The 115,343-nt window shown below is 38.3% G+C and carries 112 protein-coding genes, 3 tRNA genes and 1 pseudogene (2 of these 116 running past the window's edge); 56 read left to right on the forward strand and 60 right to left on the reverse strand.

What is annotated here, in order from left to right:
- Positions 1-1,690, reverse strand: the beginning of a protein-coding gene (locus AC1M9K_RS02125) for a translocation/assembly module TamB domain-containing protein (RefSeq protein WP_481588373.1). It extends 2,834 nt beyond the left edge of the window; only the first 1,690 of its 4,524 coding nucleotides appear in the window; it begins with the start codon at positions 1,688-1,690; its stop codon lies beyond the left edge, outside the window.
- Between the two features lie 43 nt (positions 1,691-1,733).
- The gene (locus tag AC1M9K_RS02130; RefSeq protein ID WP_481588374.1) at positions 1,734-4,490 is read right to left on the reverse strand and encodes an autotransporter assembly complex protein TamA; all 2,757 of its coding nucleotides are present in this window, start codon (positions 4,488-4,490) and stop codon (positions 1,734-1,736) included.
- A 176-nt stretch (positions 4,491-4,666) separates the two neighbouring features.
- Between AC1M9K_RS02130 and AC1M9K_RS02135 the strand changes: the two genes are divergently transcribed.
- Positions 4,667-5,986 (forward strand): MFS transporter, encoded by a 1,320-nt coding sequence (locus AC1M9K_RS02135; RefSeq protein WP_481588375.1) that lies wholly within the window; start codon positions 4,667-4,669, stop codon positions 5,984-5,986.
- A 4-nt stretch (positions 5,987-5,990) separates the two neighbouring features.
- Entirely contained in the window at positions 5,991-6,626 is a 636-nt protein-coding gene (gene coq7, locus AC1M9K_RS02140; protein WP_481588376.1) for a 2-polyprenyl-3-methyl-6-methoxy-1,4-benzoquinone monooxygenase, read from the forward strand.
- A 28-nt stretch (positions 6,627-6,654) separates the two neighbouring features.
- On the opposite strand, the gene AC1M9K_RS02145 is transcribed toward coq7, so the two are convergent.
- The 5 genes from AC1M9K_RS02145 to AC1M9K_RS02165 all read right to left on the reverse strand — a co-directional run bounded on the left by AC1M9K_RS02145 (position 6,655) and on the right by AC1M9K_RS02165 (position 10,379).
- Positions 6,655-7,203 (reverse strand): DUF2799 domain-containing protein, encoded by a 549-nt coding sequence (locus AC1M9K_RS02145; RefSeq protein WP_481588377.1) that lies wholly within the window; start codon positions 7,201-7,203, stop codon positions 6,655-6,657.
- Positions 7,204-7,349: 146 nt separating this feature from the next.
- Positions 7,350-7,805: a 2-amino-4-hydroxy-6-hydroxymethyldihydropteridine diphosphokinase gene (locus tag AC1M9K_RS02150; protein ID WP_481588378.1), complete on the reverse strand. Its 456-nt coding sequence runs from the start codon at positions 7,803-7,805 to the stop codon at positions 7,350-7,352.
- Positions 7,762-8,142, reverse strand: coding sequence for a dihydroneopterin aldolase (folB, locus tag AC1M9K_RS02155; protein WP_481588379.1), 381 nt, complete (start codon positions 8,140-8,142; stop codon positions 7,762-7,764). Before folB ends, AC1M9K_RS02150 begins: the two co-directional genes overlap by 44 nt.
- Positions 8,143-8,261: 119 nt before the next feature.
- Entirely contained in the window at positions 8,262-9,560 is a 1,299-nt protein-coding gene (locus tag AC1M9K_RS02160) for an ABC1 kinase family protein (protein WP_481588380.1), read from the reverse strand.
- A gap of 39 nt (positions 9,561-9,599) precedes the next feature.
- Positions 9,600-10,379, reverse strand: coding sequence for a HesA/MoeB/ThiF family protein (locus AC1M9K_RS02165; protein ID WP_481588381.1), 780 nt, complete (start codon positions 10,377-10,379; stop codon positions 9,600-9,602).
- Between the two features lie 238 nt (positions 10,380-10,617).
- On the opposite strand from AC1M9K_RS02165, the gene AC1M9K_RS02170 reads away from it, so the two are divergent.
- Positions 10,618-11,544, forward strand: a complete 927-nt coding sequence (locus AC1M9K_RS02170) for an N-acetylmuramoyl-L-alanine amidase (RefSeq protein WP_481588382.1) — start codon at positions 10,618-10,620, stop codon at positions 11,542-11,544.
- Positions 11,545-11,602: 58 nt separating this feature from the next.
- On the opposite strand, the gene AC1M9K_RS02175 is transcribed toward AC1M9K_RS02170, so the two are convergent.
- Complete coding sequence (locus tag AC1M9K_RS02175; RefSeq protein WP_481588383.1) at positions 11,603-12,367, reverse strand: 3-hydroxyacyl-CoA dehydrogenase; 765 nt, start codon at positions 12,365-12,367, stop codon at positions 11,603-11,605.
- Between the two features lie 281 nt (positions 12,368-12,648).
- On the opposite strand from AC1M9K_RS02175, the gene AC1M9K_RS02180 reads away from it, so the two are divergent.
- From AC1M9K_RS02180 to AC1M9K_RS02190, 3 genes and pseudogenes are all read left to right on the forward strand, one after another.
- Positions 12,649-13,002: a hypothetical protein gene (locus AC1M9K_RS02180; protein ID WP_481588384.1), complete on the forward strand. Its 354-nt coding sequence runs from the start codon at positions 12,649-12,651 to the stop codon at positions 13,000-13,002.
- Between the two features lie 293 nt (positions 13,003-13,295).
- On the forward strand, positions 13,296-14,267 hold the full coding sequence (locus AC1M9K_RS02185) for an aliphatic sulfonate ABC transporter substrate-binding protein (RefSeq protein WP_481588385.1): 972 nt from the start codon (positions 13,296-13,298) through the stop codon (positions 14,265-14,267).
- A 116-nt stretch (positions 14,268-14,383) separates the two neighbouring features.
- Positions 14,384-15,085 (forward strand): annotated as a pseudogene (locus AC1M9K_RS02190) (ABC transporter permease); the annotation flags it as partial.
- 37 nt (positions 15,086-15,122) lie between these two features.
- Here AC1M9K_RS02190 and prmC read toward each other — a convergent pair.
- Positions 15,123-15,941 carry a peptide chain release factor N(5)-glutamine methyltransferase gene (prmC, locus tag AC1M9K_RS02195; RefSeq protein ID WP_481588386.1) on the reverse strand — a complete coding sequence of 273 codons (819 nt, stop codon included), beginning with the start codon at positions 15,939-15,941 and terminating at the stop codon, positions 15,123-15,125.
- Entirely contained in the window at positions 15,941-17,029 is a 1,089-nt protein-coding gene (prfA, locus tag AC1M9K_RS02200) for a peptide chain release factor 1 (RefSeq protein WP_035267080.1), read from the reverse strand. Before prfA ends, prmC begins: the two co-directional genes overlap by 1 nt.
- A 400-nt stretch (positions 17,030-17,429) precedes the next feature.
- On the opposite strand from prfA, the gene AC1M9K_RS02205 reads away from it, so the two are divergent.
- From AC1M9K_RS02205 to AC1M9K_RS02225, 5 genes are all read left to right on the forward strand, one after another.
- A complete protein-coding gene (locus AC1M9K_RS02205) occupies positions 17,430-17,858 on the forward strand; it encodes a glycine zipper domain-containing protein (protein WP_092766183.1) in 429 nt (142 codons plus the stop codon).
- Between the two features lie 201 nt (positions 17,859-18,059).
- Positions 18,060-18,566: a hypothetical protein gene (locus tag AC1M9K_RS02210; protein ID WP_481588387.1), complete on the forward strand. Its 507-nt coding sequence runs from the start codon at positions 18,060-18,062 to the stop codon at positions 18,564-18,566.
- A gap of 131 nt (positions 18,567-18,697) precedes the next feature.
- Positions 18,698-19,702, forward strand: a complete 1,005-nt coding sequence (locus AC1M9K_RS02215; RefSeq protein WP_180027642.1) for an LLM class flavin-dependent oxidoreductase — start codon at positions 18,698-18,700, stop codon at positions 19,700-19,702.
- 289 nt (positions 19,703-19,991) lie between these two features.
- The gene (locus AC1M9K_RS02220; protein WP_481588388.1) at positions 19,992-20,921 is read left to right on the forward strand and encodes a ferritin-like domain-containing protein; all 930 of its coding nucleotides are present in this window, start codon (positions 19,992-19,994) and stop codon (positions 20,919-20,921) included.
- Between the two features lie 20 nt (positions 20,922-20,941).
- The gene (locus tag AC1M9K_RS02225) at positions 20,942-21,499 is read left to right on the forward strand and encodes an NAD(P)/FAD-dependent oxidoreductase (RefSeq protein WP_481588389.1); all 558 of its coding nucleotides are present in this window, start codon (positions 20,942-20,944) and stop codon (positions 21,497-21,499) included.
- A gap of 166 nt (positions 21,500-21,665) precedes the next feature.
- Here the strand turns inward: AC1M9K_RS02225 and ppsR are convergent, their stop codons facing one another.
- Positions 21,666-22,502 carry a posphoenolpyruvate synthetase regulatory kinase/phosphorylase PpsR gene (gene ppsR, locus AC1M9K_RS02230; RefSeq protein ID WP_035267069.1) on the reverse strand — a complete coding sequence of 279 codons (837 nt, stop codon included), beginning with the start codon at positions 22,500-22,502 and terminating at the stop codon, positions 21,666-21,668.
- Positions 22,503-22,657: 155 nt separating this feature from the next.
- Between ppsR and ppsA the strand changes: the two genes are divergently transcribed.
- From ppsA to cyoE, 7 genes are all read left to right on the forward strand, one after another.
- Positions 22,658-25,036 (forward strand): phosphoenolpyruvate synthase, encoded by a 2,379-nt coding sequence (gene ppsA / locus AC1M9K_RS02235; protein WP_035267067.1) that lies wholly within the window; start codon positions 22,658-22,660, stop codon positions 25,034-25,036.
- A gap of 80 nt (positions 25,037-25,116) precedes the next feature.
- The gene (locus AC1M9K_RS02240; RefSeq protein WP_092766178.1) at positions 25,117-25,878 is read left to right on the forward strand and encodes an RDD family protein; all 762 of its coding nucleotides are present in this window, start codon (positions 25,117-25,119) and stop codon (positions 25,876-25,878) included.
- Positions 25,879-26,167: 289 nt separating this feature from the next.
- Positions 26,168-27,232: a ubiquinol oxidase subunit II gene (gene cyoA / locus AC1M9K_RS02245; RefSeq protein ID WP_092766177.1), complete on the forward strand. Its 1,065-nt coding sequence runs from the start codon at positions 26,168-26,170 to the stop codon at positions 27,230-27,232.
- Positions 27,233-27,235: 3 nt separating this feature from the next.
- Positions 27,236-29,224 carry a cytochrome o ubiquinol oxidase subunit I gene (cyoB, locus tag AC1M9K_RS02250; protein WP_035267062.1) on the forward strand — a complete coding sequence of 663 codons (1,989 nt, stop codon included), beginning with the start codon at positions 27,236-27,238 and terminating at the stop codon, positions 29,222-29,224.
- A gap of 4 nt (positions 29,225-29,228) precedes the next feature.
- Positions 29,229-29,846 carry a cytochrome o ubiquinol oxidase subunit III gene (gene cyoC / locus AC1M9K_RS02255; protein ID WP_035267060.1) on the forward strand — a complete coding sequence of 206 codons (618 nt, stop codon included), beginning with the start codon at positions 29,229-29,231 and terminating at the stop codon, positions 29,844-29,846.
- On the forward strand, positions 29,843-30,175 hold the full coding sequence (gene cyoD, locus AC1M9K_RS02260; protein ID WP_171076771.1) for a cytochrome o ubiquinol oxidase subunit IV: 333 nt from the start codon (positions 29,843-29,845) through the stop codon (positions 30,173-30,175). Before cyoC ends, cyoD begins: the two co-directional genes overlap by 4 nt.
- A 10-nt stretch (positions 30,176-30,185) precedes the next feature.
- A complete protein-coding gene (gene cyoE / locus AC1M9K_RS02265; RefSeq protein WP_481588390.1) occupies positions 30,186-31,064 on the forward strand; it encodes a heme o synthase in 879 nt (292 codons plus the stop codon).
- Positions 31,065-31,201: 137 nt separating this feature from the next.
- Here cyoE and AC1M9K_RS02270 read toward each other — a convergent pair whose 3' ends face one another.
- Together AC1M9K_RS02270 and AC1M9K_RS02275 are read right to left on the reverse strand one after the other, a co-directional pair.
- Positions 31,202-31,840 carry a prolyl oligopeptidase family serine peptidase gene (locus AC1M9K_RS02270; protein ID WP_481588563.1) on the reverse strand — a complete coding sequence of 213 codons (639 nt, stop codon included), beginning with the start codon at positions 31,838-31,840 and terminating at the stop codon, positions 31,202-31,204.
- Entirely contained in the window at positions 31,828-33,219 is a 1,392-nt protein-coding gene (locus AC1M9K_RS02275; RefSeq protein WP_481588391.1) for a prolyl oligopeptidase family protein, read from the reverse strand. The genes AC1M9K_RS02270 and AC1M9K_RS02275 overlap by 13 nt, the downstream gene beginning before the upstream one ends.
- Before the next feature lie 253 nt (positions 33,220-33,472).
- On the opposite strand from AC1M9K_RS02275, the gene rpsF reads away from it, so the two are divergent.
- The 5 genes from rpsF (at position 33,473) to alr (ending at position 37,385) form a co-directional block, all read left to right on the forward strand.
- A complete protein-coding gene (gene rpsF / locus AC1M9K_RS02280) occupies positions 33,473-33,859 on the forward strand; it encodes a 30S ribosomal protein S6 (RefSeq protein ID WP_035267614.1) in 387 nt (128 codons plus the stop codon).
- Positions 33,860-33,870: 11 nt separating this feature from the next.
- On the forward strand, positions 33,871-34,098 hold the full coding sequence (rpsR, locus tag AC1M9K_RS02285) for a 30S ribosomal protein S18 (RefSeq protein ID WP_004719336.1): 228 nt from the start codon (positions 33,871-33,873) through the stop codon (positions 34,096-34,098).
- A 9-nt stretch (positions 34,099-34,107) separates the two neighbouring features.
- Entirely contained in the window at positions 34,108-34,554 is a 447-nt protein-coding gene (gene rplI, locus AC1M9K_RS02290) for a 50S ribosomal protein L9 (protein ID WP_035267617.1), read from the forward strand.
- Positions 34,555-34,757: 203 nt separating this feature from the next.
- Positions 34,758-36,203, forward strand: coding sequence for a replicative DNA helicase (gene dnaB / locus AC1M9K_RS02295; RefSeq protein WP_092766174.1), 1,446 nt, complete (start codon positions 34,758-34,760; stop codon positions 36,201-36,203).
- A gap of 111 nt (positions 36,204-36,314) precedes the next feature.
- The gene (alr, locus tag AC1M9K_RS02300) at positions 36,315-37,385 is read left to right on the forward strand and encodes an alanine racemase (protein WP_481588392.1); all 1,071 of its coding nucleotides are present in this window, start codon (positions 36,315-36,317) and stop codon (positions 37,383-37,385) included.
- 24 nt (positions 37,386-37,409) lie between these two features.
- Here the strand turns inward: alr and AC1M9K_RS02305 are convergent, their stop codons facing one another.
- From AC1M9K_RS02305 to AC1M9K_RS02325, 5 genes are all read right to left on the reverse strand, one after another.
- On the reverse strand, positions 37,410-37,853 hold the full coding sequence (locus tag AC1M9K_RS02305) for a BLUF domain-containing protein (RefSeq protein ID WP_092766172.1): 444 nt from the start codon (positions 37,851-37,853) through the stop codon (positions 37,410-37,412).
- A 78-nt stretch (positions 37,854-37,931) separates the two neighbouring features.
- Positions 37,932-38,666: a proteasome-type protease gene (locus tag AC1M9K_RS02310; RefSeq protein ID WP_035267625.1), complete on the reverse strand. Its 735-nt coding sequence runs from the start codon at positions 38,664-38,666 to the stop codon at positions 37,932-37,934.
- A 25-nt stretch (positions 38,667-38,691) separates the two neighbouring features.
- Positions 38,692-39,471 carry a transglutaminase family protein gene (locus AC1M9K_RS02315; RefSeq protein WP_180027633.1) on the reverse strand — a complete coding sequence of 260 codons (780 nt, stop codon included), beginning with the start codon at positions 39,469-39,471 and terminating at the stop codon, positions 38,692-38,694.
- Entirely contained in the window at positions 39,468-40,070 is a 603-nt protein-coding gene (locus AC1M9K_RS02320) for a hypothetical protein (protein WP_481588393.1), read from the reverse strand. Before AC1M9K_RS02320 ends, AC1M9K_RS02315 begins: the two co-directional genes overlap by 4 nt.
- A 21-nt stretch (positions 40,071-40,091) precedes the next feature.
- A complete protein-coding gene (locus AC1M9K_RS02325) occupies positions 40,092-41,642 on the reverse strand; it encodes a circularly permuted type 2 ATP-grasp protein (protein ID WP_481588394.1) in 1,551 nt (516 codons plus the stop codon).
- Positions 41,643-41,868: 226 nt separating this feature from the next.
- Here AC1M9K_RS02325 and AC1M9K_RS02330 point away from each other — a divergent pair, with 226 nt between their 5' ends.
- Complete coding sequence (locus AC1M9K_RS02330) at positions 41,869-42,867, forward strand: helix-turn-helix transcriptional regulator (protein WP_179998271.1); 999 nt, start codon at positions 41,869-41,871, stop codon at positions 42,865-42,867.
- Positions 42,868-43,258: 391 nt separating this feature from the next.
- Here AC1M9K_RS02330 and mnmG read toward each other — a convergent pair whose 3' ends face one another.
- Positions 43,259-45,139 carry a tRNA uridine-5-carboxymethylaminomethyl(34) synthesis enzyme MnmG gene (gene mnmG / locus AC1M9K_RS02335; protein WP_481588395.1) on the reverse strand — a complete coding sequence of 627 codons (1,881 nt, stop codon included), beginning with the start codon at positions 45,137-45,139 and terminating at the stop codon, positions 43,259-43,261.
- A gap of 258 nt (positions 45,140-45,397) precedes the next feature.
- On the opposite strand from mnmG, the gene AC1M9K_RS02340 reads away from it, so the two are divergent.
- From AC1M9K_RS02340 to purD, 7 genes are all read left to right on the forward strand, one after another.
- The gene (locus AC1M9K_RS02340) at positions 45,398-45,754 is read left to right on the forward strand and encodes a hypothetical protein (protein WP_035267631.1); all 357 of its coding nucleotides are present in this window, start codon (positions 45,398-45,400) and stop codon (positions 45,752-45,754) included.
- Positions 45,755-45,886: 132 nt separating this feature from the next.
- On the forward strand, positions 45,887-46,786 hold the full coding sequence (locus tag AC1M9K_RS02345; RefSeq protein WP_481588396.1) for a bile acid:sodium symporter family protein: 900 nt from the start codon (positions 45,887-45,889) through the stop codon (positions 46,784-46,786).
- Between the two features lie 135 nt (positions 46,787-46,921).
- The gene (gene prmA, locus AC1M9K_RS02350) at positions 46,922-47,821 is read left to right on the forward strand and encodes a 50S ribosomal protein L11 methyltransferase (RefSeq protein ID WP_035267660.1); all 900 of its coding nucleotides are present in this window, start codon (positions 46,922-46,924) and stop codon (positions 47,819-47,821) included.
- A gap of 19 nt (positions 47,822-47,840) precedes the next feature.
- On the forward strand, positions 47,841-48,695 hold the full coding sequence (locus AC1M9K_RS02355) for a DUF3426 domain-containing protein (RefSeq protein WP_481588397.1): 855 nt from the start codon (positions 47,841-47,843) through the stop codon (positions 48,693-48,695).
- A 374-nt stretch (positions 48,696-49,069) separates the two neighbouring features.
- A complete protein-coding gene (gene fis, locus AC1M9K_RS02360) occupies positions 49,070-49,339 on the forward strand; it encodes a DNA-binding transcriptional regulator Fis (protein WP_001086304.1) in 270 nt (89 codons plus the stop codon).
- An 88-nt stretch (positions 49,340-49,427) separates the two neighbouring features.
- Positions 49,428-51,002, forward strand: a complete 1,575-nt coding sequence (gene purH / locus AC1M9K_RS02365) for a bifunctional phosphoribosylaminoimidazolecarboxamide formyltransferase/IMP cyclohydrolase (RefSeq protein ID WP_092766164.1) — start codon at positions 49,428-49,430, stop codon at positions 51,000-51,002.
- 136 nt (positions 51,003-51,138) lie between these two features.
- Positions 51,139-52,422, forward strand: a complete 1,284-nt coding sequence (gene purD / locus AC1M9K_RS02370; protein ID WP_481588398.1) for a phosphoribosylamine--glycine ligase — start codon at positions 51,139-51,141, stop codon at positions 52,420-52,422.
- A gap of 53 nt (positions 52,423-52,475) precedes the next feature.
- On the opposite strand, the gene AC1M9K_RS02375 is transcribed toward purD, so the two are convergent.
- Positions 52,476-52,910 carry a PH domain-containing protein gene (locus AC1M9K_RS02375; RefSeq protein WP_481588399.1) on the reverse strand — a complete coding sequence of 145 codons (435 nt, stop codon included), beginning with the start codon at positions 52,908-52,910 and terminating at the stop codon, positions 52,476-52,478.
- A 169-nt stretch (positions 52,911-53,079) separates the two neighbouring features.
- Complete coding sequence (locus AC1M9K_RS02380; RefSeq protein ID WP_481588400.1) at positions 53,080-54,495, reverse strand: cytochrome P450; 1,416 nt, start codon at positions 54,493-54,495, stop codon at positions 53,080-53,082.
- A 219-nt stretch (positions 54,496-54,714) separates the two neighbouring features.
- Between AC1M9K_RS02380 and AC1M9K_RS02385 the strand changes: the two genes are divergently transcribed.
- The 4 genes from AC1M9K_RS02385 to AC1M9K_RS02400 all read left to right on the forward strand — a co-directional run bounded on the left by AC1M9K_RS02385 (position 54,715) and on the right by AC1M9K_RS02400 (position 58,819).
- Positions 54,715-55,797, forward strand: coding sequence for an AraC family transcriptional regulator (locus tag AC1M9K_RS02385; protein WP_481586976.1), 1,083 nt, complete (start codon positions 54,715-54,717; stop codon positions 55,795-55,797).
- 363 nt (positions 55,798-56,160) lie between these two features.
- On the forward strand, positions 56,161-57,030 hold the full coding sequence (locus AC1M9K_RS02390; protein WP_481588401.1) for a MetQ/NlpA family ABC transporter substrate-binding protein: 870 nt from the start codon (positions 56,161-56,163) through the stop codon (positions 57,028-57,030).
- Between the two features lie 71 nt (positions 57,031-57,101).
- The gene (locus AC1M9K_RS02395; protein ID WP_481588402.1) at positions 57,102-58,127 is read left to right on the forward strand and encodes a methionine ABC transporter ATP-binding protein; all 1,026 of its coding nucleotides are present in this window, start codon (positions 57,102-57,104) and stop codon (positions 58,125-58,127) included.
- On the forward strand, positions 58,124-58,819 hold the full coding sequence (locus AC1M9K_RS02400; protein WP_035267644.1) for a methionine ABC transporter permease: 696 nt from the start codon (positions 58,124-58,126) through the stop codon (positions 58,817-58,819). Before AC1M9K_RS02395 ends, AC1M9K_RS02400 begins: the two co-directional genes overlap by 4 nt.
- A 39-nt stretch (positions 58,820-58,858) precedes the next feature.
- On the opposite strand, the gene AC1M9K_RS02405 is transcribed toward AC1M9K_RS02400, so the two are convergent.
- Entirely contained in the window at positions 58,859-59,218 is a 360-nt protein-coding gene (locus AC1M9K_RS02405) for a DUF4951 domain-containing protein (RefSeq protein ID WP_481588403.1), read from the reverse strand.
- A gap of 252 nt (positions 59,219-59,470) precedes the next feature.
- Between AC1M9K_RS02405 and gloB the strand changes: the two genes are divergently transcribed.
- Both gloB and AC1M9K_RS02415 read left to right on the forward strand, forming a co-directional pair.
- Positions 59,471-60,202 carry a hydroxyacylglutathione hydrolase gene (gene gloB / locus AC1M9K_RS02410; protein WP_481588404.1) on the forward strand — a complete coding sequence of 244 codons (732 nt, stop codon included), beginning with the start codon at positions 59,471-59,473 and terminating at the stop codon, positions 60,200-60,202.
- A 256-nt stretch (positions 60,203-60,458) separates the two neighbouring features.
- On the forward strand, positions 60,459-60,662 hold the full coding sequence (locus AC1M9K_RS02415) for a hypothetical protein (protein WP_035267651.1): 204 nt from the start codon (positions 60,459-60,461) through the stop codon (positions 60,660-60,662).
- Positions 60,663-60,815: 153 nt separating this feature from the next.
- Here AC1M9K_RS02415 and AC1M9K_RS02420 read toward each other — a convergent pair.
- The 5 genes from AC1M9K_RS02420 to AC1M9K_RS02440 form a co-directional block, all read right to left on the reverse strand.
- Positions 60,816-60,900, reverse strand: a tRNA-Leu gene (locus AC1M9K_RS02420).
- A 38-nt stretch (positions 60,901-60,938) separates the two neighbouring features.
- Positions 60,939-61,012, reverse strand: a tRNA-Trp gene (locus tag AC1M9K_RS02425).
- Positions 61,013-61,050: 38 nt separating this feature from the next.
- A tRNA-Leu gene (locus tag AC1M9K_RS02430) sits at positions 61,051-61,135 on the reverse strand.
- 108 nt (positions 61,136-61,243) lie between these two features.
- Positions 61,244-62,101 carry a protein kinase domain-containing protein gene (locus AC1M9K_RS02435; protein WP_481588405.1) on the reverse strand — a complete coding sequence of 286 codons (858 nt, stop codon included), beginning with the start codon at positions 62,099-62,101 and terminating at the stop codon, positions 61,244-61,246.
- The gene (locus AC1M9K_RS02440; RefSeq protein WP_481588406.1) at positions 62,037-63,581 is read right to left on the reverse strand and encodes a DUF3336 domain-containing protein; all 1,545 of its coding nucleotides are present in this window, start codon (positions 63,579-63,581) and stop codon (positions 62,037-62,039) included. Before AC1M9K_RS02440 ends, AC1M9K_RS02435 begins: the two co-directional genes overlap by 65 nt.
- 205 nt (positions 63,582-63,786) lie before the next feature.
- Here AC1M9K_RS02440 and AC1M9K_RS02445 point away from each other — a divergent pair, with 205 nt between their 5' ends.
- Both AC1M9K_RS02445 and AC1M9K_RS02450 read left to right on the forward strand, forming a co-directional pair.
- Positions 63,787-64,659: an ATP-binding protein gene (locus AC1M9K_RS02445; protein WP_481588407.1), complete on the forward strand. Its 873-nt coding sequence runs from the start codon at positions 63,787-63,789 to the stop codon at positions 64,657-64,659.
- A 390-nt stretch (positions 64,660-65,049) separates the two neighbouring features.
- Positions 65,050-65,814 carry a hypothetical protein gene (locus AC1M9K_RS02450; protein ID WP_481588408.1) on the forward strand — a complete coding sequence of 255 codons (765 nt, stop codon included), beginning with the start codon at positions 65,050-65,052 and terminating at the stop codon, positions 65,812-65,814.
- On the opposite strand, the gene AC1M9K_RS02455 is transcribed toward AC1M9K_RS02450, so the two are convergent.
- Positions 65,743-66,621, reverse strand: a complete 879-nt coding sequence (locus AC1M9K_RS02455) for a LysO family transporter (protein WP_481588409.1) — start codon at positions 66,619-66,621, stop codon at positions 65,743-65,745. The genes AC1M9K_RS02450 and AC1M9K_RS02455 overlap by 72 nt on opposite strands.
- Positions 66,622-66,951: 330 nt before the next feature.
- Here AC1M9K_RS02455 and AC1M9K_RS02460 point away from each other — a divergent pair, with 330 nt between their 5' ends.
- The 3 genes from AC1M9K_RS02460 to AC1M9K_RS02470 all read left to right on the forward strand — a co-directional run bounded on the left by AC1M9K_RS02460 (position 66,952) and on the right by AC1M9K_RS02470 (position 69,286).
- Positions 66,952-67,506: a DUF4385 domain-containing protein gene (locus tag AC1M9K_RS02460; RefSeq protein WP_481588410.1), complete on the forward strand. Its 555-nt coding sequence runs from the start codon at positions 66,952-66,954 to the stop codon at positions 67,504-67,506.
- Positions 67,507-67,658: 152 nt separating this feature from the next.
- Entirely contained in the window at positions 67,659-68,186 is a 528-nt protein-coding gene (locus tag AC1M9K_RS02465; RefSeq protein WP_092766154.1) for an Ail/Lom family outer membrane beta-barrel protein, read from the forward strand.
- 152 nt (positions 68,187-68,338) lie between these two features.
- On the forward strand, positions 68,339-69,286 hold the full coding sequence (locus AC1M9K_RS02470) for an aldo/keto reductase (RefSeq protein WP_481588411.1): 948 nt from the start codon (positions 68,339-68,341) through the stop codon (positions 69,284-69,286).
- A gap of 47 nt (positions 69,287-69,333) precedes the next feature.
- Here the strand turns inward: AC1M9K_RS02470 and tsaD are convergent, their stop codons facing one another.
- On the reverse strand, positions 69,334-70,350 hold the full coding sequence (gene tsaD / locus AC1M9K_RS02475) for a tRNA (adenosine(37)-N6)-threonylcarbamoyltransferase complex transferase subunit TsaD (RefSeq protein WP_035268741.1): 1,017 nt from the start codon (positions 70,348-70,350) through the stop codon (positions 69,334-69,336).
- Between the two features lie 144 nt (positions 70,351-70,494).
- Between tsaD and rpsU the strand changes: the two genes are divergently transcribed.
- Both rpsU and AC1M9K_RS02485 read left to right on the forward strand, forming a co-directional pair.
- Positions 70,495-70,710, forward strand: a complete 216-nt coding sequence (gene rpsU, locus AC1M9K_RS02480) for a 30S ribosomal protein S21 (RefSeq protein WP_001136722.1) — start codon at positions 70,495-70,497, stop codon at positions 70,708-70,710.
- 33 nt (positions 70,711-70,743) lie between these two features.
- Entirely contained in the window at positions 70,744-71,190 is a 447-nt protein-coding gene (locus AC1M9K_RS02485; protein ID WP_035268744.1) for a GatB/YqeY domain-containing protein, read from the forward strand.
- A 113-nt stretch (positions 71,191-71,303) separates the two neighbouring features.
- Here AC1M9K_RS02485 and AC1M9K_RS02490 read toward each other — a convergent pair whose 3' ends face one another.
- The 14 genes from AC1M9K_RS02490 to AC1M9K_RS02555 form a co-directional block, all read right to left on the reverse strand.
- Positions 71,304-71,666, reverse strand: a complete 363-nt coding sequence (locus AC1M9K_RS02490; RefSeq protein ID WP_035268745.1) for a hypothetical protein — start codon at positions 71,664-71,666, stop codon at positions 71,304-71,306.
- A 63-nt stretch (positions 71,667-71,729) separates the two neighbouring features.
- A complete protein-coding gene (locus AC1M9K_RS02495) occupies positions 71,730-72,101 on the reverse strand; it encodes a GFA family protein (protein ID WP_481588412.1) in 372 nt (123 codons plus the stop codon).
- A 9-nt stretch (positions 72,102-72,110) separates the two neighbouring features.
- A complete protein-coding gene (locus tag AC1M9K_RS02500) occupies positions 72,111-73,550 on the reverse strand; it encodes a M48 family metalloprotease (RefSeq protein WP_257227566.1) in 1,440 nt (479 codons plus the stop codon).
- A 96-nt stretch (positions 73,551-73,646) separates the two neighbouring features.
- A complete protein-coding gene (locus tag AC1M9K_RS02505; protein WP_481588413.1) occupies positions 73,647-74,606 on the reverse strand; it encodes a 2-hydroxyacid dehydrogenase in 960 nt (319 codons plus the stop codon).
- 29 nt (positions 74,607-74,635) lie between these two features.
- Positions 74,636-75,364 carry a hypothetical protein gene (locus AC1M9K_RS02510; RefSeq protein WP_481588414.1) on the reverse strand — a complete coding sequence of 243 codons (729 nt, stop codon included), beginning with the start codon at positions 75,362-75,364 and terminating at the stop codon, positions 74,636-74,638.
- 106 nt (positions 75,365-75,470) lie between these two features.
- Positions 75,471-77,360 carry a M48 family metalloprotease gene (locus AC1M9K_RS02515; RefSeq protein WP_035268759.1) on the reverse strand — a complete coding sequence of 630 codons (1,890 nt, stop codon included), beginning with the start codon at positions 77,358-77,360 and terminating at the stop codon, positions 75,471-75,473.
- Positions 77,361-77,444: 84 nt separating this feature from the next.
- Entirely contained in the window at positions 77,445-78,983 is a 1,539-nt protein-coding gene (gene purF, locus AC1M9K_RS02520; protein ID WP_035268762.1) for an amidophosphoribosyltransferase, read from the reverse strand.
- A 24-nt stretch (positions 78,984-79,007) separates the two neighbouring features.
- Positions 79,008-79,592 carry a CvpA family protein gene (locus AC1M9K_RS02525; RefSeq protein ID WP_179998321.1) on the reverse strand — a complete coding sequence of 195 codons (585 nt, stop codon included), beginning with the start codon at positions 79,590-79,592 and terminating at the stop codon, positions 79,008-79,010.
- Between the two features lie 3 nt (positions 79,593-79,595).
- A complete protein-coding gene (locus AC1M9K_RS02530; protein WP_035268767.1) occupies positions 79,596-80,600 on the reverse strand; it encodes a quinone-dependent dihydroorotate dehydrogenase in 1,005 nt (334 codons plus the stop codon).
- A gap of 88 nt (positions 80,601-80,688) precedes the next feature.
- On the reverse strand, positions 80,689-81,168 hold the full coding sequence (gene gspM / locus AC1M9K_RS02535) for a type II secretion system protein GspM (protein ID WP_180027608.1): 480 nt from the start codon (positions 81,166-81,168) through the stop codon (positions 80,689-80,691).
- Complete coding sequence (gspL, locus tag AC1M9K_RS02540; RefSeq protein WP_481588415.1) at positions 81,168-82,310, reverse strand: type II secretion system protein GspL; 1,143 nt, start codon at positions 82,308-82,310, stop codon at positions 81,168-81,170. Before gspL ends, gspM begins: the two co-directional genes overlap by 1 nt.
- A 42-nt stretch (positions 82,311-82,352) precedes the next feature.
- Positions 82,353-82,808 (reverse strand): phosphoglycerate mutase family protein, encoded by a 456-nt coding sequence (locus AC1M9K_RS02545; protein WP_180027606.1) that lies wholly within the window; start codon positions 82,806-82,808, stop codon positions 82,353-82,355.
- Positions 82,809-82,881: 73 nt separating this feature from the next.
- Positions 82,882-83,955 (reverse strand): NAD(P)H-dependent glycerol-3-phosphate dehydrogenase, encoded by a 1,074-nt coding sequence (locus tag AC1M9K_RS02550; protein ID WP_481588416.1) that lies wholly within the window; start codon positions 83,953-83,955, stop codon positions 82,882-82,884.
- Positions 83,956-84,008: 53 nt separating this feature from the next.
- Complete coding sequence (locus tag AC1M9K_RS02555) at positions 84,009-84,584, reverse strand: nitroreductase family protein (RefSeq protein ID WP_481588417.1); 576 nt, start codon at positions 84,582-84,584, stop codon at positions 84,009-84,011.
- A 231-nt stretch (positions 84,585-84,815) separates the two neighbouring features.
- Between AC1M9K_RS02555 and AC1M9K_RS02560 the strand changes: the two genes are divergently transcribed.
- Complete coding sequence (locus tag AC1M9K_RS02560; protein ID WP_481588418.1) at positions 84,816-85,199, forward strand: hypothetical protein; 384 nt, start codon at positions 84,816-84,818, stop codon at positions 85,197-85,199.
- A gap of 50 nt (positions 85,200-85,249) precedes the next feature.
- On the opposite strand, the gene rhlB is transcribed toward AC1M9K_RS02560, so the two are convergent.
- Both rhlB and AC1M9K_RS02570 read right to left on the reverse strand, forming a co-directional pair.
- Positions 85,250-86,401: an ATP-dependent RNA helicase RhlB gene (gene rhlB / locus AC1M9K_RS02565; protein ID WP_481588419.1), complete on the reverse strand. Its 1,152-nt coding sequence runs from the start codon at positions 86,399-86,401 to the stop codon at positions 85,250-85,252.
- 106 nt (positions 86,402-86,507) lie between these two features.
- A complete protein-coding gene (locus AC1M9K_RS02570; protein ID WP_004824348.1) occupies positions 86,508-86,720 on the reverse strand; it encodes a cold-shock protein in 213 nt (70 codons plus the stop codon).
- A 387-nt stretch (positions 86,721-87,107) separates the two neighbouring features.
- Here AC1M9K_RS02570 and AC1M9K_RS02575 point away from each other — a divergent pair, with 387 nt between their 5' ends.
- The 5 genes from AC1M9K_RS02575 to AC1M9K_RS02595 all read left to right on the forward strand — a co-directional run bounded on the left by AC1M9K_RS02575 (position 87,108) and on the right by AC1M9K_RS02595 (position 89,834).
- Complete coding sequence (locus AC1M9K_RS02575; protein ID WP_035265917.1) at positions 87,108-87,329, forward strand: sulfurtransferase TusA family protein; 222 nt, start codon at positions 87,108-87,110, stop codon at positions 87,327-87,329.
- 141 nt (positions 87,330-87,470) lie between these two features.
- Complete coding sequence (gene rpoH, locus AC1M9K_RS02580) at positions 87,471-88,340, forward strand: RNA polymerase sigma factor RpoH (protein ID WP_481588420.1); 870 nt, start codon at positions 87,471-87,473, stop codon at positions 88,338-88,340.
- Between the two features lie 117 nt (positions 88,341-88,457).
- Positions 88,458-88,823 (forward strand): DUF423 domain-containing protein, encoded by a 366-nt coding sequence (locus AC1M9K_RS02585; protein WP_035265913.1) that lies wholly within the window; start codon positions 88,458-88,460, stop codon positions 88,821-88,823.
- A gap of 15 nt (positions 88,824-88,838) precedes the next feature.
- Positions 88,839-89,036, forward strand: a complete 198-nt coding sequence (gene thiS / locus AC1M9K_RS02590) for a sulfur carrier protein ThiS (RefSeq protein ID WP_035265912.1) — start codon at positions 88,839-88,841, stop codon at positions 89,034-89,036.
- A 12-nt stretch (positions 89,037-89,048) separates the two neighbouring features.
- On the forward strand, positions 89,049-89,834 hold the full coding sequence (locus tag AC1M9K_RS02595) for a thiazole synthase (RefSeq protein WP_092766137.1): 786 nt from the start codon (positions 89,049-89,051) through the stop codon (positions 89,832-89,834).
- Between the two features lie 31 nt (positions 89,835-89,865).
- On the opposite strand, the gene AC1M9K_RS02600 is transcribed toward AC1M9K_RS02595, so the two are convergent.
- Both AC1M9K_RS02600 and AC1M9K_RS02605 read right to left on the reverse strand, forming a co-directional pair.
- Positions 89,866-90,525, reverse strand: a complete 660-nt coding sequence (locus AC1M9K_RS02600; RefSeq protein ID WP_035265910.1) for a glutathione S-transferase family protein — start codon at positions 90,523-90,525, stop codon at positions 89,866-89,868.
- A gap of 264 nt (positions 90,526-90,789) precedes the next feature.
- Positions 90,790-91,401 (reverse strand): glutathione binding-like protein, encoded by a 612-nt coding sequence (locus AC1M9K_RS02605; protein ID WP_092766135.1) that lies wholly within the window; start codon positions 91,399-91,401, stop codon positions 90,790-90,792.
- Between the two features lie 209 nt (positions 91,402-91,610).
- Between AC1M9K_RS02605 and AC1M9K_RS02610 the strand changes: the two genes are divergently transcribed.
- Positions 91,611-93,056: a SulP family inorganic anion transporter gene (locus AC1M9K_RS02610; RefSeq protein WP_481588421.1), complete on the forward strand. Its 1,446-nt coding sequence runs from the start codon at positions 91,611-91,613 to the stop codon at positions 93,054-93,056.
- Positions 93,057-93,095: 39 nt separating this feature from the next.
- On the opposite strand, the gene AC1M9K_RS02615 is transcribed toward AC1M9K_RS02610, so the two are convergent.
- The gene (locus tag AC1M9K_RS02615; RefSeq protein ID WP_481588422.1) at positions 93,096-95,558 is read right to left on the reverse strand and encodes an ExeM/NucH family extracellular endonuclease; all 2,463 of its coding nucleotides are present in this window, start codon (positions 95,556-95,558) and stop codon (positions 93,096-93,098) included.
- A gap of 210 nt (positions 95,559-95,768) precedes the next feature.
- On the opposite strand from AC1M9K_RS02615, the gene trmB reads away from it, so the two are divergent.
- Positions 95,769-96,485: a tRNA (guanosine(46)-N7)-methyltransferase TrmB gene (gene trmB, locus AC1M9K_RS02620; RefSeq protein WP_035265903.1), complete on the forward strand. Its 717-nt coding sequence runs from the start codon at positions 95,769-95,771 to the stop codon at positions 96,483-96,485.
- A gap of 29 nt (positions 96,486-96,514) precedes the next feature.
- On the opposite strand, the gene AC1M9K_RS02625 is transcribed toward trmB, so the two are convergent.
- The 6 genes from AC1M9K_RS02625 to AC1M9K_RS02650 all read right to left on the reverse strand — a co-directional run bounded on the left by AC1M9K_RS02625 (position 96,515) and on the right by AC1M9K_RS02650 (position 102,805).
- Positions 96,515-97,291 (reverse strand): Rossmann-like and DUF2520 domain-containing protein, encoded by a 777-nt coding sequence (locus AC1M9K_RS02625; RefSeq protein WP_092766132.1) that lies wholly within the window; start codon positions 97,289-97,291, stop codon positions 96,515-96,517.
- Between the two features lie 85 nt (positions 97,292-97,376).
- Positions 97,377-98,402 (reverse strand): lysozyme inhibitor LprI family protein, encoded by a 1,026-nt coding sequence (locus AC1M9K_RS02630; protein ID WP_481588423.1) that lies wholly within the window; start codon positions 98,400-98,402, stop codon positions 97,377-97,379.
- Positions 98,403-98,530: 128 nt separating this feature from the next.
- Positions 98,531-99,430: a lysozyme inhibitor LprI family protein gene (locus tag AC1M9K_RS02635; RefSeq protein ID WP_481588424.1), complete on the reverse strand. Its 900-nt coding sequence runs from the start codon at positions 99,428-99,430 to the stop codon at positions 98,531-98,533.
- Between the two features lie 188 nt (positions 99,431-99,618).
- Positions 99,619-100,854, reverse strand: a complete 1,236-nt coding sequence (locus AC1M9K_RS02640) for a dihydroorotase (protein ID WP_481588425.1) — start codon at positions 100,852-100,854, stop codon at positions 99,619-99,621.
- Positions 100,855-100,864: 10 nt separating this feature from the next.
- The gene (locus AC1M9K_RS02645) at positions 100,865-101,881 is read right to left on the reverse strand and encodes an aspartate carbamoyltransferase catalytic subunit (RefSeq protein WP_092766128.1); all 1,017 of its coding nucleotides are present in this window, start codon (positions 101,879-101,881) and stop codon (positions 100,865-100,867) included.
- A 306-nt stretch (positions 101,882-102,187) separates the two neighbouring features.
- A complete protein-coding gene (locus AC1M9K_RS02650) occupies positions 102,188-102,805 on the reverse strand; it encodes a LysE family translocator (protein WP_481588426.1) in 618 nt (205 codons plus the stop codon).
- 167 nt (positions 102,806-102,972) lie between these two features.
- Between AC1M9K_RS02650 and rlmKL the strand changes: the two genes are divergently transcribed.
- The gene (rlmKL, locus tag AC1M9K_RS02655; protein ID WP_481588427.1) at positions 102,973-105,177 is read left to right on the forward strand and encodes a bifunctional 23S rRNA (guanine(2069)-N(7))-methyltransferase RlmK/23S rRNA (guanine(2445)-N(2))-methyltransferase RlmL; all 2,205 of its coding nucleotides are present in this window, start codon (positions 102,973-102,975) and stop codon (positions 105,175-105,177) included.
- Between the two features lie 49 nt (positions 105,178-105,226).
- Here rlmKL and AC1M9K_RS02660 read toward each other — a convergent pair whose 3' ends face one another.
- The 5 genes from AC1M9K_RS02660 to clpB all read right to left on the reverse strand — a co-directional run bounded on the left by AC1M9K_RS02660 (position 105,227) and on the right by clpB (position 112,054).
- On the reverse strand, positions 105,227-105,661 hold the full coding sequence (locus tag AC1M9K_RS02660) for a hypothetical protein (protein WP_481588428.1): 435 nt from the start codon (positions 105,659-105,661) through the stop codon (positions 105,227-105,229).
- 99 nt (positions 105,662-105,760) lie between these two features.
- Complete coding sequence (locus AC1M9K_RS02665; RefSeq protein ID WP_481588429.1) at positions 105,761-106,903, reverse strand: GNAT family N-acetyltransferase; 1,143 nt, start codon at positions 106,901-106,903, stop codon at positions 105,761-105,763.
- Between the two features lie 10 nt (positions 106,904-106,913).
- Positions 106,914-108,437: a GH3 family acyl-acid amido synthetase gene (locus AC1M9K_RS02670; RefSeq protein ID WP_481588430.1), complete on the reverse strand. Its 1,524-nt coding sequence runs from the start codon at positions 108,435-108,437 to the stop codon at positions 106,914-106,916.
- Positions 108,437-109,273 (reverse strand): hypothetical protein, encoded by an 837-nt coding sequence (locus AC1M9K_RS02675; protein WP_481588431.1) that lies wholly within the window; start codon positions 109,271-109,273, stop codon positions 108,437-108,439. Before AC1M9K_RS02675 ends, AC1M9K_RS02670 begins: the two co-directional genes overlap by 1 nt.
- 204 nt (positions 109,274-109,477) lie before the next feature.
- A complete protein-coding gene (clpB, locus tag AC1M9K_RS02680) occupies positions 109,478-112,054 on the reverse strand; it encodes an ATP-dependent chaperone ClpB (RefSeq protein WP_481588432.1) in 2,577 nt (858 codons plus the stop codon).
- A 442-nt stretch (positions 112,055-112,496) separates the two neighbouring features.
- Between clpB and AC1M9K_RS02685 the strand changes: the two genes are divergently transcribed.
- A complete protein-coding gene (locus AC1M9K_RS02685; protein ID WP_035265884.1) occupies positions 112,497-112,985 on the forward strand; it encodes a rhodanese-like domain-containing protein in 489 nt (162 codons plus the stop codon).
- A 64-nt stretch (positions 112,986-113,049) separates the two neighbouring features.
- Here the strand turns inward: AC1M9K_RS02685 and AC1M9K_RS02690 are convergent, their stop codons facing one another.
- Positions 113,050-113,475, reverse strand: a complete 426-nt coding sequence (locus AC1M9K_RS02690; RefSeq protein ID WP_180027588.1) for an OsmC family protein — start codon at positions 113,473-113,475, stop codon at positions 113,050-113,052.
- Between the two features lie 149 nt (positions 113,476-113,624).
- Between AC1M9K_RS02690 and crp the strand changes: the two genes are divergently transcribed.
- Together crp and AC1M9K_RS02700 are read left to right on the forward strand one after the other, a co-directional pair.
- A complete protein-coding gene (crp, locus tag AC1M9K_RS02695) occupies positions 113,625-114,338 on the forward strand; it encodes a cAMP-activated global transcriptional regulator CRP (protein WP_035265881.1) in 714 nt (237 codons plus the stop codon).
- Positions 114,339-114,497: 159 nt separating this feature from the next.
- A protein-coding gene (locus tag AC1M9K_RS02700) for an NADP(H)-dependent aldo-keto reductase (RefSeq protein WP_180027586.1) crosses the window boundary here: on the forward strand, positions 114,498-115,343 show its 5' portion. 204 nt of this gene lie beyond the right edge of the window; the window shows 846 of its 1,050 coding nt (coding positions 1-846); its start codon is at positions 114,498-114,500; its stop codon lies beyond the right edge, outside the window.

A 115,343-nucleotide genomic window follows, 5' to 3' on the forward strand; every position in this document is an offset into this window, starting at 1 on the left:
CACTCGCTTGAATTTGTCCATTTAATAAATTTACAGGAGCAGCAGAACTGATGGTTTGCGGATTAAAGTCTTTTGCATTAAGCACCGCATTCCACTTCAACTGTCTTTGATCAGATGGTAATTCAACCTTGGCATTTGCTTGTAAAGATCCTTTTCCATCTGCTTGATAGATAAATGAAGGAACATGAAGATCATTACCTTTAAGGTCTAATTGGGCATTGTATTTGCCAGCAGGTAAAGTTCCTTTTTCATTTGCACCAACTACGGTTGCCACATGAATATTTTGTTGACCTTCAACTAAAGCAAGTTTTACATCCCCAGATTCACTACTTAACCAACCAATGTACGGAACAGCACGATCAATATTTTTCCAAGCGACATCTAGCAACATCGGATTCGGTTTATTATTTTTTTGTTCAGCTTGATTAAGATTTAAATTCCATGTTTCATATTGGTCAAAATCAATAAGTGCTGTGAGAGCTAATCCCTTCTCTAACGACCCAGCTGAGGCGATTTTGGCATCCAAACGTTCTGGCAGAAAATCTTGCACCACTTGTGGAATCACTTTATCTTTTGGATTGATTTTATCTAAGCGACCTTGCACATCCCAAGTGACTTTATCCTTCCACCCAACGACACCCGCAAGATTCAGCGCCCCGTTCATCAATTGACCATTCAGGTTTGAAATATTCAATTGATTGACGAGATCTGTATGCGCCAGCGCAGTATATTGTCCTTGAGGAATATTTTTACCAGAAATATCGGTATTAATATCCAAATTCAAACGTTGGATATCTCCAGAAAACTTAGCAACTCCTTGTTTAGATAAGAGCTCCTGCTCTAGCATTAAAGGCCAGTGATAATCTTTAAAGTTTAAAGCACCTTGCATTGGTACATTTTTTCGAACTGGATGTACCACTGCCCAACCTGTTAATAAATCAGGGGTACGTGTGGCAATGCCCGCTTGAATGGTATCTAAAGAGCCTTTTGCATGGAGATAAATATCCTCAACGTTGATCGACTTTAAAGATGGGAGTCTTACAACCGCTTGCGCATCTAACGGATATTTACCTTTAAAATCCATCTGACCTGTTGCTTTTTTTACAGACAAATAACCCATATCAAACTGCGAATCTTCAAACTTAAGCTCAGTACCGGACCATAGTGCTTCGTTTAGGATAATGTCATTAAATTGTACTTTAGAACTTGAAGTCTGAATGACCAATTGATCGATATCGGCTTGATCAACACGTAAAACAAAAGGGAGTTTAATTTCACTAAACTTAAATGGCTCATCACTTGGCGGTGACTTGTTAATGACACGCAAATTTCGGACATCGGCACGATTCAAATGAATTTCTTTATCTAATATGGCACGCCAACCCAAAGTGACATCAGCTCTATCAATTTTCACATCAACTGATTTCAGCGTCACCAATACATTTTTTAGAATGATGCCTTGAAGTAAATTTCCACCTTCATATTCATACTGAATAATCTGTTGAGTGGACAAAGCACGGTCAAGTAAGAATTTACTGCCTTTGTCTGTTGAAAACATTACGGCAAGCGAAGCCACAAAAAAGATCAGAATAAATAAAATGATCAGCAATACACGGCGTAATAAACTTCGCTGTGGCGTCACGTTTTGATCAGGTTGTTGCTCAGGTTGCTGCTCGATGTCTTCAGCCATACTTATTCCAAAAAATGTTTGAGTACTTTTATTATCTTAAATATTAAAGTTGCGGCCCGATAAAGAAATGTAGACGAATAGGTTTACCAGGATCAGATATCCCCGATGCCACATCTAGACGAATTGGACCAATTGGAGAGTTCCAGCGGATTCCTGCTCCTATGCTATATTCAGTATCATTGGTAAATTTTTCATCATAAGCATTACCAAAATCACTAAATAACGCGGCGCGCCAGCCTTCTTTAAATTGGTAATTGTACTCTAAAGTCCCAATCGCACGCGCTTGACCTCCGACTTTATATCCAAATTCCACAGGGGACAAACTCTTATAGTCAAAGCCTCGTAGACTTTGGTCACCCCCTTCAAAGAATCTCAAGTTATAGGGCACTTTTTGAAAATCTTCTGTGATGATATAACCGAGGTTTGCCCCACCAATGAATTGATGATCATTGTTACTGCCTAATGAATATAAAAATTTCCAGTTCGCATTTACAATCGCCATATCAGCATCGGATAGCAGGCTTTCACTCCCCAATTGGATTTTGTAGTTTTGTTTAAATCCTTTTGTCGGATTTAATCGATTATCACTGGTGACTTTAGTGGCTTCATAACCAAGTAATAAAGATTGCTGCTCATCATTACCCGTTGCAACGACGAACTCTGGAATTTCATCCCAATTGGTATCTGGGTCAAGTGTCTCAGGAATATCACCTTCAATCGTCATACGATCTAGACGATAACGCACACCAAAAATATGCTGCCAATCACGACGCGCACCTTTAATAATTCTGTCAGCTCCGGCAACGGCGGATTCCACAATGAGATTTAATCCATTCCCAATTTCATCACGATCTTCACGCTCGTAACCACCAACTAGACTGACATAATCATTTAATGGGTGTTTATATGGAATATTATAGCGACCATCAATCGATTGTCTGACTTGTGACAACTCCAAGTTTGCATCAAATGAATGACCACGTTCATTCACAATAGAACGGCGGTACTGACTTCGTAAGCGCACACCGGTATCAGTACCATAACCAATACCCGCTTCAACACTATTTAATTTATCCGCATTCAATGTCACGATGACAGGGATTTTTTTCTCTTCACGTGCTAAGGCTTGTAAACGCTCAGTTTCTTCCTGCTTGGCTTGCGCTTGATTATCAGCATCATTACGCTCTTGCAAAGTACGACGTTCATTTCCACCCGCAAATTGAGTTTCATCTGCCACATTCTGCGTGACTTCTTCTGATGAACTTGCCTGTTGTTCAGCCTTTTCTTGACCTGTTAATAAACTTCTATCAATTTTTTGCTCATCCACTAAAGCCTGCAAATCAGGTGCGAGTTCAAGCGGCTTAATAATTGGATCAGGTTTAACAGCGTCAACAAGGCTATAGTTAAAATAACGTGAATTGGTTAAGTTGTTGGCTAATACATTTACACGCCATGCGGTAAAGTCTGCACCTTCTTGCCAAGGAGCTAAGGTTCTTAAAATATCTTCACGAATCGGTATTTTTTTTGATGGATCACTCATTCTAAACTGCACATCATCCAGCTTATAACGTTCACCTGTTTCCATCTTCAAATTTATATCTGCTTGATTTTGAGGGCGGGCCAACATGACATCGTGCATTCGCCAATAATAATCAAAGAAACCGTTGTTATTCGCCGCTTCAATGATTCGAGCTTTTGTCGCTTCGTATTTACCATGATCGAAAATATCACCCACCTCCAAATCAGGAAGCACTCGAATCACTTGCAATTGAGCAAGATTCTCCCCAGGCCCAGTAAATTCAATATTTTGTTCTCGCACCACTACTGGATTATGAGGTGTGACATTGACACGCACTCGGTTATCACTGACTTTTTCAAACTTAAATTCAGCATCGTAATAACCTACGGCTTGTGCAGCTTGGACAGTCATATTACGGAGTTGCGGGACGGCAGCATTGAAATCTGAAAATGACTCAACAGTGAATGATGATAACTTTGCTTTGATATTGTCCGCGAGTGGTTTAGGTGCGCCTGTAACATCTGCGGTAATACGTGGCACAGCAGCGGGCTGATTAAGACGTGGAGGACGTATTTTGTAGAAAATGCGTTTAAACACATTTACTTTTTCTGGTTCTTTATTTTCAGGTTCTTGGGTTTGAACGGATAATGAACGTCCTTCCACATTTTCAGACACCTCAATCTGACGATCAGACTGAATATTTTGCATCAACTGATCAATGTTGACTGGAGCTTTTGTTAACTCAGCCTCTGAAATGTCATTCGCAGGTAGATCTTGTACTTGAACTGCTGGAGTCGTCAATCCCGATCTGAAATTTTGCGCTTCCTGCTTGGCTTGTTCAGCGACTGATAAAATTTCATTGGCAAGTCGAGGGTCCACACTTTCCTCAGGCAGCAACTCCAAATCATCAAATTCTATCGGTTTGAATTGCTCTTGTGGACTCAATTGCTCTTGCTGCTGAAGCATTTCATAACTATTAAAATCATCTTGCCCACTCAACTGATCTATTTTTTGATCAATACTTTCAATTTTCTCTTTTGACAATCCCTGTTGCTGCGCAACATTTTCTATTTTTTGTTTATTATTTTCGATGGCTTGTACAGATGTCGCAGGCTCAAGCTCCTGACTTGATACCACTGTGTCAGCTGCAAATAACACAGGTGAAGAAAGAGCACCTAAAAAAACACTTGCATAGAACCATTTATTGATATCATTTAATATCCATGTGTGCTGTACACATTGGGAAAGTAATGATTTTTTAAATTGTGTTTTCGATGGCATACTGCGCTCTGAATACTTTATATTTTAAATAGAAAATACGGATTTTTCACTCAAGCTAACTGAATCAAATTTCTAGTATTTTCAAAATTTTTAGGATGAAAATATGATACATGATTTTCCGATATTGTTACTAAATCATCACATTTCTTAATAATTTTTAAAAAAGCTGAATTGTCATGCAAAAACAAGAGCATCTACTGAGTTCGCGCCGTTTTTTACCTATGTTTTTGACTCAATTTTTTGGAGCCTTAAACGATAATGTCTTTAAACAATCCTTATTGCTTGTCATTACCTATGGTTGGATTCAACAACAGACCGCAAGCGTAAGCACACTGAATAATCTAGCCGCACTTCTCTTTATTCTACCTTACTTCATTTTTTCAGCGACTGCAGGACAAATTGCAGACAAATACGAACGCTCTTTCTTGATTCGTAATATCAAATTGCTTGAAATCTTGATTATGCTGATTGGTACTGCTGGATTTTTACTCGGCAATTTATGGCTATTGTTATTTGCATTGTTCCTCATGGGTACACACAGTACCTTCTTCGGACCGATTAAATACGCCATTCTCCCTGAAATATTAAAACCGAATGAATTGATGTCGGGTAATGCTTTATTCCAGTCAGGTACTTCCATTGCAATATTGATGGGGATGATCTTGGGTGGTGTAGTGATTTCAAACTCTGAAGGTAACTTAGTTTGGATCAGCCTGACGGTCGTGACCATCGCGATACTTGGTTATAGTTGTAGTCGCTTCGTTCTTAAACAAAAAGTCCGTGAAAATCATATCAATGTCGATTGGAATTTCTTTCGAACCAGTTTCCAAACCATACGTTATGCAAAAAGCTTACCCCTCATCTTTACCATTTTATTGGGTAATTCTTGGTATTGGTTTTATGGCGCGACTTATTTAACCCAAATTCCTCAAATGACTCAGCAAAATCTGCATGCCAATGAAAATGTGGTTAGCCTCCTCCTTACCTTTTTTTCTGTGGGTATTGGTGTAGGTTCATTGTTATGCCGAAAAATTGGTGGCTCAGAGGTCAATATTAAAATGGTGCCTATTGGTGCAGTAGGCTTAACCGTTTTCGCCTTCTATTTAGCAGCAAGTTTAGCCTTTGTTCCTGAAAGGACGGGCGATTTTATTGGCATATCAGACATGTTTAATTCTGGTATGATTTATTATCATGTGATGATTGCAGTTACATTATTAGGGATCAGTGGTGGTTTTTATATTGTTCCGCTGTATGCCATGATGCAAGCCTATTCACCGTGTTCACATCGTGCTCGAGTAGTGGCTGCTAATAACATTATGAATGCAGTATTCATGGTGTCTTCTGCTATATTCTCCATTATTATTTTAAGTATCTTAAGTATTGATATTAAGATTCTATTCAGTATTACAGCAATATTGAGTGCTCTGTACACGATTTGGTTGTTAACACGCTTAAAACCAATGTTAAAAAATGCTCAAATTGATTTAGAGGATTAAGGTTATGCGTCACTACACAGGTCTAGATAAATTTATCCATTCATTTGATCAAGCACTGCGTAGTTTGGTGCCAGGCACCACCACCTCACAACGTGAAAATCCAGCAAGTCAAGCAGAGACTCATCTCGCAGTGAGCGAAGCAAGGCATGTTGCTGGACTCATGCGTGTTAATCACAGTGGTGAAGTCTGTGCTCAAGCGCTTTATCACGGTCAAGCATTAACAGCTAAGTTGCCTAATGTTCGTCGTGAAATGGAGCATGCCGCGATTGAAGAACAAGATCATTTAGCATGGTGTGAAGATCGTTTAAAAGAGTTAGATAGTCATACAAGTCTACTCAATCCTGTATGGTATGGTCTTTCTTTTGGTATGGGTGCGATTGCAGGTATTGCTGGTGACAAATACAGTTTAGGCTTCGTTGCAGAAACTGAACGCCAAGTGAGTCTGCATCTGCAACACCATCTCGACCAACTCCCACCGCATGATGAACGCTCTCGTCAAATTTTGACACAGATGAATCAGGATGAACTTCAGCATCGAGATACTGCACTAAATGCAGGTGGTGTGGAATTACCAGCTGCGGTCAAAATCGCAATGACGGGTATATCCAAACTCATGACCAAAACAAGTTATTATATTTAAAAAAACGCGGCTCATGGGCCGCATTTTTTTATAGATGATGGAATCGTCTAAACTTATTTAATTCACGCTCAGCATGATTAAAATTCAAATCTAACCGCAATTTATCCTGCTTTAAGGACTTTATTTTCTTAAGATACTCTTCCCGCTTTTCTTTGGTGATTTTGTCATCCAGCAAGTAGTCTCGATATGTTTCAATTTCTTTATCTTTAGCATCTTTGTCTTTCTTAGAACGATAGTACTGATCGGCCACATTATAAAAGGGTGCTAATTGAGCATGTAACTCCGATGGGCAAACCCTATAAACACCTCCTCCCTCCAAAGCTCGATCAAAAATAACTTCGGGTTGACAATATGAACGAAGCCCAAGTTGGTAACCTTGTTCATATAACTCATGATCTGGTTCAATATTCACTTTTGAACAGGCTTTTTGATGTTTAACAATGCGATTCGAATAACCACTGCTTCCATCTTTTTCACCTATTTCAGACCATTGAGCAGTTCGACACTCTTGAGGGGAAAGCGTTGCACAACTTGAGAGGAACGCCAAAATTGCGCTTAACACAATAATTTTATACATCTTCTTGATATGGAGCTTATTTATTTTGAAGTGCCGTATTATAAAAATTAGTCCATTCAAAAGAAGCCGATTATTGTTAAATCAGAGCCTATTTGCGTATCAAAGATATATTTGATCAATGCTACCGATGGACTATTCAGCGAAACTCATCCTATTTTAGATAATGAACCATCTAGTGACACTTGAGGAAAATGATGCGCTTCATGCTCAAATAATGGATTTTCCCAAATATCAAACATTGGAATTTTAACATCTAAGGCTAATGGCATTTTTTTTGGATTAAATTGCATATTTTGGAGCGTATTTCCCCATGCAATGAGATCTACATCCAAAGAGATATCATGTGACGGACGGACTCGACCAGAAGCTTTTTCCAGCGCTTTTAAAAGATTGGTAATTTCATTGACTTGCTGCTTTGATTCTAATAAACATGCAGCATTCCAATAATCTTGTCCAACACCATCTCGACAAGGTATGACATAGATGGGAGAACGCGTAATACATCCCAATGACGCAATTTGTTTTAATGCATTCACCAGATGATTGTGCGGTTGGCTATTACTCGCCAATGCTAGCGCGTAAATCATTACGGTGTCTTTCAAGACGAATTCCTACTGAATTGGCTTGTGGAATAATGGCAGGCTTACGCACAGTAATTTGAATAGACTCAATTGCTGGATATTGATCAAACAAAGCTTCGAGAACAATTTTTGCAGCAAATTCAATTAATTCAGGTTGAGCTTTTTGAATTGTCTGAGTCGCGATTTCACAAATTTCAGCATAATTTAAAGTATCAGCGAGAAGATCTGAATTTGATGCCTGCTCTAAATCTGTCTCAATATGAAGATCAAGCAATAATGGTTGAATGATTTGCCGTTCCCAGTCAAAACATCCAATGACTGTTTCAACTTTCAATCCTTCAATTAATATGGAATCCATCTTCAATCATGACCTTTTCGTAAACTATCGAACAGTGATAGTACACTTGACGGGAGGCGATAAAAGCAAATCCTCTTCTATTGAGGATTTGCTTTTATATTTTAACACTTGTTTAAGATTTAATGTTTCAACAAAAGATTAGGATCGATTGTTTGTACCATTTGTAAGCGCTGATCTGCATAAATATCAGTGTACGGCGCAAGAATTCTCATAAAACGATCAAAATAAAGCATTTGTTTAAACAGCAATGCGAAATCCCGTGGGAAACGGATGCCATGACGCTCACCTACAGCCACCATATCCATCATGATGTCATTTAAGTCGGCTGGATTAGACGACAGAATTTGCTGAGGATCAGCGGTGAGCACGCCACTGAATAATCGTTCTAAATCGTTTGCCAAAACTGTTGTATCAATTTGCGTATTGGTCATGCCCATTTTCAGCATATTTTCTGCCATCAATGGATAATTGGTATTTTGCAATGCATCCATGAAAGCAATACATGCCGTCCATACTTCAGGCTTTAATTGTCCCACAATACCAAAATCAATGAATCCAATGCGACCATCATCCAAAAGCATGAGGTTGCCAGCATGTAAATCTGCGTGGAAACTTTCACACATCATCAAACTACCAAACCATGTGTTCATGGCAGTAATCAAAACCTGTGATGGGTCTTTAGAAACTTGACGAACCACATCGAAATCCGTCAACGGCACGCCATAAAGACGCTGCATTGTCAGGACACGACGTGTTGAATATTGATGATATACCTTTGGTGCAGTCGCTTTAGTATTTTGAGTAATGTGCAGATAATTAACAAAATCATCAATATTTTTTGCTTCTTCAATAAAATCAACTTCACGAACCATACGTGTTTTGATTTCTTCAACAATATCCGCAAGTGAAGCAAATTTTACTTTAGGAACTGCCTTCTCTAGAATCTTGGTCGCCCAATGTAGGACATTTAAATCCGTATAAAGGATAGTTTCAACACCAGGTTTTTGGACTTTGATCACGACATCTTCGCCGCTCACCAATTTAGCAGCATGCACTTGTGCGATCGAAGCAGAAGCTAATGGCGTTTCATCAATAGATGCGAAAATTTCACCTAAATCGCGACCGTCAAACTCAGCATTCAAAACACTTTCAATATAGCTAAATGGGAGTTTAGGTGTCTGATCTAAACACCCTTGAAATTCCTCAACATATTCACGTGGAAATAATGAAGGCGTACTGGCAATAAACTGTCCCAACTTAATATACGTTGAACCAAGTGACTCGAAAGTTTCGCGCATTAATTTCGCATTACTCGGTTTTTCTGTCGCGTATTTAATCCCTGCTCGCGCAGCAATGACCACAGTTTCACCTACACGGGCCACTGAGCGTAAACCATCTAACCAAATATTATTTTTCATAATGTCGATATTAAATTTCGATATGTTGAGTGTAGCAAATTAAATTGTCTTTGCGGATTGACTGATGTGACAGATTTGACATTCTTTATCCTTGTCAAAATTCAAAATTCGCTGTTGCATGTTCCTTCCATTCCATAGAAGGATCTTCTGTTTTAATGGTGTTAAATTTAACCCCAGATATAATAGCGCATGATGTGCTTGCATACTTGCCATCAGGTTAGGAGTTGTTGCTAAAACTCCTGAATCTGCACACCTTAAACTCTCATCTGCATGATCTTCTTTAGGAAAAAGACATTCATAACATGCTGATTCACCATCCACCATAAATAACTGCCCCTGCAAACCAATCGCAGATGCACTAATGAGTGGAACATTTGCATCCTTACAGATTTGATTGACCAAATAACGGGTTTCAAAATTATCACAACCATCTAACACAAGATCTTGATGTGTAATCAGTGCGGCAGCATTATTAAAATCAATTTTAGAAGTGATGTATTCAATCTTAATATAAGGATTAATTTGAGAAATTTTCTTTGCTAACACTTCAGCTTTGTAAAAACCCACATCATGATGATCAAAGGCAATTTGTCGCTGTAAATTACTGATTTCTACAGTATCAGCATCGATGAGTGTCAATTTACCTACGCCTGCTCTCGCCAATAACTCTGCAGTCAAACACCCTATTCCACCACAACCAATAATAAGCACATTGGACAGCTTTAATCTTTCTTGTGCATCAATATCCCAATCCTCTAGTAATATTTGTCTTGCGTACAACTGTAGTTCAACATCACTCAGTTCAATGCTATCACTCACCTAAACACCCTGATTTCATGCTTGTATAAGCCTATGATACCGAATAAATAACCAGTCTATTCATATAATTCTGAAGATAATTTTTACCTTAGAAGATCCATACCTTATTGTTACAATTCGATTAGATATTTAATTTTTCTTATTTTATTTTTAATTATTTATAAACATAATCTCAATAATTGCTTCACTAGCAATTGATTTTAAAAACATCTAACTCCAATAAATGACAGTCCTACTTATGAATAAAAAAATTTTAGCACTCGCTGCATTATTAGTTTCGAGTTTATTTCTGGCAGCGTGTAAAGATGAAAAGATCACCAACATTACATACGTCAATCAAGGTTCGGATACCCAACCAGAATATATAGAAAGCACGCTTTATGATCTGGACGAAGAGAATACTTCACCCAATCAAGACAATCGGCAAATGTTCTTGATTCTGCACTACACAGCAGTATCTAAAGACGAAACATTGGCTTTGTTTAAAGATCCTAATTTCCCTGCCAGTAGTCACTATTTTGTACCCGAATTATCAACCAATGGTAAATTTACTGTGTACCGTCTTGTGCCTGATGATAAAAGAGCTTGGCATGCTGGCGCGAGTTCTTGGCAGACCAACAGTAGTTTGAATGCCTCGAGTATCGGAATTGAAATTGAAAATCTCGGTTTCCCTGCAGATGATGAACAACTCCCTTTGATGCAACGTCGATGGTATCCATTTTCATCAAAACAACAAATCGAAGTCCTTGCAGATATTATTTTAAAAATTACTAAAAAATACGAGATCAGACCCGACCGAATTTTGGGGCACAGTGATATTTCTCCAGGTCGTAAATTTGATCCAGGTCCGCTATTTCCTTGGAAACGTTTATATGAAGATTATAACATCGGTGCTTGGTACGATAACGACACTGTAAATTATTATCGTACTTATCATCCTTGGAAGAATGATATTGCTTCGTTACAAAGCAAATTGGCATTATACGGATATAACATTCCTGTCACTGGTCAATACGATCAAGTCACTCAAAATGTTGTATCCGCATTCCAAATGCATTTTTATCCTGAGAAATATGATGGTTTCGCGGATATTGAAACTGTAGCCCGCCTTGATGCATTACTTGAGAAGTATCGAAATGTAGCTCGTCCGGCGATTTCACCATAAAACATCTGAGATCAGTTTAGTCGTCTATTTAAGTGAAGACTAAACTGATTTTCATATATTATTTTGGCGCCATACGAATTGCGCCATCCAATCGAATCACTTCACCATTTAAATACGAATTTTCAAAGATATGTCCAACCAGTTTCGCAAATTCTTCAGGTTTGGCTAAACGTGGTGGGAATGGAACCATCTGTCCCAATGCATCCTGCACATTTTGCGGAAGACCTTTGAGCATCGGGGTTTCCATGATTCCTGGCGCAATAGTCATAACACGGATCTTTTCACGTGCTAACTCACGCGCCAATGGTAAAGTCATACCAACAACAGCGCCCTTGGATGCAGAATATGCAGCTTGACCAATTTGACCATCAAAAGCAGCAACTGAAGCCGTGTTCACAATGACACCACGTTCTTCCTCTTCCCCCGAAAGCGTATACTGTGACATTAATTGCGCAGCATATCGCAACATATTAAAGGTTCCACTGACGTTGATATTCAGCACTGTTTGGAACATATCTAAGGCATGCAGGCCATCACGACCAAGCACTTTAGCTGATGGTGCAATACCAGCACAGTTGATTAAACCATTTAATTGTCCATATTTTTCTTGTATGTATGCAAAGAATGATTCAACTGATTTTTCATCAGTTACATCTAGTTGAATAAATTCTGCACCAATTTCTTGACCCGTCTGCTCGCCCAAAGATGCATTCATATCAACAATTATGACTCGAGCACCCTGCTGTTGAAGATAAGCTGCTGTCGCCGCACCTAACCCAGAAGCGCCGCCTGTAATAACAATCACTTTTCCTTGAATATTCATAAATCTCATTATCCTTTTTTAGTTTTAAGTTGGCTTTAGGGTAATCCTCCTCTAATACGGATTCAATTTATTCAGTGACCAATTGGTATAAAAAATTCGAAAAAGTTATAATTTAATATTTATTTTATATAAAAATTAATCACACATTACGGTTAAGTTTGCTTTAGTGACATGATTTAAAAACCATACAGTCATCGTTATTCTTTTGAATTCGGCTAATAATTAGACTATTTTAATCTTATTCATTTCGGCATTTTGCCATATCTCCTAAAGGTTCAATCATGTTTAAAATGATCGATGTCTTAGAGCAAAATTTTGCTCAAACTTTCCCCCATTCACTTAACCAAGATGCAGATCGAATTTCAGAGCAGCTTCAAATGAGCATTCTGAATGCATCTGAAATAGATTTAAAAAATGCAATCAATCATTTCCTAGACACTCAAGATGCAAGTGAAACTGCACTTGCGTTAGATATTTCAACTGAACGTCTTAATGAACTGAAATCTGGCATTGCGTTAAAAGATGCTTCGAAAATTTCGGACACTCTAAAAGTAGTGGCGCTATGCTTGGCTTTGGAGTCAGACTCATTAGACCTTCTTGAAGTGAGCGATATTTCAACTGAGTATTTTGTATAATTTGAGTGTTGAGATCAAACTCATAGGGTTTGGTCTCATTTTCTCTCTTAGTCTTATTATATTAAATTATGTGACCTTCATCTCATTGCACTAATTCATATAAAGTTCTGATAAATCACTATATTTTCACAAAACCACAATATTTATAAAATATTGATTTGATTTCAATGTGTTAACTCATAATTTTAACTTTATCAAAATTTATTCTTTTAATATCTCATTTTCTTTTTTGTCACAAATCATCTGAAAGGCTATTTATATCGAAAATTTAGCGAATTAAATCAGGTACTTTAGTGAAAAAATCAATATCTCTATTGAAATTAGGACTGTTGGGTTTAGTAATTAGTGTTGTTCATAGTGGAGCTATTGCTGCCCTCCCTAAGGAAATCAAACTGGATTATGCCTATTATGCTCCTACGAGCTTAGTGGTTAAAAATCAAAAGTTATTAGAAAAGGCTTTACCCAATACCAAAATCAAATGGGTATTTAGTCAAGGCAGTAATCGCTCCTTAGAATATCTCAATAGCGGCAGTGTTGATTTTGCTTCAACAGCTGGTCTTGCCGCTGTATTAAGTCGTGCCAATGGTAGCCCTGTTAAAACGATTTATATCCAAAGCCAACCTGAGTGGACAGCTTTGGTCGTGCCAAAAGATTCCCCGATTAAATCCCTAAAAGATCTAAAAGGTAAAAAAATTGCCGCGACAAAAGGAACTGACCCATTTTTATTTACGCTACAGGCTTTAGATACCGTTGGATTGAATAAAAAAGATGTACAGCTTGTTCATTTACAGCATCCAGATGGCAAAACGGCGTTAGAGCGTAAACAAGTGGATGCTTGGGCTGGCTTAGACCCTTTGATGGCATCAACTCAAGTCCAGTCGGGTGCAAAACTGCTTTATCGTAATGTAGGCTTTAATAGTTATAGCGTGCTAAGCGTCAAAGAGCCATTTACTCGATCTAGCCCAGAAGCAATTGAAGCCGTAATTAAAGCGTATGAGCAAGCACGTAAATGGGCAAAAGCCAATCCAGATAAACTGGCGCAGTTACTCGCCACTGAAGCTAAACTACCTTTAGAGGTTGCAAAACTTCAGCTTCAGCGTACTGACTTTAATCAAAATATTCCTAAAGCCCAACACATTAATGCACTACAAAAATCCGGCAAAATCTTGACTGAAGAAGACTTAGTTCGTAAAGGAACAAATGTAAATCAAGTTGTTCAACAGTTATTTAATGCCTCATTCGCTCAAAAAGTGGTGACAAAATAATGGCGATCAGTGAAAAAGCGATTGAACATCGGAATATCGATGTCCATTCACAACTGTCGACAAAAGGGAATAAATGGTTGAAAGGTATTTTCCTCCCTGTATTACTGGTACTGCTGTGTGAAATTTTGGTTCGAGGTGGTGTAGTTGAACCTTATCTGCTACCTGCTCCAAGTAGCTTATTTGTTTCCCTGCAAGAACTTGCTCAGAATGATTTAGGTCAACATATTTGGGCAAGTACATGGCGAGTGTTTTTAGGGTTTGCTATTGGTAGTGGTTTAGCACTATTTTTTGCAGTTTTGGTTGGGCTCAATCGCCATGCAGAAGAGTTTATTGAACCGACCTTTTCTGCAATTAAGTCAATTCCTAGTCTTGCGTGGATTCCTCTCCTTTTGTTATGGCTTGGTATTGACGAATCCTCAAAAATCACCCTCATTGCGATTGGTGCTTTTTTTCCAACCTATACCAATACTGTGACTGGTATTCATGGTGTCGACCGAAAATTGATTGAGTTGGCTCAAGTGTATAGACTGAATCGCTGGCAACAAATCTACCAAATCGTTTTACCCGCAGCTTCACCATCTATCCTTACAGGCTTGCGCAATAGTCTGAGTTTAGCTTGGATGTTTATGATTGCCGCCGAACTCATTGCAGCAACGCAAGGTATCGGATATTTGTTAAGTGATGGACGTGAAACATCGCGTCCAGATATTGTGATCATTGCCATTATTTTATTGGCAATATTGGGGAAAATCACTGATACCATAATGAAAGTATTTGAATCAAAATTATTGTTATGGCGTGATGTCATCAAAAGATGAATCAATAAAAAAGCGACCTAAAGTCGCTTTTTTATTTCTAATGAGGCCATTGTGCTAAAGTCACGCGATCGTTACCACCATAATCTTTAACGGTTCTCACTTTCTTATAACCTGCTTGACGAAATAGATGCTGAACAGCGTCTGCTTGATCATATCCATGCTCAAGTACCACCCAACCTTCAACAGTCAGATGCTTCTTGGCTTGTAAAATAATTTGCTCAAGATCCGCTAAACCTTTTTTATCAGAGATTAATGCACGTTGAGGTTCGGTCGCCAAATTGTGCATATGTTCATCTGCTGGATCAATATAAGGCGGATTAGACACAATGACATCAAAAAATTGACGGCCAAACGGTTTTAACCAACTGCCTAATACAAATTCAACCTGATCTAAGTCATGTTGCTCAGCATTAAATTTAGCGACCTCCAATGTAGGCTCATAAATATCGGTTGCTGTTACAGACCAATTAGGACGTTCGGAAGCGAGTGACAATGCAATGGCGCCTGTCCCAGTTCCTAAATCTACAACGCGCGCATCCTCAGGCAACTCTAACTTTAAAACTGTCTCCACCAAAACTTCGGTGTCTGGTCTAGGCACCAAAGTATCGGACGTCACTTTTAAGTCCAATGTCCAAAAAGGTTGCGAACCTGTGACATAAGCTAAAGGCTCACCTGCTTCAATCCGAGCAATCGCCTCTCGATACGCCTGCTCTTGTTCTGCAGTGAGCTCTTTATCCTTCTTCATCACCAAATCGAATGAATCGATTTTAGTGATATGTTCGAGCAACCAAGCATTTTCTTGACGCTCATAACTTTCAGGCTCACCACGCAGTGCAAGCGCTTGTTGAATGTTCATTAACCACCATTCTGCTGTGCAAGCATTGCCAATTGATCCGCTTGATATTCACGATGTAAGCTATCTAAAAGCTCAGTCAAATCTCCCTCCATCACTGCATCCAACTTATATAAAGTTAAGTTAATACGATGATCAGTCATACGACCCTGAGGATAATTATAGGTACGAATACGTTCTGAACGATCACCTGAACCCACCAAATCACGGCGCATTTCAGATGTCGCAGCATCAGCTGCTGCACGTTTAGCATTCTCAAGACGAGATGCCAATAATGCCATTGCCTTTGCTTTGTTCTTATGTTGTGAACGCTCTTCCTGACATTCAACAACAGTACCTGTCGGAATATGCGTGATTCGTACAGCAGAATCCGTTTTATTAACGTGCTGACCACCCGCCCCAGATGCACGATAAGTATCAATACGCAAGTCTGAAGGGTTAATATCTACAGTCGTATCAACATCAATTTCAGGAAGAATTGCAACGGTACAAGCTGAAGTATGAACTCGCCCCTGTGATTCAGTTGCAGGAACGCGCTGAACTCGATGAGCACCGCTTTCAAATTTTAAGCGTCCGTAAACACCTTCACCATTAATTAAACAAATAATTTCTTTGTAACCGCCATGTTCACCTTCATTTTCAGAAAGGATTTCGACACGCCAACCCTGTGATTCAGCATATTTACTGTACATACGGAATAAATCACCAGAGAAAATCGCAGCTTCATCGCCACCTGTCCCTGCACGTACTTCCAGATATGCAGAGTTCGCATCATTTGGATCTTTCGGAATCATCAGAATATTCAATTCTGCCTCTAAAGATTCAATTAATGCTTTATTCTCTTTAATTTCTTCTTGTGCCATTTCCTTAAAGTCAGGATCTGACAACATTGCTTCAGCCGTTACAATATCTTCTTCCGCTTGGGTATATTTTTTCCAAACAGTGGTGATTTCAGTCAAATCATTGTGTTCACGTGACAAATTACGGAAACGCTTATTGTCGGAAATGACTTCAACATCAGCCAATAGCGCTTCTAATTCTTCATGACGATCACAAAGTTGGTCTAATCGTAAACGTAACGATTCTTTCATGTTAAATAAAATCTCTAATACTGGATTAATTTAAGGACTGCCTTAAATTAATATTTCTAAAATTGCGAGTAGTTTAACGACTCTGACATTCAATTAACATATTTATATAGAATGACTTTGCAAAACCATTTTCATTCCTTGTCACACCCAATTAATGGATAATCAAAAATTAGCTCCATAACTGCCAAGTTTAAAAACTGTTTACTGAATCAACTCTCCATAGTTTCTTCTTAATCAGCCCAATAATGCATATTGAATGATCAGTTGTAATATAAAAACAACATTGTGCAACCAAAACGTAAAACTCTAGGTTAACTTCTACATATTTAGCGCTTCAATTCTTGTTACATTGTGCTCAACGAATTATTACTCGTCCACGAACAAGGACATGGAGTCACACATGAAATTAAATACCCTATTAATGTCAGCCACCTTAGCCACTGCATCAATGTTCACGGTATCTGCACATGCAGACAGTACAGCGCGTGTCGCTGCTGCGAGTGCTTTAGGTAGTGTAGCAGGTACAGCAATTGGTAAAAACATGGGTGGCACAACAGGTGCAACTTTAGGTGCAGCACTTGGTGGTGCTGGTGGTGCTGCTGTTGCTAGTAATAAACGTAACCGTACTGAATCTGCCATCGGAGGTGCATTAGGTGGCGGTGCGGGTTATACCGTAGGTAATAGTATGGGTGGAACCAATGGCGGTTATATCGGCTCTGCTTTAGGTGCTGCTGGTGGTGCTGCTCTTGGTAACAAAATTGCGAAAGACAAAGCATATGATTCACGTCAAGATCGTAAATGGAAAAAGAAAAAACATAGCCGTCGTTAATATAATCTGATTGATCGTTTCCCCTTTGAATACTCTGTATTCACCTCGATGCGCCTTAGGGCGCATTTTTTTATTAACAAATTAATTATGGATAAATTAGGGAGAGAAAAATACAAACCAGCAACTTGCTCTCCAAAATGATTGCAGAAATTTGGATTAAATTAAAACCATCAAATATAAGACTTCGACAAGGAGTTCACCATGAAATTTAATTCAAAGTTATTTGCTGCTGCGATCGCAACTGCGGCCTTGAGTACAACAACTGCTTATGCTGATAGTTCGTCTAGAGTTACCCTCACATCTGCTTTAGGTGGAGTCGTTGGTGCTGCGATTGGTCAACAAATGGGTGGCTCGACTGGAGCAATGATCGGATCAGCGATTGGTGGTGCTGGTGGCGCAGCTGCATCAGCGAACAAAAAAGATCGTAATGCTGCTGCAATTGGTGCTGCATTAGGTGGTGCTGGTGGTTACACCGTTGGTAATAATATGGGCGGAACAAATGCTGGTTATGCTGGGGCCGCATTAGGTTCAGCTGGTGGTTCAGTTTTAGGTAAAAAAGTGGCTGAAGATCGTCGCGAAGATGACTATAGAGATCGTTATGATCGCCGTGAAAGCGGTTATCGCAATTCAAACTATCGTTATAATGACCGTAATTACAGAAGTGACAATGGTCGTCATTTAGGCTGGTATAAAAACGGTAAACGCTAATCCCAAACTCTTAGAATTCAAGCGCTCAACTTAGAGCGCTTTTTTATTTACACTTATATCGTTTTTTTTCAATATACAAATACTCAAGTTCGTATTAACATCTTTATGAGTGTTCAAAAGAGTAGAAAGTTATGCGAAGCTTAAAAGATATCGAGTTTTCAGTATTGGAACTCGCTCCTGTACGTGATGATAAAACGATTGCTTTTTCACTACAGCATGCTTTGGAGTTAGCACAAAAAATCGAACAATTGGGTTTTAAACGACTGTGGCTTGCAGAACACCATAATATGGACGGTATCGCAAGCTCAGCTACAGCTGTATTATTAGGTTATATCCTTGCTAACACCTCCTCTTTAAAAGTAGGTTCTGGCGGAATCATGCTGCCTAATCACGCACCACTTGTTGTAGCAGAACAATTTGGAACACTAGCAACGCTTTATCCTGATCGAGTTGAGCTCGGACTAGGACGCGCACCAGGTACAGATCAATTGACCATGCGTGCCTTACGCCGAGGTCGTCAAGAGACTGAAGATCAATTTCCACAAGACGTGCTCGAAATTTTGAGCTATTTGGGAGATCCATCGCCACATCAAAGAATCAAAGCGACACCAGGTCAAGGAACACATGTTCCCGTATGGCTGTTAGGTTCTAGCTTATTTAGCGCACAATTGGCAGCTAAACTTGGCTTACCTTATTCTTTTGCTTCTCACTTTGCCCCTCGTATGCTGGGTCAAGCGATTCAACTTTACAGAGAAAACTTCGAACCTTCTGAATATTTGGATCGTCCTTATGTATCAATGGGCGTTCCAACTGTTGTAGCTAATACTGATGAAGAAGCTGAATACTTGGCTACTAGCGCTTATCAACGTGTATTAGGCTTAATGCGTGGGCAAAGCTTAAAACTCAAACCTCCAGTTAAATCAATGGATGGAATTTGGTCTGCTCCAGAAAAGATGTCAGTTGACAATTTTTACGCAATGGCTCAAATCGGATCACCAGAAACAGTGAAACAAGGTCTTGAACAACTACTGGTGCCTTATGATGTAGATGAGTTTATTTTTACCTGTGATATCTACGATACTGACAAACGTATTCAAAACTTTGAGTATTTAATGCAAATTAAGCAAAACGCTTAGATCGATAAGATCCTGAAATGATTGAGTAATGGTTTTGATTTCAAATCTATTATTAATTACTCTTTCATTTCTTGAGTTTGTCAAACAACTATTGGCAATAAATGACATCGAATGTCCCTAAAAGACTATTCCAATGAAAAAATTCTTTTAACCAACAATATTAATTATTCATAATCAAATACTTAAAATTTGGCATTTTATATCAAACTAAAATAAGCACTTCTGCAAAATACATCACATTTTTAAGCGATAAAATTTCATGATTAAAAAATAAATACGGATGTATAACATGGCCTCTATCGACTTAGAAAAAATGTTGGATAAAGTAAAACATACTCAATGGACACTCTCGTATATTGACTGGGATGCTCCTGGCAAAGAATTAGTCACCGCAGAACAGTGGCCCAAGCTTAAAGATTTTATGGCTGATTTAATGTGGATCGAACATGTAGGTGCTCGTGCATTTTCTGCGATGTCAAAAAAAGCACCGACAGATACGCTTCGCGAAATGTATGCCATTTTCCACGCTGAGGAACAGCGTCACGCCAATGCCGAAATGGCACTGATGAAAAGATGGGGTATGCTTGAAGGCGATATTCCTAAACCCAATAAAAATTTAAGACTGATTATCGAATGGCTCGACACTTATGCTGATGAAATGCCCTTCTATATTCTAGGTGCTGTCATTCCGATGCTGGAAGTCGCTCTTGATGGTGCACTTTGTACATTCCTATTGGATACTGTAGAAGACCCAGTTTGCCATCAAGCTTTTAAACTGATTAATGGCGATGAAGCTCGTCATTTAGGTGTTGGATTTAGTGTCATGGAAGATCAAGGCTACAATAAAACCTTTATTGAGCTTTCTAAAATGGCAGCGCGAGTTGTAGATCCACGTTTATTACTTGGTATTCTTGCCTACTTACCACTCATTAATAAAATGCGTGATAATGTGATTAAACTAGGTCTGCCAGAAGAAAAGCTCTATGCAGCGATGCACAAATTTGCTCGAATAGGTGGACGTACTGCAGAAGGTCGTCGTAATCCTTGGTATCAAATTATTAACTTCCATGCACGAAGTGCCATGAACCGACGTAATAAATGGTTTCATATCCCTGTCGACACTATGGTAAAAATGACTGATAAGATTCCAGAAAAATCTTTACCTAAAATCCCATCTTGGATATATGAATTAACTGCAGAACCAAAAGCAACCCACTAAAACAATAATTAGGTACAGAAATGAAAAAAAGGAATAAAGCCCACACGGATTCGTTCTTTCATAATGAAGCTGAGTATTTTTCCAACTTTAAAGGAAAAATTATCTCAGCTGAGGACATCAAACAAACCGATTTTTCAGGATTAAAGGTCGCGATTATTGGTGCCAATCAAATGTCAGTTTCACATTTAGATGTGGTTTGTCAAAATGCGCTATTCGTCAAAGTATTTCAAATGACACCTCATTTCGTTTTGCCACACACTGAAAAAGGGATTCAAAAAATTATTGCTCATCCCCTTATCGCTAAAAATAAACGATTATTTAATCAGCGAATTAAGACGACATTGGCAATACGATATTTAGATTCTCAGATTTCAGATACTTGGTTAAAAAGACAATTGATGCCAAATCCAGCTTCGTCGCAAAAAATATTTTTTAAATCCGATCATTATTACAGCGCCTTACAGCGAGAAAACTGTAAATTGATCACATGGCCAGTCGTGAAAATTACTGAAAATGCCGTTCAAAGTATGGAAGGAATCGAACACTTAGTAGATATTATTATTACAACGTACGAATAGTGATCATCATTTTGTAGATAAATGTGATTCTAAATGATATTTTATGATGAAATTATAGACACTTGAATTATATAATTTTTGAATTTTATGAGTATTTATGACGATTAATCTCTTAATAAAAAGAAGCACAGCTAGTGCTTCTTTTTTTTAAATTAGATTTACCGATTTAACCAATCCGGCGTTTCAAGCCTGTCATTTGCAATACTCGTGTTGAGATTTCTTCAATCGACATTTCTGAAACATTTAGATATTTAATCCCTTCAGAAATATAAATACCTTCGATTGCACGCAATTCCATCTGACATTGGCTAAAACTTGCATAACGACTGTTGGCTTTGCGTTCAGATCGAATTGCCACCAAACGATCAGCATCAATCATTAATCCAAACAATTTATGCTTATGTGGACGTAAAACTGCTGGCAAACGGTTGTCATCCAAATCTTCTTCAGTTAACGGATAGTTCGCAACTCGAATACCAAATTGTAATGACAAATAAATTGAGGTCGGTGTTTTACCAGAACGCGACACTCCAATCAAAATTAAGTCCGCTTTATCATAGTGTCTTGTACGTGCGCCATCATCATTATCCAGCGCGAAATGTACAGCATCAATACGTGCCTTATAAGACTCAGAATCAGTCACAGCATGCGTTTGTCCGACTAAAGTTGTAGGGGCTGTTCCAAGCACCTCAGATAGCTTACTAATTAACCCTTCAAACACATCTAAATTAACTGCATTTGCCGTATTGATGATATCCCGAACATAGGGATCCACAAGAGTATCAAAGACAAGAGGTTGTTGGCCATCAGACTCTGCGCGCGCGTTAATCTCTGCAACGACGTTCATTGCGGCTTCTTCTGTAGTGATATACGGAATGATATGAATATCAAAATCGACATGAGGAAATTGAGCCAATAAAGAATGCCCGAGTGTTTCAGCCGTAATGGCAGTACCATCGGAAATAAAAAAAACACTTCGTTTAATATCTTTACTTTCTGCCATTAAATTAATCCTCAAATATTTGTCTAAGTACTATATAATCTTTATAGTAAACCGATCTTACATGACTGTCGCTTAGTAATGAAAGTTTGCTAAGTTTTCACAGAAAAATATCATGCCAAGATAGTGATTAATACTGCAAAAGTGGAGTAACAACTTTGGAAGCACGCGTAATCGGTCTGGAAAAATTAGGTAAACACGACGTAGAAATCGTGGGCGGTAAAAACTCATCTCTAGGCGAAATGATCAGCCATTTAGCAAATGCTGGTGTATCAGTTCCAGGTGGTTTTGCAACAACTGCTGCAGCTTACCGTGAATTCCTTGAGCAAAGTGGTCTAAATGCCAAAATTTCAGCCGAGCTCAAACAACTCAATGTTGACGACGTAAATGCACTTGCTGAAACTGGTGCTAAAATTCGTCAATGGATCGTTGATACTCCGCTTACTCCAGCACTTGAAAAAGAAGTTCGTGATGCATTCGCAACTCTTTCTAACGGCAACCCTGAGATCGCGGTTGCCGTTCGTTCATCTGCGACTGCAGAAGATTTACCAGACGCATCTTTTGCAGGACAACAAGAGACTTTCCTAAACATCCGCGGTATTGACAACGTCTTAATCGCGATTAAGGAAGTTTTTGCTTCACTTTATAACGACCGCGCAATTGCTTACCGTGTACACCAAAACTTCGATCATGACATCGTTGCTCTTTCTGCTGGTGTGCAACGTATGGTTCGCTCAGAAACTGGTGCTGCTGGTGTAATGTTTACACTGGACACTGAATCTGGTTTCCGTGACGTTGTATTCATTACTGCATCTTACGGTTTAGGCGAAATGGTCGTACAGGGTGCTGTAAACCCTGATGAATTCTATTTATCTAAGCCACTTTTAAATGCAGGTAAACACGCAGTATTGCGTCGTAACCTCGGCTCTAAACACCAAAAAATGATCTATGGTGAAGAAGGCTCTGCAGGTAAATCAGTTGTTGTTGTGGATGTTGAAAAAACTGAACGCCAACAATTTGCTTTAAATGATCAAGAATTACAAGAACTTGCTAAGCAGGCGTTAATCATTGAGCAACACTATGGTGCGCCAATGGATATCGAATGGGCGAAAGACGGTGATGATGGTCAAATTTACATCGTTCAAGCACGTCCTGAAACTGTGAAAAGCCGTGAGAATGTCGGCACAATGGAACGCTACCTATTAAAACAAAAAGGTACAGTTCTTTGTGAAGGTCGCTCAATCGGTCAACGTATCGGTTCTGGTAAAGTACGTATTGTTAATTCAATCAAAGAGATGGACAAAGTCCAAGATGGCGACGTTCTTGTTTCTGACATGACCGATCCTGATTGGGAACCAGTTATGAAACGTGCTGCTGCGATCGTTACAAACCGTGGTGGTCGTACTTGTCATGCCGCGATTATTGCACGTGAACTCGGTGTTCCAGCGATTGTTGGATGTGGTAACGCAACAGAAGTTCTTGTTGATGGTCAAGAAGTAACTGTTTCATGTGCTGAAGGCGATACAGGTTTCATTTACGAAGGCGCTTTAGATTTCGAAGTTCAACGTAACTCGATTGAATCTATGCCAACACTTCCGTTCAAAATCATGATGAACGTTGGTAACCCTGATCGTGCATTTGACTTCGCTCAAATTCCAAACGAAGGTATTGGTCTTGCACGTCTAGAGTTCATCATCAACCGTATGATTGGTGTTCACCCTAAAGCATTACTCAATATTGACAGCTTACCTCGCGAAACACGTGCAGCTGTGATGACCCGTACTGCAGGTTACTCTTCACCGATCGAATTCTACGTTGAAAAACTCGTTGAAGGTATTTCTACACTTGCTGCTGCATTTGCTGATAAACCTGTCATCGTACGTATGTCAGACTTCAAATCGAATGAATACGCGAACTTAATCGGTGGTAAGTTATACGAACCTGAAGAAGAAAACCCGATGTTGGGCTTCCGTGGTGCGAGCCGTTATGTTTCTGACAACTTCCGTGACTGCTTCGAATTAGAATGCCGTGCATTGAAGAAAGTTCGTGATGAAATGGGTCTAACTAACATTCAAATCATGATCCCATTCGTCCGCACAGTTGCTGAAGCAAAACGTGTTATTGAACTTCTTGCTGCAAATGGCTTAAAACGTGGTGAAAATGGTCTTAAAGTGATCATGATGTGTGAATTACCAACCAATGCCCTACTTGCTGAACAATTCTTAGAACATTTTGATGGTTTCTCAATCGGTTCAAATGACTTAACTCAGTTAACGCTTGGGCTTGACCGTGACTCAGGCATCGTTTCTCATTTATTTGATGAACGCGATCCAGCAGTAAAAGCTCTTCTTTCAATGGCGATTCACGCATGTCGTAAAGCAGGCAAATATGTGGGTATTTGTGGCCAAGGACCATCAGACCACCCAGATCTTGCTCGTTGGTTAATGGAACAAGGTATCGAATCTGTTTCACTCAACCCAGACTCAGTTTTAGATACATGGTTCTTCTTATCTGAAGAAAAGACTAAACAAGCTTAATAAACTATGTTAAAAAAAGACCCATTCATGGGTCTTTTTTTTTCCCCATTATTTTTAGTAATTTTTGAGAAATTAGGTTTATGCAAATTTACTTGGCGAGAAATAATCAACAAGCTGGACCGTATACGGTAGAGCAGTTAAATCAAATGCTCTCGAGCCAACAAGTTTTACTCACAGACTTGGTCTGGCATCAAGGTATGACTGAATGGAAAGCTTTAGGTGAACTCACTCAAGGAAAATTATATTACCAACCTGAAGGCTATCAACCCACTCCACCAGCACAACAAAGCTATTCAAATCCTTCAATTTCGAGTGTCAATGTTCAAAAGAATACTGCACAGCAAGAACTTGCCTCAATTGGATCACGATTTTTAGCTAAACTCGTTGATCTGGCGCTGTGGTTGCCTGCCATGGTGATTCCTTCATTCTTTATGCAGGAAGAACAAGTTGCTCAATTGACTGAACTTCAGCAAAAAATGCAGAATGCTAGCTCATCAGATCAAGCAATCAAATTACAGGAACAGTTATTTACACTGATTCCAATGGAAGCTTGGCAAGCAATGTTGGTTTACATTGTATTAATGCTAGCTGCTCAAGCATTTTTAATTGCGAAAAGTGGTCAAAGTTTAGGTAAAAAAGTAGCAAAAATTCAAATTGTTGATGCTGAAAATGGACAGCAAGTAAACTTAATGCGCGCATTCACATTGCGTAGTGTGATTTTTATTGTATTGAATTTACTCTTTATGCCATTCATTACCATCATTGATCATGCCTTCGGTCTAAGTCAAAAAAGACAAACTTTGCACGATAAATTAGCAAAGACTAAAGTCATAAAACGATAATTTTTATCTTAGGGGAGCAAATGCTCCCCGTTGTTTTGCCTCTGTTTTCACATCAAAAGTAATCAATTCTTCAACCAATTCCGACCAAACAAATTGGGTTTAATCCTTATATTTAAAGGCACTTTACATATAGCTTAGTTGGTCGTTATAGGGCATAATGCCCTACAACGTAGCGGTGTCATATGACTGAAATTCAGTAAATGTAATTTTCTGTTTTTCAATCATGTGACACTATAATCGCTATCCCATAATTTTATTAGGGAATGGGACTCTTCACCGAGGTTGTAAAATGAGACAAACAATTTTAGCTGTATTGTCTTTATCAACGCTTGCCGTGCTCTTAACAGGGTGTGGCGGTGATATGGTACTTCTAAACTCAAAAGGTCCAGTAGCACAAGGTCAGTCTGATCTTATGATGACTGCGATCTACCTCATGCTATTGGTAGTAATTCCATCAGCATTGATGGCTTTATGGTTTAGTTGGAAATATCGTGCGTCAAATAAAGATGCAGACTATAAACCTACATGGGCACACTCTACTATTATTGAAATCGTAGTGTGGGGTATCCCGTGTATTATTATTGGTATTTTAGCGTATTTAACATGGTGGGGCTCACACAAGTATGACCCTTATCGTCCGCTAGAATCAGAGAAATCACATTTAACTATTCAAGTTATTGCTGAACAGTTTAAATGGGTTTTTGTTTACCCTGAACAAGAAATTGCAACAGTTAACGAAGTTCGTTTCCCAGAAAAAACTCCGATTAATTTCAATATCACCTCTAACTTCACAATGAACTCTTTCTTCATTCCTCAGTTAGCGGGTCAGATTTATGCAATGGCGGGTATGCAAACTCAACTTCACGTCCTTGCGGATAATGAAGGTGTATACCGTGGTTTCTCTTCGAACTATTCAGGCTATGGTTTCACACAAATGCGCTTCCAAGCTCATTCTGTTTCAGAAGCTAAGTTCGCTGAATGGGTGTCTGCAGTAAAAGCTGGTAACGGTACTTCAATTAACCCTGAAGCTGTTCAAAAAACAGTTTTAGACCAAGCTGAATTTGCAACCTTGCGTGATGGTAACCGTTCAGAGAAACAAATCGCTGCGATGGTTCGTAACGCTAAAACCGATCTAGAGAAGCAACAAGCTGAAATTGCTCAAAAAGAAGGTCCATATAAGGCACATCCTCATCCTGTGACTTACTACTCTTCTGTTGAAAAAGGCTTGTTTGAATCAATTATCAACAAATACATGGCAAACTACCACGGTGCGGATCACTCAGCTAAAGCTGAAGGTCATGCTGTAGCTGCTGATGTAAATGCTGAACCTGCTTCTTCAGTTGTAGGGGAATAAGACATGAGCTTCTTAGGTAAGTTAAGTGTAGATGCTATCCCGTACGATCCAATCGTACAGGTAACAGTGTTAATGATGATTTTAGGTGGTATTGCAGTATTTGCCGGTATCACTTATTTCAAAAAATGGGGCTACTTGTGGAACGAATGGTTCACATCTGTAGACCATAAAAAAATTGGTATTATGTACCTTATCGTTTCTGTAATCATGTTATTACGTGGTTTCGCGGATGCGATTATGATGCGTCTTCAATTGTTCCTTGCAAAAGGCGGCGGCGAAGGCTATCTACACCCTGAACACTACGACCAGATTTTCACCGCACATGGTGTAATCATGATTTTCTTCGTAGCGATGGGTCTTGTAGTGGGTATGATGAACATTTCTGTTCCACTACAAATTGGTGCGCGTGACGTAGCATTCCCATTATTAAACTCTTTAAGCTTCTGGTTATTCGCTGGTGCTGCTGGTTTGATGATGGTTTCTCTTGCGCTTGGTGAGTTTGCGGCAACTGGTTGGATGGCTTACCCTCCTCTTTCAGGTATCGAATACTCTCCTGGTGTTGGTGTTGACTACTATATCTGGGCACTTCAGATCTCTGGTCTTGGTACACTTCTTACTGGTGTTAACTTCTTCGTTACCATCATTAAAATGCGTGCTCCTGGCATGGGTCTTATGGATATGCCGATCTTTACGTGGACATCTTTATGTACTGCAGTATTGATCATCGCATCATTCCCAGTGTTGACTGCAACAATTGCAATGTTAACGCTTGACCGTTACTTCGGTTTCCACTTCTTTACAAATGACATGGGTGGTAGCCCAATGTTGTATGTAAACTTGATTTGGACATGGGGTCACCCAGAAGTTTATATCTTGATCTTACCTGCATTCGGTCTATTCTCTGAGATTACTTCTGTATTCTCTCGTAAGACATTGTTTGGTTACAAATCAATGGTGTATGCAACGATCGCGATTACAGTTCTTGCATTCGTTGTATGGTTACACCACTTCTTTACAATGGGTTCAGGTGCCAACGTTAACGCGTTCTTCGGTATCATGACCATGATTATCGCGATTCCTACAGGTGTGAAAATCTTCTCTTGGTTATTCACAATGTATAAGGGTCGTATTACCTTCACATCACCTATGTACTGGACAGTTGGCTTCTTAGTGACTTTCGGTATCGGTGGTTTGACTGGTGTACTTATGGCGGTTCCACCTGCGGACTTCCTTGTACACAACTCACTATTCCTAATCGCTCACTTCCATAACGTAATTATTGGTGGTGTTGTATTTGGTATGTTTGCTGGTATTACTTTCTACTGGCCGAAAATGTTCGGTTGGCAGTTAAGTGAATTCTGGGGCAAAGCATGCTTCTGGTTCTGGTTCTTCGGTTTCTACTTCGCGTTCATGCCATTGTATATCCTAGGTTTCATGGGTATGACTCGTCGTCTAAACTCGTATGACAACCCAGACTGGGATCCATATGTTGGTATCGCATTATTCGGTGCTGTATTAATCGCAATTGGTATTGCTTGTTTCATCATGCAAATCATTGTTGGTTTCTTACAACGCGAACAAACTCGTGACGTTACAGGCGATCCATGGGATGCACGTACGCTTGAATGGGCGACTTCATCTCCAGCTCCATTCTATAACTTTGCAGTATTGCCTCAAGCGAACGGTATCGACCGCTTCTGGACTGACAAAGAAAATGGTGTAGCTTACGCACGTCCTGCTAAATATGAAGATGTTCATATGCCAACTAACCGTGCTGCGGGTGTACTTATTGCACTGATCATCACTGTTATGGGCTTTGCACTTATCTGGCACATTTGGTGGTTAGCGATTGTTTCTTTCGTTTCTGCAATCATCGGCTTTATCTGGAGCTCATTCACGAAGAAAGTGGATTACTATGTTCCAGCTGCTGAAGTAGAACGTATTGAAAACGAACGTTATGCGTTACTCGAAAAACACTTGAAGAAGGACTAAGGATATGGCTGAAGTACTTCATCACGAAAACCACGAGCATGATGAACATCATCACGATGATACAGACATCACGGTCTTTGGTTTTTGGACTTACTTGATGAGTGACTTGATTTTATTCGGTACACTCTTCATCGCGTTCGCTGTATTAAGCAGTCATATTCCACCTGGCACTCCAAGTGCAAAGGATCTTTTTGCAGATTCTTTAGGTTTCGTTTTAACTGAAACTTTCGCACTTTTGATTTCATCAGTGACATTTGGTTTTGCGGTACTTGCTTCTTACAAGAAAAATGTTGGTCAAGTTCTAGCTTGGTTAGCAGTTACATTTGTATTCGGTGCAATCTTCATCGGCATGGAACTTTATGAATTTAATCATTTAGTTCATGCTGGTCATGGACCAAGCGTTAGTGCGTTCTTATCTGCGTTCTTTACTTTAGTTGGTACGCACGGTATTCACGTTACTTCTGGTTTGGTATGGATGATCGTGTTGATGATTCAAATCAAAAAATATGGTTTGACTACAATCAATACTCGTCGTCTTGCTTGCCTAAGCTTGTTCTGGCACTTCCTTGACATCGTATGGATCTGCGTATTCAGCGTAGTGTACTTAATGGGAGTATTATAATGAGTCATGATCATAATGCTGCTGGTGCATCACACGGTAACGTAAAGCAATACACAATCGGTTTTGTACTTTCTGTTTTATTGACTGTAGTTCCATTCTACATGGCAATGAATACTGATAGCTTCAGCCGTGGTGCAATTATTGCTGTTATCGGTATTACAGCTGTTGCTCAGGTACTTGTACAATTAGTTTACTTCTTGCACATGAACTCATCTTCAGAGCAACGTTGGAACGTGATTGCATTTATCTATACAATTCTAACTATTGCTGTTCTTTTAGTTGGTTCTGTATGGATCATGAACTACTTACATTCAAACATGATGATCTAAACTGATTGTCATGTTTAAAAAGTACTTATTCCTGACTAAGCCAGGAATTCTCTTTGGTAACTTTGTTACCACTTTGGGTGGCTACTTTGTAGCTACCCAAGGTTCAGTAGATTTCCTTCTCCTGCTTCTTACCCTCATTGGCACTACCCTCGTAGTTGCATCTGGATGTGTGGTTAATAACGTTATTGATCAAGACATCGACCAAAAAATGCAGCGCACTCAAAATCGTGCGTTAGTTAAGAAAACCATTTCTGTTCAAATTGCATTAGCTTTTGCTTTGCTGTTAGGCATAATCGGTTTTGGTATTTTATGGTTTTGGGTAAATGCGTACGCTTTTTTATTCGCAGTTATTGGTTTTGTCGTATATGTTGGTTTTTACAGCTTATGGACAAAACGAACAACGATCCACCAAACTGTGGTCGGTAGTATTTCTGGTGCAGCCCCCCCTGTCATTGGATATACAGCGGTCGCGAATCAGTTCGATTTAGGTGCGCTACTCATTTTCTTGGGTTATGCATTTTGGCAAATGCCTCACTCATGGGGAATTGCAATTTATCGTTTTGATGATTATAAAAATGCAGGTATTCCGATTCTTCCTGTTGCGCGCTCGATTGTTCGCACCAAGATCGAATCGCTGATTTACATTGTGCTATTTGCAATTTCAATGAACGCTTTATTTGTATTTGGCTATGCAAACTGGCTTTATTGTATAATTCTCAATGTATTGACTGTTTATTGGCTATATTTAAATATCATTGGATTTAAAGCTGAAAATGATCAATTATGGGCAAAGAAATATTTCTTATTCTCTGTTCTCCTAATTACGATTATCAGTATTTGCTTTAGTTTTACTGCTACTGCACCAATAAACAATCTTGTCATTTTTTAAAAGATAGAGAAGCCTCTATCTTTTTTTTATTTTGATACAGATTCATTTAAAATAAGAATAAACACAAAAAAGGATTCTTTATTATTTAGTTTCCACTGAATACCCATAAATTACTTAAAATCGAAAATATTAATTCATCACCTAAAACCAACTTCAAATAAAAATGAACTGACTAAAGCTGAATGAAATGCGCTCAGTTTCTTATTTGCAAAAATGCTATGCCCACCATCAACTTGTTCATAAAAATATACATTTGGAATATTCATAGATTTCATTTTAGCCGCCATTTTTCTGGCATGCGCAGGCGTAACTCGATCATCGGTAGTTGTGGTGTAAAATAGCACAGCGGGTAATTTAGCTGTACTTTCAAAATATTCGTCCAACAAATGATAAGGCGAGATGGTTTTTAAATATTTTGCATCTTGGCTATCTAAAGGATCTCCGTATTCGGCAATCCACGAATAACCTGCCCCTATTTGAGTAAATCTCAACATATCGAGTAGAGGAACCTCACAAACAATTGCACTGAATAAATCTGGGTATTGCATCAGCATATTCCCCATTAATAATCCACCATTACTACCACCAATAGCAGCTAGCTTTTCTTTTATAGTCACGCCTCGATCTATAAGGTGTTGTGCAACTGCAGAAAAATCCTCATATGACTTATGTCGATTATGTTTTAATGCTTGTTGATGCCAATCAGGGCCATACTCATTTCCCCCTCTAATATTGGCTATAACATATACAACACCTTTAGATATTAACGATTCAATTTCTTTTCCAAAAACCTAGGTGTAAGTGAAACTTCAAAACCTCCATATCCCTCAATCAAAACTGGTAAGTGATTCAACTGAGATTGTTCTAAAGAAATTTGAAAATATGGAACTTTGGTACCATCTTTTGACAATGCAAAATGTTGCGCAACTCGATAGTGTGATTGATCAATTGAATGAGCCTTAGACTTCAATTTTTGTTTTTTCATTGATTCAAGTTCGACAAAATATTGTGTTGGTGGATTTATAAAACTCTGAATCGATATCAATACATCGTTATTAAAATTTTCGACTGAATCTATGGTTATTTGCGAATACGGCTCATCTGGATAGATTGCGTCGACTAATTTTATCCCTGATTGAATATCATACACTTCCAGATAATTGGACACATCTTTCATGATGTCTAAAATCAGGAAATCCTGAGTGAACGTATAATTACTTAGAGTTTTACAAGTAGAAGACTTGAAAATCACATCAAACTCACGATCTCCATTTTTAAATGCATCAAAATCTATGCACATTAAACTACCCGCTAGATAACCAGCCGAAATATCCCAATGGGATTTCAACTCAATCAACATTAAGTTACGGTAGAAAGAAACACGCGCATCTTTGGGCACATTTAATTTAAATTGCTCTTCACCGACAAAATACTCACTCTCGTAAAAGTTTATGATTCGAGTAAAGACATGTCTTTCATAACCCTTACAATGATCTAGAAATGCAAATGCCGACAAATCCTGATCAAAAACTTCAAATACAGTCTTTGCTTCATTTAACGGTGTATCTCTTTTCCATCTCTTAACGATTTTTGGATAACCAGATAAAGTTAAACTGCCGTCTCCGAAGTCTGTCATCACATATATTTCATTTTGGCTAATCCAGCGAACTTGTGTTTTAGCAGATTCAATAAAAAATCCACCATCGACAAAGTTTCTTTCAGCAAGATTAAATTCTCGAATTTGAACTGAATCAGCTCCATTTTCTGATAGGTACACGAGACAATACTGATCATCAATCTCTAGCCTTTCAACGCCACCAAAAAACCACTTCACGCCCTCATCGGCACTTAACTGATCGAAATCAATCAACGTTTCCCATTGAATATCCTCTTTCTGATAGTTTTCCAATAATGCTCTACGCCAAACTCCTAGTACATTAATGTGGTCTTGCCAAAAGTTATAAACATAAGCACCTATTTTAGAAATGTATGGAAGTGCTTGTGCTTCGAATAAAACTTTCTCCAAACCAACATATGTCTCTTTAAAAAATTGATTTTGAGTTAATTCTTCTGATGTTAATGTGTTTTCTTTCTGTACCCAATCCAATGATTTTTTGCTGTTTATCTCTTCAAGATATAAAAATTGATCAGTCATTATGTTCTTATTTAAGCAAATTATTTAGACATCACTGTATTTAGAATCATTGTAATGATCTAGCAGACTGTCATTGAATATATGTAATGCAGAAAATTTTCGTATTTCAACTCATTGACTTGAAATTTAGGTTCAAAACACATAGAATCCAACCTTCGCAAATTTTGCGACACACTGTTTGTTTACATTCAGCTGTGACTCCTTGCTTCTAACAAATGCGTTAGAGGCTGCATAAAACCGTAAGGAGCTGACAATGCGTCACTACGAAATCGTAATTCTGGTACATCCAGACCAAAGCGATCAAGTGGTAGGTATGGTAGAACGCTATATCTCTCACATTAAAGATGCTGAAGGTCAAATTCACCGTCTTGAAGATTGGGGCCGTCGCCAATTGGCTTACCCAATTAACAAAATTCACAAAGCGCACTACATTTTAATGAACGTTGAATGTAACCAAACTACGCTTAATGAATTGGAAGAATTATTCCGTTACAACGATGCTATTCTTCGTAACGTTATTATTCGTCGTGAAAACGCAATCACTGAAGAGTCTTTATTGGCTAAGAGTGCTGAAGAAAAACGTGCGCGTAAAGCTCAACGTGAAGAAGCACAACAAGCTCAAGACTCTGCTGAAGCATAAGGAGAACATCAATGGCACGTTTCTACCGTCGTCGTAAGTTCTGCCGCTTTACAGCTGAGAACGTTACATATATCGACTATAAAGATATCGATACTTTAAAACAGTACATCACTGAAAACGGCAAGATTGTTCCTAGCCGTATTACAGGTACTAAAGCTCGTTACCAACGTCAATTAGCTCTTGCTATCAAACAAGCTCGCTACTTAGCGTTGATTCCTTACACTGACAATCATAAGTGAGGTTGAGCTGTGGATATTATCTTATTACAACGCATTAAGAACCTTGGTAAATTAGGTGATAAAGTTTCAGTTAAAGCTGGTTACGGCCGCAACTACTTAATCCCTCAAGGTAAAGCAGTTGCTGCTACTGAAGCTAACACTGCTGCATTTGAAGCTCGTCGTGCTGAACTTGAGAAGCAAGAAGCTGAAGTATTAGCTGCTGCTCAAGCACGTGCTGACCAATTGAACGAAGTAAATATCGTAATCACTGCGAAAGCTGGTGACGAAGGTAAACTATTTGGTTCTATCGGTACTCGTGACATCGCTGACGCGTTGACAAATGCTGGTCTTGAAGTTGACCGTGCTGAAGTTCGTTTACCGAACGGTGCACTTCGTCACACTGGCGAATTCAACATCGCAATCCAATTGCACCACGATGTTGTTGCTGAAGTTCTCGTTACTATCGTATCTGAGTAATTTTATGCAAAGAAAAAGAGCATGCATCAGCATGCTCTTTTTTTATCCCTAATAATTATAAAATTTGATTTAGCAAGCTGAAATTTAGACTTAGTTTTTTATTTGTTATCGATATTATTTGTTGCACTGTCTTGCTTGTGCATTTTGCATTAAGATAAGTCTCCCCTATTCATTTTCGTAATTATTGTAAATCAAGGTTTTATATGTCTCAGGCGACTGCCAAAAAAAATACGAATAACACTGAGTTAGATTTGCTAAAGAGTGAATCTTCAGCACTCAAAGAGTTTCGTACGCCTCCGCACAATCTTGCTATTGAACAGGCTGTTCTTGCCGCACTCATGACAGTAGCTGAGTCATTCGAACAGGTCAGCGATATATTAACCGAGAATGATTTTTACGCGACTCGACATAAATATATTTTTAGAGCAATTGAAAAACTTTCTAAAGAAAGTTCACCTTATGATGCCGTATTGGTCAATGATTGGTTAATCAAACAGAACCTGCTTGATGTGATTGGCGGTGAAGAATATTTAATGCAATTGATGGCGGATTCTCCATCAAGCTTTTATAACCTTGAAACTTATGCCAATAAAATACGTGAATTTGCAACTTTGAGAAATATGATCAAAGTTGGTAATGAAATTCTACAAAATGCGTATGACACGAAAGGTCGAGAAGTCAGTGAAATTTTAGATTTAGCTGAGACCAGTATCTTTTCTTTGGCTGAACAACACAATAACAATGCTAAAGCTCAAGGTCCAAAAGCAATTAATACCGTTGTCGCAGATGTATTCGATAAACTCAACGAATTATCACAACTTGATGGGAATATTACAGGTCTGACCACAGGATTTGTGGAGCTTGATAATAAAACATCAGGTATGCAAGCTGGAGATATGATCGTCGTTGCTGCCCGTCCATCAATGGGTAAAACAACTTTTGCAATGAATTTAGTCGAAAGTGTGCTATTCAATTGCAACCTTCCTGCTCTCGTATTCTCCATGGAGATGCCTGCTGACTCTATTGCCATGCGTTTAATTTCCTCGTTTGGTAAAGTGCATCAAGGACATTTGCGATCTGGCAAATTAGATGGCGAAGAATGGAACAAGGTCACGGGAACGATTCTTCAATTGCAAGAAAAACATCTTTATATTGATGATTCATCTGCCCTCCCACCGACTGAAATGCGCGCACGTGCAAGACGTATCGCGAAACAACACGGTGGTAAACTGGGTTGCATCATGGTCGATTACCTGCAGTTAATGAAAGTACCAGGTATGGGTGATAACCGTGTGGGTGAAATTGGTGAAATTTCTCGAAGCTTGAAAGCATTGGCGAAAGAGATGCATTGCCCTGTGATTGCACTTTCGCAGCTTAACCGCTCACTCGAAAACCGTCCAAATAAACGTCCTGTGATGTCAGACTTACGTGAATCTGGAGCAATTGAGCAGGATGCCGATTTGATCATGTTCATTTACCGTGATGAGGTATATAACAAAGAATCTAAAGAAGCAGGAACTGCTGAAATCATTATCGGTAAACAACGTAATGGTCCAATTGGTACCGTTCGACTCGCTTTTGAAGGTCAATATACGCGTTTTAGTAACTTGTCACCTGAATATTACGCGCAGAACCAAGAAGAAGAGTAATTTTGCTTTGATCAATTCTTAGTTAAGAACGCACGAATTGATCCAACACAATTATCTTTTTTTCAGTTTAAAAGATTTAACCTTTCCACATGCCTCTAGGAGTAAATTAGAGTGCGCCAAGCAACGGTTTGTATTGACACACACGCATTGCAATACAATTTAAATCGCGTGAAACAACTTGCACCAAACTCTAAAGTTGTAAGTATGGTAAAGGCAAATGCTTATGGTCATGGAGTCTCAGACTGCTTAGCCGCATTGAGCCAGTCTGATGCTTTTGGCGTTGCATGTTTAGAAGAAGCACTTGAAATACGTGAATTAGGTTTTAAACAACCTATCACCTTAATTGAAGGTGTTTTTTCTGAAGATGAAATGCAAATTGCGATTGAGCAACATATTGAAGTAATCGTTCATCATCATCAACAACTGCAGTGGTTGTTGCAAGTTAAAGATGCTTATATCGCCCGAAATCTAAAAGTATGGGTTAAACTAAATAGCGGAATGAACCGCTTAGGCTTCAAAATTGATGTAATCAAATCGATTATTCATCAATTAAAAAATGAAGGTTTTACCTGTGTACTTGCAATGCATTTTGCTAATGCAGATGTTGATCACCCTTTAAATGAACAACAAATATCTCAATTTCTTGAAGTAAAACAAGATTGTGCACCAATTTTAGCTTCATGTTGTAATTCAGCGGCAATTTATAAATACCCTGAATTGCATTTTGACTATGTTCGTCCTGGTATTATGCTGTACGGCGCAACGCCATTTGCAGATCGTGACGTCCACGCTCTAGATTTAAAACCTGTCATGACATTTAGTGCTGAGATTATTGCACTTAACTCCATTCAATCAGGTGAAGCTGTAGGTTATGGCTCAACCTTTGTTGCACAGCGACCTATGCAATTAGCAATTGTCTCGATCGGATATGGTGATGGGTATCCAAGAGCTTTTATTCGTGAGAATTCGGTTTCACTAGATGGTCAATTAACCCCAGTGATTGGCAGAGTTGCCATGGATATGATTGCCATAGATGTCACTGATCTCAACGCAAAAATTGGTGATCCAGTAGAATTATGGGGTAAACATCGTTTAGTGGATGATGTTGCTGAAGCGAATGGTACGATTGGTTATGAGTTGTTATGTCGATTAAGCCAACGTCCGAAGCGTCTCAAAATGTAATGAGCAAATTAAATCAACGTAATGCTAAACAGCATTACGTTGTAGTTCATTAAAATCCGTATCCTGAGCGCGTGTCAAAAATCGAATTAAATAATCAGCTTGATCTTGTGTAAACTGTGTAGGCGTAAATTGACTAAATCCCATATCTATTAAAGCCTGCTTCACTGGACTTTGTCGTCCTACAAACTTCATAGACCATTCTTGAAATTGTTTTTTTTCAATATTTTTTCGCTGGAATAGGCGAATTTGATGATGGCGTTTATCCTTGTGAAGCTTTTGCAACAATATATCTAGTGTGGTTTCATCACCCTCTAGACATTGAAAATAGTGCCCATCTGCATAATATAGCGCTCCAGAAATTTTATGCTCAAAATTGAAATGACGGGCTTCATTCAAGATTTCACGAACATCAATCAATAAGCGACTTGCATCTGCAGTCGACACACTCGCATAACTGAACTGTTGCATTGCTTCCCCTAATTTTTATAGTAATGATTTAATATTCAATGCAACTCAATTTAATCTAAACTCAATCATAAAGCAAAATTATTGCCAATAGTCTTCTGTTGGCCGTGGCAAACCGTTCAATCCTTGACGCAAAGTATCTGACCAAAGTTTACTAATTGATGAGAAATATGGATCATCATCATGAATACGTTTAGACAATGGAATTGCAAAACTATCTTTTTTATAAATACATGCATCTAGTGGTAAGCCCACAGAAACATTAGATCTAAGGGTTGAATCAAATGAAATTAAACCGCATCTTAATGCTTCATCTAATTCAGTATTGTAATTTAATGCACGATCTAAAATTGGTTTACCATATTTACTTTCCCCAATCTGAAAAAAGGGCGTATCTGACGTCGCATTGATAAAATTACCCTGAGGATAAATATTATATAACTGAATATCCTCCCCTTGAATTTGACCAGAAAGTAAAATCGTACAGTGATAATTACTTTGCTCTAGTTGATCAGTAGTCACATCCATAATGACACGCTTTAAAGTATGACCAACCAATTCAGCCATCTCGAACATGCTATTCACACTATACAAATTAGGTTCGTGTTTTAAATCTAGCTGATTCTGTAAATGTCCTATAACGGCTTGTGTCGTCGCCAAATTACCCGCAGTTTGTATACTGATAAAACGCTCACCCTCAACACCGAAAAGATAGAGTTTACGAAATACAGAGATATGATCTACACCTGCATTTGTTCGCGTGTCACTGATACAAATTAAGCCATCACGTAAACGCATAGCACAACAATAGGTCATTGAAATCTCTCTTCTAAATTTTGTTCTAACACGGTAATACCTGAACGATGGTCGTCATACTCTCCACGCCACCAGCTTCTCGCACACCTCTGATAGGTGCAACGTCCCAATAATCACGCCCTAATGCAATATAAATGTGTGAACTTGGCGTATAGAGCTGATTGCTAACATCAAATGTATACCAAACTCCATCTATATAAGCTTCAGCCCAAGCATGGCTCGCCAAATGACTCATTTCTGGAACGTAAAGATATCCAGAAACATAACGCGCAGGAATATTTAACTCTCTACACATACCTACAAATACATGAGTATGATCCTGACATACCCCTTGTTGATGATGGAATGCATCTATTGCCGTAGTATTCACTTGAGTAGAATCTGAAATATATGGCATATGCTCAAGCAATGCAGAACTTAAATGTTTTAATTCATCACGAGTCTTTTTACTCACATGCTGAGCTGCAAAAGCTTTCATTTCAGCATCACATTGAGTCGCTGGGGTAATTTGTAGAAAAATACCGACTGGCACTTCTGACTCGATAGCTTGTTCTGAAACTGTATCGATTTCAATAATGCCCTGCGCCATAATACTTAAATTTTGATATGCATAGCGTTGAGTCGAAGTGATCCAAATATTATTAAAGGCATCTTTTGCTTCGACCGTATGACCAGGAATACTCACTGACCAAGCATCTACTTTTTGGTGAGCATTACATTGAGGACACATTCGTATATATTGGATACTATTTTTTGCCGTTTCCGTATATTGATAATGGGTTTGATGATTAATCATCAATTTCATGCATCCACCTCAAATAAACATTGCACCTGATCATTCAATTGGTAAAAGCTATTAGCATTTGGATGCGCTAAAAGATGTTGCCAAGCCTCATCTAAGCTGTCCCATCCTTTAGACTTCAACAGTTCAATCACAACACTTAAAGAATTGATTGTAGAATTAACATCCTGATTCAATCTTATTTCACGATCAAGATTTTCGAAATATTGTCCTAGACTAAAAAACAGAAAAATGTCTTCATTTTCAGCTTCTAGAATATCGCTACACTCATCAACAACAGTACAAATTAATCCTGCATTTTGTGTCGCTGTATCCACCATCTGTTTTAATTCTGAATAAGCCTGAACTGACAATACACCACGTAAATCTTGAATATTATTTTTCACACATTCAAATTGTTGAAAAAAAGAAGCAGGCTGATCATTACTCAGAATCAGCTCATTGAGCGAACACGCATTAAAAGCAGGTAAGCAAAAAGCATGTGCATACTGCAATGCTTGAACATCATCTTGAAATGGAAACTGACCACATAAATGTTGAATACGAGATAAATAACGGCCAACCCAGTAAATATTTTGTGCATTGCTGTTTAATATAATCATGACAAGCTCCTGGTTGTATATTTATGAATGTAGCGGATCTATAACCCACGTATCTTTAATGCCACCACCCTGTGATGAATTTACAACTAATGACCCTTCTTGCATCGCAACTCGGGTTAAACCTCCTGGCACGATTTCTGTACGATACGGTGAACTTAAAATAAATGGTCTTAAATCAATATGGCGTTCAGCGATGCCGAATTCAGTTAAAGTGGGAGCGACTGAAAGCGCTAAAGTTGGTTGTGCAATGTAAGCATGTGGCTGTGCAATTAACTTTAATCTAAATTGTTCAATTTCTTGTTCGGTCGCTTTAGGACCAATTAACATGCCATAACCGCCTGAACCTTGCGCCTCTTTAACCACTAACTTTTCTAAATTACAAAGTACATAATCGAGTTCTTCACGTTCACGACATTGGTAAGTCGGTACGTTATTTAAAATTGGCTTCTGGTTTAGATAGTAATTAATCATTTTATCGACATAAGGATAGATTGATTTGTCATCTGCTACCCCCGTGCCAGGCGCATTCGCAATCACGACATTGTGTTGTAAGTAAGCAGACATTAGGCCAGGTACACCTAATGTACTGTCTGGCATAAAACACAATGGATCAAGAAATCCATCATCTAGGCGTCGGTAAATTACATCGACTTGTTTTTTACCCCAAACGGTTTTGGCATAGACCTTAGCATTTTCAACGAATAAATCCTGACCTGTAACTAGAGGAACATCCATCTCACGTGCGAGGAAGCAATGCTCATAATATGCACTGTTATATCGGCCGGGTGTAAGCACCACGATAAATGGTTTATCTACTTCAGCATTTTCCTCGAGTATTTGTCTTAAAAGTTGAGGATATTGCTCTACACCTTGTAAATTTGATGACTTACAAAGTTCGGGCATCATTTTTTCACTAATTTTTCGACTTTCCAACATATAAGACACGCCTGATGGTGTTCTTAAATTGTCTTCTAGTACGAAGAAGTCACCTTGCTGATCACGAATAATATCGATTCCGCTAATTTGACTATAAACTTTACCTTTCAATGAATGTTTATACATCAATGGTTGGTATGCCTCATGAGTGAGCACTTGCAGCTCAGGCACTAAACCATCTTTTAAAATCGCCTGATTATGGTAAATATCATCTAAAAAAAAGTTCAATGCTTGCACCCTTTGTGCACAGCCTTGCTCTATTTTGTGCCATTGTTGTTTGGCAATTACACGTGGAATTAAGTCATAAGGAATAATGCGATCTGTACCCTCAGCATCACCATAGACTGTAAATGTAATGCCCTGATAGAGGAAATGTTCCTTCGCTTGATGATTTAATGATTTCAGCTCATCCAAGCTTCTTTCACATAACCAATTTTCGATTTTGCTAGATGCCTCTAATCCAATAGTTTTGTCATCTAAAAGTTCATTATACAATTCAGATTTAAGTTGATCGAACAAGTACGCAGTGCTGTTTTGTTTAACTTCGATCTGCTTAGATTTTTCAAAAGCTTCGACGGTATGATCAGCCTTAAAATTTGCGAGAATTGAAGTGGTATCTTTTTCCTCTTTTAGCATACATACCTCTTAATTGTTATCAATTGTAAACAAAATTAAGCAATTTCAATGCCAAAAATTTACCTATTCATCTATTAATGCCCCATTTTTGAAGCATTCACAACGAAAAATGACCTAAAGATGTATCGAAATATAGTCAATAGCTTCACTTTCCATGCTTGCTTATCTCTTAAAGATTTTTTATTGTGTGTTTGAAAAATATTTTCTCTTTATTCATTAGTTGATTATGTCCTCTCAAGAAAAAGAAACATCGAATAGCTTATATCGACAGTGGCAAATTCTTTCACGCTTAACCACTGGTAAATGGATGGGTACACGAGAGTTGCAAGAGACCCTGCAAAGAGAAGGTATTGAAATCAGTTTAAGAACCATTCAACGTGATTTAAATCAAATTTCTCAAAGATTTCCTATTGAGAGTAATAAAACTGTACCACAAGGTTGGCGTTGGCGATCAGATGCCCCTATTCAAAGCTTGCCGCATATGACCAGCTCTCAAGCGGTCACCTTTATGATGGTTGAAGAACATTTGAAGCATTTGCTTCCACCAAGTTTAATTGAGGAGATGAACCCTTGGTTCGAGCTTGCAAAACGCAGCTTATCTACACAAAACAACGTACGTCAATGGATTAACCGTGTCCGTATTGTTCCAGCAAGCCAGCCCTTGATCCCTCCTGTTGTAGAGAAACATGCGCAGCAAGCCATTTATGAAGGTCTATTACAAGATAAACAGATCGAATGCATATATCGTGCGCGTGGACCTGAAAGTGAAGAACGTGGTTATACCTTAAACCCGCTCGCATTGGTTCAAAAGGGTTCAATCATTTATTTGATTTGTACTCGACATGACAAATCAGAAGTTCAAACCTTTGCTTTACATCGCTTTAAATCTGCAAAAGTTCTAGAACAACGCGCCTTACACCCTGTTGACTTTGATATTGATGCTTACATTGAATCTGGTGCGCTCGGCTTTAGAGTTGATTTCAATAAACCCACTGAGCTCGTTCAACTCGAACTCTTTATGAATAAAGCTGATGCACTTTACTTTTCCGAAAGCCAACTCAGTAAAGATCAATCCATCACACAAGTATCTGATGATCTCTTTAAAGTGGTGGCTAATGTGCCCTTTACTTCACAATTGGTTTGGTGGCTCAGAAGCTTCGGCAAAAAGATCATTCGTATTGAACCGCTCGATGTATTTAACGCCGTTCATGAAATTGAAAATTAAAAAAGAGCCAAATTGGCTCTGAAGATTTTTTATTATCATATTTTCAGTATTGCGCTGATTTCTTATTGTGTTGAGTTTAAATACGTGAACTAAACTCCCCTCTAGCTCACGTACACTTTTCAATGTCGTTGGATTATGATTTACATCGTGCAGCATGCAATTTCATAACCATTATAACGAATACGCTTCATCGTCATGGCCTTTCCTCTTTGTTGTGAACGTAGAATCAATATAACGACATTAACTTGGATTGAGAAATAATCATAATTTCTTTATTAATCTCTATTCTTGTTAAACGTAAATAATAAATTATTTATCTTATTTATGAATAAATCGTTATATGAGGATCAAAAAAACCCGCATCAAGCGGGTTTTTTGGACTGCAACAGGCTTAAGCAGATTTTTTAGTTTGTGCATTCTTACGAATCGTAATCATCACCAATTGAACAGCAGCAGGTGTAACGCCCGGAATACGACTTGCTTGAGCGAGAGTTTCAGGGCGAACTTCTTTGAGTTTCAAAGTAATTTCACGAGATAAACCAGATACCACGTCATAATTAAAATCAGCTGGAATCTTAGTCTCTTCTAAGCGCTTCATTTGCGCTACATCCTGATGCTGACGGTTAATATAACCCTCATATTTAACTGCAATCTCAATTTGGTCACCCACTTGAGCAGAAACATCAGAACCAGTGAGTTCCGCAATTTGAGCAAAAGTAATGTTCGGACGTTTCAACAAATCAATCGCAGAACATTCTTTAGAAAGATCCGCACCTGTCATTTCAACGAATTTTTTACCCATTGGATTGTTAGGTGCAGCCCAAAGATGTTGTAAACGACCTGTTTCACGCTCAACCGCTTCCATTTTTTCGCAGTACGCTGCCCAACGCTCGTCATCCACAAGACCCATTTCACGCCCGATTGGTGTCAAACGTTGGTCTGCATTATCTTCACGAAGCATCAAACGGTATTCCGCACGTGAGGTAAACATACGGTAAGGTTCTTTCGTACCTAAAGTGATTAAGTCATCGACCAATACACCCATGTACGCTTCATCACGCTTCGGTGTCCATTGTTCTTGATCCCACGCACGGCGTGCAGCATTCAAACCTGCAAGTAAACCCTGTGCACCGGCTTCTTCATAACCTGTCGTACCGTTAATTTGACCCGCAAAGTACAAGTTATTAATCGCTTTAGTCTCTAAAGTGAATTTCAAAGCTTGTGGGTTGAAATAATCATACTCAATGGCATAACCCGGGCGCAGGATATGCGCATTTTCCATACCACGGATTGAGCGTACTAATTCAAACTGGACATCAAACGGTAAAGATGTAGAAATACCATTTGGATAAAGTTCATGTGTATCTAGGCCTTCAGGCTCTAAGAATACTTGGTGAGAATCTTTATCGGCAAATTTATGAATTTTATCTTCGATTGACGGACAGTAACGTGGTCCTACACCTTCAATCACACCAGTATACATCGGTGAACGGTCTAGGCCGCCACGAATAATATCATGAGTTTTTTCGTTGGTATGCGTGATATAGCAGTTGACTTGCTCTGGGTGCATAGATGCATCACCCATAAATGACATCGTTGGTGATGGGAAATCACCCGGCTGTGGTGTCATCACGGAGAAATCTACAGAACGTGCATCAATACGTGGTGGCGTACCTGTTTTTAAACGACCTACTGGCAATTGAAGCTCACGTAAACGGTGCGCTAAAGAAATTGAAGGTGGATCACCTGCACGACCGCCGCTTGATTTCTCAAGACCAACATGAATCACGCCACCCAAGAATGTACCAGCGGTTAACACGACAGTTTTCGCATCAAAGCGAATCCCCATTTGTGTTACCACACCTTTAACGGTATCGCCGTCAACAATGAGATCATCTGCTGCTTGTTGGAAAATATCAAGATTGGCTTGGTTTTCTAATGTTTCGCGAATAGCCGCTTTATAACGTACACGGTCAGCCTGCGCACGCGTTGCACGAACTGCAGCACCTTTACGTGAGTTCAGAATACGGAACTGAATACCACCCTTGTCTGCTGCGAGTGCCATCGCACCACCTAAGGCATCAATTTCGCGAACAAGGTGTGATTTACCAATACCACCAATCGCTGGGTTACAGCTCATCTGCCCTAAAGTCTCAATATTATGAGTTAAGAGTAAAGTCTGTCGACCCATACGTGCCGCAGCAAGCGCTGCTTCTGTACCAGCGTGTCCGCCACCGATAACAATGACATCGTAAACTTTAGGATAATGCATAGTGGTATATGAGGAGATAAAAATAATGACAGAAAATTATAGCAAATTTTGTTTGCCTTGAGACAATCGAGAACGATTTAATTCTAATTTTTTTGAAGTCCAATAATATAAACCATTTTGATATAAAAATTTATAAATTTTGCAGATTTAAGCGATTTTTTAACAATTTAGAAAATTTATTTACAGCATTGCCCTTCCATTGATTCGACTATTTTTTCAACATATTCAAGTCATATTTTTTAACAAGAGTATACGAACATGAAAGTCCAGTTATTTACGATGTCAATGTTATGTTGTTTGGGTCTAAGCGTAAGTAGTATGAGTATTGCGAATGACAAAGTTGATAATGCCTATAATGCCAAACAATTCCAAAGTGTATGTAAGGGTAAAAGCGAAGGCGATGCTGTCAGTTTCCCGTATAAAGGAATCATTTGGAATGGTACTTGCCAAACTCAATTTTTCCCAACCCAAAGTAAAGATTTAAAAGGAAATGAAGAGCAGCTTAATTCAGCTTGTAAGTCTGATGCAGCGAGTGTTTCCGTGAATATTGAAGGTCAAGAATATAAAGGCAAATGTGCACTCGGATATGCGCCACCGATGCCAAAAGCGTCTTAATCCAATTTTTTAAATTTGACCATTTATGCAACCAATTGAAAAATTGGTTGCTTTTATTTATTGATAACGATAAAACCAAATTAAAAATAACGATCTATTTACAAATAACACAACAAAATTCAGGATGAATTTATGGACACAGGGATCCTTACGATTTTTTTACCTTTAGCACTTGCAATTGTGATGGCGGGTTTAGGACTTGAACTCACTGTTCAAGATTTTCTACGCGTTCGTAAACACCCTAAAGCAGTGCTCATCGCATTATTTTCCCAACTCGTCATTTTGGTTGGCGTTGCATTTATTATATGTAAAATACTCAATCTTTCGCCTTACTTGGCTGTCGGCTTAGTATTGCTTGCTGCCTCACCAGGGGGTGCGACAGCCAATCTGTTTAGCTATTTATACAAAGGTGATGTTGCCCTCAACATCACCTTGACTGCGATTAATGCCATTATTGCTGCAGTGACCTTGCCGCTTATCGTGAATTTTGCAATCGCACATTTCATTCAGGATTCAACCCAAATTGGTCTGCAATTTAGTAAAATTTTACAAGTGTTTGCCATTATTCTTATTCCAGTTGCCCTCGGTATGTTTGTGCGCTACAAATTTCCAAATGTTGCAACTAAACTAGAAAAACCAGTGCGTATTTTTGCCGTTGTATTCTTAGTGTTAATTATTGTCGGTGCAGTACTTTCTGAACGTGCCAACATTATGAATTATCTTGCTCAAATTGGTTTGGCGACAGCGTTATTTTGTATCGCAAGTCTTAGCGTCGGTTATTTTCTCCCTCGCTTCTTTGGTGTACCGAGTTTTCAAGCAAGAGCGTGTGCTTTTGAAATTGGTATCCATAACAGTACTTTGGCCATGGCGATTGCAATCACGATAATGAATAGCAGCGAAATTGCGATGCCAGCAGCTGTTTATTCAATCTTTATGTATATCTTCGCTGCTATTTTCGGCATGTTGCTGAATCGTTTTGCACCATTAGACCATCCGGCTGAGTTAACTCGAAACCACTCACAAATTAACTGATATTAATTGAGTTAACCCACTCATCTTAAAGGCACTGTAATCGTGCCTTTATTTATGCTTCAGGTTTTATCTGCATTCTTAAAGCGAATACAGTACAATGCTAACTCTCGTATTGCATATTTAGGTTTTTTTACTGTGAAGTGGTTACAAATCCATATTACTGTCGATCAAGCACAAGTTGATTTTACTGAAACATTATTATTATCTCTTGGTGCAGTCAGTGTGACGCTAGATGATGCAGAAGATCAAGCATTATTAGAACCACTTCCAGGTGAGACTCCGCTTTGGAACAAAGTCATCGTAACGGGTATTTACGCTCAAGAAGATGATGAAGAAATCGATGTCGTCGCACTAGAAACTTTCATTAAAGACCAGATGCCTGAAGCGCCTTTACGTTATGAGTTTATCGAAGATCAAGAGTGGGAACGCACTTGGATGGATGCATATGAGCCAATTCAAATTGGTGAAAAATATTGGATCGTGCCTGAGTGGATGGAAGCACCTGAAGCGGATGCGGTCAATATTAAATTAGATCCAGGCCTAGCTTTTGGTACAGGTAATCATGCTTCAACATTCCTCTGCCTACAATGGTTAGGTAAAACCGATGTAAAAGACAAAATCGTCATCGATTACGGCTGTGGTTCTGGCATTCTAGGTGTTGCTGCCCTATTGCTGGGTGCAAAAAAAGTATATGCAACAGATATTGATCCTCAAGCTGTACTCGCTACACAACAAAATGCTGAATTAAATGGCGTTCTCGAAAATTTATATGTCGGCTTACCTGAAGAATTTAATCAAGCACTCGGTGAGCAAAAGGCAGATGTATTTGTCGCAAATATTCTTGCTGGCCCACTGATGGCACTTGCTGAGGAGTTTTCAACACTCATTCAACCTGAGGGTGAATTCGCACTAGCCGGTATTATTGAAGAGCAAGTTGATGATGTTTCTCGTGTTTATGCTGAATTTTTTGATATATTAGACAAAGAAAAGCGTGATGAAAATTGGTACCGTCTTTCTGGGAAACGCCATAAATAAGTAGAGCTTAATTTAAGATATGAGTGATAAACAAACCCGCTGCCCAAATTGCTCCACAATTTACAAGGTATCAGTCACCCAGTTAACTGTTGCCGAGGGTATGGTTTGTTGTCCTAAATGTTCTGCTGAGTTTAATGCGCTTCTACATCTATTCAATCCTCAACCGAAAGTGATTGAACCTTTAATCACAGAAGCCCAAGACAGTACAGCACCATCTGAAGATGTGATTGAACCTAAACAAGAACAACACCTATTGGATATTTTCGATCGTAAAGTTGCAAATTCAAACATAACCTTGCGTACGTATTTAAATAACTTAAATACGTTCAATCATGATCCGATTACCAACTACCCATCTTTAAATCTTTCATCATCAATCCATGCCAATAGCCAATCGAAACCAAGAACTAGGCTTTATATTGCGACATGGGCGATCGTAAATACAATTTTAGCGTTATTACTGGTTTTTCAATTTTTATGGTTTAACCCAAATGTATTGCAACGCTCACCTGCGCTAAATCAGGCATTTATATCAGCATGTAACTTATTTAATTGTGACACGCTTGATGAACGCTATACCCATATAAAAGTACAAGACCTCAATATTGAGTCAACATCAGCGATCTCCACTGTTTTTTCAGGTCACTTGGTGAACGAATATAGCAAAGGGCTAAAACTGCCTCTGTTGAAAATAAGCATTTTTCAACAAGGTAAATTGATTTCATCCTCTATTAAAACACCCAATGAATATTTAGTAGAAAGTTTGCATGGAATTACACGAATTCCTCAAGACAGTCCATTTGGTTTCAAATTTAGTATAAATTTTTCCCAATCTGAGTTTGACAATTATAAATTGGAAGTTATACGACCATAAGATCAAAAAAAACGATAAAAAAATTAAAAAAAATGTAGTTTTCTTGCTCACTTTTACATAGACAATGGTATGATACGCGCCACGAAAGCTTTGTACCGCAAACTCCTCGCAATTTCTCAAAATAAATACAGTTCTGTTCATGTGCTTAATTTTTTTATTCAGCGCATCAGGGATGTTTTTTGTTTTATGTGGAACCGTAACAAATATTAAACTATTGTTACGCTTATTTTTCACTCAATTGCTCTAGTTGTGGCAAGCTAATTGTTCTTGTTTTAGAGTCGACCGTTTTAGGACCTAAAACGGAGCTCGTTTTTTTATTTTGACCACAAAATCACTTTTACCCTAAGTGATTATTGATTCTCGGATTAACTCGCATGAATAGCAAATCTCCTATTTTTACTGCACAATCTGATGTCGCTCTTCGTATTCACGTAGATCGCGCAGTTCGCCATTATTTTGCACAATTGCAAGGCGAGCAACCATCTCAAGTTTATGACATGGTTTTAGCAGAAATGGAGAAACCTCTTTTATCTGTAGTGTTAGAATATACACGTGGCAACCAGACTCGCGCTGCTGAGATTCTAGGCCTTAACCGTGGTACTTTACGTAAAAAGTTGAAAGCTCACGGTTTAATGAGTGAATAAATGATAAAATGCTTGCGGCTTCCGCGGGCATTTTTTTTACCTGCTATTTAGCTTTTTTGTTTTAATTCTTGATAACTGTGACTAAATCATGACTATTAAACGCGCATTAATCTCTGTTTCTGATAAAACAGGCATTGTTGAATTTGCCCAAGACCTTGTTGCTCTAGGGGTAGAAATTTTATCTACTGGCGGTACTTATAAGTTGTTACGTGACAACAATATTGCTGTAGTCGAAGTTTCAGAGCACACTGGTTTCCCAGAGATGATGGACGGACGTGTAAAAACACTTCATCCGAAAATCCACGGTGGTATCTTGGCTCGTCGTGGTCTAGATGAAGCTGTGATGGCTGAACACAACATCGATGCGATCGATTTAGTTGTGGTAAACCTTTATCCATTTGCTGCAACTGTTGCAAAACCTAACTGCTCACTTGCTGATGCGATTGAAAATATCGACATCGGTGGTCCAACGATGGTTCGTGCTGCCGCGAAAAACCATGCGTCTGTAGGTATCGTTGTAAATGCATCTGACTATGCGACTGTAGTTGCTGAGCTTAAAGCTGAAGGCTCACTTTCTTATGCAACTCGTTTTGACTTAGCAGTTAAAGCATTTGAACATACTGCTCAGTACGACGGTATGATCGCATCTTACTTAGGCGCTCGCGTTGGTAAAGAAGAAGGTCAAGCTGATCAATTTGCACGTACATTCAATACGCAATTAAATAAAGCTCAAGATTTACGTTACGGTGAAAACCCACATCAATCTGCTGCATTCTATGTTGACCCTGCTGCAACTGAAGCTTCTGTTTCTACTGCTAAACAGTTGCAAGGTAAAGAATTATCTTATAACAACATTGCCGATACTGATGCAGCACTTGAATGTGTTAAATCATTTGCAAAACCTGCATGTGTAATCGTAAAACACGCAAACCCATGTGGCGTTGCAGTCTCTTTAGACGGCATTAAAGCTGCATATGATTTAGCTTATGCAACTGACCCAGAATCTGCATTCGGTGGCATCATTGCGTTTAACCGTGAATTAGACGTTGCAACTGCACAAGCTATTGTTGATCGTCAATTTGTTGAAGTAATTATTGCACCAAGCGTTGCTGAAGGTGTATTAGAAGTTACAGGTGCGAAGAAAAACGTACGTGTACTTGTATGTGGCGAATTACCAGCTATTGACGAACGTGCTCCACAAATGGACTACAAACGTGTAAACGGCGGTTTACTCGTTCAAGATCAAGACTTAGGTATGATTACTAAAGATGATCTTAAAGTTGTGACGAAACGTGCCCCAACTGAACAAGAAATTGATGACATGATCTTTGCTTGGAAAGTTGCGAAATACGTTAAATCAAACGCGATTGTTTATGCTAAAAACCGTCAAACGATTGGTGTGGGCGCAGGTCAAATGAGCCGTGTAAACTCTGCTCGTATTGCTGCGATCAAAGCTGAACATGCAGGCTTAGTCGTTGAAGGTGCAGTAATGGCATCTGACGCATTCTTCCCATTCCGTGATGGTATTGATAACGCTGCTAAAGCAGGTATCAAATGTATCATCCAACCGGGTGGTTCAATGCGAGATGAAGAAACGATTGCTGCTGCTGACGAAGCAGGTATTGCAATGGTGTTCACTGGCATGCGTCATTTCCGTCATTAATTAATGGTTCGTGTCATGATGACTTCTCATAAGTCACCTATAACACTGATAAGAGATTTTTAATCTTGCCTAAAGTCCTCTTCTATTCATTTAGTTGAGGACTTTATGTCATTTTCGATTCATGGAGTATGAACCGATGAATATTTTAGTTTTGGGTAATGGCGGTCGTGAACATGCGTTAGCATGGAAAATCGCTCAAGATGAAAAAGTAGCTAAAGTTTTCGTTGCACCGGGTAATGCTGGCACAGCAACTGAACCAAAATGTGAAAATGTAGCACTTAACATTTTAGATAACCCTGCCATTATCGACTTTGCAAAAAATAATGCCGTGGACCTGATTGTTGTCGGTCCTGAAGCACCGCTTGTAAATGGTGTAGTCGATGCTTGTCGCGCTGCAGGTGTGAAAATTTGGGGTCCTACCCAATTTGCAGCGCAATTAGAAGGCTCTAAAGCATTTGCGAAGCACTTCCTGAAACGTCACAACATCCCAACGGCTTTCTATGACGTGTTCACAGAAGTCGATGCTGCTAAGGAATTTGTTGAGAAAAATGGTGCGCCGATCGTGATCAAAGCTGATGGTCTTGCTGCTGGTAAAGGCGTGATCGTTGCGATGACCAATCAAGAAGCATTCGATGCAATTGATGACATGCTTGCAGGCAACAAATTTGGTGATGCAGGTTCACGCGTTGTCATCGAAGAGTTCTTGGCAGGTGAAGAAGCATCTTTCATTTGTATGATTGATGGCGACAACATTTTACCTATGGCTACGTCACAAGATCATAAACGTATCTTTGAAGGTGACCAAGGTCCTAACACGGGTGGTATGGGTGCTTACTCTCCTGCTCCTGTTGTGACGGCTGAAGTTTTTGAAAAAACCATGAATGAAGTGATGCGTCCTACCGTTGAAGGTATGAAAAAAGACGGGCACGTTTATACAGGTTTCTTATACGCAGGTTTGATGATTGATGAACAAGGTCAGCCTAAAGTAATCGAGTTTAACTGTCGTTTTGGTGACCCTGAAACTCAACCGATCATGATGCGTTTAAAATCATCTTTAGTTGATTTAGTTGAAGCAGGTATTGAAGGTAAACTTCCTGCAGAAGCTGAATGGGATGAGCGTAAAACTGTCGGTATCGTACTTGCATCCAAGGGCTACCCTGAAACCTCTAGCAATGGCGATGTGATTTCTGGTTTAGATACGGAAATGGCAGATGCGAAAGTGTTCCATGCAGGTACGAAAGCCAATGAGAATGGTGACATCGTAACTGCTGGTGGTCGTGTCCTTTGCGTGACTGCACTTGGTAATACCATTGGTGAAGCACAAGCAAAAGCTTTAGAGCTTTGCCAAAAAGTAACGTTTGACGGCGTTCAATACCGTAAAGATATTGGTTACCGCGCGATTGCTCGTGAAAATGCTTAATACAGTTTAAGTATTAAAAAACCCCGCTTTGTGCGGGTTTTTTAATTAATTTCTTAAAGTTCAATTGTTGTTTTATCATCTAATTCATCAAGATAATGATTGACTGATTTTCTAAAATCTAATGGTTTAGCAATATATGGAATTGGGGCATTAGAACCACCAGTTCCTCTAACAATAATTGAACCAAAATTAAATATGCGACCTAGGATACCTTGATCTACACCAAGACTCTCTACACGATTGATTTTAAGTTCAATTGTATTACGGCGAATTAACCCAGTTTTAGCAATAATCCTTCTATTCGTTATAGCTAGCTCTGTGGTCCATACGTTAATAATAGCTACTAAAATAAAAATTAGACCAATTCCAGCCATAGGTAACAATAATACCCCTATAATAATATAGCCAATTTGAGACATCCAAGACACATGTGCCCTTTCTAATATTTTTTCGTCTCTAGCTAGATTAGACTCAATGTAACTACCCATCACTACCTCATAATTATAAATTGTGCTTAATATTAGGATTTATTGAAAATATTTATATTGCTTGCAACAATATCTAACATTCCAATTCATTTCAACAAATACACAATAATTAATAAATAGTTAAATCATAATCTAAAGTAGTCCTTAAACCCTTAGAAAGAGCTTTTCCTTATTCCTGATTTACTTTAGGATGCAGCTTTACCATCATCTTAGAATATCCACGAACAAAATTAGACTGAACAATCTCAGGTGTTTCAAGCACTTCAATTCTGTCATAACGTTTGAGAATCTCCTCCCAAAGAATGGTCAATTGCATCTCAGCTAAACGACTACCCATACAGCGATGAATTCCATAACCAAATGATAGATGTTTTTTCACATTTTCACGGTCAATACGAAATTCATCCGCATTTTCAAACACAGTTTCATCACGGTTAGCAGACGCATACCACATAACAACTTTGTCACCTTTACGGATATACTGACCTTTATAAATTAGATCTTGAGTCGCTACACGGCGCATATACGCCAATGGTGTCTGCCAACGAATAATTTCACTAACCATATTAGGCAACAGATCAGGATTATTCTTCAGCTTGCCTAATTCCTGAGGGAACAAATGCATTGCGTAAACCCCGCCCGACATCGAGTTACGAGTCGTATCATTCCCGCCTACGATTAATAATGCCAAATTCCCCAGAAACTCTAATGGTCGCTGAATCAGATCATTTGTCTCATCACTCCGAATAAGCATACTCATCAAGTCAAAACTTGAAGCCTCACCTGCTTTTATACGTGCAGCCTTATCATGCCAAAGTTGAGACAAATCTCTCACCATCTCTTTTAAACCATCAAAAGTATTTTCAATAGTCATCGTACCGCCTGTCGTACCTGGTGATGAGGATGCAATTTCAGACCAATAGACCAATTTACGGCGTTCTTCGTAAGGAAAATCTAGCAATGTTGCCAACATTCTTGAGGTCAGTTCAATTGATACTCGATCTACAAAGTCGAAAGCTTCATTTAAAGGCAAGTGATCAAGTACGTCTTGGGTACGTGTCCGAATCAAGCTTTCCATGTCTTTCAAGTTTTTTGGTACGAAAACCCCCTGCACAGCTTTACGCTGAATATCATGCTTCGGTGGATCCATCGCAATAAACATTTCAAGCTCTAAACCTTGCGGTTGCTCACCCAACATAATGATCGGTTCTGAAGAGAAAAGCTGATGATTTTTATCAACGTACATGACATCTTCGTACTGTGTCATCGACCAAAAAGGACCAAATAAACTGTTTGATTGATAATGTATCGGTGCATCTTTCCGTAATCGTTTAAAAGCATCCTTCCATACACCTTGCTTGTATAAAAAAGGGCTACTGACATCAAGCTCTTGTAAGGTGCAAACATTTGGATCTGGAAGTCGAGTTTCTTCAATTTGATCAAAATCAGGATTCTTAAATAAGCTACTTTTTAATTTATGGTACACATGGGCAGCTTTGATATGATTTTCTAAGGGAATATAGCGAGCGCTAAAATTCACCAAATCTACTCGAACAGCATTCATTTTTTTGACTAAATTATTCATGACAATGTGTCCTATGTGATCTCATCTTTAAATTTATATTCAGCCTTTATTCCATTAAGCTGATGATCTAAGTTTGAGCATAGAATTTTAAAAATACACAATCAGGTCATTTTTTGACATTAATAAGTCATTTTTTGACATTCTTTTTATTCAAATTAGCAGCTCTAATGAGGCTAGATTTAAGAATGATCAATATCACGCTATCTGGACTTATGTATGATGTCTAAAGGAATAGAACATAGCAATCAGGACGATAATGCAATTCGGGCATTGATTCCCTGCGCATATGTCAGAATCATTGCGCAACAATTGGGAGGTGGGCTGCGTGTATTCCCAACTTTATTGAATGACACATCTCTGACTGCTGAATTTATTCAACAGGAAGATTCCCGGATTTCAGCATCTGATTTTATTCGTATATTTGACAATGCATTGAACATGGCAGATGTTCCCGACTTCGGTTTAGAACTTGGACATCGCCTTAAACCAACGACTCATGGCGCAATGGGCTTTTTGATGCACAGTTGCCCAAACCTTTATGCTGCACTTGAAGCGATTCAACATTATCTACCTACTCGAATTGGATTTGCAGAAGTCATTCTCGAAATGCGTGATCAGCAGATGAATTGTAAAATTCAATTTAATATCGATTGCTCCACCCTTGTATATCAAAGCATGATCGAGTCTTGCATGGTGGTATTTAAAGAGTGTGCTGAATTTATTTTAGGTAAGCCATTAACTGAGGCGAAGTTGCTTTTTAGCTATCCTAAACCTGCTTACCATGCTGCTTATACAAAAATTTTTCAATGTGATTTCGCATTTTCACAATCTTTTGATGGCATTCAGATACCTTTATCTGTGTGTAAAATCCCGAATGCTTCAGCAAGTCAGGAGAACTATCTCATTGCAAAAAAACAATGTGAAAATGTACTTAAGGAACTTCTTACACCCCAAAATACTTATCAGTTTCGTGTCAAAAAAATACTGATTGAGCATTTATCAGATCCCAAAAATGAATCTGAGATTGCCGCTTCATTATTCATGAGCAAACGAACCTTAGCTCGTCATTTAGAAAAAGAAGGTTTAACCTTTAAAGAAGTCAAAGATCAGGTGCTTGCACAGCAAAGTGCTTATTTTCTTGAGCATACGCAACTCACGATTGAAACAATTGGTATGCTTCTTAATTATCACGATGCCTCAAATTTCAGACGAGCATTCAAGCGTTGGTTTGGTATGCCCCCTAGCCAATATCGGCAGAAATACAATAATGATCTTACCAAGCAAATTTCTAAATTAAATTAAATCCATATTTTTCATATTGATATATTAAATCATTATAAGGTGTTCGGCTGATAACGGGTCTTTCTAATTTTAAACACTCAAATTATAAGTATGATATTTAAAGTTTATTTATACATTCTCATAAATTGTATATGACGCTTTATGCTAAGCTAGTTCATTAACATCACTATATTGAATAAAAAAAAATTGTTATCATCAACCAACTTTTTTGTTATCAATGCTTAAATAATTGATAGCTAAATACCGAATTATCTCTAACAGATGAATAGCTTGAAGTGCTCTTGAAACAAGGACAGTTCATTTCACTATTCACCTCACTGCATATGTAAGTTGAAGATCGTTTCAACATACTCAGGAAATATCATGAAGAAAATTCTTGGTTTAGTTTTGGGCCTATCAGTGGGTATCGCTGGATGCTCAAAACAAGATGCTCCAGAAACCGCTGCAAACAACACGAATAAAGATTCAGTTCAAACCATTACAATCGCTTCTACAGGTTCAGATGCAGATATCTGGAAGTTCATTGCAAAATTGCCAGAAACTGAAGCTGCAGGTTTAAAGTTAGATGTTAAAAACTTTACTGATTATGTTTCAATGAACACTGCGGTAGCCAATAAAGAGATTGATATCAATGCCTTCCAATCATATGCATATATGGTTGCATACAATGATGCCAATACTCAAAAAATTGCGCCATTATCTACGACTTATCTTGAGCCAATGGGGATTTACTCAAGCAAAGTTAAAAATCTAAATGATTTCAAAACAGGTTCGACCATCGCAATTCCAAACGATGGTGCTAATGAATCACGTGCCCTTTTATTATTGCAATCTGCTGGTTTAGTAAAGTTAAAACCTCAATTTGACAATGTCAAAGGCACTACTTCTGATGTAACTGAGAATCCTAAACAAATCACCATCAAACCGATTCAAATGGCAACTGCGGTACGTGTGAAAGATGAAGTGGATGCCATTGTATTAGGCAACACCTTAGCAATGGAAGGTGGTTTGAACGTATTAAAAGATGCGATCTACTACGAGCCAATCGATCAAAGTACAAAAATGAATGTGAATGTACTGGCTGTAGCTGAAGGCCGTCAGAATGATCCTGTATTACAAAAGGTAGGTCAGCTATATCATACAGATGCAGTTAAGCAATATGTGAAAGAAAACTTTGGTGGCACTAAGGTTAATGTTGATAAACCAACAACATATCTCACAGAAGTTCAATAATTCTAGACTTCTGTATTTTTAACAGGCAAATTTAATTTGCCTGTTTTTCATTTTTAATAGTTCTTGACGTTATGATTGAATTTAAAAATATTAGTAAACATTATCAGCTTAAAGGCCAAACTATTCACGCCTTAGACAATATTAATCTGACGATTCCAGATGGAAGTATCTTCGGAATTATAGGCTATAGTGGTGCAGGTAAAAGTACACTGATCCGTTTGATCAATTTACTAGAAAGACCCAATCAAGGTCAAATGATCATCCACGGTCAAGATTTCACTGCTTTGAGCGCTTCAAAATTACGTCAAGAACGCGCCAATATTGGTATGATTTTCCAGCATTTCAATTTACTACAAACCAAAACCGTTGCAGCCAATATTGAAATGCCAATGAAACTCCTTGGCTGGAGTAAAGCTGAGCGTCTAAAACGCTTAGATGAGCTACTTGAGTTTATCGATTTAAAACATAAACGTGATGCTTTTCCAGATGAGCTTTCTGGTGGTCAAAAACAGCGTGTAGGTATCGCTCGGGCACTTGCCAATCATCCAAAAATTCTACTCTGTGACGAAGCAACATCAGCGCTTGATCCTCAAACGACAAAGTCTGTACTTGCCCTTTTGAAAAAAATTAATCAAGAGCAAGGAATCACCATTGTTATGGTTACGCATGAAATGGATGTTATTGAGTCGATTTGCGACTTTGTTGCAGTTATGGAGCAAGGCAAAGTGATTGAACACGGCAGTACTCTCGATATCTTTAGTCAACCTCAACACCCGACGACCAAAACATTTATTCAAACTGTTTTACAGCAGCAATTACCTATCAATATTTTAAATAACTTAGAAAATCAAAATCACCACAGTATTTATAGCTTGCAGTTCTTAGGTACTTCGGCCCAAGAAACTGTTGTGCAAGCTGCCATTAAACGATTTGATATTAGTCTCAATATTTTATTTGCCAACATGACCGAAATTAATGGTGCTGTGATTGGGCAAATGTTTGTGCAATTACTGGGTGATCCAGTCATTATTCAAGAAACCATCAGCTTTTTCCAACAACATGGCGTTAAAGTTGAGCAATCAGGAGTACGTGCATGAGAGATATGATTGTTCAATGGCTAACCGAAATTACTGAACCTTTTTGGAAAAGCTCACTTTCAATTGATCAATTTGTGACAGCCCTGCAAGAAACTTTTCATATGGTTTTCTTTGCAATGCTATTCGGTACGATTTGGGGTTTAATTCAAGGGATAACCCTACTTGTTACACGACCAAACGGGATTTTAGCCAATCGTGTGATTTACTATGGATTAAACCCTATTGTGAATGCATTACGTTCCCTCCCGTTTATTATCCTCCTGATCGCGGTTATTCCACTGACAAAAATGATTGTGGGTACTTCGATTGGGACATGGGCAGCTATTGTTCCTTTAACCATTTATGTAGGACCTTATATTGGTCGTCTGGTTGAAACTTCACTCCTTGAAGTCAACGAAGGCATCGTGGAATCAGCGCAAGCTATGGGCGCAACACCCCTACAAATTATTTTCAAGTTTATTCTACCTGAGGCACGCAGTTCCCTCATTCTCAATTTAACTACAGCTGCAATCAGCTTAATTGGTGCAACAGCCATGGCTGGCGCTGTCGGTGCAGGCGGCATTGGTGATCTTGCGATCTCCTATGGTTATCAACGCTTTGATACCAGTGTCGTTATACTCACCGTCATTGTTCTTTTAGTATTAGTACAATTGGTGCAAATGACAGGCGAAAAACTCGCCAAAATGCGATAGTAAATTAAAAAAAGATCTCAACTGAGATCTTTTTTAATATCAATCCATCCAAAGTGAAGCGATTTTTTCCATTAATTGCGCACGTAACGGCGCAGTCGGATTGCATGGATTACGCTTTGCTTCATGCGTATAAAACGCTTGCCATTCGCGTATCATTTCCAAACTAACACCTTGAGCTTTAAACTGATGAATGTCTTGCTTAGATACACTTTCTAAGCGTGCTTGAGCACCTTCTGGCCCTGTTGCCCAACCGATAACCCCTTGCCCAAAACTCGGAAGGCTCATTTGGTTGGGTGTTTGAGGAACCGCTTTACGTTCGATTGTCTCATTGACCTTACAGCTGCTTGGACGCTCGTATAATTGAGACTTTTGCAGTTGACCAACTTGAGAGTTCTGCATACAACCAACAAGAACAATCTAACTCATCACTGCGCTGATGCAAGCACTCAATCTCACTTTTATCATCATTTACTTTTTACTCGAAATTAGTTCATCAGATCATATAATCTTAAGCTAACAACAATGCACCTCATCAAATTCGAAATCAATATTTACAATACATCGCTGTTTAAAATTTGGGTGAATTTTACAATTTGATAAGCTTGATCTAGGATGAGATCAAATAAGTCACATGCTTTAGGATCGTTTAGGATGCGTTATCAAGTTCGCGTAATTGATGTTAACAATGCGCTACAAAACTATATATGGATTATTGAAGATACTGAAACCCAAGAAATTGCAGTGGTAGACCCTACAGAAGCCAATTTGGTGGTCAACTATTGTGACTCGAATGGTTTAACACTTAAGCAAATATGGCTTACCCACTGGCATAAAGACCATATTGGTGGTGTACCAGAGTTAATCGCGGAAAAAAATATTGAAGTTTATGGTCCACGCGAAGAATTATCTAAAATTCCATTTATCAGTTGTCCACTCAATCATGATGATAAATTTTATTTTAATGACTTAAAGCTTGACGTCATCGCTGTTCCTGGCCACACCTTAGGTCATATCGCAATATTTGCAGATGAAATCGACAGTTTATTCTGTGGAGATACCTTATTTGCAATGGGATGCGGACGCCTTTTTGAAGGAACAGCTGAACAAATGTATCAATCACTTAACCGACTTTCAGCGCTCCCTCCAAGAACTCAAGTCTACTGTACCCATGAATACACGCTCTCAAATGCACAATTCGCTTTACAAGTAGAACCTGAGAATAAGGCATTGCAAGAACGATTTGAGCAAGTTCAGAAACTTCGAGATCAAAATCAAATAACCTTACCTTCCACCATTGAAATTGAACTTGAGACCAATCCTTTCTTGCGCGTCAACAGTGCTGAAGAATTTAAACGTATTCGGGAAATGAAAGATAATTTCTAAATTTAGCATTATCTATTCAAATTACAGGTGTTTATTACTGAGCGATATTCGCTCAGTTTTTTTATCCCTTTCAGATAAAATTTTCTATTCTTTACTTCAACACTTCATAAAAAATTGATCAAATTTCTTCTTTCAATCGCATGAAATATATACTTATTTATAGAATTAAAATATATTTACATTAATTTAGGTTAAAGCCCTTTAAAAAGAACATCATTAACCTTATTAATATTTCATTAGTCAAAGGAGTTGTCTCATGAAGAAAGTGGTCAAAGCAAAAAATTTAATTGCATTCAGAATTTGGTTAGAAAAATTAGGGTATTCCGTTCGAAATTTAAAGGATAACCAAGGCTTCACTTTCAGTTTTAAAAAAGAATATGGTTTAGTGACATGTGACTTATCTGGAAATACTCTAGCAATGCAATTAGGTGAAGAATTCGAGGATCACTTAAAAGCTTAATCTCACCTTAATTCAACGGAATGAATACTAAATAGATCATCTTAATATTAATATCGCCTCTTTGTGGGCGATTTTTTTTGTTTGTATATTTTGGTCTTGTTTATATAAAAATATAGGCAATAAAAAAGCAAGGTATCAAACCTTGCCTTAATATGGTGGGGACGGAGAGACTCGAACTCTCACACCTTGCGGCGCTGGAACCTAAATCCAGTGCGTCTACCAATTTCGCCACGTCCCCTTTGAATACTCAATTATATTACTGAGCTTCATAAAACTTGGCAGAGGATCAAGGATTCGAACCTTGACGAACGGTTTTGGAGACCGTCATGCTACCATTACACCAATCCTCTATTTCACTTACTTCAGTCGTTCCACCTAGTAAATTACTTGGTGGGGACGGAGAGACTCGAACTCTCACACCTTGCGGCGCTGGAACCTAAATCCAGTGCGTCTACCAATTTCGCCACGTCCCCGATGGCTGTGTATATTATAGAGATCATTATCTCATGACAAGCCCTTTTTTTGAAAAACCTTATTGTTTGACTAAATATAAAACAATTATCCATTTTACTGGTTTTTCTTTAGACAAATTCGCTTAATATCTGTTTTAATTGATAAATATTATCCAATCTTTGTGATTTATTTTTCATCAACATCTGCTGGAGTACTGGTGTTAAGTCAGAAAAAGGCCTAATAATTTCAACTTTTAATTGCTGACAATGCCATTTTGCCCAATCTATATAGCTTTTTTTACGGATTGAGTACTGATTTAACCATTCTAACCAAATAATACCGAGTGCATATATATCTGATGCTTGTGATTTTGACTCACCATGAAACAACTCAGGCGCCATATACCTTGGTGTTCCATGTGTAGAAACTTGAGGATGGCACTCAAAGTGAAACATCTGTTCAAAATCAATTAATTTGGGTTGACCATTCAATATTCTAAAATGTTCTCTTTTGATATCTGCATGGACCAATCCTTGCTCATGAATCGATAGTAATGCATCTAGACTATGTAATAATAAATTGACCACATTTGAAAACTCATTGTGTGGGAAGGTCTGCATTTGAGTATAGACAGAATTTTCTACTTCAAATAGCGGCGCCGCATTTTCAATCAGAATCAATGATGAAGAATCATGTTTTGATGTAGGTGTATTGAATCTACTGTTTTCGTCATACACGATCTCAAACGGCACTAAGATCTTTGAAGAGCGAGTACTGAGTGATTGGTAGTGTTTTATCTCATTGTCGAACCACTGCTCATGCTGTGAACTGATACCCTGCTGTTGTCGCTTAACCCAATACGTTTGGTCGTCTATTTCGATACAATAAATTAGACGACCATACTGCTGACTTTGTTCAGAATTAACTGGTTGCCTGAGCAGAGGCTGAATGGTTTGCCACTGTAGATTGTTTTTTAAGAGATTCATTTTGCTGTTTCAGTTGCGTCAGCATATCCAAACAATGTTCAATGGTTTTTCCTATACGCGCATGTGTTTCAATACTGGACAGTTTTGACCAAGTTGCCCGTTCCCCTTCTCTTTGAAGGACTTTAAACAAATGAGGTCGCGGATTTTGTAACATATAATGATAATGTCGCAGACTATAATTACCTACAATATTTAAATCACCATAATAACGCTGATCAACAATACCATAACCGTGATCCAATAGTCGTCTAATCGTCGGCACACTGCCCATTCGGTCACGAGTGAAATTCATGACATCCATTGCAATCGTTTTACCATGTTTACGCACTAAACGTTGCGGCCAGCTGAGTAGATCTGTTCTAAAACGCTCCGCATCACTTTGCATGAATGGCACAATATGTGGATTCACCTGACTGGCAATGGTGTAATTAATATTGTAAAGACGAGCCATTTTTTCTTGTGGAAAATCACTTCTCACACTGCCATCCACCCAACGAATACTTGCCAAGTATGGTGTATGCACCCCATCATAACGCTTACTGGTCAGTCGTACTGGAGGAAATAAGATAGGAACCGCGCATGATGCCAATACTGCACTCCATACCAGTAAATCTGGTGCAGTATATTTATTCATGATACGAGCATCTTCCTGAGCGACATCATAAGGTGCGACACTGATATTAATATCAAGTCCAGACTTTTCATACGCTTCTTGAAATGTTAAGTCCCCTAAATTTTCCACTAAAAATTTCTTAAGATATCGCACATCAGCAATACCACCATTTCCTCTAAGCAACTCTTTGAAACTTCTAAAATGGAATGCCTCGCTATAAAAGCTCTCTCCTGTCAGCAGCTGATCAATATCTTTTTGATTAGAAACGCCTAACATCGCCGTCATTAACGCACCAGCACTCGAACCTGATAAAACTTTCGGCATCAAATCTTGTTCCATCAGCACCTTACACACGCCTGTATGAAACAAACCTAATGAGGCCCCACCTGAAAACATCATTGCTGGTTGACCATAGGTCAGTTGACAATTTTTAAAAAAATCAAATTTTTCTTGATGTGTCAAACCTGAACATTCATCTGAAGCGATATAAATTAAACTCTGTGAAACCTCTTCAATATAGTCCTCAATAAGTTTTTTAGTGCCAATATATGTTTGTGTGAACAGCATAGGATGACCAATATTGGCGACATCATGACTCAGGCCTTCTCGCAAAATATAGATCAGATCAATTACACGATGATTCAGCTTGTAACGGCGTAAGAGATTTAAACGATGCGATATAATTTCAGCATCAAAATAGGGTGAAGTATTATCAAACTTCCATTCCTGAGCGCCCGTCTCCTCATCCAGCTTTAAGGCAATGTCTTTCCACTCTTCATAGCTCTCCGCACGTTCAAGCTCATGTTGCATTTTTTTAATTCGATACGCTTGATGCGGATTAATTTGACTACGAGTGCCTAAAATCATTGAGCTAGTCCTTTGATTTTTATTAGTTCAATTAGTTTTGTTCAGTTTTTAAACTATGCAAAAAAAGCAGAAAATAATCAACTTAATAAAATTTATTTCTTGTATCGACCAGTCATCATAGATTTATCCCTTAGATCAGTTCACATCGCTGTCGTCATCATGTAGATTAAACTTGATTTTATTGAATTGTATTTCACGAATACCTATGGCGACTCTAGAACTACCAGATCAACTGTTAACAAAAATTTCTCAACTTATTGACCAACTTAATCACACATTATCTGAACCGAGTCAGGAAATTGATTTCTCAGCACTAGGATACAAATGGCAAAATAAACGGCTGATCCCCATTCAAAAACCTAAAATAATTCATCTTGATGATTTAAAAGGTATCGAAAAACAAAAAGAAAAAATACTGCAAAACACTGAACAATTTTTACAAGGTTTACCTGCAAACGATATTTTATTGACTGGATCTCGTGGAACCGGAAAATCATCTATCGTAAGATCTTTACTGTCAAAATATGCTGACCGTGGTTTACGCATCATTGAAATTGAGCGTGATAATCTGTCAGACCTACCAGAAATACAAAAAATTATTGAAGGTCGTCCCGAAAAATTTATCGTGTATTGTGATGACTTAGCCTTTAATGCTGAAGACGAAAATTATCGTAGTTTAAAAAGTGTGTTAGATGGTTCACTAGAGTCAGGTTCTGGCAACTTTATTATTTATGCGACCAGTAACCGCCGCCACCTACTCCCAGAATTTATGCATGAAAACACCCCGATTACTAAAGTGGACGTGCCTCAATATACTGAATTACATCCGCAAGAAGCGATCGAAGAAAAAATCTCATTGTCTGATCGTTTTGGTCTTTGGCTTTCATTCTACCCAATGGATCAAAATCTTTATTTAGAGATTGTAGAGCACTACTTAAAAAAATCTGATATTGAAATGACACCTGAAGTACGTGCTGAAGCGCTACGTTGGTGCCAAGCCAGAGGTCAACGCTCAGGTCGTTCTGCATTCCAATTTTCAAAACATTGGATCGGCTCTACTCAATTAAAGCGTGATTAAGCATTTACATCAGCTTCTGCAATAAGAAACTAAGATGGAATGACATCTTAGTTTCTCGACTTTCACTCTTTAATCTAAGTAATTAGCTTTTATTACGATAAAAGTTAATAAATTATTCATGAATAATTATAAAGATAAAATTAACAATTTAACTCATTGCTCTCTATCGATATCAAAAAAATTTAAATAAAAAAAATCTCAAATATTACTTTAAGCTATTAATTTAAATAAAATTTATTAACTAAATAAGAATTAAAAAAAATAATTTAAATTTAAAACAATATAACATAACAACCATTTTTTGTTTTTCGAAAAAATTAATGTAACCCAAACTTAACAATTCAAAAATAGTATGAGGGACGCAAATAATTATAGAAAAAGGGTGCATCCATGCTTCAAATTAAAAAATATAGTAACCAACATACACAATTCCCAGAAGTTCAAAATATATTAAAAACGCTTCATCAAGCGATCTTCATGACACCAGAGGGTTGTGATTTGAATGACATTGCGCAAGCCTATGCCCCCGATGATGCTGCAAGCAAACGGGTTTTGATCTATTTTGATGAAGAAAAACCTGTTGGTTTTTTATGTATGCAACGTTATGAAATTAAAAAGAATGACAAGACAATGAATGTTTTTCGCGGTCAAGCCGGTCTTCTTAGCACTTATCGGAAATCAAATCTGTTAAAATTCCAATATATTTATTTCATTATTTCTCAAATGCTCCGCCATCCAGCACCATCATATTTTTTTGCTGTGTGTTTACATCCCTCAAGTTATCGTGCAATTACACGATATGCTTTCAAAAAAAATACATGGCCTACTCGCCTAAACCTCGATAACAATACAGAAATGCAAGACCTTTGCACCCTATTCTCTCAGCAATTCAATTATCAACTTTCAAAATCTGGCCATGTTTTTATTTATAACGATGGTCTTGGAGGAACACGCGGTTGTAAGCACGAACACGATAATATGAATGAGGATGCTGCATTTTTTTTGAATCACAATGCCGGATATATCAATGGTGATGGCATGTTAGTGATTGCGAAAATCACTGTCTTTGAGGTGTTTTACCGTTTAACTTGTCATACTTTGGGTAAAATGAATCGCAATAAATATATTCAATGGACAAAACAGCGACAACAATAGTCCCGCTTTAAACGCATCTAGCACATATTGCTCACCACAATGTTGCTTAATCATCGGTAAGAATGCATCACAGGACAGTACACCTGTGGTGCTAATTGCTGCTTGTGGTCGATGTCTTCCAAAAAGCTGTAGAAAAATGATGGAAATCAATCCTCGGATCATATCCACAATTAAGGCTTGAACTGCCAATAAGGGATTTAGTTTTTGTGAAATCATCGCAGCAGACAGACTTGCCCAACCGAATCCAGAAAGCAATACAGCACTTTCCTTCCAAATTATCAGCATAAAGCAGGCAAATATTGTATTTGCCAATACCATTATGATTGGGAGTTTAAAATCATGCCATTGCAATGTTTTGATGTTAGAGGCTGATATAAAAACTCCGATCAAAAATAGAATAATGTAGATAAGCACGTTTTGAATACTTAAAGCTATTTGCTCATCTATTAAATCCATTCGATAAGTGAAGATCCCTCCCACAAACACCAAACTAAGCAAAAGATACACTGTCAATATTTTAATGATGTCCTTAATTTGGATTGTGCCTCGTTTACTGTTTTCCTGCTGTTTCTTCTTATAAAATAGAGAACTAAACCAGTAAGTAAATACGCATACCCCGATTCCAAGAAAAACTAACTTGTTCAAAACAGCTTTAGGATTTTCTAATGCGAGTAGGTTTGGCGCTGCGTAAACAGTGCAAAAAAATATAAATAAAATCAGGGCTAAAAAAAATACTTGTTCAATGTACTTTTTGGGATGAAATTTGCGACCATATAGATAGCCAAAAATGATGATGATAAGATCCAATCAGACTTCCAAAATTATTTTTATACGTATCGCTTAGATTAATCCATAGACATAAAATTAATATGACAAAATGTTTCTTATAGAGCATCGTCATGTCTCATCACTTTTGGCGGCTAGATTTTAAGTTTAAAACTTAATTTCGCCCCGCTATCGTCCATAGTCTAATTCGTTGTTTTGATTTCTCGTACAGTTTAATTTCAATCTTTCGGCGTGTTTAGCGCATCTCTTTAAAACAAATAATCACATTTTTAAAATATCACTCACAATTCTATAATCGTTTTTCATTTCAGATCACCTAATATATTTTTTAAAAGTACAAAAGAGAACGTGATGGCTTACAATCATAACGACCTTGATACCATCCCACATAGAAGCACTCGTGTTTATTCTCAAAGTTTTGACTACTCTTTGGACTTTAAAAAAATTAATTTCAGAGAGAGACCGGAACTCTATCGAATTGGTCGTGGTGAACAGGGTGTATTACTCGTCGAACCTTACAAATCTGAAATTCTGCCCTTTTGGAAATTTGCAGATGAAGATAAAGCTAGAGAGAGTTCTAATAAGATTTATCAACTCTTTCTTGAATATTTAGCAGTCGATGATTTTGTCGGTGCAGATATGGCTCGTAAATTTTTACAAATGGGTTATACCCGAGCGAGACGTTATGCAAACCATAAAGGTGGAAAAAAATATAAAGGTCCTGTACCTAATGACAAAAAAGGTTTAAGTGGTGCTCACGGGCGTGAAGAACTACCACGCCAACAAGAAGACCCTATTAAGGCTGCAGCAGCACGAATTTTTAAATTGAAATGGGATGAAGCTAAACAGCATTCCCACTATATTGCATTAAAAGAACAATTTAAAAACTCAATTGCGAGTCAATAAATACATTCTCACATCATTTATAATACAAATAAAATTATTTGTTTAGTTTTTATTTACAATAAAAAAATAGACAGTACAATAAAGTTTGCCAAAAAATGATCACCATTTTTTGCATTTAAAGATAAATAAATCACAAATAATGAGCATGCGCCATGATAACTAAATTTTTAAAATTGGGTTTAATCCTCTCGATGACCACTTTAACAACGACAACTTTTGCCCAACAACATACCGTTTCATTGGGTTATGCTCAGTCTGAAATTGAAAATGCGTTTGATATTCGTGGTGTTCACGCTCAATATCGCTATGAACTCGAGACTCCTTTAAGCGTTATGGCAACAATGTCGTATCAAACTGGTGATGAAACTTGGATTGAACCAGGTGAACGCCAAGATACAGATGTAAAGCATTTTTCTTTGCTAGCAGGCCCTGCATATCGTCTCAATGAAAATTTCAGTGTTTATGGTGTTGTCGGGATCGCGCATTCAAAAGTTGAAAGTTCATATCGCGCCTTGAACATATACGAAAACATGGATCTAAGTGAAACAGCATTTGCATATGGTGTTGGTATTAATATTAACCCTGCTCCGCAATATGCGATCAATATCGGTTATGAAGGCACTAAAGTTGATGGGGCTAAATTTGATGGGTTCAACATCAGCGCAGGTTATCGTTTCTAATTCAGTTTGAATACATAGAGAATTAAAAAAGAGGCTTTTTGCCTCTTTTTTGTCAAAATCATTGGATAATGTTTATACATTATTTGGATAGCTATAAATAGACGAATCCTATATAGCTAGAGTAAGTCTTATTATTCTACTTAGGATGTTTCATGCAAAAAAGAAAACTTGGACAAACTGATTTATTCATCTCACCCATCGTATTCGGAGGAAATGTATTCGGTTGGACGGTTGATGAAAAACAAAGTTTCAAAATTTTAGATGCACTGTATGAGCGTGGATTTAACACCATTGATACAGCAGACTTCTATTCCATTTGGGCACCAGGCAATCATGGTGGCGAGTCAGAAACAATCATTGGTAATTGGTTAAAACAAAATCCAAGTAAACGTGAAGACATCGTGCTATTTACTAAAGTCGGTTTAGATATGGGGATTCCCGGCCATCAAGGTTTATCTGAACGATGGATTATGCAAGCAGTTGAAGACTCACTTAGTCGTTTAAAAACAGATTATCTTGATCTTTATTTTGCACACTGGCCTGATGAAAACACACCTCATGAGGAAACATTATCAGTATTTTCAAAGCTCAAAGATCAAGGAAAAATTCGCGCCTATGGCACTTCTAATTTTTCAGCTGATCAATTAGACGCTTCTATTCAAGCTGCACAAAAGATTGGTGTGCAACATTATCAGGTTCTTCAACCTGAATATAATCTTTACGATCGCGATGTATTCGAACAAACACTGCAACCCATTTGTGAACGCCATCAAATTGGTGTAGTAAGTTTTTATAGTCTGGCTAGTGGATTTCTATCTGGGAAATATTCGTCATTAGACAATATTCAAGGGCGTCAACGTGCAGATACGCTTGTAAAATATTTTGATGAGCGAGGCTTAAACCTTTTAGATAAGCTCAGAGAAGTGGCATCGCGCCACAATGCGGCACCTGCTGAGGTAGCTTTGGCTTGGTTACTTGCGCAAAAGCATATTTCAGCACCAATCGCCAGTGCAACAAACCTTGAACAAATTACCCAATTTTCAAATGCAGTGAATCTTCAACTCTCACCAGAAGACATGCAAATTCTTTCAATAGTGTAAATATAAAAAAAGAGGCTATAAGCCTCTTTTTTATCGTGACCAAACATCTATGCTTCAGTCGGTTTTTTGAGTTCCGTCATCGGCCAACGTGGCGTCGTTGTCACGGCTAAGCCATCATGCTGTCCTGCTTTTAAGCGTTGATATCCAGCAAAAGCAATCATGGCGCCATTATCCGTACATAAAGCTGGTTCAGCATAATATACTTGAGCTTTTATTTTAGCTAAATCTGCTTCAAGACGTTCACGAAGACGCTTATTGGCACTCACACCACCAGCAATGACCAAACGCTTAAGACCAGTTTGCTTTAATGCTTTAACTGATTTTTTGACCAATGTATCAACAATAGCCTCTTGAAAACTCGCAGCAATATCAGCGTCTCGGTTTTCATCACCTAATTTTTTCATTTGGACAGAAACCGCTGTTTTTAAGCCACTAAATGAAAATTCCAAACCTTGATGCAACATAGGACGTGGAAATTCAAAAGCAGTGGCATCACCATGTTCAGCAAGTTTAGAGATATTTGGACCACCTGGATAAGGCAGCCCCATCATTTTAGCAACTTTATCGAATGCTTCACCCGCTGCATCATCGATTGACTCACCTAAGATTTCATAATGTCCAATATCATATGCCGCCATTAATTGTGTATGCCCACCCGAGACTAACAAGGCGACAAACGGAAATTCCGGTGGAGTGGCTGATAAGAGAGGCGCCAACATATGCCCTTCCATATGATGCACACCAATGGCTGGTTTATTTAACGCAAATGCAAGCGTACGACCAAACAATGCTCCGGTCATGAGTGCACCCATTAGGCCTGGACCACGTGTATAAGCCACTGCATCAATCTCAGATTTTTTGATTTGACTTTCTTCAAGCAATTGATTGATTAAAGGAATTAATTTACGAACATGATCGCGTGACGCCAATTCGGGTACCACTCCACCATATTCAGCATGCAATTTAATCTGACTATATAACACCTGTCCTCTTAAGCCGACTTCGCTGTCATAGAGTGCGAGACCAGTTTCATCACACGACGTTTCTAAGCCTAAAACGATCATTAAATTGCCTTTAACCCATTTCAAAATATTGCTAAAGCTATTATAGACTTGTGATATGAGATGTAAATGAGTAAAATACTGACCTTCACTTGTGACTCAGCGCAATTCGGTGCTTAGTCTTATCCATAAACTAGAGGATTCTTCATGCCACAAGTTAAATTGAAAGAAGGCGAACCAGTAGACGTAGCTATCCGTCGTTTCAAACGTTCATGCGAAAAAGCGGGTGTTTTAGCTGACGTTCGTAAACGTGAATTCTACGAGAAACCAACTCAAGAACGTAAGCGCAAAAAAGCTGCTGCTGTTAAACGCTACCAAAAGAAATTGGCGCGTGAATCAGTACGTACTACTCGCCTTTACTAAGATTAATTTGTGATTGACTGCTCGGATATATAAATGACTACTTTAAAAAACCAAATTACTGACGTTTTGAAAGCAACAATGCGTGCTAAAGAAATGGATAAGTTAACGGTGATTCGTAGTCTCCAAGCAGCAATTAAGCAAATCGAAGTCGATGAACGCGTAGAACTAGATGATAGTCGAGTTCTCGCGGTCATTGAAAAACAAATCAAGCAACGTAAAGAATCGATTAAAGCTTTTGAAAGCGCTAATCGACAAGACTTAGCTAGTAAGGAACAAGCCGAGGTTGAGGTTTTATCTCAATTTCTACCAGCAGCTATGACTGAGGAAGAACTTGATTCAATTATTGCGCAAACGATTGCTGCGCAACAAGCTACTAGCATGAAAGATATGGGTAAGGTGATGAATTCTCTACGTCCGATCATAGCCGGACGTGCCGATCCTGCACAAGTTTCGAGTAAAATTAAAGCTCAACTTTCTTAAGTTTTCGTATTATGTTTGATTTGGTCTATTTAATAATGGCATTAAATAGTCCAGTCTAAATCACGTATCCCCGATATTATTACAACAATACTTTTTAGTTTTTCACTTTCTGATTATTTAAGCTCACATTGAATATTATATCTTTGTAAAATCTGCATTTCTTTCGATTGCTTCACTTTCACAACAACATCCTGCTTACTCATTCTAGAGTAGGAAAATGGTAAATCCTTTCGATATTTATCCACCACCTGATAAAAGCCATCGACATAAGTTCCAACAATGACACAATATCTTTGAGTCTGATCAACACTAAACTGTGTTGTATTTGGCGCTAGTGTTTTTAGAAAATGCCTCATATCGGCATTATATATTTGCGATACAACTTCAATCTCTTGTGTAAATTTAACAGGAAGTGTTTCCGCATGAGTGAACACACCCACCCCAAACAACATCATAAAAAATAGTGGCAATTTCATTATTAGATTCAATCACATAATTTAAAATATTTATTCATTCATCATTCTAAAACAATCTAACCATTAAGAATGAATAGTTTCAATAAAGTTAGGTTTGTATTCCTGGAAAAACTCTTCATAAGGTGGCGGTATTTTCCCTTCAACCACAGAACCGAGCCTTAAACGTATAACGCCTGGTAAATCAAGCCGATGTGAATATAAAGGACTTCCACATTCACCGCAAAATACTCTTGCCTTTAACTCGGTATGAAAATAAGACTTAAGCACATCTTCACCAGAAATTAACTCGAAGTTTTCAAGCGGGATCGGGCTATTCCATGCAGCAAAACCGCCTTGAGCCAACTGACAGCGCTTGCAATAGCACAAGATACTTTTCTCAAGATCACCATGATAAATATATTGCACCTTTCCACATAAGCATTGACCTTTTATCATTTAAACCTCTTATAATTTTTGTTGACGCTCATCCTGCATCATCCGCAGTCTTTGATTGATGACTGCACTCATAGAGTTATTTTCCTTGGCTAAACGCTGAGCATGAATGAGTGAGCGAATCGCATTCTCTTCCGCTCCCTTCCAATATTCAACTTCAGCCCGATATCGCAATACATTTACAGTACGTAAAGGATTTTTAATATCTAAATTTGCCGCTTGTTGTCGAATGAACCATGCTTGCGTATCACGATTATTGATTTGGATAAATTTATTCGCCAACCTTTCAGCAGCAACAAAATTTCCCTGTCGAATATAAATTTCAGCTAATTTATAACTTAAAGCACGATTTTCAGGTGTTATTCGTTGGCGCACCAATATCGTTTCCTGCGCAGAATCAAATTGATTGGTCGCCAAGTAGATATCTGCTTGAATAAGCGCGATAAGCTGATGATTTGGCTGGACTTTCTTAGCAAGCTCAATTTCTTTTTGTGCTAGATCAAAATCACCACGCTTTAAATAAAAAGCAGACAGTGCAATTCTTCCAGCCAATGCATTTGCTCTCACCACTCCCTTTAACTGTTCCTCGTTGGTTTGATTGGTCACAACTGCGGTATACCACTTGATCTGATCAAACTCAGAGAGTGTGTTGCTATATGGAACTTTAGGAAGTTGATCTGCACGTAATCGAGCCTCGCTCATACGCTGAGTAGTCAAAGGATGTGTTAACCAAAAATCAGGAAGATAACTAATTTTTGGAGTCGCACGATTCATGGTTTCAAAAAACTCAGACATACTGTACGGGTTATATCCAGCACGATACATCAATTGCATTCCAATACGGTCTGCTTCACGCTCTTGATTACGACTATAACTTAACTGTCGATCCACCAATGCAGCTTGAGTTCCCATCATCAGGGCAGCACCTGCATTACCATCAGCTTGTGATGCAATTGCAGCACCTACTATGATACCAGCGAGTGCAAGCAATCCCTGCCCTTTAAAAGCCTCTTGAGAACGGCTATAGTGTCTTTGCGAGACGTGTGCCACCTCATGAGCAACCACACCCGCAACTTCATCCATGTTCTTTGCCGACGTAATTAATCCGCTATTCAATGCAAATAAACCGCCAGGTACAGCAAAGGCATTAATTTGCGGATCGTTTACAATCACCAAAGCAATTGGTTGACCCAACTGTGTTTGCGCAATAATTTTTCGGAATACAGCCATAAATTGATCTTCCAACCAAACATTGTTTAACACTGGAAGTTGTTGCTGTACTTGACGATAGACTTTTTCACCGATCATTTTTTCTTTTTGTTGATCGATAAATCCAACACCACTATTAATATCAGGCACTTCAAATTGAATTTTATTGGCATTGTAGAGTTCATCAGCCGCCGCTGAAAAACTCGAACTCGCTATCAATAAAGCCAAAATGATCTTCTTCAAACCTGTATTCCTAAACGTGTACTTCATCGACTATAACATTGAATAATGTGAAGATTAATGATGAACTGTTACGTTTATTATCATGCTCAACAGACTTTACTTATTCACAATATATTGAGGCTCATCCCCATCTAAGGCTTTTACCAGATTATCATAAGCAAGATTTGCCATTTTCATTCTGGTTTCTGCTGTCGCCGAACCTACGTGCGGCAATGTCACTACATTTTCCAATTGAAACAATGGTGATTCTTGGAGCGGCTCTTTCTGATAAACATCTAAACCAGCAGCAAAAATTTTGTGATTTTCAAGCGCCTCAATCAAGGCCGACTCATCCACAACTGATCCTCTGGCAATATTCACAAACACAGCATGTTTTCGCATTTTCTCAAATTGAGCTTGACCGATCAGCGCTTTCGATTGCTCATTTAAATCGACTGCAATGACGATAAAATCAGACGTTGAAAGTAAAGTATCAAGATCACAATATTTCGCCTTTAAAGGCTCAGCTCGCTCTATACATGGTTTTCGATTATGGTATTGAATATTCATATTAAATCCATAAAAACCACGTCGAGCTATCGCAGCACCGATATGACCTAAGCCAATGATACCGAGCGTTTTCCCATAAAAATCTTGACCAAATTGTGCAACACCAGCGGTACGCGTCCAATGTCCATGCTTTGTCCAAGAATCTAAATGTGTCACTTTACGAGCCGCACTCATCAATAAGGTAAAAGCCAAATCAGCAGTCGTCTCTGTCAACACATGAGGCGTATTGGTCAACCAAATACCCTGTTGTTTTAAATATTCAACGTCGTAATTATCATAGCCCACACTGACCGAAGAAATAATTTTAAGTTTTTTTGCGGTCTGTAAGTTGTCTTGATTTAAACGACGCCCAGCGCCTATCATCCCATCTGCATCCGCAACTTCTCTTAAAAGTTGCTCATTAATGTCACCCTGTTTTGGATTAATTTGAACGACCTGATATTTCGATTCTAATTGATTTAATATTTTCGGATCTATCTGACTAAATACCACAACCTTTTTTTTCATAAAACTCCCTCTTTAGATCCAGTATCGATTTAATTTTTAATTAAGTTCCACAAGCGACGCTTTAACAATGGCTGCTCAATCATGTCTTGTAAGCTTGCAATCTGCACATGCTGCGTCGTCGATATATGCGGCAAATACCCTAAGCTCAATATTTTTTTATCAACAGATAATGCATCGATAAAACCCTGTATAAATACTTGAGCACCTCTTCCATCTTGGAATTGTGCGAAATTAAATGGCCATTTTAAATCGTAAAACTGTGAACTCACACTACGCTGGATATTCACCCATAAGTTTTCTTGTTCTGTGGTGAGCGCTGTAGCATCTAGCAGAATAGTATGTGTTTTAGTGATCATCGCTTGAATTTCAAAAGCATCGATTACAAGCGGTTGACGCTCAACAACTTCATCTTGAGACTGTTTGTCATTTTCCACAAACTCTCGAGGAAGCTGCACACCATCTGGATTACTTTTTAACTGAAGCGAAGAATCATCTTTATTTAGCTGTTCAGCTTGTGAAGCTGGTTTTGTGATGAACTGTTCTAATTGAGCTTGCGCAAATTCAGGAAAAGATACATCTGTTGGATGATTTTCTTCAACTTGATCGCGATATAAGGAAGGTTTGTAATGACGTGTTTGTGCCGTATTTTGTGGAATCCATATATCGATTCCCATCACAGCTAAGAGGCTTCTTTGATGCTCTAACATATTCACATTCATTACAGATGGACTGGCATGAGGGCTGGGTATTCTACCCACTTTTTTAATCTTTTACTGAACTTTTAATCCGCAAACAATCATAACTTAATTTCATTTCTGACGCATTAATATCCTTGCACCTTTTAAATTCAGAATGCATTGATAGCTAAACAATAATGACGCTATTTTTCTTATGCATTTGATCCACAATTTCATCACTTTCAAATCCAAGTCGCCAATATAATAATTCAAGTACATCTAACTCATCTTGTGTAATGATTCGATCATTCCATAAACATAATTCAGCAACACCCAAAATACTCAACCGATCTCTCAGCAACAATCCAGCAATATCATTAAGAATTTCACCTAAGTCGATAGGTTCATCTGAAATTTCTTCATAAAATTCAATTTCATCACGAGTTAAAATTCGTTCTAAGATTTGGGTTCTAACTTCAAGCTGATTAGCAGTATTTAACTGCTGAACATGTAATAACGCATCTATTAGCCTAACAATTTGCGGCTTAGCATCCTCAATTGAGGTTGGACGATGTATTGGCAATAAATCCAGTTGAGACTTCACCTTTTCAATCAGTAAAGCATCCAAAAGCCCAATTTCACCATCTTCTTGAATAATTTTAGCCAATTTAGTAATAAACTGACGCGCACTTGTAGCAGGCATATTTCCCAACTGCTTACATGCCTCATGAAAAATTTGAATATGCACTCGACCATCTATATTTAACAGTGAGTCGACAATTGCACGACTCACAGGCGCATCCGAAGGAATAAATTCACGGTACTGCCGAATCATTAAAATCGCAACCATCACTTCACGCGCACCAGTCGAAGTTTGCAAAGCCCTTTGAATGAGTTCTGGACGTTTCATCTGCTGTCTAACTTCACTATTTAAGGGTTTGATGGCATCCTTAATTGCAAAGCTGATCGGTGATAATCTTAATAATGGAAGTGGCTGTGGTGACATCCATGGATTATATTCTTCAGCAATAGACTCCTCTAAAGAACGCATTAAACTAAATAGTGGTTGATTTCGTAATTTTTGTAAATTTTCTAATTGAATATCTTCAAGTAAATTCGGATTTAATTCATATATACGATCTTGAATACAAGGTTGGATATTCAACCAACTTTGAGGACTAAGTGAGTTAGCAAAGCACATATGAGAAATAGCTTCAGAATATTCACTATGAATCTGTGATCCTGCGTGATGAACATAGATTCTTAATAAGGTTTGAATATTTGCATTACTACTCAATAATTGTCTTGTCATTGCATCGTTATACAATGTTCGACTACCCAAAGTAATATATTTCATCAGACGCGTAATAAAGACGCCTAAACTACCAATTAACCATATGACTCCACCGATCGCCACAAAAGTTGTTTCCAAACTATCTCTCAATTGATCCCGATTACGTCGAAATCCCTGCTTCGCGATTTTACTGCCCCATTGACTAAAGGTAATTAACCCACTGTATAAAATTTTAAGACGAGTATTTTCTCGAGTTTCACCCGATAAAATTTTATGGAATTCATGACCCAACAATCCATAAAGCTCTAACTCATCGAGATTTTGTAGCGCCCCCCAAGTCAGAATAATCACAGTATCTTTGGGATGAAAACCCGCAGTCAGTGCATTAACCCCTATTTCATCGGGTAAGACATAGAGTGTAGGTGTATCAATTGAGAAACGATGTGCTAATTTTTCAGCAAGCCTAAGCGCTGTACTTTCTTCTGGAGTACTTTCAATAAAAGTGAGTTGTCGTGCTTTCAATTGTTTTGCGAGCGTATGACCACCAGAGCGGAAGACATAAAACTCATAAACGACAGAACCACCGATAATGCTAATCAATAGCACCATCATATATGGACTGAGAAAATGCCACCAAATGGACTCAGAAGGATCAATATAATGAACCAACAATCCGAGCGTCGTGTTTAAAATGATAATTGCGAGCACAATAACAATTAAACATACGCTTAATGACCACAGCATATTTTTGTTTTTAATAAAGTAACCACTAACATCTTTCAATGTAAAATTTCCTCATTACATTGTGTTGTGATCATAAATTAAAAAAGCGGGAAATACCCGCTTTTTCAAATAGAAAACTATAAATTAATTTTCTTTAATACCACTCAGATCAACTGAGGCTGCATCAATATTTAGATCGATATAACCATCTTTGGTTTTCTTGGCAGAGTCATTACGCTTGCGCTCTAAACCATCGAGATATGACTCATCAATGTTACCCGCAACGTAAATACCGTCAAATACTGAGCAGTCAAAGTCAGTTAACTCAGGTACTTTTTTCGTACGAACAGCTTGCTTTAAATCTTCCAAATCTTGGAAAATCAAACGATCAGCACCAATCATTTCACGAATTTCTTCAACATCACGATTTGAAGCAATTAATTCGTTTTTAACTGGCATATCAATACCGTAGACATTCGGGTATTTCACCATTGGTGCAGCCGATGCAAAGAAAACTTTTTTAGCACCGGCGTCACGCGCCATTTGAATAATCTCATTACACGTTGTGCCACGCACAATTGAGTCATCTACAAGCAATACGTTCTTATCTTTAAACTCTAATTCAACTGGATTGAGCTTTTGACGTACAGACTTTTTACGCAACTGCTGACCCGGCATAATGAAGGTACGACCGATATAACGGTTTTTCATGAAACCTTCACGGAATTTCACACCGAGTGTATTGGCAAGTTCTAAAGCTGATGTACGCGAAGTATCTGGAATAGGAATGACAACATCAATGTCATGGTCCTCACTCCATTCACGCAGGATTTTCTGCGCCAACTTCTCACCCATTTTCAAACGTGCTTTGTATACCGAAATTCCATCAATGATGGCATCTGGACGAGCAAAATAAACATACTCAAAAATACATGGGCTATGGTGTGGGTTAGCCGCACATTGCTTCGTGAATAGATTACCCGCATCATCAATAAAAATTGCTTCACCTGGCATCACATCACGTTCAACTTTAAAACCAAGCGCTGTTAAAGCAACTGATTCGGAAGCAAGAATATATTCAACACCATCATCGGTATCACGCGATCCCAAAATTAAAGGTCGAATACCATTTGGATCACGGAAGCCAACTAAACCATGACCTGTGATCATCGCAACAACAGCATAACCACCTTTACAACGCTCATGCACACGAGTGACTACATGGAAAATATCATCCGCAGTCGGTGTAAGTTTGCCGCGTTTTTGTAATTCATGTGCAAAAACGTTTAATAACACTTCTGAATCTGAATCAGTATTCATGTGACGTAAATCTGTTTTAAACAGATCATCATGAATCTCGTCAGCATTGGTTAAATTACCATTGTGCGCTAAAGTAATACCATAAGGAGAGTTTACGTAAAATGGTTGTGCTTCAGCGCTACTCGATGAGCCAGCTGTTGGATATCGGACATGACCAATTCCGTAATTACCTAACAATGCACGCATATGACGTGTATGAAATACATCACGCACCATGCCATTGTCTTTTCTCAAAAAGAGACGACCATTATGGCATGTCACAATCCCTGCAGCATCTTGTCCACGATGTTGTAACATCGTTAATGCATCAAACAACATTTGGTTAACAGGTGATTTACCAGCTATACCAACAACTCCACACATAGCAACCTCGCAGACAAGCTAGGATTAATAAAAAGGATTATTCGTTGAATGAGATGACGAATCATCTTGTTCAGAAGATGATTGACGAGAAGAATCTGATGATTGATTCGACTCTTCTGATTTCATATGACTTAAAGCTTTTGACGCTGTCTCTTTGGTGTACTCAGTCGCTAAAGGCGCGTAAGGCAATAAAGTTTGAATAAACTTAGATTGTTTCCAATGTGGAGAGCTCTCTACAAATGAACCAATCCCTTGCATAGTAATGAGGACGATTAAGAGACCTTTCAAGGTGCCAAATGCACCACCTGCCAATCGATTTAATGGACCAAGCTTTAAGCTTTTCAGCAACCGATTTAATATTGCAGTGACGATCCAAGTCAAAACAACAATAATCAGAACAATAAAAGCAAATGCCGCTATTTTTTGAACCACAGGATCTTGACTGAGTGCGGACATTGAAGGCGCAATTTGACCCGCAAATTTTGCACCCATAATGAGTGCAAAAATCCATCCTACCAAGTTCGCAAAGGCTTTAACGAATCCTTGACGCAAACCGTTAAGCCCTCCAATGAGCAGAATAATCAGTATAAAGATATCGATGGTATTCATAGATTAGGTCATAGCTTGTACGCAATCTTTAATCAGTTTTGGCCCTGTATAAATTAGACCACTGTAAATTTGAACCAATTGCGCACCCGTTTGCTGTTTAGTCGCGGCTTGATCACCACTAAGAATACCACCAACACCAATCAATGGGATTTGACCTTGAAGTAATTTTGAAAATGCAGATAGACATTGTGTACTTTTTTCAAATACAGGCGCACCAGATAAACCACCTGCTTCATCACCATGCGCTAAATTTTCTACACCCTCACGTGACAAAGTCGTATTGGTCACAATCAGACCATCAATTTTAAATTGAATTAATTGAGATGCAATAAATTCAATATCTGACTCAGTTAAATCTGGGGCAACCTTTAATACCAGTGGAACATAGTGTTGATATTGTTCAGCAAGTTCAAGTTGACGATTTTTTAAAGTTTCAAGAAGTTCTGTTAATGCATGTCCACTTTGTAAACTACGTAAGTTCTTGGTATTCGGAGATGAAATATTAACAGTAATATAAGATGCATAATTATAAACTTTTTCTAAACAAATTAGATAATCAGTTACAGCATCTTCAACTGCTGTATCGGCGTTCTTACCGATATTGATGCCTAATACACCTTTATAATTTGCTGCTTTAACATTCTCAATCAGCTGATCTACACCATCATTATTAAAACCCATACGATTAATAATCGCTTGAGCCTCTGGAAGGCGGAATAAACGCGGTTGAGGATTACCAGACTGAGGTCGAGGGGTAATGGTTCCAATTTCGATAAAACCAAAACCTAAACTCGCAAGTGCATCAATATATGCACCATTTTTATCTAAACCTGCAGCCAAACCAACTGGGTTTGGAAATTGAATACCCATACAAGTCACTGGCTTTGGGTCTATTTTTTGACGCATTATGCCAAACTTATATGTCGATTTAAGCATTGATAATGTCAAATCATGTGCACGCTCAGGCGCCAATGAAAATAGAAATGGACGAGCAAGCGAATATAACATATCTCAAAAACTGCGGTTTTTTAAGTTGCCACATTATAGGCTGAGTATGCCCAAAACGCTATGCCTGTCATAGGTTTATTTTCACCACTTACTGTACTGATGCTGTTAATTTAATCGCAGCTCCAGACTTAATAAGTTCCAATTTTTCAACACTTAAACCCATTTGAACCAATTGGGTAAGAAAATTTGCGAGGATCGCGTAGTTTTCATGCTCAGCACTGATCATCAATTTATTATCGCTTGGTTGTGTGACCACAGATAATCCTGCTTGTTGTGCTACACGCTGAATTTTATCCGAAGGTGTTAGGCTTAAATCTGTTGAAGATTTCATTGTCACCACATTGGATTGCATCCACACCAATGTGTCTTTCAGTTCATTCAATCTTTTTTGCTGATTATCTGCTGCTTCATGCATTTTCCACAAAGCAGAACCAATCAATGCGACGACAACGATAATCGTTGCAGCGATGACAAGTACACGCTCACGTACACTCAATGACGATAAATAGTCATCAATCTTTTCAAATAATTGATCAAATTGATTTTGAAATTTTTCTAAAGTTTTCATTATTGTACTTTCACCAAACCAACGACCATTTTATCCTGAGTTTGCACATTCCCAAGTTCAGCTTTGAAGCCTTGCTGATTCATTTGTTGAATTAGATTTTGTAATTTTTCGGATGAGTCCGCCACCAAATCCATACTCAATCCAGATGCTTCATAGGAAACACGATTTGCGATGATTTGATGTTGCATTAAAATCGGACCTACACGACTGATTAACTGTAAGACCTCAGTATTTGCAGGCTTACTCATCCGCAAATTACTTTCAAATTGGCTTCGTAAATTTTGCTCATTGAGACGACTGTTGGGACCAAACCAAGATTGATATTGCCCTACCGCAACCAAAGCCGTTTGATCAGATACTTTTTTTAACTTTACCCAACGCACTAGATCATAACTGAATTGCGCTACAAGCAAACCCACAAGCAGTGCTGCACATGCTTTCCAATAACCTGAGATTCCACCCTCTGTGTTTTTTGCTTTAGGCAAAACATTGAATGGATGATTCTTTAATTTTTTTTCAGCTTTAAATACATAATTAAAGCTTTCCCGCTCATTTTGTTCCGTTGCATGAATCAAACTCATCATCTGATCATCATTTAACCGATCATGCAAAATATGTATAGGCTTTGGCAATAGATCCAAAAACAATGGTAAATCATCAATCGCAAAACCTTGATTTGATCCTGTTCTCGCCAATAAATGCCCATGAATATTAGCTAAAATAGTTTCCCCCTGTTCTGGCACTGGTAAGACCAAAAAATCGGGTAATAGCGCAACCACTTTCACCGGAATCAAGTTCAGAGCATGTTGCATTGTTTGGACTTGGTATTGACTGATCCCCATTACTGACAATTGGTCTGGTGCCTCAAATTGAGTAAGCACTTTCATCTGATCAATGGAGTGAATGGTATATTCTTCAAGTAAATATTTAGCGCCTTCGCTTCCAATTTGCTTGAATTGAGCTTTGGGCATATTTTGTTGAATAATTTGTACATCATGGCTTGAAAAGAATACAACAGCTTCTTGTCCATGATACGGTTGAGTATCTTGAATCAACTCTTCTAGCGTTGTTGATGAATTCCAATTTTCACCATTTGACCAGAGCCAAACCCCATTCGACACTGGCATCCATAAATACAACATTAATTTTATTCTGCCGTTTTATTCATTAAACACTTATGGTTATTAAGCTGACGGTACAAAATGTTTTAATTTTGTGGAAAGTCCCGCAGCAATGACTGTCTGATCATAAATCCGCGCTTCAGCAAGCGAAAAAGGAGTAAAAAATTCAGACGTAATAATTTCTTCAATATATGCCACAACATTCATATGACATACAACCACAATATTCTCAAAAGGTAGTTGAGATAACCACTCAACTGCAACTTTAGCATCATCGTCAGGTTTAATTTTATCACATACTAAAACTTCAACATTTGGAAAGAATTGCTGTATATGTTTTAAAGTTTCCTGCGCCCTGAGCAAAGTACTCACTACAAATATATCAGGTGCAACCACGTCTTTTAAAAAGTGCGCAGTTTGTTCAGCTTGAATATGACCCCGCTCAGTCAGTGGTCGTTTCGAGTCATTACCATTAATTGGTGGAGCGGCTTCACCATGACGAACTAAAGTGAGTTGCATTTGTTTTCCCTAAACCATGTGTCATCCATCATATCTAAACATTATGACAATGATGATAAACCATTCATTAATCTTAAACTTTATGATGCGGCAATACGAATTCAACATCACTTCGATGACCATTCTTCATCAAAGATAATGCAATATGTAATGGTGGTGCACCTTCATAAATCACTTCGTAGAGTGCTGTGGTGATTGGCATATAGACATCAAGCTCTTTGGCTCTTGCATTCACTTGCACAATGGTATTAATCCCTTCAGCTGTTTGACCCAGTTCCGTCGTTGCCTGCTCTAAGGTTTTACCTGAACCTAAAGCAAATCCAACTTGATAATTTCGACTTAAGGGACTATTACACGTTGCGAATAAATCGCCAACACCAGACAAACCTAAGAATGTCAGTGGATTTGCACCTAGCTGTACAGCGAAGCGACTCATTTCCGCCAACGCACGTGTCAAAATCATGCTTTTGGTATTTTCGCCAACGTTATAAGCTGCAGCCATCCCCATTGCGACAGCATAGATATTTTTAAGTGCACCTCCAAGCTCCACGCCATGTACATCATCGCTTCCAAATACACGAAATAGTGCACTGTGTAATGCTTGTTGCACTGCATATCTCACCAATTCAGAATGGCTGGCAATCACTGTTCCAGCAGGCATTCCTGACATAATTTCTTTCGCTAGATTTGGGCCCGAAAGGACGCCATAAGGCACTTCTGGAAGCTCTTCACGAATAATATCACTCATGAAACTAAAGGTTTTAGCTTCAATCCCTTTTGTGAGTGATACAACTGCCTGAGCGGTGATAAAGGGCTTAATCTGTTTGAGTACATCTCGGAATGAATGGCTCGGAATAGCAACCAAAATAATGTCTCGATCTCGAACAGCTTTTTCAAGATTGGATTCTGCTTTTAATGCTGGCTCAAGGTTATAATCTGGCAAATATCTTGAATTTACATGTGTTCGATTTATTTCTTTCGCAATTTCCTCATCACGGATCCAAATCATAGTATCACAACCATTTCGTACTGCCGTATTCGCCATGGCTGTACCAAAACTACCACCACCAAGAATCGTAACGCGCAATGCTGTTTTATGATCAATTGCAACTGGCTCGACCAAATCTGAAAACTTTAATTCCGACATTCTTTTAAATCCTAAACATTCTTTTTCTAATCGTTAAATTTGCAATGTTGCAATTACGGCTGCCAAAAACTGACGAATGCATCTGTTTCAATCTCAGCGCGTGGTGCAATCGCCTTAAAAGCAGTCCCTACATAAATGATACCTGAAATTAAATCATGCGTTTGTAGCCCTAACTTTCTTTTAAATAGATCCGACTCCACAACAGCACCACTGCGCCACATGGTATTGAAACCCTGAGCTTGTAAACTGAGCAAAAGATTTTGTATTGCAGCACCTGAACTTAAAGTTTGTTCAAAATATGGAACTTTCGCATGATCATGAAATCGTGTTACAGCGATAATCAGCATAGGTGCACGCATAGGATGCTGACGTGCGCGTTCAATTTGAATTGAATCAGTTTCACCAAGGTCTGCTACTGCTTCACTGAGTAAAACTCCAAATGCTTCTCGTAGCTCTCCTTTCACAACAATAAATTGTGTCGGTTTCAGACGATGATGATCAGGCGCGGTTAAAGCTGCTTGAAAAGCTAATTCTAATTGTTCTGCGTTAGGATGAGGTTCTACCAAATGACCAACGGATTGACGCTGATGAATATTGTCATGCACTACTTGAGAAAATTGATCTGACATTTGAAGACTAATCTTTAAACTAACACTATGTACTTAAGCTTAGCATAAACATTGAAAACTACTCTACAGTTATACTTATACACAATGCATCCAGCATGATTACAATCAAACAAAAATCAGGTATTTCACTTCAAAATCGATACAAAACATGCTTAATTCTTTGGAATTTAAACCCTAGCATACATGACAGAGCTCCAAACTTTATATTGCAAATGCTAAAGGAAAAATAAAATGAAAAAATTAATGACATTGGCTTCATTAGCAACTACAACAATTCTCCTGAGTGCTTGTGCATCAACACCGACTGAAACACTTGCCATTCAAAAACCAAACAATCAATATGAGGTGTCAGGATTAGGCAAAACCCAAGTTCTTGCAAAAAATAATGCAATTTCTGCCGCGAACAAAACTTGCGGTAAGAATTCTGCACCTGTGCTAATTGACGAAAAAACTGAATATAACGGCGCTCTAAAAGGTGTTGTAGATGAACAGACTGGTAAACTCATCACAGCCGCTTCATCAGTACTTGGCTCTGTGATCGGTACTAAAAATACAATCCAAAAAGACACTGACTACCAAACAACAATCACCTTCAGCTGTAATACAACTCGCTAAAATTTCCTATAAAAAAAGTCCCTTTGATGGGACTTTTTTTTATTGAGCAATTAGCAATAACCATCTAAACGTGTCAATGGAATCTTTTGACCGATCGCTTTTTCGATCTCAGGTAAATAAAAAGCATCATCTTCTGACAAGAAACTGATACTCACACCTCTTGTTCCTGCTCGACCTGTACGCCCTATACGGTGTACATAATCATCAGACTGCTCAGGCAAAGTAAAGTTAATCACGTGTGACACACCATCCACATGAATACCTCGACCAGCCACATCTGTTGCGATCATAATGTTGTGTTTGCCATTTTTAAATTGATCCAACATCTTTAAACGTTTATCTTGCGCAATTTCGCCAGACAACATTACTACCTTATAACCATCATGTTTAAGATGATCATACAGCTTACGGACTTGATCACGGCGGTTTGCAAATATCATAACCTTTTCAATGGGCTCATCACGCAATATTTCTTGCAGCAATTTGTATTTATCTGATTTCCCAACCACATAAACACGTTGCTCTACGTCTGCATTGGTTTTCTTCTCAGGCTCAATTTCGACAGTAACAGGTTCAAATAACCATTGTTGAGCAAGATTGAGTACATCATAACTAAACGTTGCAGAAAACATTAAAGTTTGACGTTGTTCTTTGCGTGGAGAGAATCGAACAATGCGTTTTACAGAAGGAATAAACCCCATATCCAGTAAACGATCTGCCTCATCAATAACTAAAAATTCAATTTGATCCAACCAAATTTCTTTTTGTTCAGTGAAATCAATCAAACGTCCTGGTGTCGCGACAAGAATATCAACGAAATTTTCATCCAGTTGTTTTTTTTGCTTATCAAAATCTACGCCACCCACCAAAGTCACAACATTTAAGTCGGTAAATTTAGTCAGATCACGTGCATCGTTTTCAATTTGAATCGCAAGCTCTCGCGTTGGCGCCATAATTAAGGCACGGGGTTCACCACGATAACGCTGTGCTTGTATCGGATTATTCAGTAAATCATTAATAACACTAATTAAGAATGCTGCGGTTTTTCCTGTGCCTGTTTGTGCACGTCCAATTGCATCATGCCCTGCCAACGTATATTTCAATACTTTCTGTTGAATGGGGGTCATTTCATTAAACCCTAAAGCATCAATCGCTTGCTTAAGTTGCGGATGTAAATTAAGGGTTTCGAAACCTGATGACATATAAGGGGCTCTACAATCAATATTTGATAATGGTCTATAGTATAAACAAAAAACGCCCCAATTTATCAAAATTGGAGCGCAACCTAATTTTCAGTGGAAAGTAGGATTAGTCTAAAGGCTGAACTTCTTCAGCTTGAAAACCTTTTTGACCTTGTACAACGCTGAATTCTACGCGTTGACCGTCACGAAGTGAACGGTGGCCTTCACCTTGAATAGCACGGAAATGAACGAATACGTCATCACCGCCTGCGCGTTGAATAAAGCCAAAACCTTTAGTATCGTTAAACCACTTAACAACGCCTTGTTCGCGAGCTGTCATAAGTTAATCCTCAGTTGGTAAGAAAAGGGACCACCCGGTGTTGCAAACAGCAGAGCAAACAAATTTTAAAACATTTTTTATTTCAAAGCTTGTAATCATTCTGTAAAACTATTAACAAAATCCCGGTTATATCCATTATAAATAAGGCTTAGAGAACAAATTTCTCTACGCAATCCTTAAGTACGCATTGAGCTTAACATGGGTACAACACAATTAATAGAAAAATTTTAGCTAATTATCTAACTAAAACTTGTATATTAATCACACAAATTTAGTGCAAAAATTGCACTTTATTTGAACAGTTCATCTAAATCATTTAATTTTATTCTTAAGTCACACTTTTGCTAGAATAATGACCAACTTTATTATTCAATCTCGTGTTTTACTATGTCTCAAGTGTTAATCGATGCGATGGGTAAACCTTGCCCTTTACCTTTACTGCTACTTAAGAAATCGATGAAACAAAATAGTGCACCTCAGCAATTTTTATTAAAAGCTTCAGATCCGAACAGTCAAATCGATATTCAACGTTATTGTCAGCTACATAAATTGACATGCGCATTTAAACAAGTTTCGGATTCTGAATTTCATTACGTGATTGAATCTTAGGTGTTTTCATCTAAATTAATCATGGATAAATATTGTATTTAAATTTACATTTCACTACCCAAATTCGCTTAATTCTGTATGCTATAAGGATTAAGATGAATGTAATTGGTTTTTTAAACTATTTTCCTATAAGGAGTACTCATGACTGACAGCAGCAATCAATTGATGCCCCTGTCATTGTCTGCGCCCGGGGTCAATTTAGGTGCTTACATTAGTACTGTAAATCAGATCCCTATTTTGACAGCTGAACAAGAAAAAGAGTTAGCTGAACGTTATTTTTATGACCAAGATCTAGACGCAGCTAAAATGCTGGTGATGTCCCACCTTCGTTTTGTTGTGCATATTGCCCGCAGTTACGCAGGTTACGGCTTACCTCAAGGCGATTTAATCCAAGAAGGTAATTTAGGCTTGATGAAAGCCGTAAAACGCTTCGATCCCAATATGGGAGTACGCTTAGTTTCTTTTGCAGTACATTGGATTAAAGCTGAAATCCACGAATATGTGATTCGTAACTGGCGTATTGTTAAAATTGCGACAACTAAAGCTCAACGTAAACTGTTCTTCAACTTAAGAAGCTTAAAAAAATCGAGCAAGAAATTAACGCTCGAGGAAGCGCAATCTATTGCGGCTGATTTAAATGTAACAGCTGAACAAGTTCTTGAAATGGAAGGTCGTTTAACAGCTTATGACGCAGCCTTCGAAGCTCAATCCGATGAAGATGATGAAAGCTCAATTCATGTCGCTCCTGCGCTTTACTTAGAGGATAATCGTTATGACCCTGCTCGTTTAGCAGAGGAAGAAGATTATGAATCTCAGAGCACCTCTGCTTTACATGAAGCAATGGATCAGCTGGATGATCGTTCACGCAATATTTTACAGCGCCGCTGGTTAGATGATGATAAGTCTACGTTGCATGAACTAGCAGCCGAATATAATGTTTCCGCTGAACGTATTCGCCAGCTTGAAAAAAATGCCATGGACAAGATCAAGATCGCCATGTCATCAAATTAATACGATTACAAAAAAAGAGCTATAAGCTCTTTTTTTGTATTTACGCTATGCAAGTTTAAAAAAATCGTACGTCATGTATGCTATCGTATGACGCAATTTTCGATTGGGAATAACCTGATGTGGATCTCAATATCAGCCATTAATTTAGCGCTTGCCGTAATGCTAGGTGCTTTCGGCGCTCATGGCCTTAAAGCTCGTGCAACCGAAGCCCAACTGACATGGTGGCAGACTGCAACTGATTATTTCTTTTATCATGCAATTGGATTATTAATACTCGCACTCATACCAAAAATAATTCCAAACTTTTCAACTCAATTCAGCTTTATCTTCATCCAGTTCGGTATCATTTTATTTTGTGGATCTCTATATCTCATGGCTTTAGGGCTCCCGCGCGGGTTAGGGGCAATTACACCTCTTGGTGGAGCATTGATGATTATTGGCTGGCTACTTTTAGCATGGCAAGCATTCAAAATTCAACATTAATTTGAAGGTCATCTGATGAATATTTTTTTAAATGGCGAGTCGATTCAAACGCAATGCCAAAACTTATTAGAACTGGTTCAAGAATTATCGCTAGAAGGTAAACGATTTGCTGTTGAAAAAAATGAAATGATCATTTCAAAAAGTAAACTGGCAGATACCCCTATTTCAGATGCTGACCGTATAGAAATAATTCATGCTGTTGGCGGTGGTTAACTCGGAGTAAATATGGAAGATAGTCCGTTGATCATAGGATCACGTTCATTTAGTTCACGACTATTAGTGGGCACTGGAAAATATAAGGATATGCAGGAAACTGACTTAGCAATCCAAGCCAGTGGTGCTGAGATCGTTACTGTTGCAATCCGTCGCGTAAACATTGGTCAAAATCCAGATCAACCTAACCTACTCTCAGTGATTCCACCGGAAAAATACACCATTCTTCCCAATACAGCTGGTTGCTTTGATGCCAATAGTGCCATTCGCACTTGTATGCTCGCACGTGAACTTTTAGATGGTCACAATTTAGTCAAGCTTGAAGTATTAGGTGATGAAAAAACGCTTTATCCTAATATTACTGAAACCTTAAAAGCTGCAAGAACATTGATCGATGATGGTTTTGAAATCATGGTTTATACCTCTGATGATCCTATCGTCGCGCAAGAACTTGAGAGTATGGGCTGTGTCGCTATTATGCCTTTGGGGAGTTTAATTGGTTCTGGTTTAGGTATTCTTAATCCACATACCATTTCTATCATCAAAGAAAATGCCAAAGTCCCTGTATTGGTGGATGCTGGGGTTGGTACAGCTAGTGATGCTGCTATTGCGATGGAATTAGGTTGTGATGGCGTACTCATGAACACTGCAATTGCTGCTGCACAGAATCCGATTCTAATGGCTTCTGCTATGAAAAAAGCCGTTGAAGCTGGACGCGAGGCTTATCTTGCTGGTCGTATGCCACGCAAACGTATGGCAAATGCAAGCTCTCCAGAAACTGGATACTTTTTTAAATAAAAAAAACCCACTTTTTAAAGTGGGTTTTTTCTTAACTCACTCGACGATACAAAGGATCATCCAATCCATCAATTTTGATAAAGTTAGGTAAATCTTTTATTCTTTCAATCCAAGCGCGTACGTTTGGATAAGGCTCTAGAGAAATATCACCCATAGGTGCTAACGCGACATAGACAAACACTGCGATATCCGCAATAGTTGGTCTATTATTCGCTAACCATTCACGGTCTTTGAGCACACCATCTAAAATAGCCAAAGATTTGTGACCACGTATTTTCGCCTCTTTAAATGTTTGCTCAGTACTTTCTAATCCCAAACCATTGTATGGACCTTTGAAAGACAATATCGCGCGTGCCGTGAAAACCCCGAATTGCACCCAACTGGCAGCAAAGGCAAGCCAATCTACAATTTTAGCTTGTTCTACTAAATCTTCAGACCACCATGTGTTTTTATCTGAATATTTACCTGCTAAATACACCAAAATTGCGGCAGAATCAGTTAAAACAATATCGCCATCTACTAATGCTGGCACTTCGCCTTTAGGATTAATTTTTAAAAATTTCTCACTATGCTGTTCATCACTGAAATAATCTAGTTCTACAATTTCAAGATCCACTTTCAATAATGCTGCTAACAGACGTACTTTATAACTGTTACCTGATTCGTTGTAAGAATATAATTTCAAACTCATTTTCTAGTCCAACGATTTAAATACAAAATATAAATATCAGATTTAAATCAGCAACTTAAATAATATTTAATTCAAAAAATATCATGAATAACGATATCTTATTTAATGAATTACCACTGAATCTGAAACGAATTATGATGAAAAATTTGTCTTTTTAATGCTCTCTATTTCTGAAAAATATTTGTGAAATTTCTGTGAAAATTTTAGAGTAAAAAAAGAGCCTTTCGGCTCTTTCTCGAAACAAACGGAACGAAACCTTACCTGTTAAGGAATCAATCCTTCATCTCGCATCGCAATCTGTACAGACTGTCGCTCTGCAACTTTATTGCGTATATGAATAATATTTTTATAAGGACTCAAGTCATGTTCAATATGATTAGACCAATTGGTGAGTACAAATAAGTACGCATCTGCAGGTCCAAAATTATCATCTACCAAATAATCATTATTAGATTCACCAATTGTTTTATCAATAAATGTCAGTAAACGATCAACTTCGGCATACGCTTTTTGTTTAGCATCGTCCGTGAGCGGTGCACCGAAAAACACTGCATAAGCATCGTGTAATTCAGAATTTAGATAACCAAGCCACTCTAATACTTTTGCTCGACCTAATCCAGAAGGTGGGATTAAATCTTGAGCAGGATCATGCTGTGCCAAAAATGGTAAAATTGCGACATTTTCCGTTAAAATTAAGCCAGGATTAATTTCTAGCGCCGGCACATAGCCTTTAGGATTAATTGCGAAGTAATCTTCGCCTTTTTCAGTGGTATGAGTTTTAAGATCAACACGAACCAAATCAAAATCAACATTAATTTCATTTAAAATAATATGCGCTGCGAGTGAACATGCACCTGGCGAATAATACAACTTCATACTTTTTCCTTGTTATCTAACTACTATCATTTTTAAATTGCTTCACGCTTTTTTTCAATAAGAACTGTTTTTTAAATTGCAAGCAAGCGTAAACATCGATGATCTCTTTATGAATATTGTGCAGATTGAATTAATTTTCAAGCTTTTTTCAGCTTTTATTTGTGTGATGTTTTACCATAGCGCTGCTACATCTTTGTGAAAGGCAAATTGTGATTTATTTAAAGAAAGATCAGTGGTTTTCTAACATTCGAACTGACGTACTTGCAGGCTTAGTCGTAGGCTTAGCTTTGATTCCTGAGTCAATCGCATTTTCGGCGATAGCTGGCGTTGATCCTCAGGTAGGTCTGTATGCCTCATTCTGTATAGCTGTTACGATCGCCTTCTTTGGTGGTAGGACTGCTATGATTTCGGCTGCTACAGGTGCGATGGCGCTGCTGATGATCACTCTTGTTAAAGAACACGGATTACAATATTTATTGGCAGCTACGATTCTGACAGGTGTAATTCAAATTATCGCTGGATATCTCAAAGTCGCAAAACTCATGCGTTTTGTTTCCCAGTCAGTGGTCTATGGTTTCTTAAATGCTTTAGCGATTCTCATTTTTATCGCTCAATTTCCAGAAATTGCTCAAATGAAAAGCTTAGGCTATATATTTTTAGCGATTGGTTTATTGGTCATTTACGCATTTCCCTATTTACCCAAAATCGGAAAAATCATACCATCGCCATTAGTGTGTATTATTGTACTCAGTGTATTGGCACTTCTACTTGGCGCTGACATGAGAACAGTTAGTGATTTAGGTGCATTCCCAGATACCTTGCCTGTATTTTTAGTTCCTGAAATTCCATTCAATCTCGACACTTTACTTATTATTTTACCGTACTCTCTCACGCTCGCCACAGTTGGTTTGCTTGAGACCATGATGACTACGACTGTGATTGATGAAATGACTGAGTCTGAAGGAGATCGTCATCAAGAATGTCGCGGTCAAGGGATCGCGAACATGGTAAGTGGCTTTATGGGGGGTATGGCTGGATGTGCAATGATCGGTCAATCCATCATCAATGTCAGCTCAGGTGCAAGAACAAGATTATCGACATTAGTGGCTGGTGTTTTTTTGCTATGTCTCGTGGTCTTCTTTAAAGATTGGTTGGCTTATATTCCTATGGCTGCTTTAGTCGCCATTATGATCATGGTCGCGTTCACGACATTTAATTGGGATTCAGTAAAAAATTTCCGTAAACATCCCGTGCAAAGTAATGTTGTCATGCTTACTGTCGTGGTGATTGTTCTTGCAACACATAACCTTGCTCTAGGCGTATTGATTGGTGTAGTTCTGTCAGCCTTATTTCTCATTAATAAACTCGAGAGTGAAGTAAAAGTTCAATCTGAATTAGAAAATCACGTACGCTACTATACGGTGAAAGGTCAAATATTTTTCAGTAGCGCAGAAATTTTTTATGCATTTTTTGATTTCAAAGAAGATATCAAGCAAGTAGAAATAGATCTCAGCTATGCTCATATTTGGGACATCACTTCTGTCAATATGTTAGCGAATGTCGTGGCTAAATTTGAAGCCGAAGGGACTCAGGTACGTGTGATTGGTTTAAACCAAGCGAGCATAACATTGATAGAACGTATCTCAAATACTTAAAAAAAAGAGCCAAATGGCTCTTTTTTTTACTGCTAAGTTTTAGGAATGATTTCTGCGTCTCCAACCAACCAAGGCTAACAGGCTTAATCCTAAAATGGATAGCAAGTTCAACGAACCACCACCTGACTTAGTGTCACGCTGTGGCTGCTCAGCATTTGTTGAGCTGTTAAGCTCTAAGTCGACAATCACTGGATCATGATCAGATGATCTAAATGCATGATCAGCATAAAAGAGCGACTTCTGCTCTGTAGTCTTAAATTCTTCGTTATAATCTAGGTTCGTTGGCTCATCAGCGTTAATGTGCCATACAAATGCACGCTTAACCGCAGGAAATAACGAAGCATCAGCTAAAGCATGATCCAAATTACCTGCTCCACCAAATCCAGCTTTGTTACTGTCGACACCAAATACATAGGTATACGCCTGTTCGCCGAGCCCTACAACTTTGTCCGCCAGTACATTCGTATAATTAGCACGCTCTAAAGCCAAGATAGGATCTTCTTTTGCATAACTGTTTAAATCACCAATCAAGAGCGTATTCGGATGACCTGTAATTTGCGTTGGATTCTTTGCAATCCACTGCATGAGTTGTTGTACCGCTTTAACTCGTGTCGCATTCCAACATCCCTGACCATCACCTTGATCCGCATCAGCAGATTGATCATTTGAAGGACAACTTCCTTTAGACTTCAAATGATTCGGAATAACCGTAAAGATTTTGCCGCCACTCACTGGTTGAAAACTTTGAGCAAGGGTCACTCGATTTCTTTGTGACTGGTCATCAAACACTGCAGCAGCGTTAACAGGTTTTACACGCTTACTGTTGTAAATAATCGCAACAGCAATCGCATCATCGCCTAATCGATTTGAATTTGGCGGAGTGATATATTTCCACTCCGATCCAAGTGCTCGTGTTAAATATGCAATGGCACTATTTTCACCATAACCATTATTCGCAATTTCCATTAAACCAAATACATCAGCATCGATTTCTTTCATTGCACTGACTATTTTGGCATGTTGCTTCTCAAACTCAGCTTTGCTGCTAGCACCTCGCTCAGTTGGAAAACCATTTAAGCCATTGTCATAGTTCAAAACATTGAAAGCCACGACACGGGTTTGGTTTGAATTTTTCTGAATCATTGGTAGCCGCGGGTTATTCGCTTTAATTTGGATTTGAGTACGACCTTGTATAGGTTGAATACGCCAAGAATTGAATCGATATTCTAGAATACCCTCAACAGTATTTAACTGATCACCTGCACGTAGGGTATTTAAAGCACTAAACTGACTTGGCAGTGTAGGCGTTAAATTTTGTGCATTATATCCATCATCAAGTTCAATTTTGGACAAAAGATTTTTTTGCGCCAATGCCGTTGCTTCTGCTGATTTAGCTGGATAAATATTGGTCGGCATAAACAAACGTCCTAGACTTAATGACAGTTGTCCGTAGCGACCATAATTGTAATTTTCACTTACCGTTAATGTTTGAGGGATTTTAACCAACATACCTTGATAACGCTTTGGCGCATGCCCTGACGCGTTAGTTAAACTCTCAAATGGTAACTCGATTGATAATGGCGTTATCCAAGCGCTTGCCGCTTGATTACAAGTTAAAATATTTTCGGATAAATTATCAATCTGTAACTGATTTTGATATTCAGTTAATCGACCTTTAAGAACGACTTCTTCTCCGACTTTTCCTCCTTTTATAGGACTTGAAGCAGGAGCATATACAAAAATCGCGTTAGTTAGATCGGGTTTTGCTTTGGCATCAGGGGTTTGGATATAGAAACCTGAGAATCCATTCGCATAACGATAATCCGCAGTAATCACCCCCTTCACAGTATAGTTTTGATTCTTAGCTGCTTGTGAGAGTTCAGCGATAGGTGTATTCGCAGAGTTACAACTTAGAGTCGTCGGAGATGGCTCTATTGGTTCATTTGTACTAATCGCTAAATACTGGTTAAAAGCATTGCGATCCGACCATTTAGCCCACTCTTTTTGAATTTCAAAGGGTGCAGATGGATCTATCGAAACGACATCATGTGTTTTCTTTGTACGTTCAAAGCTTAAACCGGTTGCCCAGTTTTGCTGTATTCCAATCGCACCAAAACGGTCGACAGCCACATTGTTTTTATAGAGAACAATTGCATCATCGCCATTAAATGATAGGTTAGCAGTTTGCTGAACTGCTTCACCCAATTCAGTTTTTAAATTTGAATGTCCAATTAAAAAGTGCTGCTGAGCTGTTAAAGTTCCTTGCAGCTTAACCGTCAAATTCGCGGTGGTTAGACCATTCGGAAATATTTTTAATTGATACGCGGATAAATCAACAACACCTCCATCTGGATTGTATAGTTCAATACCTTTCTTGTTGTTATTACCATCCACATACTGGCTGATCATGAGTTCAGCATACGGCGTTGAACTAAATCCGATCAAACATAAAGATAATGTGAGTTTATTGAACACCCATTTATTTAGCGTTATTTTATTCATTTTAAGTCTTATTCATTGTTCATATTATTTTCCAAGCCTAGTGTACAGGCATGACAAGTAGATGAACAATTCATGACATTTTGAAAAAGTCCATGAATAGATCGACAAATCATTGATAGCTACGTAGTGCTTTCAGGTAGAAAAAGGTTTGACTTAGGAGACTCAGGTCTTAAAATACCGCATTCGAATTTTTTCTCATTTGCCAAAGTTATGTCGAACGATCAATTAGACCCGCAAGTTGTAGAATTAGACAACTTGAACGAGCATCGCGAAATTGTCACATTTATGCGCCGTTCATCTCCGTTGAATACTTCTCAACGAACTGCGCTTGAACAATATGGTCACTTAATTTTGGAATATCCTGTTGGTGATTTACGTCAGCAATTTGAGCATCCTGAACGTCCATTGACGGTTGAAATCGGTTTCGGTATGGGGCGCTCTCTTGTACTTATGGCAAAAGCCAATCCTGAACGCAATTATGTCGGCATTGAAGTACATGTTCCTGGCATTGCACAATGTGTATATGAAGCGGGTATGGCTGGTTTGACAAACTTACGTTTACTTGATGCGGATGCAATTCAAGTTTTGCGTGAAATGCCAGATAACAGTATCAATGCAATTCAACTTTATTTCCCCGATCCTTGGCAGAAAAAACGTCACCATAAACGTCGCTTTGTCTCACACGATCGTATGCCTTTAGTTGAAGAAAAACTTGAAATGGGTGGAACATTCCATGCTGCAACCGATTGGGAACCCTATGCAGAATGGATGTTAGATGTATTAGATAACCGCCCTCGTTTAGAAAATATGGCGGGTAAAGGTAACAGTTATCCTCGTCCGGACTGGCGTCCTCAAACTAAGTTTGAACGTCGTGGAATTGAAGAAGGTCATAAAATTAACGACTTCTTATTTAAAAAGATTCAATAATAAAAAAACAGGACTTAAGTCCTGTTTTTTTATTCTGATTGTCTTTTATAAATTTGATCACTCACCACACTATACACTTGGCTTAAATCCGTACGTCCAGCCTGCGCCAGCATCTCTTGATGCATATGGATAATGTTTTGATCACCACGCATCGCTGGACCAGTTTGCACCTGTTTTGGGGGATTTAAAGTCGCTTTTTTCGCAGTTTCCAAAATCAATGGGTACAATAAATTAAAATCGACTTTTTGTGCATCTACGAGCTGCTTAGCGACGTCATAGCAGTAGTTGGTAAAGTTACACGCGAAGACAGCTGCTAAATGCAAACTCAAGCGCTGTGTTGAGTCATATTGATAAACCTTTTGACTCAACTCTTTTGCCATTTGAGTCAAGGATGCTAAATCCTGGTCGCTCATCGCTTCAACAAATATTGGCGTACTCAACCAATCAATTTGACTTTCAAAGCTAAAGGTTTGTAGTGGATAGAACACACCTGCACGCTCATGATATTGCGTGATTTTCGAGATATGTGTACTGCCAGACGTATGTACAATTAAAGCCTGAGGAAGCTGTTTTGCAACTTTTTCAGCAACTTCTTCAATTGCCTTATCACTCACCACCAATAATGCAATATCAACAGTGTCTTCGAGATCTTCAATTGCATTGCATGGTCTAGCTCTTACTAAAGCCGCCAACAAATTGGCTTTAGATTGCTCTCGACTAAACACTTGGACAATCTCATGATGCTGACTCAATACCTGAGCCAAATGATGAGCTACGCGCCCTGCTCCAATCACACTAATACGCATATCGCTTCCACATATATTCTGTATACCTAAGCATGCCGATAAAAAAAGGGCGAATCAATTCGCCCTTTTGCTATATTGTAATGAATTAATTAAACACATTGTTTAGGTACACAATTCTCTCATTGGTCTTTTGAATGAAACATTTAGAATATTGCATCTCAACATTCATTTGATTCATTTCATTGTCCCAATATTGATAATGTTGCTGATAAGTTTCGCGTTCTTTTTCTGGGATACTTTCAATTGACTTTTGAGAGACCACTTTACAGTCCACGTCACGACGTTCGAACCATTCAGTTTGATCGCTCTTTAGCTGCTCTTTTTGTTCGCCGCTCAAATTATCCCAAGTTAAATTAAGTCGCTCGACAGCTCGTGCTTGCTCTTTATCTAAATCAGATTTTCTCAATTGCATGGCTTTGAGTGCCAAGGCCTTTTGTTTTTGTTGTGCTGCCTCATATTCTTCGTAAGCTTTTGATTCATTCTGATTTGCTTTACGAAATGCTTCAAATTGAACAGCATATCTCGTCATACTTGCAGCAATATCTAACAATGCATTATCAGGTTGCACACTTAGCATTAAACCTTCTTTATCTGTCTTGGTAATCTCATAATTCAAAGTGCCTATGAGCTTATCTTGCCCATAACTGATATTGCCATGAACATCATTAATCCAATGTTGGAGCGTATAACTACCTTCGTCATGTTCACATTCATATTCGCAAGGTTTTTCAAGGTATGCATTTTCAGCACGACGTTGAAGCCCCTTCGGCAGGTGGATAACTAACTGGCTTGAACACGTCAGTTTGTTTGTTGCATTTGAAGGATCATTCATTGTTGTAATCGACTTGAGTTCAAATCTAAGCGATGAGTTGATTTGGGAAAGTAATTTTAAATCTGACTCATACTGATGTGTTGCTTTTAAACGACGATCTAAAATGTTGTTATATTCCTGTTGCACAAAGCGTTCAATTTCTTTGACATTCGTAGGAGAAGTACAACTCCAATCAGCAATTTCTACATTCTGTGAGGTGTCTTTGCTTTTCTTATTCAGATCACAACCTGCAACGAAGATGGTAGAGATAATCAAAGCCAATTTAATCTTATACGTCATTTTTTATACCGCATATTTATAATTTTGACATATTTAATCAAATAAAAAACAACAACTCCATCACATTTTTATTTTTTTAAAATTTGATGCGTAAAAGCTAACGCTCAACAACCCTGTTTAATCAATGCTTAACTTAGAGTGAAAATTTTTTGCTGTAATTCAGATGTTCGACTAATCGCCATATTTGTTTCGCAATTCAATCGAAAAACTTCAGGATTATCGGCGCCTTCACTATTTAGTTTGCATTCTAAATTACGCTTTTTAGCCCACAGTTCTTGCTCATATTGTATTTTTTGGCGTGCTTGAAGTGAAGCTCTACTCCATACAGAATTTAGATCCTCATTGGCTTGATCTAATTTAAGTTGTGCTTCAGCAATAAGAATGGATTGATAATCATCTGAGGTTTTATTTTGATTATTTAAAAGTGCTTGTTTCTTTTGACGATCTAACGCAAAAGCCGTCAAACGTGAAGGTTTTAAATGGGCATCTATTAGAACTTTTTGCATAAAGCTGGTGAAATGTAGTGCATTCACCAATTGTACAGTTACTTCATGCTCTGAAATTCGTACACTATAATTTAACTCAGTAGAAATCTGATTGTTCTCAAAGTTTAATTGAGAAAGTGCAGCTGATTCTAACACATTTGACTCTCGATTTAATGCGCGCGATACATCAGCATCCGTCAGATAATTTGATGGTAGTGCAGCAGTGACTCTTGCTGTACACATCGTCTGATCAGAGGATCTCATTTTCTTTATTTTATCAATGTTTTCAATTTTAAATTGAACTGGTTTCAAACTACGCTGTAAGAGTTGACCATCTATAATAACTTGATCATTTTCTATAATACTTTTGAGTTGAGTCGCTGAGATATTCGCGATGTCTTTATGGATGACTTGTTCGAGTTTTAATTGCACTTCAGGTTGATCACAACGATTAAAAGCATACATGATTGAATACACTTGTTGGCATCCTGACAATGCACCAACCATGCACAATGTGGTCAATGTTTTCATCCGAAGTTTCATGCTACTCCCCCAATCAAACTCAAGCTCTTAATACCAAACCTCATTGGTTTTTTTATTCTTCTTGAAGCTCTCAGTTAAATTTTATTAAAAAATAAAGATCTTCATAAAATATACTGAATCATGAATTATTCAATCATCCATAATAAAAAAGGCCGATATTAATCGACCTTTAAATGTTTGAATTCACATTATTTTATGAAAGTACGAATTACCTTACCTTTGACTTTTTGATTAATCAACGGTGTATTTTTACCTTGAGAAATAATAGAAGATTTATCAAGTGTCCATTCCAAATCTGGATCAACCAGCACCCATCCAGCCTGTGCTTTCCATGTCTCAGTCATTTGTGCGACAGCAGCTGGCGCACTCGTTACTTTTTCAACCCACTCTAATGGACTAAATAAACCTTCTTCAATCAATTTGATTCCAAAAGGAACATACGAGTCAAACGCAGTAAAACCTGGCAAAGTCTCTGCAAAAGGTGCCATTTTTGCAGAACTACTAAGTGGTTCATGATGCGTACAAATCGCGTCAATTACCCCAGATTTTACCCCCTGACGAAGTAACTCTTTATCAGATTCTGAACGCAAAGGTGGACGTACATGTGCCAAGGAATTGAATCCATCAATTAAAGATTCCGTAAGATGTAACTGATGCATTGCAACATCACACGTGACTGGCAATCCTTTTTCCTTCGCGATACGTATTAACTCAACCGAAGCACCACAAGACAGTAATCCGAAGTGTGCGCGGACTTTTGTCGCCTCTATCATTAATAGATATTTTGCGATCGCGACCGTTTCTGCCAAAGCAGGAATCATTGGTAAACCTTGGCGTGAAGCAATAAAGCCTTCATGCACACAGCCATCTTTCGCAATTTGAGGCTCTTCAGCATAGAATACGACAGTTAAATTCAAACCTGCAGCATATTCAAGCGTACGAAGCACCACATCGTCATTCGCAAAAGGTGCATTTGCATTTGATACAGCAGTACAACCACCCTTTTTTAAACCTGCCATGTTGGCTGGTTGATTTCCTTGAAGCCCTTGTGTTTGTGCACCTATCACTTCAAGGTAAATCCCGCCATCTAACATGGCCTTTTCAACAAGACCATGAATTAAAGCACCATTGTCCTGAACGATAGGTTTTGAATCTGGTGGGGTAAATACATGTAAAATGCCATTTTCACGTGCTGCTTTACCTTCAGATTTCAACGTTCCATGTTGTTGTTGACCTGGCTCTCGTAAACGTGCACACAAATCAACCATCGTTGGCATCAACCATTTGCCTTGCCCATCGATGCTTTCATGCACATCTGAAGTCGCTTCGATGCGTTTTCCATCTTGAATAAAAATAGTTTCTATTTGATCAGTTTGAGCAATTGGATCTAGGACGCGTACATTTTCGACTTTAACAATAGACATGACTGATTCCTTATACCGCAACTGCTTCAATTAAACCTTGTTCTTGTAACTGACCCTGCATCGCCAGCGCGAGAACTGCCATACGCACCGCAATACCATTGGTCACCTGATTCAAAATCACTGATTGAGGACCATCTGCAATACTTGAATCAATCTCAACACCACGATTCATCGGCCCTGGATGCATCACGATACAATCAGGTTTGGCCAAAGCCAAACGCTCTTTGTTCAAACCATACATTTTGTAAAATTCAGCTTGTGAAGATAATGCAGGAGAATCAATACGTTCATTTTGAATACGTAAAGTAATGATGACATCACAATCCTTAATCCCAGCTTCCATATTGTTAAATAGGCGAACACCTTCACCATATTCATCAAAGCCATAAGGAAGTAACGTATTCGGCGCAATCACACGAATATCTTTACAACCTAATGTTTGCAATGCAGCCACATCAGAACGTGCAACACGTGAATGTTTAATATCCCCAATGATCGCAATGGAAATATCTTCAAATTTTTTATTGGTTTCACGGCGAATTGTAAGCATATCCAACATTGCTTGAGTTGGATGCGCATGACGTCCATCACCCGCGTTGATAATGGCAACAGTTGGACAAACATCCTTCGCAATAAAATGTGCAGCACCTGATGAAGAATGTCGAACCACAAAGATATCGGCCGCCATTGCTTCTAAATTCCACAGTGTATCTCTCAGTGTTTCGCCTTTAGAAGTACTTGAGCGAGCAATATCAATATTGAGCACGTTGGCAGAAAGACGTTTTGCCGCTGCTTCAAATGTCGTTCGTGTACGTGTCGAATTTTCGAAAAACAGGTTCATTACCGTTTTGCCTTCAAGCATATTATTGGTAATGAGCTGATTTTGGTCATTAAAAAAGGACTGTGCAGTGTCCAATATTTTTGTAAGAGTTTCTTTTGAAAGGCCTTCGATGGTGAGGAAGTGTTTGAGATTCCCATCTTGGTTGAGTTGAATCTGGCTCGGTGTATGCAATGCAGCGAAGTGCATGAGAGATTCCTTATACGTTAAGTCAACGTATTATACAGATTCTAAAATGATTTGGCAGTGACCCACACCGCAGCTGATCAATAACTAACTTAATCACGACTTATGGTGTTTCATAAAAATTTTCAAAAACTTAATTTAACCAAAAGCATTTGATTGAAATCGTCTAAATCCTTAAAAATAAGGCTCACAACTCCTAGATAAAAGCTTGTTTATCTTTATTTTCATACATATATTCAATCAAATTTCCCTGAAATAGTGAGTTAGATTTTAAAAATAGAAATTTCAACAAATGATCTACTCATGGTTTTATGGATATGTTAAAAAATGAGTGAGACACATCTGTATAGCAATCACGATTAAAAGACTTCCCATCACCCTATTCAAAATTCTTGCTCGATTTGCCACATTAAGAAACTGAGCCAATTTTTCCCCTGCATATCCCCAAAGCCATAAAGAGACATAGCAGACCATAAAATAAATCAAAACAAAAAGCGCTAAATAAACACTATTCTCTGAAGCTGAAAATAGGGCTGTACCTGAAACGGCGGCAATCCAAGCTTTTGGATTCAGCCACTGCATTAACGCACCTTGCGTAAAATTTGGAATCTTCTCTAGATCTTTGTGATCTGTTCGATTTTTTTCGCCTTTAGCGCTTAAAATATTCCAGCCAATCCAAACCAATAGAGCCGTTCCTAACAGCGCAATAGCATCCAAAAGAACCGGATACGATAAAATAATCTGATATAGACCAAAGCAAACTGCTGCAAGTAAAGCAGTAAATCCAATGGTTGCACCTGAAATAAAAGCAAAAGTTTTTCGAACACCAAAGTTCATACTGCTACTGAGAATAGTTAAATTAACAGGTCCAGGAGAGATAGACATCGATAATGAAAAAGTAAACATAGAGAAAATTAAAGCCAGCATATTTTTATCTTTTAGTGTTTTTAGTTTTATGAGGCTATATCAACCAGTTTCAATCAATCTTTAAATTTAAATTATTTTTAAAATGGTTGTATCAGCGCATTAAAGCAGTTTTAAAATCAAAAATAAGTTAAAATACGCGATTGCTTTATTTGTCTTTGGGAATGTTCATGAATTCTAAACCTCGTCTTTCTACATATTGGGTTACCTGTGCAGATGGGCTTGAAACCTTACTTCAAGAAGAAATTGAAGGTTTAGGAGTACAAAACGTTGAACGTTTCCCTGGGCGATTGGTTTTCAAAGGTCAATTGGCTGATGCCTACCGGATTTGTATGTGGTCTCGTCTTGCATCACGTGTTTTGACGCCTATCCATACGTTTGAAGTTGAATTTACTCACGATGCACGCGATGTAGCTGAAGAACTCTACGAAGGTGCAAATAGTTTTGACTGGTCGCTTATTTTTGCACCTCAAAGTACATTTGCTGTGCGTTTACATGTCGAACGTGAGATCAAAGTCAACAGCCAATTCGCCACCTTACGTGTGAAAGACGGTATCGTAGATTCCTTCATGGAGGCTGTCGGTAAGCGTCCAAGCATCGATATCAAACAACCAGAAATAACCATATACGCTTTGGCTGGTAAAAAAGAACATACTTTCTGTTTAGATTTGTCTGGCGATTCATTGCATAAACGTGGCTATCGCCACTATATGACTGATGCACCGATCAAAGAAAACTTGGCTGCAGCCATTCTTCAACATGCAAAATTAATTGAAAATAATCCAGATATTGTTCTTGATCCAATGTGTGGTTCAGGAACATTCATTATTGAAGCTTTAATGATGTTAACTGACCGCGCGCCTGGTTTGGTTCGTCGTTTTGGCTTTAATGGCTGGAATGGTCATGATCATGATCTTTGGATGCAAATTAAAGGTGAAGCTGCGGAACGTCACAAGGTTGCCTTAGAAAAACCGCTTCCAAAATTCTATGCCTTTGATGCAGATTGGGAAGCAGTAAAAGCAACCAAAAATAATATCCGCGCTGCAGGATTTGAGGCATTGCTAGATCAAATTCAAATCGAAGAGCGCACCCTTTCTGATTGGCCAGATTTTAAGGCAGAAGGTAAATCTGTGGTCGTTGTCACTAACCCACCTTATGGTGAGCGTCTTGGGGATAAAGGCTCTAGCCGTTCATTCTATCTTGGTCTATCTGGCTTACTTCAAAAGAACTTTGCCAACCAAACTGCCGCAGTTATTGCAGCTCAAATTGAACAAGCAGACGTGTTGGCATTTAGCGAAACTCAAACGCTTCGCTTAATGAATGGTAAGCTACCTATTTATATTCGCTCAGGTAAGATTAAGCCACCTGTTGTGACACAACCTTTCTTAGCCAATTGGCAACCACTTCAATTCGATAAAATTGAAGGTGCTGAAGATTTTACAAATCGTTTGCAAAAGAATATGCAGAATTTGAAAAAATGGGCTGTAAAAGAAAATATCTATTGTTTGCGAATTTATGATGCTGATCTACCAGACTTCAATGTCGCTGTAGATCTATATGGTGACCGACTGCATGTTCAAGAATATGCCCCACCAAAATCAATCGATCCTGAAAAAGCGAAAAAACGTTTTAATCTTGCTTTGCAAGCAATCCGTGCTGTCACAGGTTTGGGCCGTGATGCCATTTTTATCAAGACTCGTGCTCGTCAGGAAGGTAAAAACCAATACACCAAACAAAGTACTGCCTCTAAACGCTTTATCGTTCAAGAAGGCAAAGCGAAAATTTTGGTTAACCTCACAGATTATTTGGATACTGGCCTTTTCCTCGATCATCGCCAAATTCGCTTACGCATCGCTGCTGAAGCGAAAGGTAAACATTTCCTTAATCTATATAGTTATACCTCAACTGCAAGTTTACATGCTGCGTTAGGTGGTGCTGCGAGCACGACCAGTGTCGACCTTTCAAATACTTATTTGAACTGGTCTAAAGAAAACTTTGTCTTAAATGGTTTAACGGTTGATCATGCCGACCAACAACACCAGTTCTTTGCCAGTGATTGTTTTGAATGGTTAAAAGAAGGTCATGAACAATATGACTTAATCTTTATCGATCCGCCAACGTTCTCGAACTCTAAAAAATTCCATGGTACGTTTGACGTTCAACGTGATCACTTATCCCTGATTAAGCGTGCAATGAATCGTTTAACCACTGGTGGTACACTGTATTTCTCAAATAACTATCGTGGTTTTGAATTAGATGACGAAATCAAAGCGTTCTATGACATTGAAGAACTCACCCATGAAACAATTGGTCTAGACTTTAAACGTAATACTAAAATTCATCGTTCATGGAAAATTAGACACCTTCAAGCCTAATGACTAGAGAGCTTGACCAATAAAAAAAGGGCAATTCGTTTGCCCTTTTTTATTTTCTTAAATTTTTTGAAGGTGAATATTCCTTTGTCACAATAATGGTTGGATCTGTTGAAACATAGACAGTACGTGGTAGCGTATCATAAGGATAATACGTCAGTGGTTTAATGGTTTTGCTAATCTGCTCAGGATCTGCTTTTTTGCTCAATTCAAAATCAGAAACTGCATTTGAAACCAATTGCTTCTGATTAAATTCTTCTGCTTGAGTCTGAGCCAAATATTGTTGATTTTGTATTTGTACCTCAGCGCTCTGTGATACTTCTTTTTTTAATTCTTGTACTAAATTTTCATTCAAATTCTGATCAATCACTTGCTGTTCGATGAGTTCAGATTCATCTAATTGCTGTGCAGTTGCCCATTGGAAACCACACATCAGCATGCTAGAAATTAAAATTGACCGTCGAAAAGTAACACTTATAAATTCCATTTTTTATCTCGAGAATTATTATTGTAATTTTATTTATATATTTATTAATTACAGCTAATCAAGTGCGTTCACCCGCATTCCGATGAACGCACCATATTCTTAAATACGACTCACTTCAAAGTAAGAGTATTTAGAACGATCAATCACGTCATAGGGTTTACTTTCATAACTATGAAGCGTGTGAACTGCTTTCATTTTATGTGATGAACACTGCTCTAGAACTTGCTTACGTGGGTCATTCTCAACCACAGTCACACAAAATGATGTTTTACCCTGAGCCTTCACTAATGTGTTGACATTGGTCAGCATAAACTTTAGTACGTCTAACGCACTTGGATCACAGAGGAAACTATGCGTCATGAGATAATCAAAGGATTGCCCTTCTTTGGGAAGCGTTAACTGTCCAGTAATACGAGCATAAGTGTTATAGACAGGTTTTAACAGTTTTAACGTTGTAGAATAACTCGCCACTTTAGTTTGTTTGAAATCTTTTTGATCCCACAAACCAAATAAACCTACGATTTTATGATCTGAATTGAGCACTAAATGAAAGTCTTCTAATCTCAGCCCATACCAAAAAGGATGATTAGCTTCCAATAACTGTCTAAAGTCATAATCAGGTAAAAAATTATAATGGGAAGCCATTTCTTGTATAAAACCATTGACCGCATCAATCTTATCTATGGTCATTGTTTCAAGGCGAAGTTCAGCAGACTGCTTAAACTTAGGCACCTTAGAAATGGTAAAAGTGGTCATCGAATCAAAGATATAAGGTAAAGCATATCCTTCTCTTTCACGATGCATCATATTACGAGCTACTTTATTATCTTCTAAAATCACACTTTGAAAGATAATTTCACGAGGGAAACATTCAAAAATGTATTCCATAAATACATTAAACGCTTTTTTACCCCGAGCTGTAAGTTTGATTCGTAAATCTGATACATAGCGTAATTGTTCAGTGACGCCATTGATCCAATACGATTTCCAACCGATGTTCATCATGGCAATAATTTGATCAGGCTGATCTTGATGTACGACAACCAAAATTTCAGGCTTATTATATTGTGCATGTGTAGCCCGAAAATAACTCGGTTTCCGCTCAAATGAAATCACCATACCGTTACTCGGCATACTTTCAGAAATCAGCTCAATCAATTGAGGATCATCTTGCTCCGCAGCATAACGTAGATAAAATTCAGGCGAGATTTTTGATCGATATAGTAAATTTTGCTCTGTCATTTTTAAATTCTTAAATAAATTTCATTTTCTTCAACGGTTCTGGCTTGATATTCCCCTCAATCATGCCATTGCGCATTGCGATTGTCTTATATTCATGCCATGCATCTTCCACATGCATCACGCGTGCTTCATCTAATTGCCCTAAATTACGTGCCAACTCATAGTGAAAATTTTGTTTTAGCAATTGATCTAACTGTTGATCGGACGGCTGCCCACTCACACTACCCTCAGAAAGCAAAACATAATAAGGTTTCGATTCGGTCTGTTCTATACCGAGTAAACTAATGGGTAAAAAACCGTTTTGTTTAAATGTATCGATCACACTCAAAGCAACAGATTGATCAATCTTTTCTCCGACCAAATCAACTGTCATCTTTCGACCAAGAAATTTAAAGCACGGAATGCCCTGATAAAAAGAATCAACCAATAATTCATCATCAATAATGTAGCGTTTTAGGCCAGACCCTGTCGTAATAATCGGACTCACGATTTGACCTGGTTTAAGCTGCCAAGCAGGGTAAATTTGCTGAGTATCTAAATCTTGAAACTCATAAAAATGAGCTTGATACATCAAGGGATAATGATCATCTAAAGGTATAGTCACTACGCCTTCAGTGGCCCAAAGCCCTTTACCTTCAAAACTTACACCCTTAATTTTGGTTTTTAAAATTTGTGCCCAGTGCTGTGCGCTTGCGGTATCCCAAGATGAAATTAAAAATAGCTTTGGCCACAATTTTTTCCAACAAGTCGGATCTTCCAAATCTAATCGTTCTAGAATCTGGCTACGTTTTACTGATTTTTTGATTTTTAAAAAATCTAAACTTTGACGACTCCACTGACCAGTCGATAAAACCTCAACGATTTCACTCTTATTTTCTTGGATAATTTCGATCAGTTGCAGTGCAAAAGTTGGGCTCCACACTGAAATCATGCCGAGATTTTCATCTCTGACTAAATACACAGCCGTAGCGAACATCGCATCTTCAGCAGTTTCTGCCAAAGCAATGTCCGCAGGGACTGCTTGTGTAATTTGAGTTAAAATTCGTTTTGAAAAAGAAAGTAAGGCACTATCATCATTTAAATTATGAGTGGTCGTCAGTTGACGCTGGCTTTCAGGCAACCAAGATACAGACCAATAGTGTGTTGTACGTTTTAGTTCAGGATAACGACGATATAAACTCGTGAGCCATAAACCAATCGCCTGATCTATTTCACTTAAAAATTGTTGGGTATATGGAATAAATTTGAGTGCTTCACTTGAACCACTTGTAGGCTGGAATCGGATAATTTTACTTTTATTAAGTAAATTTACGCCTTGATTACGTGATGCTTCAACTTTCTGCTTCCAATCAGCATAACGTGTTACTGGAAAATGTTGAGCAAACGACTCATATTCCATCTTTGGATCATCACATATAACTTTTAATTTATCACGCTGAACTTTTTCCAATTGATCAGCGTATTGATAAAAGTCTTTAAATGATTTTTTACAGGCCAAATTTAAAACTTGATGAGCTGCAAATATCACAGACATTAGGCCACCTTAGAATCTTGATCTTGATCTTTGGTTTGAGCCGATTTAGATAATTTATCTTTATTCAGATTCGACTTATTTTTTTTGAGCGATGATTTTTTCACAAACCTTACCGCTGTTTGCAAAATATCAACCCAACGCAGCTCACCAATACACGGTAATTCAGTACCTTGAACCCAAGATGGATTACATTCCTCAAAAAACTCAATTTTACGATTTTTCTGGCGCATTTCTTCTGTTATTGGGGCCACATCAGGTTTCAGACACTGATAGTTTTCTCCAAAATCAATCAGCTTTGATTCATCATCATAGTATTCTGCAAAATACTCACGACAATATGCTTCAACATAATCTTTTAAATATTCATCTTTATTTTCTGGATTTGGATAATAGTGATAATAATTATTTGCAAGAAGTAAGTAGGTCTTAAAGCCCTTTGAGATCAGCATCCAATAGATCGGTACACCCGTATGACGTAATTTGAAGGTCATTACATAACGGAACATCGCACGTTGTAATGCTCGACTACCCCAATACGCCTCCTCAATAATGGTATCACCACTAAAAAAAGCATGGGCAGTTTTACCGTTCACGGTAAAATTTCGCTCCATTACAGTTGAGAAACCCACTAAAAAATCTTTTTTGGGTTCTCGAATGATAAACACACCAGTCTTTTCCAAAAGGTCTCTTTCAAAAATTTCAAAGACTGTATTTGAATAATAGTTACTGTAAATATTGAACATCTTTTCAATATCACGAGGTTTTAAATCTTTTACCTTAACAAACTCACTATAAGGTTCTTTTTTTAATTTTCGGAGTCGTTTTAATTCTAGCATATTGATCCCATTAAGCTAAACAATGAATTCCTTTTGTGAATCAATAAACAAATTAAACATTTATTCACAAAAATATTGAGTGCAATCTTATACTTAATAGATTTGAGTAGCAATTTTATTAAAAAATAAATTTATTATTTTTAAATCACTTAAATAAAAAAAAACCTGAACGAATTCAGGTTTTCTAAGTTTGTTTAGTAAATTCTAATTTAATTTAAGTTTACTAAAACTCAAATCTCCATCAGTGCTTTGTATAACAATTGTATCTCCTGGCAAAAATTCTCCCGCCAAGATTTTTTGAGCCAATGTATTTTCAACCTTTTGTTGAATAGCACGTTTAAGTGGTCGAGCCCCATAGATTGGGTCATATCCTGCCTCAATTAATTCATCGAAAGCAGTGTCATCTACAGTCAAACTTAAATCACGATCAGCCAAACGAGAACGTAAGCGATCTAACTGAATATCCGCGATACCTCGAATCTGCGATTTTTTCAGTGCATGGAAGATTACAAGCTCATCAATTCGGTTAATAAACTCTGGTCTAAAATGCTCAGAAACAGCAGCCATCACAACACTGCGTACATCTTGTTCCGTCGCCATGTCACCTAATTCGCGCACTTCATTTGAACCTAGGTTTGAAGTCATGACGATCACTGTATTTTTAAAATCCACCACACGCCCTTGCGAATCAGTCAAGCGACCATCGTCAAGTACCTGAAGCAGAATGTTAAATACATCTGGATGAGCCTTCTCTACTTCATCAAATAACACCACGCTATAAGGCTTACGGCGTACTGCTTCAGTTAGCACACCACCCTCTTCATAACCAACATAACCAGGAGGTGCTCCCACCAAACGACTAACAGAATGTTTCTCCATAAATTCAGACATATCGATACGGATCATGGCATCGTCACTGTCAAATAAGAAGTTTGCTAAAGCTTTAGTTAACTCAGTTTTACCGACACCTGTTGGACCTAAAAATAAGAATGAACCACTTGGGCGATTTGGATCTGAAAGTCCAGCACGTGAGCGTCGTACAGCATTAGAAACTGCAACTACCGCTTCATCTTGGCCTACGACGCGGTTATGTAAAAATGTTTCCATACTGAGTAATTTTTCACGCTCACCCTGTAGCATTTTTGCTACAGGAATTCCTGTAGCTGCACTTACAACTTCGGCAATTTCATTGTCCGTCACTTTATTACGCAATAATTTAGGTTCAACTTTCTCTTCAGATGCTTCTTCACTGAGTCGTTTCTCCAAATCAGGAATTACTCCATATTGAAGTCGTGCCATTTCAGCTAGATCATTTTCACGTTGTGCCTTTTGCATCGCGATACGTGCTTGATCAAGCTCCGCCTGAGTTTGTTGATCGCCTTGCACTAAACGTTTTTCAGAAATCCACACTTCTTCAAGATCGCTGTATTCCTTCTCTACTTCAGCAATTTGTTTTTCTAAGTGTGAAACTTCAGCTTTACTTCCTGCATCTTCATCTTTTTTTACAGCCTCAAGCTGTAATTTCAGTTGAATAAGACGACGTTCTAATTTATCTAGAGACTCAGGTTTTGAATCAAGCTCCATCTTAATTCGAGATGCCGCTTCATCAATCAAATCAATCGCTTTATCTGGTAGTTGACGATCTGTAATGTATCGATGCGACATTTTAGCTGCAGCAATGATGGCAGAATCTAAGATTTTAACACCATGATGTACTTCATAGCGCTCTTTTAATCCACGTAAAATCGCAATCGTGTCTTCAACACTAGGCTCATCAACCAATACTTTTTGGAAACGACGTTCAAGTGCTGCATCTTTTTCAATGAATTGTCGATATTCATCTAATGTTGTAGCACCTACACAACGTAATTCTCCACGTGCTAAAGCAGGCTTCAACATGTTACCTGCATCCATTGCACCGTCGCCTTTACCTGCACCGACTAGAGTATGCAACTCATCGATAAAGAGGATAATTTCACCATCATGTTTAGCAAGATCTTTTAATACAGCTTTTAAGCGCTCTTCAAATTCACCACGATATTTTGCACCAGCTAAAAGCGATCCAAGATCAAGTGATAAGACACGTTTATTTTTTAAACTTTCAGGCACTTCTCCATTAACGATACGCTGTGCTAAACCCTCAACAATGGCAGTTTTACCAACACCCGGCTCACCAATCAAAACAGGATTATTTTTTGTACGGCGTGATAAAACTTGGACTGTTCGACGAATTTCATCATCTCGCCCAATCACTGGATCAAGCTTGCCAGAAAGTGCTCGCTCAGTGAGATCAATGGTGTATTTGTTTAATGAATCACGTTGATCTTCATGATTGTTACTCATGACTTTTTCATCACCTCGAACTTTAGTTATCGCCGCTTTTAAACCTGCGGATTGAACACCAACCGCATTTAAAATAGTTTTGGTTGCACCTGTTTCTGCTAAACCAAGTAACACCCAATCTGTTGAAAGAAACTCATCACCCGATTTTTGTGCATAACTATCTGCCAAGTTAAGCGCTTTAACCGCATCTGGACTGAGATTGATATCCCCAGTTGGATGGGCAAGTGTTGGTGCATCAGCAAGCGCCTGTTGCAACTTTGTGCTCAATTCTCGTAAATTCGCCCCTGCCTGCTGCAACAAACTCATATTTGATGGCTCTTCAAGCAGTGTCGATAGTATATGGATGCCTTCAATCGCTGTATGATCCTTGCCCATTGCTAAAGATTGCGCATCAGATAAGGCTTGCTGTAAGCGATTTGTAAATTTTTCAAAACGCATTATTATTTTCCTCACAACAAATTTGGTACTTGCTTAGTTAATGGGTGAGAAGCGTCATATTTCAAGTCGGTTTTTTAATTATTTTCTTAAATTTCAATTATTTAAAAAATAAAGATAGATTATAATTATAATATTTGTGCTGCTCATACATTTTTCAATACCACTTCACAATTTTTTCAAGGTGATTATGATATTTATTTACTATTCACTACATATGACAAAGAAAATATATTCTCAGTAAACGGTCATTATTGTTCTCAAATCATCACATAGGAGTACGCCGAACTTATATCGACCTAATCGGTACATGTTGTGCAAAATCATTCAATATGAATTTATAAGATAAACAATTAATTTTATATTTATTTAAAGAATATAGATAAAACTTATAATAATCACCGTTTTCCATAAACGGATGATTTAATCATTCAGGCATACTTACATGAATCATTTTATAAATCTCTCAGAAAATAAAGTCCATCAAGATAAAATTAAATTTATTTTATCTGAAGCAAAAAAAAATGTAGAAGATCATACACTCCTCTTTGCAGGCTCTTTAAAACCCCAAGATGCGTGGCTTTTGTTCCAATCCCAACAAGCGATCATTATTGATGTCAGAACACATGAAGAGCGAAAATTCGTAGGTTATGTCGAACATTCTGAACATATTCCTTGGCTCACAGGCATCTCACTTGAACGTAACCCTGAGTTTTTAGAGAAGTTACAATCTTTTGTTAATGCATATGACATCATTTTGCTCATGTGCCGTAGTGGAAAGCGCTCTGCAGCAGCAGCGAGTGTGGCGTATAACGCTGGTTTCACAAACGTATATAATATCGATCAAGGTTTTGAAGGTGATTTAGATCCCAACTCCCATCGTGGTACTTACAATGGCTGGCGATTTCACAATCTGCCATGGGTACAAGAGTAAAATTGATTCGCTCAACTTACATAAAAAAAGCAACCTTAAGGTTGCTTTTTTCAACTCGATAAAATCAAGCTTCGGCTTCAATGATTTCAAAATCATGTGTAATTTCAACACCGCCATCTGAAAGCATTTTACTTGCTGAGCAATATTTTTCTGCAGATAGCTCAACCGCTTTAGCAACTTGCTTTTCTTTAACTGCTTTTCCTGTAACCACAAAATGCAAATGTATCTTCGTGAAAACCGCAGGAATTGTGTCTGCCCTCTCGGCTTTCAACTGACATTGAACACCCATCACATCTTGTCTAGATTTTTTTAATATGGTCACAATATCAAACGAAGCACACCCACCAAGCCCCATTAAAATGAGTTCCATCGGACGTGGACCACGGTTTTCACCACCGTAAGCTTCAGCACCATCCATGATAATTTGGTGACCGCTTTCAGATTTTGCTTCAAAAGCAACATTCTCTAACCAATGTACGCTAGTATGCATTGCAACTACCTAAAAAAAACTATAAATTTACTTAGGACTGTACACTAGCATATATTGAGCTGATAAGGAATTTCACCTCTTATGCTTCACGTGGCAAGTTTATTTAGGTCTAAAGATCTAGTTACTATCCAAATCGGAATTTAAAAAGCATGACTTCTAATTTTTCACAACTTAGTACAGATGCTTTGTCGCCAGGTCAATTACCTGAATCTGTCAAAGCTTTGCTCAAGCGTGCGCACATCAATAGATTTCCAAAACGAACTTCAATTATTGATGCGGGCTCAGAGTCGAAATCTCTGTATCTAATTTTAAAAGGGTCGGTTTCAATTATTTTACGTGAAGATGATGAACGTGAAATTGTGGTAGCCTATTTAAACCCAGGGGACTTTTTTGGAGAGATGGGATTATTTGAAAGTAATCCTCAGCGTACTGCAGAAGTACGTACACGTGATGTATGTGAGATTGCTGAAATTTCATATGCTAACTTCCATGAAGTAAGTAAGCAGTATCCAGATCTTAGCTATGCGGTGTTCGCACAGCTTGTTCGTCGCTTAAAAAATACAACTCGAAAAGTAACTGACCTAGCATTTATTGATGTATCGGGTCGTATTGCACGTTGTTTAATCGACTTGTCAGCTCAACCTGAAGCAATGATTCTTCCAAATGGACGCCAAATTCGTATTACTCGTCAAGAAATTGGTCGTATTGTAGGTTGTTCACGTGAAATGGTTGGTCGTGTTCTTAAAACACTTGAAGAACAAGGCATGATTGAAACTGATGGTAAAGCTATCTTAATTTTTGATTCATCATTAGAAGCAGTAAATTCTGTTGAAGAAGACTTTGACAACAATGATGATGAATAAATTTTCATCTGATCTACATTCAAAAAAGCAAATCTGACGATTTGCTTTTTTATTGCCTTTTTTCTGAAAACTTTCGAATTTATTTTACATACGTTTTGAATCTTAGATTAGGTATGATTTCAATATATCAACTTAAAAAATACAGCAAGGATGTTGAGCATGAAATTTAATCGACTTGGGCAAACAGATATACACGTTCCCGAAATTTGTTTAGGAACAATGACCTTTGGTGAGCAAAATAGCCAGTCCGAGGCTTTCCAACAACTGGAATATGCACTCGAGCGGGGGTTAAATTTTTGGGATACTGCAGAGATGTACCCAGTACCACCTAAAGTCGAAACTCAAGGCGCGACGGAAGAAATTATCGGCAATTGGATTCAGCAGCGCGGCCAACGTGATCAACTTTTTCTTGCTTCAAAAATTGCAGGTCCAGGCCAAGGTGGTAGCAATATTAGAGGCGGCACAACTCGCTATACTGCCAGCGACATCAGCTCAGCCTTAGACTCAAATCTTAGACGCTTAAAAACTGACTATATTGATCTTTATCAGCTGCATTGGCCTCAACGCCCAACCAATATGTTTGGTCAATTGGGTTATACCAATCACCATGCTCACAGTACACTAGATATCACACCACTCGAGGAAACCTTATCTGCCCTTCAAGCGGAAATTAATAGAGGTAGAATTCGTTATATCGGACTCTCCAATGAGACACCATGGGGAACCATGAAATTTCTACATTTAGCTGAAAAGTTAGGGCTGTCTAAATTTGTTTCTGTACAAAACCCCTATAACTTATTAAATCGTACCTATGAAATCGGCATGTCGGAGATTGCTAAATTTGAAGGCATCGGTTTACTGGCCTATTCACCGCTCGCTTTTGGCTATTTAACAGGAAAATTTAGACATGGTGCGAGACCTGCAAATGCCAGAGTCACCTTATACTCTAGATTTGTGCGTTATAGTAATCCTGAAAGTGAATGGGCAACTGAACAATACGCCCTC

The sequence above is a fragment of the Acinetobacter sp. 24-47-67 genome (assembly GCF_056779735.1).

Coding starts and splice junctions, on each gene's coding strand:
- AC1M9K_RS02130 (WP_481588374.1), bottom strand. CDS start 4,490: ATGCCATCGAAAACACAATTTAAAAAATCATTACTTTCCCAATGTGTA.
- AC1M9K_RS02135 (WP_481588375.1), top strand. CDS start 4,667: ATGCAAAAACAAGAGCATCTACTGAGTTCGCGCCGTTTTTTACCTATG.
- coq7 (WP_481588376.1), top strand. CDS start 5,991: ATGCGTCACTACACAGGTCTAGATAAATTTATCCATTCATTTGATCAA.
- AC1M9K_RS02145 (WP_481588377.1), bottom strand. CDS start 7,203: ATGTATAAAATTATTGTGTTAAGCGCAATTTTGGCGTTCCTCTCAAGT.
- folB (WP_481588379.1), bottom strand. CDS start 8,142: ATGGATTCCATATTAATTGAAGGATTGAAAGTTGAAACAGTCATTGGA.
- AC1M9K_RS02160 (WP_481588380.1), bottom strand. CDS start 9,560: ATGAAAAATAATATTTGGTTAGATGGTTTACGCTCAGTGGCCCGTGTA.
- AC1M9K_RS02170 (WP_481588382.1), top strand. CDS start 10,618: ATGAATAAAAAAATTTTAGCACTCGCTGCATTATTAGTTTCGAGTTTA.
- AC1M9K_RS02175 (WP_481588383.1), bottom strand. CDS start 12,367: ATGAATATTCAAGGAAAAGTGATTGTTATTACAGGCGGCGCTTCTGGG.
- AC1M9K_RS02180 (WP_481588384.1), top strand. CDS start 12,649: ATGTTTAAAATGATCGATGTCTTAGAGCAAAATTTTGCTCAAACTTTC.
- prmC (WP_481588386.1), bottom strand. CDS start 15,941: ATGAACATTCAACAAGCGCTTGCACTGCGTGGTGAGCCTGAAAGTTAT.
- prfA (WP_035267080.1), bottom strand. CDS start 17,029: ATGAAAGAATCGTTACGTTTACGATTAGACCAACTTTGTGATCGTCAT.
- AC1M9K_RS02205 (WP_092766183.1), top strand. CDS start 17,430: ATGAAATTAAATACCCTATTAATGTCAGCCACCTTAGCCACTGCATCA.
- AC1M9K_RS02210 (WP_481588387.1), top strand. CDS start 18,060: ATGAAATTTAATTCAAAGTTATTTGCTGCTGCGATCGCAACTGCGGCC.
- AC1M9K_RS02215 (WP_180027642.1), top strand. CDS start 18,698: ATGCGAAGCTTAAAAGATATCGAGTTTTCAGTATTGGAACTCGCTCCT.
- AC1M9K_RS02220 (WP_481588388.1), top strand. CDS start 19,992: ATGGCCTCTATCGACTTAGAAAAAATGTTGGATAAAGTAAAACATACT.
- AC1M9K_RS02225 (WP_481588389.1), top strand. CDS start 20,942: ATGAAAAAAAGGAATAAAGCCCACACGGATTCGTTCTTTCATAATGAA.
- ppsR (WP_035267069.1), bottom strand. CDS start 22,502: ATGGCAGAAAGTAAAGATATTAAACGAAGTGTTTTTTTTATTTCCGAT.
- AC1M9K_RS02240 (WP_092766178.1), top strand. CDS start 25,117: ATGCAAATTTACTTGGCGAGAAATAATCAACAAGCTGGACCGTATACG.
- cyoA (WP_092766177.1), top strand. CDS start 26,168: ATGAGACAAACAATTTTAGCTGTATTGTCTTTATCAACGCTTGCCGTG.
- cyoB (WP_035267062.1), top strand. CDS start 27,236: ATGAGCTTCTTAGGTAAGTTAAGTGTAGATGCTATCCCGTACGATCCA.
- cyoC (WP_035267060.1), top strand. CDS start 29,229: ATGGCTGAAGTACTTCATCACGAAAACCACGAGCATGATGAACATCAT.
- cyoE (WP_481588390.1), top strand. CDS start 30,186: ATGTTTAAAAAGTACTTATTCCTGACTAAGCCAGGAATTCTCTTTGGT.
- AC1M9K_RS02275 (WP_481588391.1), bottom strand. CDS start 33,219: ATGACTGATCAATTTTTATATCTTGAAGAGATAAACAGCAAAAAATCA.
- rpsF (WP_035267614.1), top strand. CDS start 33,473: ATGCGTCACTACGAAATCGTAATTCTGGTACATCCAGACCAAAGCGAT.
- rpsR (WP_004719336.1), top strand. CDS start 33,871: ATGGCACGTTTCTACCGTCGTCGTAAGTTCTGCCGCTTTACAGCTGAG.
- dnaB (WP_092766174.1), top strand. CDS start 34,758: ATGTCTCAGGCGACTGCCAAAAAAAATACGAATAACACTGAGTTAGAT.
- AC1M9K_RS02305 (WP_092766172.1), bottom strand. CDS start 37,853: ATGCAACAGTTCAGTTATGCGAGTGTGTCGACTGCAGATGCAAGTCGC.
- AC1M9K_RS02310 (WP_035267625.1), bottom strand. CDS start 38,666: ATGACCTATTGTTGTGCTATGCGTTTACGTGATGGCTTAATTTGTATC.
- AC1M9K_RS02315 (WP_180027633.1), bottom strand. CDS start 39,471: ATGAAATTGATGATTAATCATCAAACCCATTATCAATATACGGAAACG.
- AC1M9K_RS02320 (WP_481588393.1), bottom strand. CDS start 40,070: ATGATTATATTAAACAGCAATGCACAAAATATTTACTGGGTTGGCCGT.
- AC1M9K_RS02325 (WP_481588394.1), bottom strand. CDS start 41,642: ATGCTAAAAGAGGAAAAAGATACCACTTCAATTCTCGCAAATTTTAAG.
- AC1M9K_RS02330 (WP_179998271.1), top strand. CDS start 41,869: ATGTCCTCTCAAGAAAAAGAAACATCGAATAGCTTATATCGACAGTGG.
- mnmG (WP_481588395.1), bottom strand. CDS start 45,139: ATGCATTATCCTAAAGTTTACGATGTCATTGTTATCGGTGGCGGACAC.
- AC1M9K_RS02340 (WP_035267631.1), top strand. CDS start 45,398: ATGAAAGTCCAGTTATTTACGATGTCAATGTTATGTTGTTTGGGTCTA.
- AC1M9K_RS02345 (WP_481588396.1), top strand. CDS start 45,887: ATGGACACAGGGATCCTTACGATTTTTTTACCTTTAGCACTTGCAATT.
- AC1M9K_RS02355 (WP_481588397.1), top strand. CDS start 47,841: ATGAGTGATAAACAAACCCGCTGCCCAAATTGCTCCACAATTTACAAG.
- fis (WP_001086304.1), top strand. CDS start 49,070: ATGAATAGCAAATCTCCTATTTTTACTGCACAATCTGATGTCGCTCTT.
- purH (WP_092766164.1), top strand. CDS start 49,428: ATGACTATTAAACGCGCATTAATCTCTGTTTCTGATAAAACAGGCATT.
- purD (WP_481588398.1), top strand. CDS start 51,139: ATGAATATTTTAGTTTTGGGTAATGGCGGTCGTGAACATGCGTTAGCA.
- AC1M9K_RS02375 (WP_481588399.1), bottom strand. CDS start 52,910: ATGGGTAGTTACATTGAGTCTAATCTAGCTAGAGACGAAAAAATATTA.
- AC1M9K_RS02380 (WP_481588400.1), bottom strand. CDS start 54,495: ATGAATAATTTAGTCAAAAAAATGAATGCTGTTCGAGTAGATTTGGTG.
- AC1M9K_RS02385 (WP_481586976.1), top strand. CDS start 54,715: ATGTCTAAAGGAATAGAACATAGCAATCAGGACGATAATGCAATTCGG.
- AC1M9K_RS02390 (WP_481588401.1), top strand. CDS start 56,161: ATGAAGAAAATTCTTGGTTTAGTTTTGGGCCTATCAGTGGGTATCGCT.
- AC1M9K_RS02395 (WP_481588402.1), top strand. CDS start 57,102: ATGATTGAATTTAAAAATATTAGTAAACATTATCAGCTTAAAGGCCAA.
- AC1M9K_RS02400 (WP_035267644.1), top strand. CDS start 58,124: ATGAGAGATATGATTGTTCAATGGCTAACCGAAATTACTGAACCTTTT.
- AC1M9K_RS02405 (WP_481588403.1), bottom strand. CDS start 59,218: ATGCAGAACTCTCAAGTTGGTCAACTGCAAAAGTCTCAATTATACGAG.
- gloB (WP_481588404.1), top strand. CDS start 59,471: ATGCGTTATCAAGTTCGCGTAATTGATGTTAACAATGCGCTACAAAAC.
- AC1M9K_RS02415 (WP_035267651.1), top strand. CDS start 60,459: ATGAAGAAAGTGGTCAAAGCAAAAAATTTAATTGCATTCAGAATTTGG.
- AC1M9K_RS02435 (WP_481588405.1), bottom strand. CDS start 62,101: ATGAATCTCTTAAAAAACAATCTACAGTGGCAAACCATTCAGCCTCTG.
- AC1M9K_RS02440 (WP_481588406.1), bottom strand. CDS start 63,581: ATGATTTTAGGCACTCGTAGTCAAATTAATCCGCATCAAGCGTATCGA.
- AC1M9K_RS02445 (WP_481588407.1), top strand. CDS start 63,787: ATGGCGACTCTAGAACTACCAGATCAACTGTTAACAAAAATTTCTCAA.
- AC1M9K_RS02450 (WP_481588408.1), top strand. CDS start 65,050: ATGCTTCAAATTAAAAAATATAGTAACCAACATACACAATTCCCAGAA.
- AC1M9K_RS02460 (WP_481588410.1), top strand. CDS start 66,952: ATGGCTTACAATCATAACGACCTTGATACCATCCCACATAGAAGCACT.
- AC1M9K_RS02465 (WP_092766154.1), top strand. CDS start 67,659: ATGATAACTAAATTTTTAAAATTGGGTTTAATCCTCTCGATGACCACT.
- AC1M9K_RS02470 (WP_481588411.1), top strand. CDS start 68,339: ATGCAAAAAAGAAAACTTGGACAAACTGATTTATTCATCTCACCCATC.
- tsaD (WP_035268741.1), bottom strand. CDS start 70,350: ATGATCGTTTTAGGCTTAGAAACGTCGTGTGATGAAACTGGTCTCGCA.
- rpsU (WP_001136722.1), top strand. CDS start 70,495: ATGCCACAAGTTAAATTGAAAGAAGGCGAACCAGTAGACGTAGCTATC.
- AC1M9K_RS02485 (WP_035268744.1), top strand. CDS start 70,744: ATGACTACTTTAAAAAACCAAATTACTGACGTTTTGAAAGCAACAATG.
- AC1M9K_RS02490 (WP_035268745.1), bottom strand. CDS start 71,666: ATGAAATTGCCACTATTTTTTATGATGTTGTTTGGGGTGGGTGTGTTC.
- AC1M9K_RS02495 (WP_481588412.1), bottom strand. CDS start 72,101: ATGATAAAAGGTCAATGCTTATGTGGAAAGGTGCAATATATTTATCAT.
- AC1M9K_RS02505 (WP_481588413.1), bottom strand. CDS start 74,606: ATGAAAAAAAAGGTTGTGGTATTTAGTCAGATAGATCCGAAAATATTA.
- purF (WP_035268762.1), bottom strand. CDS start 78,983: ATGTGTGGAGTTGTTGGTATAGCTGGTAAATCACCTGTTAACCAAATG.
- AC1M9K_RS02525 (WP_179998321.1), bottom strand. CDS start 79,592: ATGAATACCATCGATATCTTTATACTGATTATTCTGCTCATTGGAGGG.
- AC1M9K_RS02530 (WP_035268767.1), bottom strand. CDS start 80,600: ATGTTATATTCGCTTGCTCGTCCATTTCTATTTTCATTGGCGCCTGAG.
- gspM (WP_180027608.1), bottom strand. CDS start 81,168: ATGAAAACTTTAGAAAAATTTCAAAATCAATTTGATCAATTATTTGAA.
- gspL (WP_481588415.1), bottom strand. CDS start 82,310: ATGTTGTATTTATGGATGCCAGTGTCGAATGGGGTTTGGCTCTGGTCA.
- AC1M9K_RS02545 (WP_180027606.1), bottom strand. CDS start 82,808: ATGCAACTCACTTTAGTTCGTCATGGTGAAGCCGCTCCACCAATTAAT.
- AC1M9K_RS02550 (WP_481588416.1), bottom strand. CDS start 83,955: ATGTCGGAATTAAAGTTTTCAGATTTGGTCGAGCCAGTTGCAATTGAT.
- AC1M9K_RS02555 (WP_481588417.1), bottom strand. CDS start 84,584: ATGTCAGATCAATTTTCTCAAGTAGTGCATGACAATATTCATCAGCGT.
- AC1M9K_RS02560 (WP_481588418.1), top strand. CDS start 84,816: ATGAAAAAATTAATGACATTGGCTTCATTAGCAACTACAACAATTCTC.
- rhlB (WP_481588419.1), bottom strand. CDS start 86,401: ATGTCATCAGGTTTCGAAACCCTTAATTTACATCCGCAACTTAAGCAA.
- AC1M9K_RS02570 (WP_004824348.1), bottom strand. CDS start 86,720: ATGACAGCTCGCGAACAAGGCGTTGTTAAGTGGTTTAACGATACTAAA.
- AC1M9K_RS02575 (WP_035265917.1), top strand. CDS start 87,108: ATGTCTCAAGTGTTAATCGATGCGATGGGTAAACCTTGCCCTTTACCT.
- rpoH (WP_481588420.1), top strand. CDS start 87,471: ATGACTGACAGCAGCAATCAATTGATGCCCCTGTCATTGTCTGCGCCC.
- AC1M9K_RS02585 (WP_035265913.1), top strand. CDS start 88,458: ATGTGGATCTCAATATCAGCCATTAATTTAGCGCTTGCCGTAATGCTA.
- thiS (WP_035265912.1), top strand. CDS start 88,839: ATGAATATTTTTTTAAATGGCGAGTCGATTCAAACGCAATGCCAAAAC.
- AC1M9K_RS02595 (WP_092766137.1), top strand. CDS start 89,049: ATGGAAGATAGTCCGTTGATCATAGGATCACGTTCATTTAGTTCACGA.
- AC1M9K_RS02600 (WP_035265910.1), bottom strand. CDS start 90,525: ATGAGTTTGAAATTATATTCTTACAACGAATCAGGTAACAGTTATAAA.
- AC1M9K_RS02605 (WP_092766135.1), bottom strand. CDS start 91,401: ATGAAGTTGTATTATTCGCCAGGTGCATGTTCACTCGCAGCGCATATT.
- AC1M9K_RS02615 (WP_481588422.1), bottom strand. CDS start 95,558: ATGAATAAAATAACGCTAAATAAATGGGTGTTCAATAAACTCACATTA.
- trmB (WP_035265903.1), top strand. CDS start 95,769: ATGTCGAACGATCAATTAGACCCGCAAGTTGTAGAATTAGACAACTTG.
- AC1M9K_RS02625 (WP_092766132.1), bottom strand. CDS start 97,291: ATGCGTATTAGTGTGATTGGAGCAGGGCGCGTAGCTCATCATTTGGCT.
- AC1M9K_RS02630 (WP_481588423.1), bottom strand. CDS start 98,402: ATGACGTATAAGATTAAATTGGCTTTGATTATCTCTACCATCTTCGTT.
- AC1M9K_RS02635 (WP_481588424.1), bottom strand. CDS start 99,430: ATGAAACTTCGGATGAAAACATTGACCACATTGTGCATGGTTGGTGCA.
- AC1M9K_RS02640 (WP_481588425.1), bottom strand. CDS start 100,854: ATGTCTATTGTTAAAGTCGAAAATGTACGCGTCCTAGATCCAATTGCT.
- AC1M9K_RS02645 (WP_092766128.1), bottom strand. CDS start 101,881: ATGCACTTCGCTGCATTGCATACACCGAGCCAGATTCAACTCAACCAA.
- AC1M9K_RS02650 (WP_481588426.1), bottom strand. CDS start 102,805: ATGCTGGCTTTAATTTTCTCTATGTTTACTTTTTCATTATCGATGTCT.
- rlmKL (WP_481588427.1), top strand. CDS start 102,973: ATGAATTCTAAACCTCGTCTTTCTACATATTGGGTTACCTGTGCAGAT.
- AC1M9K_RS02660 (WP_481588428.1), bottom strand. CDS start 105,661: ATGGAATTTATAAGTGTTACTTTTCGACGGTCAATTTTAATTTCTAGC.
- AC1M9K_RS02665 (WP_481588429.1), bottom strand. CDS start 106,903: ATGACAGAGCAAAATTTACTATATCGATCAAAAATCTCGCCTGAATTT.
- AC1M9K_RS02670 (WP_481588430.1), bottom strand. CDS start 108,437: ATGTCTGTGATATTTGCAGCTCATCAAGTTTTAAATTTGGCCTGTAAA.
- AC1M9K_RS02675 (WP_481588431.1), bottom strand. CDS start 109,273: ATGCTAGAATTAAAACGACTCCGAAAATTAAAAAAAGAACCTTATAGT.
- clpB (WP_481588432.1), bottom strand. CDS start 112,054: ATGCGTTTTGAAAAATTTACAAATCGCTTACAGCAAGCCTTATCTGAT.
- AC1M9K_RS02685 (WP_035265884.1), top strand. CDS start 112,497: ATGAATCATTTTATAAATCTCTCAGAAAATAAAGTCCATCAAGATAAA.
- AC1M9K_RS02690 (WP_180027588.1), bottom strand. CDS start 113,475: ATGCATACTAGCGTACATTGGTTAGAGAATGTTGCTTTTGAAGCAAAA.
- crp (WP_035265881.1), top strand. CDS start 113,625: ATGACTTCTAATTTTTCACAACTTAGTACAGATGCTTTGTCGCCAGGT.